The following is a 115,343-nucleotide window of genomic DNA, read 5'->3' on the forward strand; positions in this document are numbered from 1 at the left end:
CACAAGAGGGTCACTTTTTTCAAAGTGTCCTTCTTATGGGTCACAGTTCAGAAAGGCGGGAGCGGCTGTTTTTCTTTGTATTGGTGACCGTTATTCCTCGGACGGTCACAGATGAAACCGTTCAACCTGATCCCACTGCTTTTCTTTGCGCAAAATTTCGCGCTGTTTTGGCCCGATCAGGTCAAAATGGGGAAAAGGAGAGCGGTTGTGTATATATTTCGGTGAAAGTCCGTGGCTGACGCACCAGCCGGCGAGCCGGTCCAAATCCGAGCAGCCGACCTTGGTAACCGTCGTCATCCCGGGAAAACGCGGGTCCAGCCAGTAGTGCGTCAAATACGCGATTTCTCCCCGGCTGACCGCCTCCTTCCACCGGTTCAGTTCAATGCGGTTAATTCCAAAAGCCATCCTGTATTCATCCCCATCTATTTCGTCATTCGTCCTCGGATATGATTCATTCGTCTTCGCACATTTCCAGTTATTCCGCCTGGCATTCCTGCTTGCCGATTAAGCGTCTGCCGTACGCTGCATCAGACGCTTTAGCTTGGTTTCGGTCGGAGATCCGGCGCACGGCGTATAGATGCTGCAGCGCAAATCGCTGCCGCCCTGTACCTGCAGCGACGTTAAATCGAACAGCATCTTTCCGGCTTTGGCATGCCTGAACTCAATCAGCACCTCCGGCGCCGAGCTGACCTGGCTCTGTTTCCACAGCGTCAGGAATTCGGGATCGGTATTTTCCATTTCCCGCAGAAACTGCTCATACCATTCGTCATCGACGTACTGCCCGTAATACGCGCGAAAGATCGACAAAAACCCCATAATAAAATGCTCCCAGTTAACCGCCAGCCTCCGCAGCTCCTTGCGGGTAAACAGAAGGCGGATCAGGTTCCGCTCCTCGGGCGGAATCTGGGTAAAGTCGAGAAACACGTGGGCGGCCGCTTCATTCCAGCCGACAATCTGGAAACGCCGGTCGGATATGATCGTTGGACAGTAGTGGAGCTCGTCCACGATTTTTTGCAGGGCCGGACTGATCTGCTGGTACTCCTGCTGAATCGGGGCGGCAGCGGAGCCGCTCTCCAGGGCGAGCGAAAACAAATATTTCCGCTCGTCCGCTGTCAGCTGCAGCGCGGACGCGACGCAGTCGAGCACCGAAGCGGACACTTTGATGTCCCGTCCCTGTTCAAGCCAAGTATACCAGGTGCTGCTGACCCCGGCGAGCTGTGCCACTTCTTCCCGCCGGAGTCCGGGCGTCCGCCGGCGGGTGCCCTGCGGAAGTCCGACCGTTTCCGGCTGCAGCTTGGCCCGCTGGTTTTTCAGAAAAGCGGAAAGCGCATTAAGCCGTGTCTGCTGGTTCATCTGTTCTTGCACCTCTTTCAAAGTTAAGACCCATTTGTAGATCTAGATTCAGTTCTATTTGTAGATCTATTTGCACATCCAATGATAAGTTCCATCGTAGGTTCCGTTGCCATCCGGGTGTTTCTTATGATGGTGTTCATTATGATGGTGTTGCTTATACTAGGATAAACTATAACTTGTAATAGGATAAATGCTATGGAAAAATGATATCATAATTTGAGTTTGGGAGGAATACCAGATGGAGAAGGTTGTCGTTACAGGAATGGGGCTGGTTTCACCGCTGGGCAGCACGGTACCCGGCTTTTGGAATGCCATGATTCGAGGCGAGTCGGGAATATCCCGGATCGATGCGTTTGATACGTCCCGCATGAAGGCTTCCGTCGCCGGCATCGTGCGGGACTTTGATGCGGAGGCAAGGTTCGGCCGCAAGGAAGCCCGGCGGATGGACCGCTTCTGCCAGTTTGCGCTGGCGGCGGCTGAAGACGCGCTCAAGGATGCGGAACTGGACTTGGACCGCCTGGATAAGGAGCGGACGGGTGTGTACGTCGGCTCTGGTATCGGAGGTATTGGGACATTGATGGAGCAGGGGGACGTTCTTCGTTCCCGGGGACCGGAACGAGTCAGCCCGCTGCTCGTCCCGATGATAATCTCTAATATGGCCGCGGCGACGATCAGCATCCGGTTCGGCTTCACCGGACCTACGATGTCGCCGGTTACGGCATGCTCGATCGGCAATACAAGCATCGGAGAGGCGTTCCGGCTGATCCGCTCGGGCGGTGCGGACGTCGTGATCGTCGGCGGCGCGGAAGCGGCCATTTCCGAAATTTCGATGGCGAGTTTCGGCAATGCTACGGCCCTTTCGGCATGGAACGGGGATCCGAAGCTGGCAAGCCGCCCGTTCGATGCTGGCCGCGACGGGTTCGTCATGGGCGAAGGCGCGGGCATCCTGGTGCTGGAGTCGCTGTCCCACGCCCGCAGCCGGAACGCTCGCATATATGCGGAGGTAGCCGGGTATGGGGCGACTTCGGATGCCTATCATATTGTCGCTTCCCATCCGGAAGGCATCGGAGCCTACAACGCGATGAGGCTTGCCCTTCAGGAAGCGGCCATCCGTCCGGAGGACGTCGATGTGGTCAGCGCTCATGCCACGAGTACGGAAGTCGGGGACAGGTCCGAGACGCAGGCCATCAAGCGCTTGTTCGGCGATGCGGCTTACCGTGTTCCGGTGACGGCGAACAAATCGATGCTCGGGCATATGTTTGGAGCTTCCGGCGGCGCTCAGGCCATCGCTTTGGTACAGATGCTGCTGGAAGGCGTGATACCACCGACGATCAATCTGCGGGAAGCGGACCCGGATTGCGATCTGGATTATGTTCCGAATACCGCGCGTACTGCTGAAGTCAAGGTCGGCATATCCAATTCCTTCGGTTTTGGCGGTCATAACGCTGTCATCGTTTTGAAGCGATTCGAAGCGTAACCAAGGGTGCATCCCTTCCCCCGGCTTCTCTTTGGCGGCCAATCCCTCTTGTCCCGGTCCACTGGACCGATATGGTATGATGGGGATATCTATCCATAAGTCAGAAACCCATAACTGGAGGGGATGAGAATTGGCCGTCAAAATTTGTCCGAAGTGCGGGGAATCCAATCCGGAGCAGGCGTGGACCTGCGTACGATGCGGCAGTTCCCTGCAGAATGCCGAAGTGGCCGGAACTCCGGATGCCGACAAAGGGGCGGGCATATCGCTCGGACGCGATGAGAGCATCTGCCCTGCATGCGGTGAACAGCTCGAACCGGGGGCGAGAAAGTGCAAGTTTTGCGGGACGACGATTTATAAAAAGCCCGCTGCTCCGATTTATGAAGAACCGGAAGAAGATCCGTTTAGACCAAGCGCGGTGTCAATCATTTTGCTGATTCTGGCGACGGTGGTGTTTCCGCCGGCCGGTCTCATCGTAGGCGGGGTGGCCGTCGTTCTCGGCGATCCGGATAAACGGATCGCCGGGCAGCTTTTGATGGTTCTCGGTCTGATCGTGATTGCGGTGAAGTACTTTTTTTAATGCGTGTCGCCATCATTTTCTAGAAGAAATTCGGCTTTCAGCCTGGTCGGGGGCTCCTTCCTTGGGTATATCTTAAGTAGAAGCTTGTTAACTAAGGAGGCTGGCCGATGACCAAAGAACATTTTGAAGCAGCGAGGGCTTCGGAAGCGGAGTACCATCAGCGCTTTTACGAAGATAACGATCTGTTTGAACAGGGTACCTGGATGGCTCAACCGGGACCGGTCGTCATGGAAATGCTGGAGCGGCTGCTCCAGCATCGCGAGGATGCGCAGGTGCTGGATCTCGGCTGCGGCGTTGGCCGCAACACGATTCCGGTCGCCGAGCGGTTGCGCGGAACCCGGAGCCGGGTGGTCGGGGTGGATCTATTGAAGGATGCCGCTGCCAAGCTTAAGGAAAATGCAGTGGAATTCGGTGTACAGGAGCTGGTTGAATCTGAGGCCGCCGATGTGGAGCATTACGCGATCGAGGCGAATGCCTACGATTACATCATTGCGTGCTCGGCACTGGAGCATACGTCTTCGCGTGACGCCCTGGAACGGGTGCTGGACCGGATGAAGCGCGGGACGCGGACCGGCGGGATCCACTGTATCACCATGAGCACGGACGTAGAGGAAGTCGACCGGGTAACCGGAGAAGTTCGGAAGGGATTAATCGAGACCAATTTGGCGCAGCAGGACGCTATGGCGCGGCTTCAGCAGCATTACCGGGATTGGAACATCCTGATCGAACGGGTGGTACCGCAGAGTATCGAGGAAGTGAAGGATGGACGCAGCATCGATTTTCGCTGTTCCCTGATCACGTTTGCCGCACAGAAGATCCGATAAAACCGATGTGCGTGCAGCTGCATCCCTCATAAGCCGCTTAACGATTTGATCGAAGTACGAGGTCTATCAACCTTTGCCCCATGACAGCCAGCGGCTGCCGGGGCTTTTTTTCGCTCAAATAAGCTAGGGTTGGAAACGCGATGACATGGAGACGTCAGGAGGGGTTCTGCTTGATCCTGGCCCACCCTGCAGTTTCGGTCCGGTTGAAATTTACGCGCAGACAAGGTACAGTAACGAAACAGAATTCTTTTTGCCATGATAGGGCAGAGCAGTGAATGTGAATTTACAGGAGGCAGAACCTATGCTGTTAAATATCAAAAATTACATACGCAAGCCGGAGACGATGGAGCTCATCTCCTATGCGGTTTTTCCCGATGACCGGTCGATTGAGCAGGCGATCCAGCAGTACGAGGCCAACGACGCCTGGCAGCTGTACGGTTTTGAAGACGGGGAACTTCTAGTCGGGGTGATCGGCTTTGAAAAGATGGATGATACTTTGCTGATCCGCCATATTTCGGTCATCCCGGAAAACCGCGGGCTCGGGTACGGAAGGGGCATGATCCTTGAAGTGCTGGCGCAGGAAAAGCCCGCCAGGGTCGTAGCGGAGACGGATGAGGAGGCGGTCGACTTTTACCGCAGCATCGGATTTGAGGTGCACAGCCTGGGCGAGCTGTTCCCGGGAGTGGAGCGTTTCCGCTGCGTTTACGAAGCCGAAGAGGAAGAGGAATAAAACTGCATATCGGATGAAAATAACGAGAGCCGGTTCCGGAAAGGGACCGGTTTTTAAAATCAAAAATCCCGCGCATGGTCCCGTTTCGCTCCCAGGCCCGGATACATATACTGCAGTAAGCAGCTTATGAGTCAGAAGGGGGGCGAAGGCTTTGGTGTATTCATACACTGCGATAGGGGATTCATTGACCGTCGGTTTTGGAGCCTTGCCGGGAAACGGTTTTGTTCCAGTGTATCGGGGGATGGCGGAACAGCATGTAAGAGCTTTTGTATCTTATGAAAATTTTGGCGTAAACGGGTTGACGACGTCAGGCTTGTATGAGCACATCTCCAGAAATGGGGCAATGCGGCAGGCGATCAAGCAGGCGGAGATCATTACGATTTCTATTGGCGGCAACGATCTGATCCGGGCAGCCAAAAGCGCACCGTTCGGCTCGAAGGCTTCCCAGCATTTCAACCAAGCGCTGAGCCAGTGCAAAACGAATGTGTCGGGAATTCTTCGCACGATCAACCAATTAAAAGGTGGGGGCCAGCGCCCTTACATTATTCGCGCCGTAGGCTTGTACAACCCGTACCCGCAGGTTGAAGAGGCGGGTTACTGGGTACAGCAGTATAACCGTTTTTTAAACGGATACGCCGGCGGCAACCTGGGGGTCGCCAACATTTACGGTTCCTTTCAGGGAAGGGAACGGGAGCTGCTGTCGCTTGACCATCTGCATCCAAACGGCAGGGGGTACCGGGTGATTGCGGAACAGCTTAACGCGTTGGGGTACCGGCCTTTGGCCTAAGCAGCCCGGCACAAAAAAACAGACCCGGCAATCGGGTCTGTTTTTTGCTGCTCTGGCCCCGCACTCACTTGCGAAGCATGCTGAGGACGGCCCACTTTCGTTCCTGGCGCTTTTTGTACTTGGGCAGCGCCCGGTACAGATCGATCGATTCCTGGAACGCCGCTTTGGCATCCTGGGTCCGGCCAAGGGATTTGTACATCATTCCGAGCAGGTAGTAGCCCTCACAGGAGGAGGACTGGATCTGCTGGAATTCCTGCACGTAGCTCACGGCCTTGGCCTGGTCGGTGCTCTTATAAATATCCGCCAGCCTTAGATAAGGGCGGCCGTATTTGACGCGGGGGTTCAGCTCAAGCGCGCGCAGGATGTGCTGCTCACCCTCCTGAATGCGCCCCAGCTTGAGCTTGACGGTACCGAGGTCATCCCAATATTCGGCGGAATCCTCGGACTGGGTTTCAATGGATTCCAGCAGGCGGAGCGCCTCAGGATACTTTTTCCGTTCGATCAGCAGGCGGGCGAGCTCGTGCTTGGAGGAGACATCGCTGGGGCTCATCGTCACGTGGGCTCTCAGCTTGGATATTCGGTTCATCCGTTTAAATGGCTTGGTCACGCTCGGAAAAATGCCCACAAATTTTCTGTCCAGCAAGTAGACGATGATCAGCAGGACAAGGATGGCCAGGAAGGGGTTTCCGAGCAGCCGGGCCAGTATGAAAAACAGGGCGATTTTAATAAACATAAAGCCTCCTTATGAAAAACGCCGGGCCAGGCTGCAGCGAGCGGCCTATTGGCTCGACAGTGCGCTTCGTACGCTTAAAATGTATTTTGATTGATCCAGCGGATTGACGCCCCGTCTCTGGCGGGCGGCATTGGTTTCCGGCGGGGCTTCCTGATATCCGGCAAAAGAGGAAGCCATCACGCCGCGGCCGCCGGTCATGGACCGCAGCTTCACCGGAAATTCGAGCGAAGTCGCTGCCGGAATGATGCCTTCGACCATAAAGCGTCCGTGCAGGATGGAAGGCGGCTCAAATTCCGCGCGCATCTGCACCAGGTCACTGAGGATTTTGCCTCCGTATTCCTCGGGGGTGGTGATGCGGAACCGAAGCATCGGCTCCAGCAGGGTCGTGCCCGTCGCGGCCAAGCCGTTCATGATGCCCATCGGCGTGGCGACGACAAAATCGAGCGGGTGCGTATGCCATACATGATGCTCTCCTTCAACGAGGGTTACCCTGAGGTCGGTGACCTCCCAACCCAGCAGCCCCTGCTGCAGGGCCTCCGGCAAGCGCCGCTCCACCTCGTTCTGGTAGCTCGTCAGCAGATCTTCGCTCCGTACCTGGGAGCTGTATACGAGGCCGCTCCCACGGGGGAGCGGTTCGATCGTGAACCGGAGCACGGCCCAGCACGGCTTGGGCATCGTATAGGCGATAAAGCCTTCGCCGGATTGGCTCGGCGTTTCCTTATAAATTACGGAAGGCTGGCCGAACCGGACCTTCAGGCCAAAACGGCTCTCCAGCTGGCTGGACAAAATTTCGAGCTGGATGGAGCCCATCACTTTAAGATGGAGCTCACGCTCGTTCGGAAGCCACTGCAGATCGAGCAGCGGATCCTCGTCGGTGAGCTCCTGAAGCGCTTCTACCAAGTCCTGATAGCGCGCCTCTTCCTCGGCCTGCACCTGAACGGTTAGCAGCGGTACAGCGATGGAAGGGGAAGGGGGGATGCGCTCGCTGCTGCCCAGAATATCGCCGATTTTGGATTGGGACAGGCCGTATACCGCGGCGATATCTCCGGCATGCAGCTCCCCCAAATCTGCGAATTTGCGCCCGTCCATTTTCCGGATTTGGGTTACCTTTTCCTGAACGTCCTGCGTCAGATTTCGGACAGCGTCCCTGTTTTTCAGAGTGCCGTTATAGAGCCGGACGTAGGCGGCGCGTCCCATCGTTTTGTCCCGTTCGATTTTGAATACGACGCCCGACAGCTCGCCTTCATTATCGCCGGTTGGCCCGGGCAGATACGCTGCGGCATGGTCCAGCAGCTCCCGGATACCAATGCCTCTCTGCGATGAGCCGAAGAGTACGGGGAACAACCGGCCCTGACGGGTCAGCCGGGCGAGCATGCTCCGCAGCTCCTCCGGCGCAACCGGCTCACCTTCGATAACCCGCAAAAGCAGTTCTTCATCCACATCTGCGCAGGCCTCCACCAACTGTACGTACTCCGGACGTTCAAGCTCCCCATCCTTGGCGGGGTCCAGAATGGAATGCATGCCGGCAAAGTCCTCTGCTTCACCTATCGGAATTTGAAGCGGGACGGCGTGAGGAGAGAGGAGCCGTTTGATTTCATCCAGGACGGAAGCGGCGGACACGCCGGTCCGGTCCATTTTGTTCACGTAAATTAATGTCGGGATGTTTAAGGATCGGAGCGCATGCCACACCGTTTCCGTCTGGGATTGAACGCCCTCGGCCGCGGATACGATGAGGATGGCCCCATCCATAACGCGCATCGACCGCTCCACCTCGGATAGAAAATCGACGTGCCCCGGCGTGTCGATGACGTTGATATGTATGCCTTTCCAATGGAGCGTGGTCGCGGCGGCACGCACGGAGATGCCCCGCTCCCGCTCGACTTCGAGCGAATCGGTCAGCGCCGTTCCTTGATCCACGCTGCCCAATGTGCGGATCGTGCCGCTCTCAAAGAGCATATGCTCGGTCGTGGTCGTTTTACCTGCGTCGATATGGGCAAAAATGCCGATGTTTCTCGTTTCTTTGGTCGTCATAGCGCTGATGCCACCCCGTATGCTTCGGATTATAGTGACTCTATTATAGCATGGGGGAACGGTCCGCAGCCTTTTTCGCACGAATTCAAGGACTCCGAAAGATTGCAAGCCGTTTTATTTTTTCGAAATTTGAAAGGTAAATTTCCATACGGCCTGGTTTCCCGAATATCGGCCCCGGTTCTCCGTGACCGTCACTTTCATCTCCACCAGCTGGGTTTTCTTTGTCAGCGTGCTGACTTTAATCGATTTCTGGGCTTTGCCTTCGTCCGGAATCTTGTCCTGTTCTTCGGCGTAGGTGTACAGGTTGATCGAACTTACGTTTTTGAGGGTGACGGAACTGCCCTCCTCCACTTCCTTACCGTTCACAGAAGCGGTGTAATACCACTCATTGCCAACATGCTCGTTCTTAACTAACTGAACGCTCACCAGTTTGACATTCCAGCCGGTAGCGGATGCAGCCAAGGCAGGTGTGGCGCCGGCAACCACGATCAACAGAACGGCAGTGATCCATAAGCCTAATTTTTTTATGAATGAATCCATTGTGTACCGCCTTTCGCTATAGTCCATATAGAAACTTCTTTTAATAAGGTAGACCCCTATCGTACTATAACCCCTTTTGTTAAATTGTTCCATATGCAATTTGGGAATTTAGCGAATAACGGTTTACACGCTGTTTCGTTATAGGCCGCCCTGGTTGGGGTAAGCATAAAAGGATGGAATTCTGCTGCCGCGAGTATGGCATTGGCGGTGTATATGCAAAATGGGAGGAATGACGAATATGGAACGCACGTGGTGGAAAGAAGCCGTCGTGTATCAGATCTATCCCCGCAGCTTTAAAGACAGTGACGGCGACGGGGTCGGCGATATTCAAGGGATCGTGTCGAAGCTGGATTATTTGCAGGAGCTGGGGGTAGACGTCATCTGGCTCTCTCCGGTCTACAAGTCGCCGAATGACGATAACGGTTACGATATCAGCGATTACTTCGAGATCATGGACGAGTTCGGCACGATGCAGGATTGGACGCAGCTGCTGGACGGCCTGCACGAACGCGGAATGAAGCTGCTTATGGATCTGGTCGTAAACCATACATCGGATGAGCATGCCTGGTTTGCGGAGTCCCGCTCATCCCGGGACAACCCTTACCGCGACTATTATATCTGGCGCCCCGGTAAAGGCGGGAATACGCCGCCGAACAACTGGAGGTCCTTTTTCAGCGGGTCGGCCTGGAAGTATGATGACACGACCGGAGAATACTATTTGCACCTGTTTTCAAAGAAACAGCCCGACCTGAACTGGGACAATTCGAAGCTCAGGCAGTCAGTGTACGAGATGATGACCTTTTGGCTGGATAAAGGCGTGGATGGCTTCCGCATGGACGTTATCAACCTGATTTCCAAAGTTCCGGGACTTCCAGACGACGGGGAGGACGGACTTGGAGATGGCAGCCCTTATTTTATGAACGGCCCGCATGTGCATGACTATTTGCGGGAGATGAACGAGCAGGTGCTGTCGAAATACGATGTGATGACGGTTGGGGAGACGCCGGGCGTATCTGTGGAAGAAGCTCTGAAGTATACCGGAGCGGACAGGAAGGAGCTGCAAATGGTGTTTCAATTTGAGCATATGGACGTCGATGCGGGCGACGGCGACAAATGGACCGTGGTCCCATGGACGCTGCAGAAGCTGCGCGGCGTGCTGCATAAATGGCAGACCGGGCTGGCGGAGGACGGGTGGAACAGCCTGTATCTCAACAATCATGACCAGCCGCGGATGGTGTCGAGATTCGGCAATGATGGTGAATACCGGGTTCCTTCGGCTAAAATGCTCGCTACGTTGCTGCACACGCTTAAAGGCACGCCTTACATCTATCAGGGCGAGGAGCTCGGCATGACGAACATCCAATTTAACAGCATTGAGGACTACCGGGATATTGAAATTTTGAACATGTACGAGGAACGGGTCACGCAGGGAAATGCGGATCCGGGAACGATCATGGAGGCGATCCATACCAAGGGAAGGGACAATGCGAGAACGCCGATGCAGTGGAACGCCGGGCCCAATGCCGGGTTTACGACAGGTACGCCTTGGATCCGGATCAATCCCAATTACAAGGAAATCAACGCGGAAGCGTCGATGAGCGATCCGGATTCGGTCTTCCGCTATTATCAGCGGCTGATCGCTTTGCGCAAGCAGAATCCCGTGATGGTATACGGGGATTACCAGCTCATGCTGCAGGATCACGAGCAGATTTATGCGTATACCCGTACTTTGGGCGAGGTGATATGGCTTATCGCTTTGAATTTTTCGGAATCGGCTGTGATCCTTGAACTTGACGGCAGGTACAGCGGCATGAAACGGGAGCTGATCATCGGCAACTATCCCGAAGACGGAATGGAACCCGAGCAACTGCGCCCTTATGAGGCAAGAGTCTACCGGATGTTCACGTAATGTCCGGCTGCTCAAAGAACAGACTTCTCAGAACGTACTCTCGCGATGAAGGAAAGCGTCCCGGCCATGGCCGGGTCTTTTTTTGTTAAAAGAAGAAAAGAATTGCAGGGAATGCCCGAAGCGTGTCCGTTTTGTCATGGGCTGTTGGATATGATATGTTCGTCCTAACGTATAGGAGGTTGTTAGCCATGAATGAACGTTTGAACCGGCAGATCGAATTTATCAGGGAAATCGACAAGCTGAAGACGATCTACCGTCAGTCGTACCTGATGGACAAATCCCGGCACGAAAATGATGCGGAGCACACCTGGCATATTACGCTCATGGCCTGGCTGCTCGAGGAGCATTTGGATCAGCGGAAGGTAAACCTGCTTCGGGTTATGAAAATGCTCCTGGTGCACGATTTGGTTGAAATCGATGCAGGTGACACTTTCGCTTATGATGAGCAGGGCCAGGAAGGGAAGTTCGAGCGGGAAATGGTCGCGGCCAAGCGTATTTTCGGGCTTCTGCCCGTCGATCAGCGTGATGAAATGCTGGCCCTGTGGCTCGAATTCGAGCAGCGGGAAACCCTGGAATCGCGCTATGCGGCGGCCATGGACCGGATTCAGCCGCTGCTTCACAATTATTTTACCGGGGGAAAAGCGTGGCAGGAACACGGAGTTGCGGCAGACCGCGTCCGGGCGCGGATCGTTTTTTTGCAGGAGGACCTGCCGGACCTGTATTCGCTGGTTCAGCACTTGATCGACGACGCGGTCAAACAGGGGTATCTCCGCCCCTGATCCCGAACAGAATAAGGGACTTTTCGGTATAGACGGTCCCCGCCAATGTGATAGAATGATAGTAACTGCTAAGCGAACTGCGATCCACATATTACTTGCCTGAACGCAAAAAGGAGAGGGACTAGAGCGATGAAGCTGAGCCAAAATGATACATTACTCTTTATTGGGGATTCCATTACGGATTGCGGCCGCGTCCGGCCGGTCGGGGAAGGCGGCTTCGGCCAGCTGGGCAGCGGTTACGTCGCACAAGTCGACGCGCTGCTGAGCGCGGTATACCCGCAGCTTAACATCCGGGTGCTGAATACGGGAATCGGCGGAAATACCGTCCGTCATTTGAAGGAGCGCTGGGAGAGCGACGTGCTCGACCTGAAGCCGGACTGGCTTTCGATCATGATCGGAACCAACGATGTGTGGCGCCAATTCGACCATCCGCTGAATCCGGATCAGCATGTGTATTTGGACGAATATGAAGCGACGCTGCGGGAACTTGTACAAACGACACGGCCTAGGCTGAAGGGGCTCGTCTTGATGACTCCATATTACCTCGATCCGAACGTGAACGACCCGATGCGGGCAACGATGGACGTCTATGGGGCCGTCGTCAAAAAGGTCGCCGCGGAATTTGACGCCATCTTCGTCGATACGCAGGCTGCTTTCGACGCGTTGTCGGAGCATGTCTATCTGTCTTCGTTGGCTACGAACTGGGACCGTGTCCACCCTGGATCCCGCGGACATATGACGCTTGCGAGGGAATTTCTGAAAGCGGTCGGCTTCAGCTGGTAAGTTAATATTGAAAAAGTTGCCCTGCCTTCCGATATATAGGTTGAGGTGATACGGATGGCCAAGAAGGGGCAAGTTTTTAGCTCATACAGCCTGGATACCAAACGGAAGGCCGTACATATGCGTCTTCAGGGGATGACCAAAAAAGAAGTGGCTGCCGCATTAGGCATCGCCGACATCGGCCGGTTAAAGGTATGGATGAGGAAATACCGTGAGCACGGGGAATCCGGGCTCATGGATCAACGAGGCCGCTCAAGGGAAACACTGACGATCGATCGGCCCTTGGCGGAACCGGTTCAGCATTAAATTTCGGGGAAGAAGCTCTGATTTGACAGGGCTTCTTTTTTTACGCGGGAAGGGCCGGGCCGGAGCACATTTTGCAAATGGGTCTGGATTGTCCATACGTTTGTGCATTTATGACATATGGATAAAATAACCTTACAATCAGCCATATATGCCGCAAAGGTAATCCGAATGGAGGTGTTGTCAGTGCAAAGCCGGAGTGCAACCCACGCCAAAGGCATAGATGTGTCGCATTGGCAGGGCATCATCGATTGGAAGAAGGTCCGCGGTGCGGGATATTCGTTTGCCTTTCTTAAAGCGACGGAGGGATCCCGGATCGTCGACGACCGCTTCCGGGCCAACGCGCAGGACGCCAAAAACGCGGGGCTTCTCGTCGGGGCATACCATTTTACCCGTGCGGCCTCACCGGATGATGTCAAGAACGAAGTGGATCATTTCCTTCAGGTGATCGAAAGTGCCGGAGGGCTGTCCGCGTTCAAGTTGCCGTTTGTGCTGGATATCGAAACGAAGGAAGGCCAGACCAAGGCGCGGATCAGCCAGATCGTGAATACGTGGGGAACCCAATTCAAGCAGCGGACTGGCCGAACCCTGATGATCTATACGTTTCCAAGCTTTATCGATTCTTACCTGGATTCGTCGCTTGGCTCTTACCCGCTGTGGTATGCCTATTACGCCAGCGGTACGCCAGCCAACAAGGCGGGCTGGAAAGCTTGGGAATTTATCCAGTATACCAACAAGGGCAAAGTGCCGGGGATCAGCGGCGACGTAGACCTGAACGAGTATAAAGGAAGCGAGGCGGAATTAATGGCAGCATACATCAATCCAACGCCGAACACCAGCGAAACTGCTCCGCAGTGGAAGGAGTCGGGAAGACAATGGCTGATCGACCAGGTGGGAATCAGTCCCGACTGGAAGGCTGAAGATCCGGTTGATATCGGGACGCTGGGCAGCATTTTGCTCAAGTATACCCAGAATGTCCTGGGCAAGAAGCAATCCTGATTGGCTTAACGTACCTTTCGCGTAAAATAGGCTGTGCTCCGCCATGAAAATTGGGTCTTTGACCAGACCATGGGGAGCGGGCTTTCATACCATAAGGGTATGTAACCGGAGGGAGGGAATGAAATGAGCGGAGTCGTTGGAGGTTATGGCTGCGGCGTAAATCCTTTCGCATCGACAGGTGCAATTTTGGTCCTCTTTATTTTGTTGGTCATCATTACCCGTTCTTTCTGGATATAACGACTACAGAAATATAGTTTGCTCACCTGTTTTCGGCGTCCTGCCGGGGACAGGTGGCTTTCTTTGGATGCTATAGCCTGTACATACTTTCGGGCGTGATTCATTTTTGGGCAGCCGGGTATTTGTACTCCAAGAGGTGATGAAACATGGACAAGGAGTACAAGGACCGGCAGGAGCCCGTGAATCGTGATGAAAACGAAAAACATGCACACATGGATCATCCGGAACAGTATGCCACCGAGCGCGAAAGCCTGTTCGACCGCTTCGAAAGCGAACGCAACGTGGATCCGATCCCCGTGGAGGATTTAACCGAAAATATGAAGGACGAGCAGAATAAAGAGCACACCAAAGATTCCTCCTCCAGCGAAAAGAAATATCGACCGTAACAGCCCGGCTTTCCTTACGGACAGGATCAGGAAAAGAAAAAGCGCAGGTTCCTCCCTTATAATTGGGACAAGCCTGCGCTTTGCTATGCTCTCGGCTGCAGTCATTTGCTCATGGTGCCTGGTGTTGGCTGATCTGGCTTTTATTTTTTAGTAAGAAGAAACAAGAACTTAAGTTGATTGCAACAAGGGCTGTTCTAAGGTACGCGGATCCGCGGCTTTTCTGCTTTGGGCTTAATCTTTGGCGCCCATCGTGATCAAATTGAGAAGCACCGTTACGGCACCAAGAATAATACTGGTCCATAATGCGCTTGTATCTACGGAATAAACGAAAGGGAATACGATGAACCAAACTCCGGCAAGAAGCGAAATCCAATTTTGCCAGGAGCCCCATCCCGAACTGGAGAACGCCCACAATGAGGCGATCAGCTGAACGGCACCGATAATGACGCTGGTCCACAATGCGCCGTTATCGTCAGAGAACCCGAAAATCCAGGGAGCGATAATAAACCAAATGCCAATCAGAGCGACAATCGTGTTGTCTACGCTTCTGAGCTTCATACACACACCTCCGGTTATATATTGCCAACATCAGGATACGTAAAAATCATATGCAAATAATTCCAGTTCATGACCTGCTGTACAAATTAACATCTGGAGTCAGTTGGCTCCTAGAAAAGGGTATCCTTGCCCCGGACTCCTCCATTGGCTGAAAGACGGGATGAAGTAATCGCCGTCATCCTGCACACTGCCGAATGGTTCGCGATTGCCGCCAGGGCCCCCGCCGTGTCCTCCGCCTGGGCTACCATAGCCTCCGCCACCGTGATAACCTCCATGACAGGGGATCAAGTAGTAAAAGACATTCTAACGCCTCCCATTCTCAATTATGGAAACATCGTATGCTGGAAGGCGAAAATCGTGATAAGTGCCCTGTAAAAATGGGCGCATGTCCCGTAACCAAACAGACATCAAAAATTAATACTGGCATAATGCTGTTTTAATGTTTCATTCACAATTGGTTTGTATATTTATATATATAACCCCCTTTGATATATATAGTACGGAATGGACCCTGACGGCCTTGGCGCTGTGACAGGGTCATTTTTTTGCGTAAAAACGGGAAATACAAAATATCCCATGGGATGAAATAGATACGGGCTACGGACTGCATAGGTGATATCTCATTTGGGAAACTTACGATTGAAGTCTTATACCTGGAGGTGAAAATGATGAAGAAGCGTATCGCTGCAGCCCTGCTCACAGCCTGCATTTCCATGAGTGTTGCCGTACCTGCATTTGCGTATGGCAATGGTACTGGCACTGGCACTACGGGAACTACAGGAACATACAGCACCAACAACACAAACGGAACCTATGGCACCAACGGTATGAACAATACTTACGGCACCTACGGTACCAACAACGGATATAACAATACGATCCGTACCAACGCAGCTAATGACAACAACGACATGGACTGGGGATGGCTTGGACTTCTTGGCCTGCTTGGATTGATTGGACTCCGCGGAAGAAACCGCGAGCACTCCTAAGCGACTCGGCATCCCATAATCAAGCAAAAGCACCCTTGCAGATTCTGTGATCTGACGGGGTGCTTTTTTATGATTAGGAACAAACCGCACAAGTGCAGCGCGTCCAGATACAAATACAATCGGATGTTAACCAAATAAAATTGGGCGCCCCTTGCGGGACGCCCTCATGGGAGAGGAGAAACCGGACGAAGAGCTTATGGGGAAACGTAAGCTTACTCCGCGGTTGTCTACGACATTCGTTTGATGTCGATAATTTAAGCATTCCCAGGCAGAGATGTTTTATACATTGCTTTTCCAAAAAAGATGAAAAATCCCTCAAGGGCCATTTTTCAAACTTGCGGGGATTGTGGTACGATATCGTCATAATTGCGTATTCCGCAAAATTCGATATCCCTCGCGAAATTCGGGCATGATATGACGCCATAGGATGAAGAATAACGGAATGCGGACAAGATCAAGTGAAACTGCGGTTTCATCGATAGAATGGGTGAAAAGCAAGTGAGAGTTGTTTCGGGAAGCGCAAAGGGCAGACCGCTGAAGGCGGTGCCGGGCATGGGTACCCGCCCAACGACCGATAAGGTCAAGGAAGCGATTTTCAGCATGATCGGGCCTTATTTTGACGGAGGGACCGTTCTCGACTTATTTGCGGGAACCGGGGGACTGGCGATCGAGGCGCTCAGCCGGGGCATGGAACGGGCAGTGCTCGTCGACATGGACCCGAAGAGCATTGAGACGATTCGGGCGAACCTCAAGGCGACCAAGATGGAGGGACAAGCGGAAGTGTACCGGAACGATGCGGTCCGGGCGCTGAAGGCGTTGGAAAAGCGGGGGCTGGTCCTGGACGCTGTTTTTCTGGATCCGCCGTACCGGATGAAGAACGGGGACGAGCTCATGCTCCTTATGCAGGACAAGCATATGCTGCGGCAAGGTGCGGTCATTGTTCTGGAGCATGAGTCAGGCTACGAATACCCCGCCGAGTTCGGCTCGTTTACCTGCATCCGGCATGCGGTGTACGGTGAAACGGCCGTATCGATCTATAGATACGAAGAACATACAGCGGATTCGCCAGACGACGGTCCGCGGGCAGGAGGGCAAGATGAGCGAAACGAATAGCAAGCAGCGCATTGCCGTATATCCGGGCAGCTTCGATCCGGTGACCATGGGGCATCTCGACATCATCCAGCGGGCCGCGAAGCAGTTTGACGTGCTGATCGTTGCTGTACTCAACAACCGGAGCAAAAACCCGCTGTTTACAGTAGAAGAGCGGATGGATTTGATTCGGCAGGTAACCGGGCATATCCCGAATATCGAAGTGGACAGCTTCCGCGATCTGACGGCCAACTATGTGCGGCAGAAGAATGCCCAGGCTATCATGCGCGGCATTCGCTCCGTCACCGATTTTGAATACGAAATGCAGATGGCGTCGACCAATCATAAACTGAACCCGGAGGCGGAGACCGTCTTTATGATGACGAATCCGAAGTACTCCTATCTCAGCTCAAGCATCGTCAAGGAGATCGCCGCCTATCATGGAGACGTGACGGACCTGGTTCCGCCGGAAGTGGAGAAGGCGCTGCGCAGTAAATTTTAACGCCGGACCGTTTTGTCGCGACGGGGAACCACAATCAGAAGGACGATTAAGGCGCCGAGGATGAAGGCGAGCAGGAGTCCCTGCCACTTCAGCACCTGGGGCATCAGCACCCACAGATCCTCGATCGGGCCGCGGCTGCCGCTGAACGGGCCGCTCTCGGAATAAACGGGATGAATACGGCCCAACAATGCGGCGAGCGGAGCCCAGGTCAACCATGTCAGGGCAAAGGCATATGCCCCATGAAGAATCCGGGTCCAGACCATGGGCATAAGCGGAGCCCCGGTTTTGCGGATCAGGGACATGGACTGCAGCAGGGCGCTGATGCCGCTGAATCCGAGGAGAGCAGACAGAACGGACCACTGCAGCCCACCGGAAGCAAACGCGGCGGCACTGATGTCCCGGGCGCCCAAATGAACCTCGAAGAGGCTTGATAATGCGTAATCCGGAATCGGAAGCCGGGCGGTCGTCACCCGGCCGGCAATTTGGATAACAACGGAGAAAATAATGATGTAGCCGCCGATCATCATCAGCACCTGGACGGCATGAGTGACGGAGTCGCCCAGCAGCCGGCCGAAGCTGCGTCCGTCTTTGGCGCGCGCTTCCTCCGCCGCTTGAAGAACGCGGGCAGGCAGCGGGGCAGGCTTGCCCTCCAGCCGCTGCTGCCGGGGCTTGTCTGACGCAGGGGCGGCTCCTTTCGTTCTGAAGCGCCGGTGGACGGTCAGATAGGCCAGGATGCCGGCGATCCAATGAACGGCGATCAAGCCGTAGCCAAGGGCCGGATCGTGCATCAGACCGGTGGCTACGACGACGAGAATCATCACCGGGTTGCAGAAGTGGGATAAGGCCGCGAGCTTGCCCGCTTCTTCGGCCTGAAGACTGCCCTGGGCGTGAAGCTGCTGAACCGCCTGGGCACCGCCCGGAAAACCGGTCGTCAGCCCCATGGCCATGACCCATCCGCCGGTGCCGGGCAGACGGAACAGCTTCTTCATCAGCGGCTCCAGAAAAGCGCCCAGGGCGCTCACCCAGCCGTACGCGATCAGAATTTCCGACAGGACGAGAAAAGGCAAAAGCCCGGGAAACACGATTTTCCACCATAGGTTCAGACCTTGAAGGGAAGCCTGAAAAGCGGGGGCAGGGGAACTGACGATACCGGCCACGAGAGCTGCTGCGCACGCTCCCAGCATAAGCGTCATGGCTTTGGGAGAAGGACGATGCGTCGTTTTTTTCATGATTTTCACCTCTTAAGAGTAAACATAGCTAGTACCCAATCTATGCGGGGAAGACAACCATAAGACCAGGGAGCAGGGATGGGAATGAAAGATGGCAACAATATGAGACGGCCGCGCAGAAGAGAGGGCTTGCGCCTTCTGCTGTACATTTTCGTGGTGGCGGTCATGGTGTATGTGTGCGTATATATGCCGACACCATACATTATTTATCAGCCGGGCAGCGCCAACGAGGTGAAGCCGATGCTGTCGATTGCCAAAGGGGATACGGAGGAGCGCGGAACCTTCATGATGACGACAGTGGCGGCAAGTTACGCCAATATCGCCATGCTCGTCATGTCGGTGTTCAACCCGAACGATGAGGTAGCCAAGAAGCAGGCGAGACTCGGGGATATGAGTGAGGATGAGTATGCGGCGGAGCAGGTCTACATGATGAGCGACTCCCAGTCCTCCGCAATGGAGGCGGCTTACCGGGAAGCCAAGGTGCCGTTCAGCATCGTTCCTGAGTATTTGTTTGTGTTCTCGACGCCGGACGATTCGGTGAACAACCAATACTTCAAGCCCGGAGACCGCATTGAGGAAGTCAACGGCAAGCAGGTCCCAGACAATACGGCGCTCGCCGACATTCTGAAACCGATGAACGTGGGCGATGAGGTCACCGTCAAGCTGCTTCGGAGCGGCAAAACGCTGGAGCAGAAGCTGAAGCTGATTCCGATCAAGGATCAGAAAACGGGAAGCACCCGGGCCGGCCTCGGGGTGACCATAGCGACGATGCAGGCGGTCAAGACGAAGGATCCGGGCCATCAGGTCCAGTTCAAGGATACGCGGATCGGAGGGCCATCCGCCGGCCTTATGTTCTCGATGGAAATCGTCAACCAGCTGACGCCCGGGGATCTGACCAAGGGCTACCGGGTCGCAGGCACAGGCACGATCGACAAGAACGGTACCGTCGGGGCGATCGGAGGCGTCCAGCATAAGATTGTGGCGGCGGACCGGGAGAATGCTGATATTTTCTTCGTTCCAAAGGATAACTTTAACGAGGCGAAAGCCAAAGCGGATCAGATTAAAACGAAAATGAAGCTGGTTCAGGTCAGCACCCTCGAGCAGGCGATGGACTATATGAACCAGCTGCAGGCTAAATCATGACCGGCGGCTGCATATAGTCGCGGTACCAATCGTCCGGCGACGGCGCGGCGTACGCGTTCGCATATGCCGCCGCCGCCCGGAGGTCCAGGTCCAGCTGGTCATGGGAGAAGGCAGTCGGCTTCATTACCACGGGTAGAGAGGCCGTCTTTTTCATTTGCTTGAGCAGAGCCTGTCCCGTCTTGTTGAATCCCAGGATCCTTAAATAGCCGGGGCCTTCCGCAAGACGCGCAGGAGCGAGCTGCTCCTTCGAGTGCCGAAGCAAAATATGCACCAGCATCCGCTGCAGCTTCGTATGGGTATAGCGCTTTGTCTTTAAGGCGGCGAGCAGGCTGGCCACATCGGCCCCCGTCAGGGCCGGCAGCAGCTTGCCCAGGCGATGCTCGAGCCCTTCCGTCACTTCGTGCAGGGCCGCGAGCTGCTCGGGAGGGGTGGTGAGCAGCAGGTGCAGAAGCGGCTGCCGGAACGATTCCCAGGTGATCGGCCCGCGTCCTGCGGCAAATTCCCGCTTCAAAATGGCGAGCGTCGTTGCCGGCACATACGGAGCTGCCTCGTCAGGGGCCGGGCCGAGCAGCATGCGGCGCACCGCGGTGGCGCTGGCTATATTCGTATGCCCCGGCGCTTCATCGTGATATCCCGCATGGATGCGCGGGATGGTGTAGGGGCGCATACGGCTGCCAAGGCGCTCGAGCGCGATCAAATAATGCAGGCCGAGCGTATGGTTCGGCTTGTGGAGCAGCTGGAGAATATCCTCCTTCCAGCCGCCGCTTCCTGCCAGAGCCTCGGCGGCTGCCGCGTAGGCGGAAGGGTAGCTCATCCCCTGGCCCAAATAGTGCGCGATAAGGCCTTGAAGCTCTTCGCTTTCATGCGCCAGCATGCGGGCCAGCGGCTGCAGCACCTCCAGCGTCCCGCTTTCGGTTCCGAAGCAGACGCTGTCGACGACACCGGTGGCGTTCAGCAGCGCGACGGCCCCGTAGGCGAACCATTCGGCGGGCTGAACGGCATATGCGGCCGGCAGCTCGATTACCAGGTCGGCACCCATGGCCAGCGCCATTTCGGCGCGGGCGTATTTGCTGACGATCCCCGGCTCGCCCCGCTGCAGGAACGGCCCGCTCAGCACCGCGACGGCATGCTCGGCACCCGTCACTTCCTTGGCTCTGGTATAATGGTGGACGTGGCCGTTATGTAAAGGATTATATTCGACAATCAGGCCGACTGCGGACATGGTCTTCAGCTCCATCGTTTCATTTTGGGCACCCGTGGTTAACGGCTGTTATAAAATATATCATAAAACGAATGGCATCCAGTCACAATAAGGGGGAACGTAAGGTCAAGGTGAAACTATTGACAAAGTTCCCCGGAAATCGGTATAATAATTTTTGTTTGTTTGGAGTGATGTATATGCACTTTCAATTCAGGAAAATGGCAGCCAGCAGCGAGCCGCTGCAGCTCCGTCAGCAAGTGGATGTAAGTCCGCTGCTTAAAGGACTGGGTGACATCAAGGCCGACGGACCGCTCACAGCGGAACTTACATCCTCGTATGTCGGTCCCGATACAGTGGATGTTCAAGGCGAGTTATCCGTACAGCTGGACATGTCCTGTTCACGCTGTCTGACACCGGTGCATGAGCATTTGGATATTCCATTCCACGAGCAGTTCAAGCTTAAGAAGCAGCCTGAGGAAGCCGAGGACGAAGAAGATGAAACCATATATGTGGACAACGAGACTGTGGAGCTCGTCCCTTACGTGGAGGAATCCTTTATCCTGAATCTTCCGATGACCGTCGTGTGCAAGGAATCCTGCAAAGGCCTGTGCCCTACGTGCGGAAAAGACTTGAACGAAGGTGCCTGCGGCTGTAACAATGAAGTGGTAGACCCACGGCTTGCAGCGCTAAAAGACTTTTTCAAATGAGCATGAATGCATTCCTCCGGGCCCTTCGGGACCCCGGTTGATTGAAATAAGGAGGTGGGAACATGGCAGTACCTCAACGGAGAACGTCCAAGACACGTCGTGACAAGCGTCGTACTCACTTTAAACTGGCAGTGCCGGGCATGGTGAAATGTGAACAATGCGGAGAATTGAAGCTTGCTCACCACGTATGCAAAGTGTGCGGAACGTATAAATCAAGAGAAATCATTTCGCAGTAATGCCAAAAACAATCAAGTAGTACTTCATCTTTGGTGAGGTGCTATTTTTTTTGTCACTTTCTTTTTGACCCGTCATGCTTTATACTACATTAGTACCAGGTTCTAATGAAAACTGTCCGGATTGATTCTTTTTTCCTGTGAATTCTATTGACGAACTTCATAGACTGTTTGTGTTCCACATTCATGGACGGACAAGACATGACAGGGAGGTGCCTCACATCGAACGGTTGCCCAAGAAGCAGCGGCATCAGCAGCTTTTGAAGATTATCGAACAAAATCCGTTTGTGACCGACCGCGAACTGACGCGGGAGCTGAAGGTCAGCATTCAGACGATCCGGCTTGACCGGATGGAGCTAGGCATCCCGGAATTGCGGGAACGAATGAAGCAGATGGCAGAGCACTCCTATGATCAAGTTCGCTCCTTGCAGCTTGATGAGGTTGTCGGGGATGTGGTGGATCTGCAGCTGGATAAGAGCGGCATTTCCATTTTTGAAATACGGGAAGAGCATGTGTTCACCCGAAACCATATCGCCCGCGGACATTATGTGTTCGCCCAGGCCAACTCGCTGGCAGTTGCTCTCATTAACGACGAGATTGCCTTGACCGCATCGGCAGACATCCGGTTTCTGCGGCAGGTTCATCTGGGTGAGAAGTGCATCGCCAAAGCCTATGTCCGGTCTATGGCCGGCCAGAAGGGAAAAGCCAAGGTTGAGGTGTTCACGTATGTGGGCGAGGAAATGGTGTTCCAGGGGAACTTTCTGATATACAGATCGACGGGCGAGGATAACAGCGAAGGAGGAGTACAGTATGCGGATCGCCATTGATGCCATGGGCGGTGACCATGCGCCGGAGTGCAACGTGGAAGGAGCTTTGGCTGCCGCCGCCGAATGGAAAGATACGCAGATCGTTCTGGTCGGGGACGAGCAGCGGTTGCTGCCGCTCCTGAAGCAAGGCGGAGGGACGGTTCCCTCCAATCTGACGGTCCATCATGCCGGTGAAGTGATCGAAGCCGAAGATGAACCGGTCAAAGCCGTCCGGCGCAAGAAGGATGCTTCCATGGTCGTGGCGGGACGGATGCTGAAGGAGAAGCAGGCGGAAGCCATGATTTCGGCAGGCAACACGGGAGCGCTGATGACGACCGGATTGCTGGTTGTCGGACGGATGGAAGGGATTGAGCGTCCGGCTCTGGCCCCTATGATCCCGACGCTTGACGAAGCCGGCGTGCTGGCCCTGGATCTGGGCGCGAATATGGACGCAAAGCCCGAGCATTTGGCGCAGTATGCGCTGATGGGCAGCCTTTATCGCGAGAAGGTGATGGGCGTGAAGAATCCACGGGTCGGCCTGCTGAACGTGGGCACCGAGCCAGGGAAGGGAAACGAGCTCACCAAGCTGGCGTTCCCGCTGCTGCAGGAGCTTCCGATCAACTTCATCGGCAACGTGGAAGCCCGGGATATTATGCTCGGGAGCTGCGACGTCCTCGTGTGCGACGGATTTGCCGGCAATATCTTGCTGAAGGCTGTGGAAGGAACAGCCGGCGCGATGTTCAAGCTGCTGAAGGAGCAATTCACTCAGAATATGCGCAGCAAGCTTGGGGCCGCCCTGCTTATGCCTCAGCTGCGTAATTTGAAAGGCAAGCTGGACTACAAGGAGCACGGGGGCGCCCCTCTGCTTGGCCTGAGCGGACTTGTCGTCAAGAGTCACGGCTCGGCGGATGGCAACGCCATCAAGAACGCGGTCCGGCAGGCCCGCGTTGCACTGCAGAATCAACTGGTTGAGAGTATATCCAAGGAAATCAGCGGGAAGTGAGTGACAAGAGAATGGAAAAATTACGTTCAGTAGGCATCATCGGCACAGGCAAATATGTTCCTGAGAAAATATTAACCAACAGCGATCTGGAAAAGATGGTAGAGACGAACGACGAATGGATCGTCTCCCGCACCGGGATCCGCGAGCGGCATATCGCTTCTCCGGAACAAGCGACTTCGGACCTGTGTTATGAAGCGGCCCTGAAGGCGCTGGAGTCCGCCGGGATGTCGGCTGAAGAGCTGGACCTGATCGTTGTCGCAACCATCACCCCGGATACGTTCTTTCCGTCAACGGCCTGCATTCTGCAGGACAAGCTCGGCGCCAAGCAAGCCGCCGCGTTCGACCTGTCCGCTGCCTGCTCCGGCTTCGTCTACGGACTGGCGACGGCGAGCAATTTTATCAAGACCGGCATGTACAACAACGCTTTGGTCATCGGCGCCGACACGCTGTCGCGGATTACGGATTATACCGACCGCAACACCTGCGTGCTGTTCGGTGACGGCGCGGGAGCCGTCATCCTGGGCGAAGTTCCCGAAGGCCGAGGATTTCAGTCCTTTGACCTCGGAGCCGAAGGGGCAGGCGGTACGCTGCTGAAACTGGAAGCTGGCGGTTCCAGACTGCCGGCGTCCCAGGAAACGCTCGAAGGCAAGAAGCACTACATTTATATGAACGGGCGCGAAGTGTTCAAATTTGCGGTCCGCGTTATGAATACGGCCACGGAAGACGTCCTGCGCAAGGCCGGCAAAACGAAGGCCGATATCGACCTGTTCGTGCCGCACCAGGCGAACATCCGTATCATTCAGTCCGCCATGGAGCGCCTCGACCTTTCGCCGGATAAATGCGTCATCAACGTAGATAAGTACGCCAATACGTCGGCGGCTTCCATTCCGCTCGCACTGGTGGAAGCGGCGGAGGAAGGCCGGATGAAGGAAGGCGACTGCGTGCTGATGGTCGGCTTCGGCGGAGGATTGACCTGGGGCGCATCCGTGCTGATCTGGTAATCATATGATTATGTGAATGATCAATCGATAGCTTACAAAGTGAATTGGCTTATTCAAGCAATACTATAGAAGCTTTGCATCAAGAAGTATACGAGAGGAGCCTGAGCAATGGGGAAAGTTGCGTTTGTGTTTCCCGGACAAGGGGCCCAATCCGTCGGAATGGGTAAAGATTTCTATGATGCGGTTCCCGCTTCCCGCCGCATTTTCGAAAGCGCGGACGAGGTGCTGGGATTCCCGATGACGAATATGATTTTTGAAGGTCCGGACAGTGAGCTGAAGAAGACCTTCAATACGCAGCCTGCGCTCCTGACGGCCAGCGTTGCGGCGTTCGAGGCGGTTCGCGAACAAGGCGTTACTCCTGACTTTGTCGCCGGACACAGCCTGGGTGAATACAGCGCCCTGGTGGCTTCCGGCGTGCTGAGCTTTGAGGATGCGGTAGGAACGGTCCGGGCGCGCGGCGAATTTATGGAGCAGGCGGTTCCGGGCGGACAAGGGGCCATGGCCGCCGTGCTCGGTGCCGAACGCGAAGCGCTGGCCGAGCTGTGCCGCAGCATCACGGCTGAAGGACATCTCGTGGAGCTGGCCAACCTGAACTGCCCGGGGCAGATCGTCGTCTCCGGCTCGAAAGAGGGCGTCGCCCTTGTGGGCGAGCGCGTGAAAGAAGCCGGAGGAAAAAGAGCGATCCCGCTTGAGGTAAGCGGACCTTTCCATTCCTCGCTGATGAAATTGGCTGCCGAGAAGCTGGGCGGGAAGCTGCAGCCGCTTCACTTCGATGAACCGGCCATTCCCGTGATTGCGAACGTGACGGCCCGTCCGGCCGCGTCTGCCGAGGAAATCCGCGGATTGCTGGTGGAGCAGGTATACTCTCCCGTGCTGTGGGAGGATACGGTGACCTATCTCATCTCCCAAGGGGTGGATACGTTTGTCGAGATCGGTCCCGGAAACGTGCTGACCGGCTTGATCAAAAAGACGGATAAATCCGTCAAGCTGATTAACGTAAGCAGCCTGGACAGCCTGGAGACGCTCAAGGCCAGTCTTGAACAATGATTACGCAATAAACTTTGGGTATACTCTAGGAAAGGAGGAATGGGTATGTCTAAGCCTTTACAGGGACAGACAGCACTCGTTACCGGCGGCTCCCGCGGGATCGGCCGCAGCATCGCGCTTGCGCTGGCCGAAGCCGGGGCTAACGTAGCCGTCAACTATTCGGGCAGCGAAGCGGCCGCCAAGGAGGTTGCGGAGCAGATCCGTGCGCTTGGCGTGGAGGCGATCACCGTTCAAGGCAATGTCGGTAAAAGCGAACAGGCCGAGGATCTCGTTAAAGAGGTCATTGCAGCGTGGGGCAAAATCGATATTTTGGTCAACAATGCGGGGATTACCCGGGATAACTTGCTGATGCGCATGAAAGAGGAAGAATTCGATCAGGTGATCGAAACGAATCTGAAGGGCGTGTTCAACTGCCTGAAGGCGGTCAGCCGTCCGATGATGAAGCAGCGCTACGGCCGGATCATCAACATTTCATCGGTCGTCGGCGTTCTGGGCAACGCCGGGCAGGCCAATTACGTCGCCGCCAAAGCGGGGGTAATTGGCCTAACCAAATCGTCTGCGCGTGAGCTCGCCTCGCGTGGCATCACCGTTAACTGTGTCGCACCAGGTTTTATTGATACCGATATGACACGAGAGCTGCCTGAGGATCTCCGGGCGAAGATGCTGGAAGACATTCCGCTCGCCCGCCTCGGACAGCCTGAAGAAATTGCCAAAGTCGTGGTTTTCCTAGCGACGGAAGGGGCATCCTACATGACAGGGCAGACGCTTCATGTGGATGGCGGTATGTACATGTAATACCGGAAATCTAGGAAAAACAGCGAGATAACCGTTTTCATTGCCTCTATGGCATTTTGAAAACTTTTCTCGTATAATACCAAAGAGGAGGTGAACCGGATGTCCGATGTATTGGAGCGTGTAAAACGCATTGTCGTCGATCGCTTGGGTGCTGACGAAGCCGAGGTTACACTGGAAGCATCTTTTAAAGATGATCTTGGTGCTGATTCTCTCGACGTTGTTGAACTGGTGATGGAATTGGAAGATGAATTCGATCTGGAAATCTCTGATGAAGATGCAGAGAAAATTACGACCGTAGGTGAAGTTGTAAACTACATACAATCTCATACCTAAGTCATTTGATAAGTCCCGTACTGCTCTTACAGGCGGGACTTCTCCTCATTTTCCAAGTGAATCGGCTTTACAAATAGGATAATTGATTTTGCAGATGCTGTTTATATAGAGGTGAACTTATTGATGCACAGAGTGGTTGTTACCGGGATGGGTGTTGTTACGTCACTGGGCCACGATTTGGACACTTTCTGGAATAACCTGATGGAAGGCAAATCCGGTGTGTCTCAGATCGAATCCTTTGATGTCAGCGACTACCCTACACAGATTGCCGCTTCGGTGAAAGACTTTAATCCCGAGGCGTATATGGACCGGAAGGATGCGCGCAAGATGGACCGATTCGTCCAGTTTGCCGTTGTCGCCGGCAAAGCGGCCCTTGAGCACAGCGGGCTGGATATTCAGAAGGACTCCGATCCGAACCGGGTGGGCGTATCCATCGGTTCCGGCATTGGCGGCCTCGGAACCTGGGAAGACCAGCATAACGTTTTGCTGGAGAAGGGACCGAAGCGGGTCAGCCCGTTCTTCATCCCGATGATGATTGCGAACATGGCCTCCGGTCAATTGTCGATCATGCTGGGCGCCAAAGGCCCGAACACGACGCCTGTGACGGCATGTGCGACCGGATCGCACGCTATCGGCGACTCGTACAAGCTGATCCAGCGCGGCGATGCCGACGTGATGATCTGCGGCGGAGCTGAAGCGACCATCCGGCCGACGGGAATGGCCGGCTTTTGCGCTATGCGCGCCATGTCCACCCGCAATGACGAACCGGAGAAAGCGAGCCGTCCGTTTGACACCGGCCGTGACGGATTCGTCATGGGTGAAGGTGCAGGGATTCTCGTTCTGGAATCGCTGGAGCACGCGCAAAAACGCGGGGCCAACATTATCGCCGAAGTGATCGGCTATGGGCTGAGCGGCGACGCTCACCATATGACCGAGCCCGATCCGGACGGACCGGCGCGCTGCATGTCTATGGCGATGCGCGATGCGGGCATTCAGCCGGAGGACGTAGACTACATCAACGCGCATGGCACGTCGACGCCGGTTGGAGACCGTTCCGAGACGATCGCGATCAAGAAAGCGCTGGGAGACCATGCATACAAGGTTGCGGTCAGCTCGACGAAATCGATGACGGGCCACCTGCTGGGAGCTGCTGGCGGCGTTGAAGCGGTCATTTGCGGCCTGTCGCTGCAGAACCAGATGCTGGCGCCAACCATTAACTTGGACAACCCGGATCCGGAATGCGATCTGGATTATGTTCCGAACGTTGCACGAAAGGCTGATTTGGACGTTGTCATGTCTAACTCTTTTGGATTCGGCGGTCACAACGCCACTGTAGTCCTGAAGAAATTCGAGCAGTAAGGGGACGATTTGTTGAGTGGAGATCTGAAGCAGTTACAACAGAAACTTCAAATCCAATTTCACAATCGGCTGCTGTTGAAGCAGGCTTTTACCCACGCTTCCTACGTCAATGAGCACCGTTTCAGCCAGCAGCAGGATAACGAGCGCCTGGAATTTCTGGGCGACGCCGTGCTGGAGCTGACGGTTTCCGAGTATTTGTACAACCTGTTTCCGAACCGGCCCGAAGGAGAGCTGACCAAGCTGCGTGCGGCGATCGTCTGCGAACCGTCGCTGGTGAAATTTGCCGAGCAGCTGGAGTTCGGGCAGTACGTTCTGCTGGGAAAAGGTGAAGAGCTGACCGGCGGAAGAACCCGCCCGGCCCTGCTTGCGGATGTGTTTGAATCGTTTGTAGGAGCGCTGTACCTTGACCAAGGCCTGGAAGCGGCGCGGGCGTTTCTGGACCGCTACGTGTTCCCGCTGCTGGAAGAGGGCGGCAAAGTGCACATGAGCGATTTCAAGACAGAGCTGCAGGAGCTGACGCAGCACCATAACATGGGCGTTCTGGAGTACCGGATTGTGGAAGAACGCGGTCCGGCGCATGAACGCGAGTTTGTCTCCGAGGTGTATATGGGGAATGAGCGTGTGGGAAGAGGATCGGGCCGCTCGAAGAAAGAGGCGGAGCAGCAGGCTGCGGCCGAAGCGCTGAAGCAGCTGAAGCTGGCCGGTAACGGCTCCCTGTAAAGCATGGACAAACAAAGAGCAAAGAGCAGTCGCCTTTCGGATGGATGGCAGGAAGAGCCTTCAGACTGCTTTTTGCTCTTTATTCATTGGGAATATGCTTGTCCTCGCAAGCTGCAATGTTGTGGTATTATTAGGTTTAGAGGTGATTGAGGGAATATGTTTTTAAAACGGATCGAATTAGCCGGTTTCAAATCGTTTGCCGACAAAACGGAAATGGAATTTGTCCGCGGAATTACGGCTGTCGTCGGTCCCAACGGCAGCGGCAAGAGCAACATTTCCGACGGCATCCGCTGGGTGCTCGGGGAACAGAGTGCCAAGTCGCTGCGCGGGGGCAAGATGGAGGATATTATCTTTGCGGGAAGCGATGCGCGCAAAGCCGTCAATTTCGGCGAGGTGTCGCTGACCCTGGATAATGAGGATCATGCCCTGTCCCTCGATTTCAACGAGGTGACTGTGACGCGCCGTGTGCACCGCAGCGGAGACAGCGAATATTTTATCAACAAGCAGTCCTGCCGCCTGAAGGACATCACGGAGCTGTTCATGGACACAGGCATCGGCAAAGAGGCATATTCCATTATCGGTCAGGGCCGGATCGAGGAGATTTTGAGCACCCGGTCCGAAGACCGCAGAGGTATTTTTGAAGAGGCATCGGGTATCGTTAAATATAAATCCCGCAAAAAGGACGCCGTCCGCAAGCTGGATGAGACCGAGCAGAATCTGGTTCGGATCCACGACCTGGTCGTTGAGCTGGAGGATCAGATCGGCCCGCTGAAGGAGCAGTCCGAGAAGGCGATCCACTATAAACAGCTGCGGGAGCAGCTGAAGCATAAGGAAATTTCGCTCTACGTGTACCAGATCGAGCAGATTCATGCTGCCTGGAGCGAAGCGAATGCCAAGCTCGCCGTGCTGCAGGAAGAACAGCTTCAGCTGTCCACCGTCGTGTCGGCGCATGACGCCAAGCTCGAGAGCGACCGCGCCCAGCTCCGCAAGCTGGAGGAAGAAGTGGAGACGCTGCAGGGTGATCTGCTTCAGTACAGCGAAGCTTATGAGAAAAGCGAAGGCTATGCGGAGGTGCTCCGCGAACGCAAGCGGAACCTGGAAGCGAACCGGGAGCAGCTGGCCGGGTCGCTGACGGCAGGGGACGAGAGATTCGAAGACCGCAAAGCGGAAATCGACCTGCTGAAGTCCAAGCTGGAAGCTTCGCGGGACGAGCTGAAGGCGCTTCGGGATCAGCTGTCGGCCGAAGAATCGAAGCTGGCCGGCGTGACTGGAGGCATCAGCCAGCAGCAGGAAGAAACGTTAAAGGGTACGCTGCTGGAGCTGATGAACCAGATGGCGCAGACCCGCAACGAGATCCGCTATGCGGATCAGCAGCAGGAGGCGCTCTCCCGCCGGATGAACCGTGCCGCGGAGGAAACCGGCAAGTGGGAAACCCAGAAGGAGGAGCTGCTGAAGCGTAAGCAGCAGCTGGATTCGGCCATCGGGAAGCTGGGCGGGGAAATCCGCGAGCTGCGCGGCGGGTACATAAGCGAGAGCGAGCGGTATCAATCGCTGCAGCGGCTTCTGGACGAGAGCCAGGGCACGCTCCGCAAATGGGAGCAGAAGCGCGAAGCTCAGGTATCCCGCCGGGATACGATGAAAGAGATGGCCGATGATTTTGACGGCTTTATGCTGGGCGTCAAGGAAGTGCTGAAAGCGTCCCGGCGCTCCATCCTGTCCGGCGTGCACGGGGCTGTGGCCGAGCTGATCCGCGTGCCTGAGAAGCTGGAGCTCGCGATGGAAACCGCGCTTGGCGCATCCCTTCAGCATATCGTCATGGATAATGAAGCGGTCTCGCGCCAGGCGATCTCCTTCCTGAAGCAGCGGCAGCTCGGCCGCGCGACCTTCCTGCCGCTCGACGTCATCCGGCCCCGCAACATTTCGGGGGGTGACCGTTCGATGGTGGAAGGCGTTGAAGGCTTCGTCGGCATCGGGGCCGACCTGGTGCAGTTCGACGGTCGGTATGCGCCGGTCGTCGGCAGCCTGCTCGGCAACGTTATCATCGCGGAAAGCCTGGAAGTGGCGAACCGGATTGCCGCCAGATGCCAATACCGCTACCGGGTCGTCACGCTGGAAGGTGACGTCGTCAATGCCGGCGGTTCGATGACAGGCGGCAGCCAGCATAAGAAGAACAGCAGCCTGCTCGGGCGCAAGCGCCAGCTGGACCAGCTCGATCAGGAGATCAACGATACGGAGGTTCAGCTGCGCAAGCTCCGCCAGAGCATTCAGGAGGTCAAGGTTCAGCTGACCGAAACGCAGGCCAAGCTGGACGAGCTGCGCCAGTCCGGCGACGAGAAGCGGATCGAGGAGCAGCGCTTGTCCAGCGACCTGAAGCAGCTGGAGCATGAGCTGCGGCATGTGCTGGAGCAGGTGGAAGTGGCCGATCAGGAGAAGACCGGCTTTAACGAGGAGAACAAGGAGCTTGAGGAAGCCCGGGCGAATGCTGTCAAGAAGCTGGCCGAGCTGGAGGAAGAAGAAAAGGCGACGCATCAGGCCATCCAGGCTGCCGAATTTGCTCGCAAGGCGAGCGAATCGGCGAAGGAGGAGCTGCAGAGCCAGCTTACCCAGCTTAAAGTCAGGGAAGGCAAGCTGGATCAGGAATGCTTCTCCTTGGAAGAGCAGTTAAAACGAATGCAAAGCGAATTCAATTCGCATGATAAAGAGCTGCGCCAGACGAAGACGCTGCTCGCTTCGATCGAGGCGGATCTGGAGACGAACGCGAAGGAATCCATCCAGCAGATCGAAGATTTGAACCGGTACCGGCTCAAGAAGGAGCAGGCATCCGAGCAGCTGGACTTCAAGCGGGCGGCTCGGACGCAGCTGTCGAAGAAGCTGGAGCTGGAAGAGAGCGAAACGAAAGAGCAGCGGACGCGCCTCAAGGCCGTGGAGGATCAGCTGCGCCAGACCGAAATCGGCGTGAACCGGCTTGACGTGGAACTGGAGAACATTCTGAAGAAGCTCAGCGACGATTACGAGCTGAGCTACGAGCTGGCCAAGCAGCGCTATCCGATTCCGGAGGACGTGCCTGCGGTCCAGACCGAGGTGCGTGAGCTCAAGCGGGGCATCACCGCACTGGGCGACGTCAACCTCGGCGCGATCGAGGAATACCAGCGGGTCAACGAGCGGTACGAATTCCTGAATGAACAGAAGCAGGATCTGGTGGAAGCGAAGACGACGCTCTATGAGGTCATCCGCGAGATGGACGACGAAATGTCGAAGCGGTTCAAGCATACCTTTGACGCCATCCGCCGCGAGTTCGGTACCGTCTTCGTGAAGCTGTTTGGCGGCGGCCGGGCGGATCTGGTGCTGCTGGATCCGGAGCATCTGCTCGAGACCGGCATCGATATCGTGGCCCAGCCCCCGGGCAAAAAGCTGCAGAACCTGCAGCTGCTCTCCGGCGGGGAAAGGGCGCTGACGGCGATGGCGCTGCTGTTTGCGATTTTGCAGGTCAAGCCGGTGCCGTTCTGCGTACTGGACGAGGTCGAAGCCGCGCTCGACGAAGCGAACGTGACGCGGTTCGCGCAGTATCTCCGTGAGTTTTCCGAGCAGACCCAGTTTATCGTCGTGACCCACCGCAAGGGAACGATGGAAGAAGCCGACGTCCTGTACGGGGTTACGATGGAAGAGGGCGGCGTATCGAAGCTGGTGTCCGTGCGGCTGGAAGACGACGAAGCGGAAATTGCTTAAGCATATTCAACCTTAGAGATGGAGGAGACCTATGAGCTTTTTCAGAAAGCTGAGAGAGAGCATTTCAAGCAAGACCGAATCCGTAACGAAGCAGTTCCGGGACGGATTGGAAAAAACGCGCAAAGGATTCGTGGAACGGGTCACCGACCTGATGACGCGCCGCAAAAAGATCGACGAGGAGTTCTATGAGGAGCTCGAGGAAATTCTGATCGGCGCGGACGTTGGCGTGAACACGGTCATGGAGCTGATCGACGATCTGCGTGCCGAAGTGAAGAAGCAGCGGATCGAAGACGCGGTGGAGCTGCAGCCGATCCTTTCGCAGAAATTGATGGAGCTGCTGCGCGGCGATGACGACAACGCGCTCCGCATGAACGAAGACGGCATTACCGTCATCCTGTTTGTCGGGGTCAACGGCGTCGGCAAGACGACGACGATCGGTAAGCTCGCCCACCGGTTTAAGCAGGAAGGCAAGAAGGTGCTTCTTGCCGCCGGCGATACCTTCCGTGCCGGGGCGATCGAGCAGCTCGAAGTGTGGGGCGAACGCGCAGGCGTAGAGGTCATCAAGCAGCATGCCGGCTCCGATCCGGCTGCGGTCATGTTTGACGCGGTTCAGGCTGCCAAACAGCGCGAGGCGGATGTGCTGATCTGCGACACGGCGGGACGCCTGCAGAACAAAACGAACCTGATGGAGGAGCTGAACAAAATTTTCCGCGTCATTCAGCGGGAAATTCCGGGTGCTCCGCATGAGGTGCTGATGGTGCTTGACGCAACAACGGGACAGAACGCCCTCAGCCAGGCCAAGCTGTTCGGGGAGAAGAGCGGGGTCACCGGCCTTGTCCTGACGAAGCTTGACGGTACGGCGAAGGGCGGCATCGTCGTGGCAATCCGCCAGGAGCTCAACCTTCCGGTGAAGCTCGTGGGCCTTGGCGAGAAAATGGAGGATTTGCAGCCGTTTGATTCCCAGCAGTTTGTACATGCCCTTTTCGCCGGACTGATCCAGGAGCAGGAGGCGGAAGGCGCAGCGCAGGATGAAACGCTGCACTGATCCGTGTACGGCAGGGATACTTGCATAAAAAACAAACAAAAAGAAGGATGGCATGCAGCCACCCTTCTTTTTTGCGTTGGGCCGAGCAAAGTGCCTCCAGCCTTACCGCATCTTTGGCTTCAAACAGAGCAATCAGACATTCTTGGAGTCTGACTGTGAACACCGCTTGAATCGACGAGTCTGCGGGTCGCCGTTCAAAAGCCGCGTCCCGTCAAACCCGTCAAACCTGTTACCCGTTAATCCGTCAGCACTCTGACAAACTCGACCGACCGGAGCGGCACAATGGCCACATCCCCCGGTGGGCCGTACATAACCGGCGGAACCTTCAGCATCAATGAAGCGTCGTTAACCGAGATGAGCGTGCCGGTGATCATGTCGCCTGGCGTCATGACTTCGACTTCCGAGTTTGTGAAGCCGCGAACCAATTCTTTGAAATCCATGGTCGTTCTCCTTTCGAATGGAATTGATTGTCATTAGTTACTGAACCGAAGTAATCCGGCTGAACGGAATGATCAGCAGGTCGCCGCCGCTCTCGCGGAGTTCGACCGCGTCTTCAGCTACCGTCAGCACGACGCCCTGTAGGGTAGCGCTGGCTGTATCCACCCGGACCTCGCTGCCGATCTTGCCTGCGAAGTAGGCGTGCAGCTCGGGATTGTCCGTGATGCCCGTCATGACTTCTTCTTCCAGTCTCGCAACGCGGTCCGCCAGCGACTCTAACTCCTCGATCCGTCGGGCCAGCCGTCTGATTTCCTCCTTAAGCTCCTTCCATTCCCACAAGTGCTCATTCAGCTTTGCTTCAATCTGACGCACGTCATCCTTCACATGATGCAGCTCATGGCTTAGATGCAGGATCTGATCATGCAGCTGTCGGATCCGGATTTTCCAATGCCTATGATTCCAGAAAAACGTCATGGCTCCCATTCTCCTCCTTTAATTCATTGGCAGTTGCTTTCCCGAAAGGGACTATGATCGGTAAGACTCGATTTCTTCCTTCAGCCGACGCAGCTGATGCAGGCTTTCACGCTCCGCGCGGCGGATCGCCTTTTCCTGCAGCTTTATTTCTTTGGGACTTTCCTCCAGAAACGCGTCGACCCTGTTTTGCAGATCTTCGTAAGGCAGCTTGTAATCGCAGTAGTATTTTTTCATCCCGAACGCATCCAGCAGGCTCTCAACCTTGCGCATTTGGCTCAGGGCGAATACCGGTTTCCCGGCGCGCAGGGCGACCAGGGCGGGGTGGAGCTTGTAGGTGATCAAATAATCGACCGACTGGATATAGCTGTACGTCAGGTCTAATTCCATCAGCAAAGGCAGCGTTTCGGCGGATGCCCCCGGGAGGGCCTCCTTGATCCGGGAGAGCATTTGCTGGCAGACCGTAAGGTCCGAGTAAATATTAGTGGGGTGGTTGATCACGGGGATAAACACAAGGTGGTAACCCTGCCGGATCAGGTGGAGCGACAGCTGCAGCATATTTTCAAACGGGAACGAAGGGTAAGCAAACAGGCACAGGCCGATGGTCGGCCGGCTGGAGAATCGTTTGACTGGATAGTCAGGCTGCCTGTACGCAAATACGATATCGTGGGCCTGCTGAACATGCTGATGGAATCCGGCTCTTTGAGCGATATCGGCCGAACGGCTGTCCCGGAATACGGCCATTTGCGCCGTGCGGATATAATTCCTGTATTTCGCAACCTGGTCCGCAGGCCAGCTGGATTCCGGGTAGTTGTCCACGATGCCGACGCCGTACAGCCATTTAGGGTGGTTCTTGAGCGCATCCGGAAAATAATAAGGGTTATACGAATACGGCGTGATCAAGTCCCCGCCCCCGATAATGACGTGGTCGGTTTGCGCCGGATCGAGACGGCTGGTCCACGGGTACACCACATGGCTATCGAATACCTGCTGCAGCGTTCTCAGAAAAAGATCGTCACCGAAGTTGCCCATGCCGTAATAACCGCATACTCCAATGTTCAACGATAAACGCCTCCTTTCATTAAGACATTGGCCCGCTCTTGCGCCGCAGCGTGTCCATAATGACCTGGTGCGCGGCTTCGCCCCGGTCTTCCCAGCGGTTGCTCCGCGCATATTCGATCCGAGCCAGCCGCTGTTCACGGGAGTCGGGCTCTTCCAGCATCCGGCCCAGCTTGGCGATAAAATCGTCGTGTGTGGTCGCCGTCGTAACATGGGGTTCCATGCGGATGCATTCCGGAAGCGCCGTCGACAGTACAGGCACACCTGATGCCATATATTCATAAGCTTTTACAGGATTGGTTGCCAGGGTAATGGGGTGATACTGAAAAGGGATTAACGCGACGTTGATATGCTGAAGATATTTTTTGAGCTCGGTGTGAGGCTTCTCGCCAAGCACATGAACATTCGGAAGCCTCGCATAGTCGGGGATATCGCCGTAGGCGGCACCGATGGACACGAAATGCACGTCCGGATAGTGCGACGCCATCTTCGCGAACAGATCGTGATCGAGCCAGTAGGCCCAGGCGCCGATATAGGCGGCGACTTTCCCCTGCGGCAGGTCATGAGGGCGCTGGGACGGGGCGGGATCGAAGAAGGAAGCATCAGCTCCGTTCGGGATCAGCGTTACCGGTTTATCAGGATAGGCCAGCTCCAGGCGCATCCGGATGGATTCGGCTGTGCAGACCAAATGGTCGGAAGCATCCACCATCTTGACTTCATACTTGGCCCAGTGCGGAAACTCATCACAGCAATCATAAATGATGGCATCCGGACGGTAGAGGGAAGTCAGACGTGTGCGCTGTTTGGCCCAGGTGGTCCAGCCCACGACCGCATGGTCTTCGCGAAGCTTCTTCAGCTTCTTCATATATGCGTGATGGTCGGTGAACAAAAACACGTTCGGCTCCACTTCTATGAATTCACGGTTCAGCGGCGCCAGGTTTTCAAAGAATACGAGGTGGCCTCTGGTCCCAAGCTGAGTCATGAGCTGCTGCGGTCGCTGTTTCATGTACTTCCAGTTCATCGTTTTCGGATAAATAATGATTGCCATAGTTTACATACCTCCTTTCAACCAGCCGCTTACAATATATGCTTTGATAGCTTTATAGAATTGGATGAAAGGACCAATTACAGGCGAAATGGGGAAAGAGCCCGGCCGACACGAATCGCATGTCAGTCCATCATGAGCCCCGCCATGGGATAAGCCCAGGGAAAGTGGAAATGCGGGCGGCTTGGAGGTTATAATGGTGAAAATAAAAGGATTGATGAAAGGGTTGTTTATGGCTAATACACACACTTATACCCGGAAGGAAGAAGTGGCGAACGCCATTACCCACGGCATCGGGGCACTGCTCAGCGTTGCCGCATTGGTGCTGCTGATCGTATTTTCCACCATGAAGGGGACGGCATGGCATATCGCCAGCTTTTCGATCTACGGGACGACGATGCTGATTTTGTACATCAACTCCACTTTGGTACACAGCTTTAAGGAGGGCAGGGTCAAGGATCTGTTCGAAATTTTTGACCATTCCTCGATTTACTTGTTCATTGCGGGCTCGTATACGCCGTTTATGCTGGTTGCGATCCGGGGACCGCTGGGGTGGTCGCTGTTCGCTACCGTATGGGGGATTGCACTGCTCGGCTGCGTTTTCAAGGCATTTTTTACGAAGCGATTTCTGTTTATGTCCACGATTTTCTATATTATTATGGGGTGGATGGTCGTGCTTGCCTGGGGGCCTCTGACGGCTGCCGTGGCTTCGGGAGGCATCTGGCTGCTGGCTGCCGGCGGGATCCTGTACACGCTTGGTACCATTTTTTACGTGTGGAGGGGCTTTCCGTATCACCATGCGATCTGGCATTTGTTTGTGCTGGGCGGGAGCGTGATGCATTTCTTTGCGGTGCTGATCTATCTGCTTCCTTGGTCGTAAAGATAGAAACAAGAAACTTTTCAAGATGACAAGGATATTTGCTTGACATCTTTCTTTGTTTTCTGTATGATAAGGAACGTTAAAGAACTGTAAAGTGTTTTTCCTTGACGAAGGGAGTGTCCCTCAGTGAGTCAGGAGAATCGGCTCGAGAAGACGAATCGAATCAACCTTTTGTTTGATTTCTATGAACAGCTGCTGACAGAGAAGCAGCAGACGTTCCTTAAATATTACTTTCATGACGATTTCTCCCTCGGGGAGATTGCAGCCGAGTTCGACATCAGCCGTCAGGCCGTCTATGAGCATATCAAGCGGGCAGAGCAGGTGCTGGACATGTATGAAGAGAAGCTGGGACTGCTGCAGAAGCATGAGCAGCGCAGCCAAGAACTTGAGCGGCTGCAGAGCATTACGGAGTCCAGCAGCATGTCTGAATCCGATAAAACGAGAATATATCAAATCATAAATCAATTGCAGCAATTGGAATAAAGCGTTAGAAGGAGGTGGCGGTTCATGGCATTTGAAGGATTGACGAGCCGACTGCAGAACGTATTCAGCAAGCTGCGCGGCAAAGGCAAGGTGTCCGAGGATGACGTTAACGAAGCGATGCGCGAGGTGCGTCTTGCGCTCCTGGAAGCTGACGTTAACTTTAAGGTCGTCAAGGATTTCGTCGCCAAGGTGAAAGAGAAGGCCATCGGTACCGAAGTGATGGAGAGCTTCACGCCGGGCATGGTCATCATCGACATCGTTAATAAAGAACTGACCGAGCTGATGGGCGGAAGCCAGGCGAAGCTGGCGAAGGCGAACAAGCCACCGACCGTCATTATGATGGTAGGTTTGCAAGGGGCCGGTAAGACGACGACATCAGGCAAGCTGGCGAAGCTGTTGCAGAAGCAGAACCACCGTCCGCTGATGGCGGCGGGCGATATTTACCGCCCTGCGGCGATCAAGCAGCTTCAGGTGCTGGGTGACCAGATCGGCGTACCGGTATTTACACTCGGCGACAAGACAAGCCCGGTGGAAATCGCAAAGCAGGCTTATCAGCATGCCAAGGATAACGGGAACGATTATCTGATCATCGATACGGCGGGCCGCCTGCATATCGATGAAGAGCTGATGGAAGAGCTGCGCCAAATCCACAGCGAGGTGAAGCCGGACGAGGTGCTGCTGGTTGTGGACGCGATGACAGGCCAGGATGCCGTCAACGTCGCGGATCACTTCAACAAGCAGCTGGATCTGACGGGCGTCGTGCTGACCAAGCTCGACGGCGATACCCGCGGCGGTGCCGCGCTGTCCGTTAAGGCTGTAACCGGCTGCCCGATCAAGTTTGCGGCGCTTGGCGAGAAGATCGACGCGCTGGAGCCGTTCCATCCGGAGCGGATGGCTTCCCGGATCCTCGGCATGGGCGACATGCTCTCGCTGATCGAGAAAGCCCAGTCGAATATCGACACGGAGAAAGCCAAGGAAATGGAACGTAAAATGCGCAACGCCGAATTTACGTTCGACGATTTCCTGGAGCAGATGGAGCAGGTGAAGAAGCTTGGCCCGATCGACCAGATCATGGACATGATCCCGGGGATGGGCAAGCTGAAGCAGACCAAGGATTTGAAGGTCGACGAGAAGCAGATGGGCCGCATTGAGGCGATTGTCTTCTCGATGACGAAGGCCGAGAAACAGAATCCGGATATCATCAACCACAACCGCCGCAAGCGGATTGCGACCGGCAGCGGCACATCGCTCGCCGAGGTCAACCGGCTTATCAAGCAGTTTGACGAGATGCGCCGGATGATGAAGCAGTTCTCGGATATGATGGGACCGAAGGGTCCGAAGGGCAAGGCTTTAAAGCAGCTGAAAGGATTGGCCGGCAAAGGCGGCATGAAGTTTCCTTTCCGTTAATCACTGCATTTGTATATAGACAGCCGCCTCTCCGCTAGGGGGAAGGGTTGTCACCCAGAGATTATTTTGTTGAAGGAGGTGAATTTCGTGGCAGTACGTATTCGTCTGAAACGCATGGGTGCTCATAAAGCTCCTTTCTACCGTATCGTGGTATCGGATTCCCGTTCCCCACGTGACGGCCGTTTTATCGAAGAAATCGGTTACTACAATCCGGTCAACCAACCGGCTGACGTAAGAATCGATGAAGATAAAGCACTGGCGTGGCTGCAAAACGGTGCGCAAGCATCCGACACAGTCCGCAACCTGCTGAGCAAAGCAGGAGTGATGAAGAAGTTCCATGAGCTCAAGCAGCAGAAATAATGACTGATCGTGAGGGTTATCTATGGAAGAATTAGTTGGTGTTATTGCTAAGGCTTTGGTGGATCATCCTGAAGAGGTGGCTGTGAAGACGGTGGAGAAGGATCACCTGATTGTCTATGAACTGACCGTGCATCCCGAGGATGTGGGGAAGGTTATCGGCAAGCAGGGCCGGATCGCCAAGGCGCTTCGAACAGTCGTGACTTCTGCAGCAGTCAAAATGGATAAACGCGTGACCGTGGATATCATATCTTAAAGATATACGAAAGGGGGTTAGGATGCATGTCCTAGCCCTTTTTCGTACATGCTGAAGATTATATAATAGATCCGTGCAATACAAGCGCGCCGAAGCGCTGGCGCCACGAAGCTAGGAGGAGAACATGCCGGAAACACTTTATAAGGTTGGCAAAATCGTCAACACCCATGGCATCAAGGGAGAAATCAAAGTGTTGTCGTACACGGATTTTCCCGAGGTCCGTTTCGCCAAGGGGAGCGAGCTCATGATCGTTCCGGAGAACGGGGGCAAGCCGGTCGACGTGACCGTCGATTCGTCCCGCCTTCATAAAAATATGTACATCATCAAATTGGACGGCTACGACAATATTAATGATGTGGAGAAATTTAAGGGCAGCATGCTGAAAGTTGGCAAGGAACATCTCGTGGAGCTGCCGGAAGACGAATATTACTTCCACGAAATTATCGGCTGCAGCGTCGTGACCGACGAAGACAAGGAGCTTGGGGTTGTGACGGAAATTTTGACGCCAGGCGCGAACGACGTATGGGTGGTCCAGCCAAAGGGCGGCAAGAGTGTCCTCATCCCTGTCATCGATGATGTCGTCCTTGACGTAGACATTCCGAACCAAAAAATACTCGTTCATATTATGGAAGGACTGCTGGACTAATGAGAGTGGATGTGCTGACCCTGTTCCCGGAAATGCTGGATGGGGTTTTCCGGACAAGCATTCTCGGCAAGGCCCAGGAGAAAGGAATCATCTCGCTTCATACCGTCAATTTCCGGGATTACTCTGGGAATAAGCACGGTACGGTTGACGATACGCCTTATGGCGGAGGCGGGGGTATGGTTTTGAAGCCGGAGCCGATCTTTGCGGCTGTCGAGGATCTGCTTGAGAAAGCGGGACAACAGGCCAAGCCAAGAGTCATCCTGATGTGCCCGCAGGGGGAAACCTTTTCCCAGAAAAAAGCGGAGGAATTCGCGAAGGAAGAGCATTTAATCTTCATTTGCGGTCATTATGAGGGATACGACGAGCGGATTCGCGAGCACCTCATCACTGATGAGCTGTCGATCGGCGACTACGTCTTGACCGGAGGCGAGCTTCCGGCGGCGGTCGTGATCGATGCGGTCTCCCGGCTGCTGCCCGGCGTGCTGGGCAACGAAACGTCGGCCGTGACCGACTCCTTTAGCACCGGGCTGCTGGAATACCCGCACTATACCCGCCCGGTGGAGTTCCGGGGCTGGAAGGTGCCGGACATGCTGCTGAGCGGTCACCACGCGAACATCGAGGCTTGGCGCCGGGAGCAGGCGCTGAAGCGAACGCTGGAGCGGCGGCCAGACCTGTTGGATGAGGTGGAGCTGACCGACCGGGACCGCAAGACACTGGAAAAGCTCCGCAGGCTGAAAGATACCGATGGCGGACTTGAATAACCGAGCTGTAAAACCACGGCCCCTGGGTTCTGCAAGGGAGTGGTTTTTTAGCGTCAGATGCGTTAGTCTGGATATAAGGTTGTCTGAAATATGAGGATCAAGACGTGAGCATTTCAGTAAATATGAACATGACAGGAGGATATTATGGATTATAAAGCATATTTTCAAACCCATCGCGATCAGCATCTGAACGAACTGAAGGAATGGTTGTCCATTCCGAGCATTTCCGCATTGTCCGAGCATAAGCCGGACGTTAAGCGGGCGGCAGAATGGTTGGCGGAGACACTCAAAAAGGCCGGCCTTGAAAACGTGAAAATCCACGAAACAAACGGCCACCCGATCGTCTACGCGGACCATCTGCATGCACCGGGACAGCCGACGGTTCTCGTCTATGGGCACTATGACGTGCAGCCGGTAGACCCGCTGAACTTGTGGGATACCCCACCATTCGAGCCGGCCGAACGCGACGGCAAGCTGTACGCCAGAGGGGCAACGGACGATAAGGGGCAGATCTTTTTACATATTAAGGCGGTGGAAGCGATTCTTCAGCAGGAGAAGCAGCTTCCGGTCAACATCAAGTTTTGCGTAGAGGGGGAGGAGGAAGTCGGAAGCCCGAACCTTCCGAAGTTCCTGGAGGCTCAGCAGGAGCTGCTGAAGGCCGATGCGGTTCTGATCTCAGATACGTCCCTGCTGGAAAAAGGAAAACCGGCGATCTGCACCGGGCTTCGCGGTCTGTGCTCACTGGAAGTTCATGTCCATACGGCCAATACAGATCTTCACTCCGGCAGCTACGGCGGGGGCGTCCCGAATGCGCTGCATGCGATGGTCAGCCTGCTCGATTCCCTGCATGATGCCGAGGGCCGCGTGACGGTGGAAGGCTTCTATGAAGGCGTTCCGGAGCTTACGGAGGCGGATCATGCCGAGTTTGCGAAGCAGTCCGGAGACGAGAACAAGCTGAAGCGCGACCTTGGGCTTGACGAGCTGTACGGGGAAGAGGGATACACGTTCGCCGAAAGAACGGGCGCCCGCCCGACCCTTGAGTTGAACGGCGTCTATGGCGGATTCCAGGGCGAAGGCAGCAAAACGGTCATCCCGAAGGAAGCCCATGCGAAGATTACATGCCGTCTGGTGGGACATCAGGATCCACAGGACATCTTGAACAAAATCGAAAAGCATATCTACAGCCACGTACCGACGGGCGCCAAAGCAACCGTCATCCAATTCGAGAAGGGCAATGCATTTACGATCGATCCGTCCACACCGATTCTGCAAAAGGCTGCGGAAGCCTACGAGGAAGTATACGGCACGCGTCCCGTATTTACGAGAGACGGGGGCTCCATCCCGATCGTGGAGACGTTCTCTCGTGTACTGGCCGCTCCGGTCGTATGCATGGGCTTTGGCCTTCCCGACGAAAACCTGCATGCGCCTAACGAGCACTTTAACCTGGAAAACTTCGATCTTGGCCTGCTGACCATCGTCGATTTTCTGAAAAGAGTGTAACGACTTCCTGAATAAGGAGTCCTGAAAAGGATTATAATGAATGAAATCGCCGGATCGAGAGCTGTCAGCTCGGATCCGGCGATTTTTATATTAGCCTTCAAGAAGAAATAGTCTGGATCGAACCGTATGCTGATGACTTCCATGGTAATCCCACATCACTACGGACAGTGGAACCTAAATATTCCGCATTGAAATTTTATAACACAATCAATATAATTGTTATGTAATAATATTTTATAACGAGACGTATGAGTCTTTTTGCTACAATCCTTATCCCGGTTGAAGAGCAGCAGCTAAAGACGGGTCGAATGACATGAAATATCCCCATGGACAAGATGTTTTGCAGAACTCGTTTGCACGTACGATCCACAGTAGAAGGAGGAGTTATATTGAAGATCATTCCGATGGATGCCGAATGGCTTGATGCGATGTGTGACCTTTGGAACGGGGAACTGGGCGGCCATTTTCCGATGCGCAGGGAACTGATGAAGCAAAATACTTTTGAAGATGTGAACGTGTATGGCTCCGCTTCCGGGCTGGCCGTTGACGGGGAGGGCCGTCTGCTTGGGTTCGTGATCGCCAAGAAGTGGCAGGAGCCGGCGCGCGAAATGCAGCTGGGTGACGGCGGCGGATGGATACAAGCCATCGTCGTCCGCCGCGATGCTCAGGGTCAGGGCATAGGGTCAGGGCTGCTCAGTCATGCCGAGAACGCCTTGCGCGAAGCCGGAGCGGTATCGGCCAGCATCGGGCGGGACCCGTGGCACTATTTTCCCGGGGTGCCGCTCGCACTGCCGGAGGTTAAGTCATGGTTTGCGCGCCGCGGGTACGAATACCTGTACGAGGTGTTCGACCTGGTGAACGAAACCTCGGACGATGGCCTAGAGCGGCCCGAGTATCGGGATGGAGCCTTCGCCCGCCTGCTTGTCGCGGGAGACCGTGAAGAGATGCTCCGATTCTTCAAGCGGTGCTTTCCGGGACGCTGGTATTACGAGGCGCAGTGCTATTGGGAACGGGGAGGGCAGGGACGGGAATTCGTCGGCCTGTTCCTTGGGGACGAAATGATCGGCTTTTGCCGCGTGAACGACGGCGAGTCCCCGCTGATTGCCCAGAATACTTATTGGGCGCCGCTGTTCAGTGAACCGCTTGGCGGCATCGGGCCGCTTGGCGGCATCGGGCCGCTCGGCGTGGACGACCGGTTCCGCGGGAAAGGCTACGGGCTGGCGATCGTTCAGGACGGAGTCGCGGAGCTGACGGCCAGAGGCGTGAAGCACCTGGTGATCGATTGGACGGAATATGTGGATTTTTATGCCAAACTTGGTTTTCGGACGTGGAAAGGATATAATATCGGCAAAAAAGCACTGATGTAGCTCCCAGAAGGAGGATGATGCATGAATCCGGCAAAAGCAATTTGGAGGTTCTTTTTTCCCAAGGAGCGGATCCTGATCTTCACATCTTTCGACGCAGACAGCTATGCGAGGGCCAAGTCCAGACTGCTGAGCGGAGGGATCCGCCACCGCTCGCGCATCGTGAGCCAGCCGACCGGCCGGGACACCTTTACCGGCCGGGGAATGACGCAGTACGACTTGTACGTGGCCCAGGAGGATGAGCATGCCGCAAGGCAGCTCCTGTAGTCACAAAGCGGATGGTCAGAGCTGCGAAGAAGCGGTAACTGCCATTTTCGCAGCTCGGAGACAACCAGCCCCCGGCAAATGGCCGGGGGCTGGTTGTGGCTGTGGTGTATGGGCGGCTATTCGTCCAGCTTGGCAATCGTGGTAAATACGTCGTACAGCTTCTGATCCGGGTGCTGGCGCTCGGTGTGCTTTTCCACAAACTCCGTCAATTGCTCAAAAAATGCTTTGGCTTCCTCTTCCGTCAAATAGACCTCGGAGTGGGACAGGTTACCGGCAGGCTCCTCCTGGTTCTGGGCCTTCAGAAACTTACGCTTGCTCTCCTCATACAAATCCTCCAGCAGCTTTTGCGTTTCGGAACGGAAAATTTTCTGGGCCGCCTCATCAATGTCCTTGCTGCGCTTAATCCGTACGGATCCTTTGAAGGCTTGATAATATTTGGCCGTGATTCCGTTGATTTGCTTGGTGTGCACAAGGACAATTAACCCGATGCTCTCCAGCTTTTTGGCGTGATAGTAGACTTTGGCCGGAACCTCGCCGAGTTTGTCAGCGATATCTTTGATCGTCATTGGCTGGTCGGCCTTCTGAAAGCAGCTTAATATTTTCAAACGGTATGGATCGGAATAAATCCGGATCTCCTCGATCGTGCTTAGTTCTTTGGTCTCCAATGTTGTGCACCTCTACATTTCCCGTATCTTGTTTTCCGGATCGTTTATCCCCATTATAAGCCGAGATGGCTTCCGAGCACAAAATGTTTCCAACGCTCTAGATTTTCATAAACCCTTTCTGGCTCCACAGATAGACCCCCGGTATCAGCATCAGCAGCCCAAAAACGAGGTACAGCACGTGGACCCCGACGAATGCTCCGGCCCAACCGGCCAGCAGGCTTCCGACGGGAATGGCGCAGGTGCAGATCGTGCTCGACAGCGCCCCGACCCGGCCAAGCATCGCTTTGGGGGTGACTTCCATCATATAGGTGGATACCGGCGTGTTTACAAACGAAATGGCGAATCCCATGCCAAAGCAAAAGGCGGCCGCGGCATAGAGAGGATATTCCCTTATAAGGGCGGGGACGTAGAGAAGGCTGTACGCAACCCCGAGCAGCAAAAATCCGAACACGATCAGACTGCTTTTGCGGTAAGCGGAGCCCTTCTGGCTGATCCACAGGCCGCTGATAATCATGCCGGTAATCAGGGCGATGCCGATCAAACTGAGTCCGTATGGGCCCGAGTGGAGTATTTGTTTGACATAAACGGGCTCAAGCACGTTTTTAGGCGTGAGGCACAGATTCACGAATGCGGCCGAAAGCATGGTCATCATCATCAGCTTGTGGCCTTTAACGAACTTCAGGCCGGTTTTAAACTGGCTCCAGTAGGACGGGCTTTCCTCTGTCTGCATAAGACCTGCGTCGTTATCGTCTTCCTGCCCGTGATCCCGGTCGATGCGGATCCAGACGTACAACAGGGCGGCCAGCAGAAAAGACAAGGCGTCGATCAGCATCGCTCCGGAAATGCCGAACATGGCGATCAAGCCGCCGGCTGCGGCCAGACCGGCAAGCTCTGCGGTGCGGGAGGCAGACGACGTCAGTGAGTTGCCGCTGAGCAGCAGCTCCTTGGGCAAAATGCGGGGAACGAGGGACATCTCCGCCGGCGTGGAGAAGCATTCGAGCGTAGAGTTGATGAACGTAAAAATAAACAGATGCCACGGCTGCAAGTCTCCTATGAAATAGAGCAGCGCCGTCACGGTTACGGTGATGCCCCGGCCGGCATTCGTCACGATCACGACCTTTTTCTTGGACCAGCGGTCGACCAGGACGCCGGTAAACATACTGAAAGCAATGCATGGAACGAAGTTGATGGCGTACAGTGTTCCCATTAGCAGCTCGGAGCCGGTAAGCAGGTAGACCATCCAGCTGTAGGCGATGGAATCCACGGAATCCCCGAATCGTGAAATGATTTTGGCGGTGATCATCATTAGATACAACTTGTGTTTCACTAGCCTGCGCACACCTTGATTCTGCTGAAGCAATACGGTTTCGCTCATGAAAGGACATCTCCATTCAATTTTTATTAACGTTAAAATTATTTTAATGATAAATTTATTTTAACGTCAACTCCGATTTTGGCAAGAAGTTTTTTAAGATTATTGAATTAATAAATTTCAGCGAAGCTGAACCATTCTATAATCGCAAGAAAAACTTCCTTTAAACGCGGTCTGTCTTCTTTGAAGGTACGTCGATAGACGTTTTTCTTACAATTGGGTCAGCCTATTTTTCGGTGTGAAGTATCTGTTTTTGGGAGAGAGAGACTTTGCTATTTTTTCAACCGAGGGGCAGCGCAACAACTGAAAGATTTATAGTTGCAAAGGATGAAACAAATATGCTACAATAAATGCTGTTGTGTGGAATACGGTGGTCCGCTGCGGATGATGAAGGAAAACAGAGGGTTTTCCGGAAGAGGCAAGAACACCTGTACGGAAGGAGGAGTCCTAAATGAACATCCTACAAGAGATTACCAAAGAACAGCTTCGCACCGACATCCCTAGCTTTCGTCCTGGCGACACTTTGAAAGTGCACGTTAAGGTTATCGAGGGATCCCGCGAGCGTATCCAGTTGTTCGAAGGTGTTGTGATTAAGCGTCGCGGAGGCGGCATCGCTGAGACTTTTACTGTGCGTAAAATCTCTTACGGTGTTGGGGTAGAAAGAACTTTCCCAATCAACTCGCCAAAAATCGAGAAGATCGAAGTGGCTCGTTACGGTAAAGTACGTCGCGCCAAACTGTACTATCTTCGTGAACTGCGCGGTAAAGCAGCAAGAATTAAAGAGATTCGCCGTTAATCAGCGAACAACGCTAAAGGGCTTGATTTCAAGCCCTTTTCGTTTTAGGATAAAAAAGGCGTAAATAGATGAACGAACCAAGTGACAGACCGCGAGAAGCGGAGTTTTTTCTGGTGATCACGAATGCCTTTTCGCTTCGCTGGTCCAAAGAAAGCATACACGGCTCCGTAATGGGAGCTTTTCTTTTCGGCAAAACTAGGAGAGGGCGGTGGATATATGCAGCAGGACATTCAGAGCGATGCGGTGGAACTGAAGGAAGAAGATCATAAACCACCTAAAAAAGGGAAAAATGAAGTCGTAGAATGGCTGAAAGCGATCATCATTGCCCTGATTTTGGTGGCACTGATCCGCTGGCTTCTCTTCAAACCGTTTATTGTGGACGGACCCTCCATGCAGCCAAACTTTCATACAGGCGAGCGGTTGATCGTCAATGAAATATTGTACGATATCCGGGCTCCGCATCGTGGAGAAGTTATCGTGTTCCATGTTCCGTCCGAAGGCAAGGATTTTATCAAACGCGTGATTGCCGTCGCAGGCGATACCGTCAAGGTGGAAGGCGACACGGTAACCGTGAACGGCAAAAAAGTCAATGAAGCCTACATACAGGGTGCCATCGATGCAAGCCATAAAGCAGGCCAGATGTATAATGACAAAGATTTTCCAAACAGCGCGTTTCCGGATGGCAAGGTTCCCGAAGGTCATGTGTTCGTGATGGGGGATAATCGGTCCGACAGTACGGACAGCCGGATGATCGGTTATGTGCCGCTCGGGGATATCGTCGGACGGGCTGACCTCATCTTCTGGCCGGTGAAGGACATCCATTTGATCAACCATTAATGAACGCGGAATGAGGCTGTTTGCGGACAAGAGAATGAGGTGATGACGGTGACGATTCAATGGTTTCCTGGTCATATGACCAAAGCGCGCCGCCAAATACAGGATAAGTTAAAGCTGATTGACGTCGTGATCGAGCTGATCGATTCGCGTCTTCCGCTGTCCAGCCGCAATCCGATGATTGACGAGATTTTGCAGGGGAAGCCCCGGCTGATCATTATGAACAAGGCGGATTTGGCAGACCCTTCGGTAACGAAGCAGTGGCAGGATTATTTTAAAGAGGAAGGCCATACGGCATTTCCGGTCGATGCGGCTACAGGCACGGGCGTGAAAGAGATTCCTGGACAGCTGAAGCTGCTCCTGAAGGAGAAGATCGATCGCCAAATCGCCAAGGGGATGAACCCGCGGGCGATCCGTGCGCTGATCGTCGGCATCCCGAACGTAGGCAAGTCGACGCTGATCAACCGGCTCGCCGGGCGCAGCATTGCTGCAACGGGGGACCGGCCGGGCGTGACGAAAGGCCAGCAGTGGATTAAGGTAGGCGGAGAAATCGAGCTTCTGGATACTCCGGGGATTTTGTGGCCCAAATTTGAGGACGAGAACGTTGGCTACCGCCTCGCGGTAACCGGCGCGATCAAGGAAGAGATCCTGAACGCAGAGGATGTCGCCTTTTTTGCGGTCAAATACCTGGTCCAATATTACTGGGATGCCTTCCGGGAGCGCTTTGAGATCGATGCGGACATGCCGCACAACCCGGACGAGAGCGACGAAATCGTCTCCATCATGGAAGCGGTGGGGCGTAAGCGCGGCTGCTTGATGAGCGGCGGACGGGTGGATCTGGAGAAAGCGTCGAAGACGCTGCTGCGGGAGCTGCGCGCCGGCAAAATGGGCCGGTTCTCGATGGAAGCCCCTTACTAATCGGAAAAGAACGCCGGATACGATCCAAGTGTCCAGCGTGTATCAAAGCGAGATGTACAGTATCATAGTGAACGAACAAGCCCAGTTCCGTTATAGGTACTGGGTTTTTTTTGCGTGTTGATTTATGGGAGAGGAAGGCCGTCATATGAAAAAAAGAATGATGGAAATCATGACGATCATCGCGGGGGCGTTTATTTTTGCGCTCGATATCAATCTGTTTGTCATTCCCCACGACCTTGGCGAAGGCGGTGTGACCGGGATTACGATCATCCTGTACTACCTGTTTGCATGGTCGCCGGGATTGGTCAACCTGATTTTGAACGCCATTCTGCTGATCGTTGGTTATAAGTTTTTGGACAAAATGACGACGGTGTACACCATCGTTGCTGTCGTGTTTAACTCTTTGTTCCTCCATTTGACCGAAAATTGGACACTTACATCGAACGAACCGATCGTCAATGCGATTTTTGGCGGTGTATTGGCCGGTGTAGGCATCGGGCTGATCGTGAGGGCCGGAGGCACCACCGCCGGTACGGTCATTTTGGCGCGGATTGCCCATAAATACTGGGACTGGAACATTAGTTACGCCCTGCTGTTCTTTGATCTGATCGTCGCGTTCTCCTCCTACTTTATCATTGGCGCGGAAAGCCTGATGCTGACGATCATTATGCTGTTCGTCGGCACGAAGGTGATGGAATTCATCATCGAGGGCCTGAACCCGAAAAAGGCGGTGATGATCGTATCGGAGCAGCATGCGGAGATCGCCGAGAAGGTTAACCGGGTTATGGACCGGGGAGTCACCGTGTTTAAAGGGTACGGCTATTACAGCAAGTCTGCCAAGGAAGTGCTGTACATCGTCATCAGCAAGCAGGAGGTGCCTGTCCTGAAAAAGATCGTCAAGGTAGCGGACAAGCAGGCGTTTATTACGATCCATGACGTTCGGGACGTGTTTGGGGAAGGATTTATCGACATATCGAAATAGGGTTGCAGCAGAAGATAGACTTAGAATAGAGAATAGGAAAGCTCATGACCTGGGGTCATGGGCTTTTTTTTGTCGGGATCAAGCGTAAGTACGGGCGGCCGCGCATGAAAATACAGCATCGTGGCAAAATAGGTGAAAACGGTTAGAGGAGGAAAAATGTGAGAAGCTGGCGGATTTATTGGGCAATCGTGATGACGTTGATGCTGGCCGTGACGACGGCGTGCGGCGGAAATACAGGAACGAAGCCGCAGGAAGGGCAACCCGGGGGCGCCCAGACAGGTAAAAACCTGCTTGAGACGATCAAGCAAAGCGGCAAGCTGCGCATCGGCACGGAAGGAACGTATGCACCTTTTACCTATCATGATGATAAAGGAACGCTGACCGGTTTTGACGTTGACCTGGGCAGGGAGATTGCCAAAAGGCTCGGCGTGAAGCCGGAGTTTATCGAAACGAAATGGGACGGCATGATCGCCGGCTTGGACGCCAAGCGTTTCGACGTGGTGATGAACGAAGTATCCATTAATGCGGAGCGGAAGGCTAAATACGACTTTTCGGACCCCTACATCGCCTCCAAGGCGGTATTGATTGTGAAGGATAATAATCAGGACATTAAAAAGCTGGCCGACCTCAAAGGCAAAAAAGCAGGTCAGTCGCTGACGAGCAATCTGAATCAAATTGCTAAAGACAACGGTGCCACGATCGTGCAGGTCGACGGATTCAACCAAGCGATCGACTTGCTGCTGTCCGGGCGCATCGATGCTACGGTGAACGACAAACTGTCCTATCTCGACTTCAAAACAAGACGTCCCGACGCGCCGATCAAGGTGGTGGACGAAACCGATACGGGCAGCACCAGCGCCGTACTGATGAACAAAAACAACAACGAGCTGCGGGACGCCATTAACCAGGCGCTGGCCGACATGAAGAAGGATGGAACGTACCTTGCCATCTCCAAAAAATACTTTGGTACGGACGTATCGAAATAAGCGGCAAAAGGGGGTTAACCGATGAATGACAGAACCGCCCACCTCACCGATATTTTTATCGACTCCTTTGTGCCGCTGCTTATGGCCGGGATCAAGTTCACGATTCCCCTGACGATCATTTCCTTCATTCTCGGTTTCGTGCTGGCGTTCCTTACCGCGTTGGCCCGCCTGTCGCGCTGGAGCATTCTCCAGCGGGTCGCCTGGTTTTATGTGTGGATCATCCGGGGGACTCCGCTGCTTGTCCAGCTGTTTATTATTTTCTACGGGCTTCCGAGCATCGGCGTTGTCATCGACGCATTCACCGCCGCGGTGATCGGGTTCTCGATCAGTGTCGGAGCCTATGGATCCGAAATTATACGCGCCGCGATCCAGTCCATCGCCAAGGGGCAGTGGGAGGCGGCGTACTCGGTCGGGATGACCCGTTCCCAGGCGCTGCGCCGGATTGTTCTGCCGCAGGCGGCAAGGGTATCGCTGCCTCCGCTGGCCAACTCTTTTATCAGCCTGTTGAAGGATACGTCGCTGGCAGCGACGGTGACACTAACAGAGCTGTTCCAAAAGGGGCAGCAAATTACGGCGGTCGTGTATGAGCCTTTGCTGCTGTACTGCGAGGTAGCCTTGATCTACCTGATCTTCAGCACCGTCCTGTCGGCGCTCCAGCATCAGCTCGAACATCGGTTTGACCGTTATGCCGCAAGATAGCGAAACGAGGGATGCATCATGATTGAAATCAACGACCTGAGATTAAGCTTTGGCAGTAATGAAGTGCTCAAGGGAATCGACCTGTCGATCGAAAAAGGGCAAGTGACGGTCATCATCGGGCCCTCCGGTTCCGGAAAAACAACGCTGCTCCGGTGCATCAACCTGCTGGAAATCCCGACGGAAGGAGCGCTGCGGATCGGAGACTCCGCCTTGTCGTTCAGGGAAGGGGCCAAGCCGGGCAGGGGAGACATCCTGGCTTTCCGGAGGAAAACCGGTATGGTTTTTCAATCGTATAATCTGTTTCCCCATATGACGGCTCTGCAGAACGTGATGGAGGCACAGGTCATCGTGCAGAAAAAGAGCCGAGCGGAGGCCAAGGCCAGATCGCTGGAGCTTCTCGGCAAGGTAGGACTCGCCAGCAAAGCGGACTCCTATCCGCACCAGCTGTCCGGCGGACAGCAGCAGCGGGTCGGTATTGCCCGGGCAATGGGCATCGGTCCGGAGCTGCTTTTATTTGATGAACCGACGTCCGCTTTGGACCCGGAGCTGGTCGGTGAAGTGCTGAAGGTCATCAAAGAGCTGGCTGTAGAAGGCATGACGATGGCCATCGTGACCCATGAGATGAAATTCGCGAGCCAGGTGGCAGACCGGATCGTGTTTATGGACGAAGGAATCATCATGGAGCAGGGCAGCCCGAATGAGGTGCTAAACCATCCGGCGCAGGAGCGGACAAGGCAATTTTTGTCGCTGCTCAGCGAACCGGTGTAAAATACTTGTAGGTGCTTGCGGGCACGGCGACGATAGCTGCATTGATGCAGCTATTTTTTTGTGTGGGGATCGTGGTGCACGGGTGTTTAAAGTTGTAGTGCCTTCTCAAGCAGCTGAGTAACCGTATTTGGAAATTTAAGGAAATGCGGTTGATTGCGGTGGTGTCAAAAAGCTTGTGTAAGGTAGAAGTTGGTTGGGTAACATTCTTCAAAGAGTTTGGCCAGTTCACGGCGGACTCCGGGATTGCCAAAACCACGATGACCCATATTCAAATCGTTCGATATAGCTGCGTCCATGATCACTCCTCGAAGTACATCCATCTCATTACAGCACATTCACCTCTTTACCAAACACTCTTCTTTTTCAGTACATTCATCTTTTTGCAGTTACATTCTTCTCATTACAGCACATTCTCCTCCTAACTTCGTGAGGCCAGGTTTTTCACCGGTGAATGCTTTCGGACATATCGGCTCGGCGCATCTTCTGCACTCCAGCAGTCCGCACCCCGATTTTTGGAAGCCTGCCAGATGTCGTTTTTCGTTGGAATCCGTCGCCCGAACATAGTACAATAAAAAGGATAGATTGCGAGTTTGATAGACTTGCCAGGGGAATGAGCGGGAATACCCCTTGGCTCTTGCAGCACGGAGGAGGAAAGACAGCATGGATACGGAAGAGATCGAGCAGTCCCCGAAGGACCTGCTAAAATATGAGCGCGAATACATAGAAAAAGATTACCGGTACATAGCGGGCGTTGACGAGGTTGGAAGAGGCTGTTTATTTGGCGACGTGGTGGCGGCGGCCGTGATCCTGCCGGAAGGACTCGTTCTGGAGGGTGTCGACGATTCGAAAAAATTGAGCGCCAAAAAACGGGACCTTCTGTACGACGTAATTATGGAGCAGGCGCTTGCCGTCAGCGTAGGGTACGTGGATGCCCGAACGATCGATGAAATCAATATTAAGCAGGCGGCCCGCCTGGCGATGAAAAAGGCGGTGCTTGGCCTGACGATCGCCGCGGATTTTTTGCTGGTGGATGCGGAGCATGTGGACGTGCCCGTTCCACAGCTGGCGATCATCAAGGGGGACGCCAACAGCCAATCGATCGCCGCGGCTTCGATCGTAGCCAAGGTTAGCCGGGACCGGCTGTGTGAAGGAGAATGGGAGGCGAAGTATCCCGAGTACGGCATCGCGATCCATAAGGGCTATGCAACTAAACTGCACCGTGAGCAGCTGGCAGCTCTGGGACCGACACCGATGCATCGCCGCAGTTTCTTGAAAAATATGGAAGTTGTGCAGCAGACCCTGTTCTAGGGCTGCTGTTTTTTTGCCAGGTGGAATGGAAATTCGGGTGTTGCGATGTAAATTTTTATAAGGAAAAAGTTTGGCTGATCAGACTTTTGGAAGGTGGGTTTTCCTGGATAAGCATCTCTAAGCTTTGATTCAGAAAACAGACCAACCTTAGGTGCAGGCTCGCCGTCGAGTCGTCTCTGTTCCTCGCGGACCAATCAGGACGTAACGATGACCCCAGCATCCGATAAAACTTTTTCAGCCAGATTCGTAATTTGTTGGACGGTATTTTAAAGTTCATGTTTGAAGAGCCTGAGCATTTGCAGCAATTATGAAGATAAGGGACGATCTTTGGATGAAAAGAAACAACGGGGATCGTGAATGTAGATAGACGGACTACAGCCCGCGGCTGGTTCGGCCGATAAATAAATAAACGAAGGAATACGGAAGGGGGAGAGGGACATTGAATATCGGTTCACTGCTGCGCGGCATGATGGGAGACACCAAAGCGGGCGAGACCAAACAGCTGGATTTGAAGGAAGGGCAAGTCGTGCGCGGCGTTGTGCTGAGCGTCTCTGAGGACGGACAGGAGGCCGTCCTGCAGATCCAAGGCGTCAAAGTACGGGCGGCGCTGGAAACGCCGCTTCAGCCCGGCCAGGCAGCGGTCCTGCAGGTACAGCCGGACAATGGCGGCGGCCTTCCGGTATTGAAAGCGATGGAGGGTTCCCCCTATGGGTCCGGGACTCCGATGTCGCTTGCGGATGTGCTGCAATCGCTCGATCTGCCGGATACGCCGGAGAATCGGGTCATGCTGGAGGCGCTGCGGTCTTCGGGCGTATATGTGACAAAAGAAAATGCAGCCGTCTTCAAAGACGCGCTGGCGTTAAAACCTGCCGGGGTCAGCACAGAGCAGTGGCTTGGCGCCGCATCGATTGCCAATCAGCGCGGACTGCCGCTGACGGCCGAAAGCGTCCGCGGGCTGCAGCAGGCGGTATTCGGCCCGCCGGTGCACCAGCTGCTTCACGTGCTGGAGGAACAGCTGAATGCGTTCACAGCGCAGGCCGGAGCGGGTTCGGAGGAAGCGGGGGCTGCAGTCAAAAGCGGACAGGGCGTCATTACGCCGCAGGCTCCGGGGCAGCAGCAGTCGGCTTCGTTACCCGGAGCGGCTACGCAGCCGGGGGCTGGCAGCATAACGGCTCCCGAATCGGAGCCAACGGCCGGTGCCCGCACCCTAAAGAGCACCGTGGCAGAGGGGGATGCCGGGAAGGCGGCGGGGCGCGCGGCTGACGGCACATCCGCGGCCGGCACGGCTGCCGCGGCGTCCCATCCGGCGGCGGCGCTTCAGCCGCTGGCCGCCAGGCTGCAGGCGCTGCTGCAGCAGCTGCGCGCGGCACCGCTCACGGGTGCCGCCGCACCGACGCCCGCCCCGGCTGAGCCGGCGGGCGGGCCTGAGGCCGGCGGCTTCGCCGCGCCGGCCGCGGAACCTGCGCCGCAGCACGCGGCGCAGGGAGGCGAAGGCCCCGCAGGCACGGGGCCTTCGCCCAAGACGCCCCTGTCCCACGGCGCGGAGCCGTGGGTGGGGCGTCTCTTGAAGCTGCTCGGTGCGGAGCACGAGCAGCAGGGCGTGCGCGCGGCGCTGCTGCAGCCCGCGCAGGAGGCCCCGCAGGGGCCGGGTGCCGCGGCGGGGAACGCGCGGCAGCCCTTGGCTGCACCGGCCGCAGGCCAGGGTGCAGCGGCAGAGGCAGGCCCGGCACAGCCGGGGCCTGCGCCGGGAGCGGCGAGCGCGGCAGGGGCCGCCGCCGCGCAGCCCGCTCCCCAAGCCGCGGACGGTCCGGAGCTGACCGTCCGGCCGCATGCGGTTCAGCAGCAGCCTCCCGGCCCGGCGCATCACGCCGTCCGGCCGGAGCAGCTGGCTGAGCCCGCTGCGCGGATGGACCAGGCGCTGCAGGAAACCGGGCAGCGCGACACGCTGAAGGGGCTCCTCCTTCAGCTCGTCCAGGACGCCGCTGCGCCGCCGGCCTTGAAGGAAGCGGCGCAGCAGGTCATCTCGCAGCTGACCGGCCAGCAGCTGCTCCTGAACACGGACCGGACGGCGCCGTTCGCCCAGGTCACGTTGTTCCTGCCCTTGAACGGGCCGGACGGCCAGGAGACGGCGTCGGTGCATGTCCAGTCCAGGCGTGGCCCCAAGGGTGAACTGGATGCATCCAACTGCCGCCTGTGGTTCGACCTTCAGATGAAGCATCTCGGGCAGACGCTGATCGACGTCCAGATCGTCGACCGGATCGTCAGTCTGAAGGTCCACAATGATCAGGAATGGGCTCAGTCCCTGGTGGAAGACAGACGGCCTGAAATCGCTGACGCTCTATCCTCCATCGGCTATCAGCTTCTGACGCTTAAAGCCGCTCCCCTACCGTCTCCGGCCGCTGAACAACAGCCAGCTGGCTTGAGTGCGGCCATGGGCGGTCACCGCGTGGCGGACTTCGTACCGCAGAGCTACAAGGGGGTGGATATGAGGGTATGAGCAGCAAGCCGCAGGAGCCGTCCCCAAGTATGAAAAAGGCCGTCGCCCTCAAATACGCGCCCGGTGACAACGATGCCCCGGTCGTCGTGGCGAAGGGCCGGGGGAAAGTGGCGGATACGATTCTCGAGACGGCGAAGGAACACGGGGTTCCCGTTCAGGAGGACGCCGCGCTGGTGGAGGTCCTCTCCAAGCTGGACCTGGATCAGCAGATTCCGCCGGAGCTGTATCACCTTGTCGCGGAGGTTCTCAGCTATATTTACCGGGCGGACCGGCTCGCTCAGGAAAGGCCGTTCGAATGAGCGGAGGGCAAGGAAAAATGAAGGATAACCGCCGCCAAAAAGGAGCCGCCGCGGAGCAGGCCGCCGCCGATCTGCTGCTCTCCACCGGTTACCGCATCCGCGACCGGAACTGGCGCTGCCGCAGCGGCGAACTGGACGTGGTCGCCGAGGACGGCGGCGTCATTGTTTTTGTGGAGGTGCGCAGCCGGACCGCCGGCACCTCCTTCGGCACAGCCGCAGAATCTGTTAATTTCCGCAAAATCCGCAAGGTCCGCAGCACGGCCGAAATGTATCTTCACGCACAGCGGCTGGAGGGCCGCGAGGTACGCTTTGACGTCGTCGCGGTGGAGCTGGGGCGCGATCTAAGCATTGCCGCGATTCATCATATACAGGGGGCGTTCTAGGACGAGCCCCTCATCAAAAACTTCCAATACCATGCGATTGGACGAGCCCCTCATCAAAAACTTCCAATACCATGCGATTGGAAGTTTTTTTTATTACTCCATTTTCACTGAGCTAGCTCGATCCTCTCGATAGACAACTAACAGCAGCACGGCTTATCTGTGGAAAAGTGGATGTATTATTTGTAATTATTTACCTTATGGTGAAGGTAATTTGAACTCATCATAGAATAATCTAAGTAGAAGTGATGTGTGAACTTGCCTAAAATAGAATTTTTCCTAAGTATCAACATCAGAGGATAACAGTATCATTTTTTTGAGCTTACCTCAACCCGTTCTTCATCGATAAGGGAAACGACGACTTCGTGGGAGGTATCATGAGGAATATTCTGAATTTTCTTGTTACCTTTTTGGTGTTCTGGATAGGCAATGAGTACTTTAATCCATATCTTTCGATAACAGATACTAAAACTTTGCTGATCGCATCCCTTATGATGTTCATCATTAGTCTTTTATTCAGTTTAGCCATGGTAATGTCGGTTATGCTGATCACTGTAGGGATTGGGTGTTTGACCACTCCGGCTTTAATGTTGGCTTCCATCGTGCTGACACCCATTAAACTTTGGCTTCTGGATAAATACCTGTATGGATTTGAAATACATGGATTGTGGACATATGTCATTCTTACTTTAGTTCTTAGCCTATTCACTGTGAAAGTAAAAGAGAGACGTGATTAATGATATGGCAAAAAGCCTGGGAGACCATTTACGAATTGAGGAGGAACCTGTGTTGGCGTTTGGCTGCCCGATGATTTACCTGCCAAGTTTTAAATTAGATCCAGAAGAGATGTCTGGGTTTTGAAAAGAAAATGGATTGACGGAAATAACCTGCCTCAATTGGCAGGTTATTCTTTGTTTTTGAACCCCAGTGTCCAGTTTCTTCTGATGATTTACAATAAGGCGCCTTATATCCCTGTAACGTCTGACGCCGCGCATCTATCTGCTGATAGAGCTCAACGTTTGTTTTCTGGAGTTTAGATATCGTTGCCTTTATCTCTTCGGCTAAGAGCATAGATCATGAAGCAGGATTGTCGAAGGGGTCGAAGGGCAATCTGCCACACTTTATTTTCGAAATAGTACACAAAATATTGACTTAAACCGTGGATCAGATTATTAGGGCTTATAACGCAAATTTGCTTCCTATTACCCCACCCCCGTAATCTGCGGCCGGTCCAAATTCCGGTATTGGATCGCTTCCGCCACATGGTTGAAGGCGATATTCTCCTGGCCGTCCAGGTCGGCGATCGTCCGGGCCAATTTCAGGATGCGGTCATATGCCCGCATGCTGAGGCCCAGCGTTTCGATCGTCTGATGGAGCATATCGGCTGAAGCGGAGTCGAGCCTGGCGAAGCGCCGGAGCGCACTGCCGGTCAGCTCGCTGTTCCAGCCGCCGTAACCGCTGCCGTATCGTTGTTGCTGACGGGCATGGGCTTCGAGCACCTGACTGCGCATTTCAGCCGAAGACAGGCTCGGTGCATCCGTGGACCATTCCTTAGGGCGGGGGACCTCGACTTGAAGATCGATCCGGTCGAGCAGCGGGCCGGAGATTTTGGCGCGGTATTGGGCGATCCGGCTGAAGCTGCATGTGCATTGATGTTCCGGGTGATCGCTTCCGAGGTATCCGCACGGACACGGATTCATCGAAGCCGCCAACATGAAGTGCGCCGGGAAGGTGTGCACGGCACGCGCCCTGCTGATCGTCACCGTTTTGTCCTCCAGCGGCTGCCTCAGCACTTCGAGCACCTGGCGATTGAATTCCGGCAGCTCGTCCAGAAACAGGATGCCCCGGTGGGCAAGGCTGACTTCGCCGGGCTTGGGTATCGTTCCTCCACCGATCAGTCCTCCGGAAGAGATGGTGTGGTGCGGGGAACGAAAAGGACGTTTGCGGATGAGGCCGGAGCCGGGTTCCTTCAATTTCCCGGCCGCGCTGAAGATTTTGGTCGTTTCGAGCGCTTCCTGCTCGGTCATGAAGGGCAGGATGGTCGGCAGGCGTTTGATGAGCATCGTTTTGCCGGTTCCGGGCGGTCCGATCAGCATAATGTTGTGCATGCCTGCGGCAGCAATCGTGAGCGCCCTTTTGACATGGAGCTGGCCGAGCACGTCGGCATAATCTTCCGCAGGAAGGTGTTCGGGTACGGAAGCTGCGGCAACAGCCGGTGCTTTCAGCAGCGGGGACAAGGTTTGAATCCGGAGGGGCTGGTCTTTGCCGGGCACGTCAGCAGCCGAGAGTTCTGCGGCTAACTGACGCAGCTCGTTCAAATGCCGGATGGCATAAATATTCATATGATCGATTAAGGCGGCCTCACCGGCATTTTCTTCCGGCAGCAGAACGGCGGTGAATCCCTCTCGCTTCGCCCTGTCCACCATGGACAGGACGCCGTTAACGGGCCTCAGGCTGCCGTCGAGCGCCATTTCTCCGATGAGAAGCAGCTTCTCATCCTGCGGCAGCAGAAGCTGTCCGCTCGTTACGAGAATGCCAAGGGCAATGGCGAGATCAAACGCGGAGCCTTCCTTTTTCAGATCGGCCGGTGCGAGATTGATCGTGATGCGCTGAAGGGGGAAGGTGAAGCCGCAATTTTTGATGCCCGCCCGAACACGTTCCACCGCTTCCCGGATGGCGGAGTCCGGAAGTCCGATAATGCTCGTCTGCGGCAGTCCGTTGGAAATGTCGACCTCCACCTGGATGATCACCCCGTCAATTCCGTATAAACATGTACTGTGCATTTTTCCATACATACAATAAAGCACCCCTATTCCCCGGCGGTTTCCCTGGACAAACGAGAACGGGATCGCCGTAGTTACGGAAAAAAGGTGCTTCCTTATTTTCGCTTAAGTTTACAAAAATTGTAGGACCGCAGCTGGCAAAAGTCAAGATGGAAGGCATCGGGGATGGGAAATAGAGGTATGCTTGTAAGGGTGTGATTCAAGACCGATTTGTTGTTTAAAATTTAAAAGTATACAATAAAATTGGACAGCATCAGTTGCCCCTGCAGAAGATATCGCGCAATTACTATGATAATGTGACAAAATTATGATAATATTATGACAAGAAGGCAGGTGAAGACGAAAGTGATGAAACCAAGTGAAATGAATCCGCAGCTGCAGCTAGAAAATCAGCTGTGCTTTACCATCTATGCCTGTTCGCGAGAAATCACCAAGCTGTATCAGCCCCATCTGGAGAAGCTCGGTGTGACATATTCCCAGTATTTGGTCCTGCTTGTGCTCTGGGAGCGGGGGCAGTGTACCGTGAAGGAGCTTGGGGAGGCTCTTTTCCTGGACTCCGGCACCTTGACGCCCCTGCTGAAGAGACTTCAGGCCGCTGGTCTGATTCACCGTGAGCGCTCTGCCCAGGACGAACGGAAGGTCATCATCACGTTGACGGACGAAGGAAACAAGCTGAAGGAGAAGGCACTGAATGTTCCGGCTGCCATGCAGCAGGAGCTGTGCCTGAACGAGAGCGAATTCGGGCATTTGCTGGGCCAGTTCAAGAGTCTGCTGAACCGCGTCCATCACAACAACGAACAGCAAGAAGGCAAGATGTGAAGTGAAGAGCGATTTTTGCAGACAACATCTGCAAATCTGTCGCTCTTTTTCCCTGTTATCCATGAAACCATGTTGGAACGATGCAAGGCTCCAATGGAATTATATCGGACCTAAGACGTTACTTCGAGGGTGGATTTTACCATCAAATCCCAAATATTCTCTCAAACGGATTAAACCGATATCAAAAAGCTGTCGATGGAAACGCAGTTTCTTAAGGTAAGCGTTTTAAAAACATGTTACAATAGCTTGGGTTTATATTATTTTCCAAGAGATATCAGAACCCGCCTTGTAGCAGTCATGTTGATAGGAGGATACCGTAAATGAATATCCATGAATATCAAGGAAAACAAGTGTTAAAGCAGTACGGCGTTACCGTTCCGAACGGAAAGGTGGCCTACACCGTGGAAGAGGCGGTTGAAGCCGCTAAATCCCTGGGCAGCCAAGTCACGGTTGTCAAAGCGCAAATCCATGCAGGCGGCCGCGGTAAAGCCGGCGGCGTCAAAGTGGCCAAGAACCTCGACGAGGTTCGTGCTTACGCGGAGGAAATCCTCGGCAAAGTTCTCGTTACGCATCAGACAGGCCCGGAAGGTAAAGAAGTCAAGCGACTTCTGATCGAAGAGGGCTGCGATATCCGCAAGGAATATTACGTCGGCGTCGTTGTTGACCGCGCTACCGGACGTGTCGTGATGATGGCATCGGAAGAAGGCGGAACGGAAATCGAAGAGGTTGCCGCTGCAACGCCTGAGAAAATTTTCAAAGAAGTGGTGGATCCGGCCGTAGGCCTGCAGGTTTTCCAAGCACGCAGACTGGCTTATGCGATCAACATCCCTAACGAACTGGTCAACAAGGCGGTTCAGTTTATGATCGCGCTGTACACCGCTTTTGTTGACAAGGACTGCTCCATTGCAGAAATCAACCCTCTGGTTGTAACGGGTGACGGCAATGTCATGGCACTCGATGCCAAGCTGAACTTTGACTCCAACGCACTGTTCCGGCACAAAGACATTCAAGAGCTTCGCGACCTGGACGAAGAGAATGAAAAAGAAATCGAAGCTTCCAAATACGACCTGAGCTACATAGCTCTCGACGGCAACATCGGCTGTATGGTCAACGGCGCAGGCCTTGCCATGGCCACGATGGACATTATCAAGTACTACGGCGGAGATCCGGCCAACTTCCTCGACGTAGGGGGCGGTGCCACGAAAGAGAAGGTTACCGAGGCGTTCAAGATCATCCTGTCGGATGAGCAGGTCAAAGGCATTTTCGTCAACATCTTTGGCGGAATTATGCGCTGCGACGTCATCGCCGAAGGCGTGGTTGAGGCTGCCAAGCAGCTCGGTTTGACCCGTCCGCTGGTTGTGCGTCTTGAAGGAACCAACGTGGATCTGGGTAAGAAAATTTTGGCCGAATCCGGCCTGAACATCGTGCCTGCCGACTCCATGGCTGACGGCGCCCAAAAAATTGTCTCACTCGTAAAATAGAATCTTTAAAATACGATAGGGGATGTGAACAAACGTGAGTATTTTGGTCGATAAAAATACAAAAGTCATCACACAGGGCATCACCGGCAAAACCGCCCTTTTCCATGCGAAAGGCGCCCTCGACTACGGCACGCAAATGGTCGGAGGAACTTCACCGGGTAAAGGCGGCACCAAGGTTGACATTACGCTGGAGAACGGCCAAACGGTCAGCCTGCCCGTATATAACACGGTTGTAGAAGCCAAGGAAGCGACTGGCGCGACTGCAAGCGTTATCTACGTACCGCCGGCATTTGCGGCCGACTCCATCATGGAAGCCGTCGATGCGGAAATGGAACTGGTCATCTGTATTACGGAAGGCATTCCGGTGCTGGACATGGTCAAAGTGTCCCGTTACATGGAAGGCAAGAAAACCGTCCTGATCGGACCAAACTGCCCAGGGGTCATTACACCTGGAGAATGTAAAATCGGCATCATGCCTGGGTACATCCATACACCGGGCCATGTGGGCGTCGTATCCCGCAGCGGAACGCTGACCTACGAAGCGGTTCATCAATTGACGACCCGCGGCATCGGCCAGTCCTCTGCGGTAGGCATTGGCGGCGACCCGGTAAAAGGCTCGGAATTCATCGATATTTTGAGCCGCTTTAACGATGATCCGAACACCTATGCTGTGATCATGATCGGCGAAATCGGCGGAACGGCGGAAGAAGAGGCAGCGGAATGGATCCGCGCCAACATGACCAAGCCGGTCGTCGGCTTCATCGGCGGGGTTACTGCGCCTCCAGGCAAACGTATGGGACATGCGGGCGCTATTATTTCCGGCGGTAAAGGCACGGCGAAAGAAAAGATCGCCAAGCTCGAGGAATGCGGCATCAAAGTCGCTCCGACGCCTTCGGAAATGGGCTCCACGCTGGTAAGCGTTCTGGAAGAGCGCGGCCTGCTGGAAAAATGCACGACTCACTAATATAAACCGGCGTTATTTACGGTTCAAAGGTAAGCAACCTTTTATTTCTCCATCCGGGGGATAAAGGGTTGCTTTTTTGTGTTTTCAACACCAAAAAACTGGAAAATATAAGGAAGGGCGGGATTGGCGTGAATGACGAACGGTGGCTGTTGATCGCACTGCACGAGACCGAGGGGATCGGGAGGAAGAGTATTGCCAGGCTGCGCGGACAGCGTATGTTCTCCGGGGACATGCTCCATTATAATAGTAGAGATTGGGAGGAAGCAGGTTTTCCTGAGGAAAAGGCGAAGCTTTTATCTGAACGGATCACACACGATTTGATCGAAGAGCTGAAATCCCGTAAGCTTGAGGGAGGTGCCGGCATCCTGACTTTCTTGGATGAGGATTACCCTGCGTATTTAAAGGAGATTGCGGAGCCTCCATGGGTATTATACTGCACTGGAAAACGGGGATTGCTGCAAACGCCCGGCGTCGCCATGGTCGGGACAAGGGTACCGACGGCCTATGGCCGTAAGGTCGGCCAGGAGCTGGCGGAGGGCATCAGTGCGGCTGGATTCACGATTGTCAGCGGCATGGCCAGAGGCATCGACAGCGTGTGCCATGAAGCCGCTCTTGCCTGCGGAGGAAATACGATTGCAGTGATGGGGACCGGTCATGGCGTGATCTATCCGCCGGAGAACAGAGGATTGTATGAACGGATCGCCGTGGATGGACTCATTCTGACGGAGTATCCTTCCGGGACCAAATCGCATCCCGGTTTGTTTCCGCAGCGCAACCGCATCATCGCCGGCTTGACGCTTGGGACGCTGGTCGTCGAAGCGGACTCACGCAGCGGTTCTTTGATTACGGCGGATCTGGCGCTCGAAGCCGGCAGGGATGTGTTCGCCGTGCCTGGGCCGGTCACCTCGCCCAAGAGCCGCGGGGCGCTGAACTTGATTAAACAAGGCGCTAAAATGGTGCTGAATGCCGAAGACGTCATCGAAGAATATGATTCATGGTTGCCAAAAGGGTTTGAAGATACATACAATAGGGAGCGTCAGATGTTGGAGGACACGCGGCTGCCTGCAGATCATTTGACAATGGATGAGCTTGGGATATACCATATATTGGAACAAGGGCCGTCTACATTGGATGAGCTGCTGCAGCAGACCGGATGGGATTTTGGACATTTGCATTCAGTTCTGTTATCTTTAATCATAAAAAAGCAGATTACCCAATTATCTGGTGCTATATACAAGCTTATATAACAAGAGTCTATTGACTAACATTCACAGAATTGTTCGGAAAGGGGGATGAACCTATGGCTGACTCACTTGTCATCGTAGAATCGCCGGCCAAGGCGAAAACGATCGGCAAATATTTAGGCAGCAAGTATATCGTAAAAGCTTCGATGGGTCACGTGCGTGATCTCCCGAAGAGCCAAATCGGGGTTGAGGTCGAGAATGACTTTAATCCGAAATATATTACGATCCGCGGAAAGGGCTCCGTATTAAAGGAACTCAAGGACGCCAGCAAAAAAGTGAAAAAGGTTTATCTCGCAGCTGACCCCGATCGCGAGGGTGAAGCGATTGCCTGGCATCTTGCCCATGCCCTGGAGCTTGACGATACGGATAGCTGCCGCGTCGTGTTTAACGAAATTACGAAGCAAGCGGTCAAGGATGCATTTAAAACGCCGCGCAAAATCAATATGGACCTGGTTAACGCACAGCAGGCCAGACGTATTCTGGACCGGCTCGTCGGTTACAAGATCAGTCCGCTTTTGTGGAAAAAGGTGAAAAAAGGTTTGTCCGCGGGCCGCGTTCAATCGGTGGCGGTCAAGATCATCATCGACCGGGAGAACGAAATCAATGCGTTCATTCCGGAAGAATACTGGTCTATTACGGCCCAACTCGCCAAGGGAGATTCCGTTTTTGAGGCGAAATTCACGCAGCTGAACGGCCAGAAGAAAGAATTGTCGCGTGAGGATGAAGTGAACGAAGTGCTCGCTGCCATTAAGGGGGCCACCTTTAAAGTCAGCGAAGTGAAGGAAAAGGAACGCCAGCGGCATCCTTCGCCTCCGTTTACGACAAGCTCCCTGCAGCAGGAAGCTGCCCGGAAGCTTAATTTTCGTGCCGCCAAAACGATGTCCGTCGCCCAGCAGCTGTACGAAGGCGTAGAGCTCGGGAAAGAAGGGACCGTCGGCCTCATCACTTATATGCGTACGGATTCCACCCGGATTGCCGGATCGGCCCAGGAAGAAGCCAAGGAATTTATCAGCGGGAAGTACGGGGATCCGTTTGTTCCTGAAACTCCGCGGGAGTATTCGAAAAAATCGGCGAACGCCCAGGACGCCCACGAAGCGATCCGCCCGACCTCGGTCATGCGTGATCCCGACTCCGTGAAGTCGTTCATGAGCCGTGACCAATACCGTCTTTACAAGCTGATTTGGGAACGTTTCGTTGCCAGCCAGATGTCTTCCGCCATACTGGATACGCTTTCCGTTGATATTGCGGCCGGGCCTGCCATATTCCGTGCATCCGGTTCCAAAGTCCGCTTCCAGGGCTTTATGAAGGTATACGTGGAAAGCAACGACGACGGCACAACGGAAGAAGAGAAGTTTTTGCCTGCCTTGGCCGTGGGTGATAAGCTGAAGAAGGAAGATATCGAGCCGAAGCAGCACTTTACGCAGCCGCCTCCGCGCTACACCGAAGCCCGGTTGGTCCGGGCGATGGAGGAGCTCGGCATCGGACGGCCAAGTACGTATGCGCCGACGCTGGAGACGATCCAAAAGCGCGGTTACGTGGCGATCGAAGAGAAAAAGTTCATTCCGACAGAACTGGGTGAATTGATCATCGAGCAAATGGAGCAATTTTTCCCGGAAATCCTTGATGTGGAATTTACGGCCCACATGGAAGACGATCTCGACCATGTCGAGGAAGGCTCGGAGGATTGGGTCAAGGTGCTGGCCGAGTTCTATTCTTCCTTTGAAAAGCGCCTGGAAGTAGCCGAGGAAGAAATGAAGGAAATCGAAATCGAGGACGAGGTATCGGACGAAATTTGCGACAAATGCGGCCGACCGATGGTATACAAATTGGGGCGGTTTGGCAAATTCCTCGCCTGCTCCGGATTTCCGGACTGCCGGAACACGAAGCCGATCGTCAAAGATATCGGCGTCACTTGTCCGAAATGCAAGGAAGGGCATGTGGTCGAGCGCCGCAGCAAGAAGGGGCGGATTTTCTATGGCTGCGACCGTTATCCGGAATGCGATTTCGTATCCTGGGATAAACCGTCGCCGAAGCCTTGTCCGAAATGCGGCTCTCTGATGGTTGAGAAGCGCAACAAGCAGGGAGCACGTCTCCAATGCACGGCATGCGACCATACCGAGCCCCTGGAAGAGAACGAAGACAACGAAGAAATGATGTAATTGTAAACAGCAGGGGGTAATGAAGTTGACAGAAGTACAGCAGGTAACCGTCATCGGCGCGGGTCTGGCAGGCAGCGAGGCTGCCTGGCAGATCGCAAGCCGGGGGGTTCCCGTGAAATTATACGAAATGCGCCCGGTCGTGAAGACGCCCGCGCACCATACGGACAAGTTCGCCGAGCTCGTCTGCACCAATTCGCTGCGTGCCAACGGGCTTACGAACGCAGTCGGCGTCATCAAAGAAGAAATGCGGATGCTGGATTCACTGATCCTGAAATCCGCCGATAAAAATGCGGTTCCTGCCGGAGGCGCTCTGGCGGTGGACCGCGACGGTTTTTCCGGGGATATTACGAGCACTCTCCATAACCATCCGCTGATTGAAGTCGTAAACGAAGAAATTCAGCATATACCAGAAGAAGGGATTGTCGTCATCGCCACAGGCCCGCTGACCTCGCCTGCGCTCTCCGCCGAGATCAAAGCACTCATGGGCGAAGAGTATTTCTACTTCTATGACGCTGCGGCTCCGATCGTCGAGAAAGACTCCATCGACATGAGCAAAGTATACCTGGCTTCCCGTTATGATAAAGGCGAAGCGGCTTACTTGAACTGTCCGATGACCGAAGAGGAATTCAACGCGTTTTATGACGCGCTGGTCAATGCGGAAGTCGCGCAGTTGAAAGAGTTTGAGAAGGAAGTATACTTCGAGGGCTGCATGCCGATCGAGGTTATGATGAAGCGCGGCAAGCAGACGGCGCTGTTCGGGCCGATGAAGCCGGTAGGGCTGGTCAACCCGCACACGGGTGAGCTGCCTTATGCGGTCGTACAGCTGCGCCAAGATAATGCCGCCGGTACACTGTACAATCTGGTCGGCTTCCAAACTCACCTCAAATGGGGAGAGCAAAAGCGCGTATTCTCCATGATTCCGGGGCTGGAAAATGCGGAATATGTGCGCTACGGCGTCATGCACCGCAATACGTTCATCAACTCTCCGAAGCTGCTCCAACCGACCTATCAGCTGAAAACGAATGAGAACCTGTTTTTTGCCGGTCAAATGACGGGGGTAGAGGGATATGTGGAATCTGCCGCATCCGGGCTTATAGCGGGCATTAATGCAGCGAGAAAGGCGCTTGGACAGGACCTTGTCGTGTTCCCTGACACAAGCACCCTCGGCAGTATGGCTCATTATATTACGACCGCGGATTCGGAGCACTTCCAGCCGATGAACGCCAACTTCGGCCTGCTGCCGAAATTGGAGAAGAAGATCCGCAACAAAAAGGAAAAGAACGAGGCGCTGGCCAATCGGGCTTTGGAGACGATTGCCGCGTTTATCCAGGAAGCCGGACTGGCAACCGAACATCAGGAAGTATAGATTAGGAGGTCTGTAGGTATGGATTTATCTTTTCATGCGACAACCATTTGCGCTGTACGCCATAACGGAAAAGCGGCGATCGCCGGTGACGGCCAGGTGACCTTCGGTGAAAATGTCATTATGAAGCAGACCGCCAAAAAGGTGCGCCGCCTGTACAGAGGCCAGGTCGTTGCCGGCTTTGCAGGCTCTGTGGCGGACGCCATTACCCTTTTTGAAAAATTCGAAAGCAAACTGGAGGAGCATCACGGCAATTTGCAGCGTGCCGCCGTGGAGCTCGCCAAGGACTGGCGCCAGGATCGCGTTCTCCGTAAGCTTGAGGCACTCATGATTGTTATGGATAAAACCGGCATGCTGCTCATTTCCGGAGGCGGTGAAATCATCGAACCGGACGACGACGTGCTGGCGATTGGCTCTGGGGGCAATTTTGCGCTCTCCGCCGGACGGGCGCTGAAGCGTCACGCCCAGGACTTGGAAGCGAAGGATATCGCGCGGGAAGCTTTGAAAATTGCTTCGGAAATTTGCGTATACACCAATGGAAATATCATTGTGGAAGAGCTGTAAGGGTGGAGGAATGCATATGGATAACCAAAGTTTGACGCCAAGACAAATCGTGGCCGAACTGGATAAATATATTGTAGGCCAGAAGCAGGCGAAGAAATCCGTCGCCGTCGCACTGCGCAACCGTTACCGCCGCAACCGTCTTCCCGAGGATGTTCGGGATGAGATTGTACCGAAGAACATCCTGATGATCGGTCCGACGGGTGTGGGCAAGACCGAAATCGCCAGACGTTTGGCGAAGCTGGTCAATGCGCCATTTGTGAAGATCGAAGCCACCAAATTTACGGAAGTGGGATACGTCGGTCGCGACGTGGAATCCATGGTCCGCGATTTGATCGAAACGTCCATCCGCATGGTCAAAGCGGAGCGTACGGAAAAAGTAAAAGACCGCGCCGAGGAGCTCGCCAACGAACGAATCGTGCAAATTCTCGTTCCGCCGGCTGGCAAAAACAAGGCGCAGCGCAACCCGTTTGAAATGCTGTTCGGCAATGGCAACCAGAACGCACAGGATACGGAAGAGGATAAGGAGCAGGACAGCACCGTGACCGAACGCCGGCGCCAGGTGAAGTTTAAGCTTCAGTCCGGCAGCCTGGAAGACGACATGATCGAAATCGACGTTGAGGACAACTCGCCGACGATGATGGATATGCTGGCCGGGCAGGGGAATGACCAGATGGGCATGAACATGCAGGAAATGTTCGGCAGCCTGCTGCCGCGGCGGACGAAGAAGCGGAAGCTGCCGATCCGGGAAGCGCGCAAGGTGCTGACGCAGGAGGAAGCGACCAAGCTGATCGACATGGACGACGTCATCGCCGAGTCGATTCTTCGTGCCGAGCAGTCGGGCATCATCTTTATCGACGAAATCGATAAAGTTGCCAGCCAGGGCAAAGGCTCTGGGCCTGACGTGTCCCGTGAAGGCGTCCAGAGGGATATTCTGCCGATCGTGGAAGGGTCGACGGTCATGACCAAATACGGCCCTGTGAAGACGGACTTTATTTTGTTTATTGCAGCAGGTGCATTCCATATCGCCAAACCGTCGGATCTCATTCCCGAGCTTCAAGGCCGGTTCCCGATCCGCGTGGAGCTGAGCAGCTTGTCTCTCGACGACTTTGTGTCGATTCTGACCGAGCCGAAGAACGCCTTGACCAAGCAGTATACGGAGCTGCTCAAAACCGAGGACATCGAGGTCGAATTCTCATCTGAAGCGATCCGGGAAATTGCCAAAATTGCCGCGACCGTCAACCAGAATACCGAGAACATCGGTGCGCGCAGGCTGCATACGATTCTGGAGAAGCTGCTCGAGGATTTGTCGTTTGAGGCGCCTGAATTGACCTTGGAGAATATGACCATCACGCCGGAATACGTGCGCGAAAAGCTGGGCGACATCGCCCAGGACCGCGATTTGAGCCAATATATATTGTAAACCGACAACCGTCACTGCGGGGACATGTCTGAAGGATGAAGATCCTTCGGGCATGTCTTTTTTTGTTGTGCTAAGGAAGGGACTGCAGGAAGGACAGTGCCGACATCGTAAAAACCTCTCTGGGAGGTATAACTACTATCCTGCGCTCGTATGCAAGGGAGAGGTTATTTTACGACACTTTCGCAAATCTGAAATTCTAGGACTATTCAGGCTGAGTTTTTATCGAAATGTGACAACAGGCCTGTCCTATGTAAGCCCACAAACCCTTATCCTGCAAAGATTTAGCAAAAATTTCAGAGAAATTAAGAACAAAGACCTTCTTTCTGGTAAAAGATAGGGCTTTTTTCTTATTGTAATATGTCCCAATCTTTAAGAAACTTAGGATATACGACAATATAGTAATTTTTTCTACTTTAGACCTAGAATAAGCAATATTTCTAAGGACTTTTGTCGAAAAAAAGTGAAATTGGGAAGAAAGTTCCCCACGGACAAATAGTAAAGTTATGGAAAATAAGGGGGATACGGAATGGATTTGCTGAACAGCGTCAGCTTTCAACGTTTGGAAGGCGGACTTCAGGCGGCAAACGCGCGCCAGAGAGTCATTGCGAACAACATTGCCAATGTCGACACACCTTATTTCAAACGGTCCGAAGTGTCATTTGAAAGCCTGCTCCAGCAGGAAATTAATGGATCTGCACCTCAGCTTCGCGGCAGGGTCACCGATCCCCGGCACTTCGTCATTGGTCCTACGAATTCGGTCCCGGATCCAGTTGTAACGGAGGACCAATCGACAGCGATGAACAACAATATGAACAATGTGGATATTGACCGGGAGATGTCCGCACTGGCTGACAACCAGCTTCAGTACAACGCCTACATCCAGCAGATGAACGACCAGATCAAAATGATGCGGACAGCCATTGAAGGGAGATAATCGCGGGTGAACATGAACAGCAGCTTTGGGATTAGCGCTTCGGCGCTGACGGCACAGCGTTTGCGGATGGACGTCATTTCGTCCAACATTGCGAATGCGGAAACGACGAGAGCGTCGGTGGTTGACGGCAAAGCGGTGCCGTACCGCCGCAAAATGGTTGTGCTTTCGCCGAATGAATCGGATTTCTCCAGCATGCTGGAAGCACAAATGAACGGACAAAGTGCGGGGAAAGGTGTGAAAGTGGCTGCAATCCAGGAGGATCAGACGCCGCTGAAGCCGGTATACAATCCGACTCATCCGGATGCAGATGCGCAAGGGTATGTCTACATGCCTAACGTGGATATCGCCAAAGAAATGATCGATATGATTTCGGCCACGAGATCTTACGAAGCGAACGTCACAGCGCTGAATTCCTCAAAAGCGATGATCACGAAGGCCTTGGAAATAGGTCGATAAGCCTAGTTTGAATAAATAAATGCAGGTAAGGAGGGACATTGATGATTCAAAACTCGATGTTTTCGACACAAAGCATCCAACCGCTCGACATGAAGCAAAGCGCATCAAGCGCAAGCAAGACGCCAGCCCAATCCCTTAGCGATTTCGGATCTTATCTGGAAAATGCGCTGAACCAGGTGGCCGGGCAAGAGAAAGCCGCCGAAGAAATGAACAATCAGTTCATGCTCGGACAAGTTGATGTGGACCAGGTGATGGTTTCTTCGCAAAAAGCGCTTCTCAGCCTGGAGCTGACGACGCAGATTCGGAACAAAGCGATCGAAGCGTACCAGGAGATCATGCGGACGCAAATTTAAAGGTTGCAGACAAAAGAGTGAACGAAGGATTTGGCGGATCGCCTGAACCTATTCATTCATAGATTTATGCTAAGTTTTCGGGTGGGGTGGGTGACGTTGTGAACGAAAGAATCGTCCAGTATAAGGACAAGGTCGTTCAATACTGGAATCAATTCAGCAAAAAGCAGAAAATTTTATTCATTTCTACGATCGCTTTTATTATCATCGCCATTGTCGTGCTGACCATGCAGTTTTCCAAAACGGAGTATGAAGTGGCCTTCAAGGACTTGAATGCCAGTGACTCCGCAGGCATTATGAACTACCTTGATACGAACAACATCCCGTATAAATTGAGTCCTAACGGAACATCCATTTCAGTACCGAGTACGGAGGCGGCCCGCATCAAGGTCGATGTCGGCTCACAGGGACTCATTCAGAACGGATCCATCGGTTTCAAAACGTTCGATCAATCATCATCGATCGGCACAACCGACAGCGAGTTTAACGTCAAGTACAACAACGCATTGAACGGAGAAGTTGAGCAGCTGCTCACGAGCATGAATGGCATAAGTAAGGCTAAAGTCCTAGTAAACCTGCCGAAAGAAAGCGTGTTTGCAAGCGAAGAAGACCAGGAGAAAGCAAGCGCCTCAGTCGTGCTTACCTTTAAGCCGGGTTATCATCCAAGCCAGCAAACGATCGACGGGTACTTTAACTTGGTCAAGACCGCCGTACCGAATCTGCCGGTAGAGAATATTACCATCACCGAATCAGAGGGCAATACGGAGCTGCTGTCGTCGGCCCAAGGCGGTTCGGGAACGCTGTCCTCGTCCGTCGAAGAAAATTTTGCGCTTCAGAAAAAGTTCGAAAGCGAAGTTCGCCAGAACGTCAAAGAGTTTCTGAGCCAGTTCATGGGACCGAATAAAGTCGATGTCCTCGTCGTCTCCAAGCTGAATTTCGATAAAGTTCAGAGCAAGGAAAACATGGTGACACCGGTAGATACGGAGAACATGAAAGGCATTGAAATCAGCGTTCAGGAAATTTCGAAGAATTATACGGGTAAGAGCAATCCGGATAGCGGAGTGGCGGGCACGGGCCAAACCCAGGTGCCGGGGTATCCAAGTAACTCGTCCACAGGTGACGTAACTTCCGAGGATTTGTCCAAGACGATCAATTACGAGGTTAACCATATTACCAAAGACATCGTTGCCAGTCCGTATACCGTAAAAGATTTAACCATAAACGTAGCAGTTGAACCACCAACGGGACAAACCAGTGTAGATCAACAAACCAGAGATGCCATTCAGAATATCTTGGTAAATATCGTAAGGGCATCGCTTGCCGATTCCGGTATTACATATACAGACGCTGATTTGGCTAAAAAAGTTTCGGTCTATTCGCAACCTTTCAGTGGTAATGTTACCCAGCCGAGTGGAATCAAGCTTTCCCAAGGCATGCTGTGGGGAATTGGCCTTGCCGCGCTTGCGCTTCTTGCGGGTGGAGGTTACCTGATTTACCGCCGCCGCAAGAACAAAGAGGAAATCGAAGAAGATCTTCCGCTGCCACCTGCGGCAGAGTTTCCTTCCATTAATCTGGAGAGCGTGACGAACGAAAGTCAGGTGCGCAAACAGCTGGAGACGCTGGCGAAGAGAAAGCCGGATGAATTCGTCAACCTGCTGCGCACATGGCTCGCGGATGAATAGGGGGTGGATTTATGGCAAAAGCAAACAGCCAGGCACTGAGCGGGCGCCAAAAAGCGGCCATCCTGCTCATTACGCTGGGACCGGAAGTGTCCGCACAAATTTTTAAGCACTTGCGTGACGACGAGATTGAGCAGCTGACGCTGGAAATCGCCAATGTGCGCAAAGTGGACAGTGTGGAAAAGGACCTGATCATGTCCGAGTTTCATCAAATCTGTCTGGCTCAGGAATATATTTCGCAGGGCGGCATCAACTACGCCAAGGAAATTCTTGAAAAGGCGCTCGGCTCGCAAAAAGCGTTGGAGGTCATCAACCGTCTGACGGCGACGCTGCAGGTGCGCCCGTTCGATTTTGCCCGCAAAGCGGATCCGAACCAGATTTTGAACTTTATACAGAACGAAAATGCCCAGACGATTGCCCTGGTGCTCTCCTACCTGCAATTTGAGCAGGCGGCCGCAATTCTGTCCTCCCTGCCGCAGGAAAAGCAGGCGGATGTGGCAAGAAGAATCGCGGTTATGGACAGTACGTCACCTGAAGTTATCGCCCAGGTAGAGCGCGTGCTGGAGCAGAAACTGTCGGCGACCGTGACGCAGGATTACACGAATGCCGGAGGCATCGAATCGATCGTACAGATTTTGAATGGGGTGGACCGAGGAACCGAACGAACGATCCTCGATTCGCTCGAAATTCAGGATCCGGAGCTGGCCGAAGAAATCAAGAAGAGAATGTTCGTGTTCGAGGATATCGTCAACGTCGACAACCGTTCCATTCAGCGGATCATCCGCGACATCGAGAACGCCGACCTTCAGCTTGCCCTCAAGGTGGCGAGCGAAGAGGTGCGGGACGTCATTTTCCGCAACATGTCCAAGCGGATGGCCGAAACCTTCAAGGAAGAGATGGAATATATGGGGCCAGTGCGGCTGCGTGACGTCGAAGAAGCTCAGACCCGCATCGTAGGCACCATCCGCAGACTGGAAGAAGCCGGGGAGATTATCATCGCCCGCGGCGGAGGAGATGACATCATTGTCTAATTTGATTAAGTCTTCGCAGTACGTACCGGTGGAAGCCCTCAAGCGGCTGGATCTGGCAAGGCACTATGCGCTTCCGGAGCAGGATGAGGTAAACAACGAGGTAAAGATTGAAGAGATCCGGGCCGAGGCGGATGAAGAGAGTAAACGGCTCAGCCAGGAAATGCTGCAGGATGCCAAGGAGTTCGCGGAGCGTCACATCCGTGAGGCGTCTGAAGAGGCGCAGCGGATACTGGCCGAAAACGAGGAGAAGATCAATGCCTGGTGGCAGGAACGCAGGGAGCAGGACGAGCATCTGATCGAGGCCGTGAAGTCGGAAGGCTACGCGGAAGGATACCGGGAAGGCGCTGAGAAAGCGGAAGCGGATCTTGCGGCCAAGCTTCAGGAAATGATGGCCGAAGCCCAGTCGGTTTTGCGGCATGCTTATATGATCAAGGAGCAGATCATTCAGGAAGCCGAGCCCTTTCTCGTAGATCTGAGCTGTGCCATCGCCGAGAAGGTGATCGACAAGCAGCTGACCGTGGACCGGGATTATGCGATCGATCTCATTCGGAAGAACTTGTCCCGCAAACGGGAGCAGGGTGTGATTACGCTTTGCGTGGCGCCGGAGCATTTCGCTTTTGTCCAGGCGGCCCGGGAAGAGCTCAGCGTGGCGATCGATTCGCAAGCGGAGCTGCAAATCCTGCCGGATGCTACGGTCCATGATCACGGCTGCGTCATCCGCTCCTCATTCGGCAGCGTCGACGCACGCGTGGAAACACAGCTGACCGAAATCAAAAAAGAGCTGATACGCATCGCTCTGGACGAAGGGGAACGGAGAGACCAAGATGAAGGTGCTTGACAGCGGACGGTATATGGAGCATTTGCGGAACATCGATCCGGTCCGGATCAACGGAAAAGTCACCCAGGTCATCGGACTGATGGTCGAGTCGGAAGGCCCGGACGCCAGCGTCGGAGACGTCTGCTACATTTATCCGAGCAAAGGAGCCAAGCCGCTGCAGGCGGAGGTTGTCGGTTTCCGCGACAACAAGGTTCTGCTCATGCCGCTCGGTGAGCTGCAGTCGATCGGACCGGGGTGCGATGTGGTCGGCACGGGCAAGCCGCTAAGCGTTCAGGTTGGCTCCGAGCTGCTTGGCAAGGTGCTGGACGGTTTGGGGCAGCCGCTCGACGGCTCACTGATTCCGACCCGAATGCCGCACAGCTCGACGTATAACACGCCGCCGAACCCGCTGAACCGGCCCCGGGTGCTGGAGCCGATCAGCATTGGCGTACGGGCGATCGACGGTCTGCTGACCATCGGCAAAGGGCAGCGGGTCGGGATCTTCGCCGGATCCGGCGTCGGGAAAAGTACGCTGATGGGCATGATCGCGCGCAACACCGCAGCGGATGTCAACGTGATTGCGCTCATCGGCGAGCGGGGGCGGGAAGTGCTCGATTTTATCGAGCGCGACCTGGGTCCCGAGGGGCTGCAGCGCTCGGTGGTCATCGTGGCCACCTCCGACCAGCCTGCGCTGATCCGGATCAAGGGAGCGCTGATCGCGACGACCATCGCCGAGTATTTCCGGGACCGGGGCATGAACGTCATGCTGATGATGGATTCCGTGACGCGGTATGCGATGGCGCAGCGGGAAGTGGGGCTGGCGATCGGCGAACCGCCGGCGATGCGCGGCTATACGCCGTCGGTGTTCGCGAGCCTGCCGAAGCTGCTCGAACGGGCGGGGACAGGGCCGCAAGGTTCCATTACCGCCTTTTACACCGTGCTCGTCGACGGCGACGACATGAATGAGCCGATCGCGGATGCGGTGCGGGGAATCCTGGACGGGCACATCGTGCTGAACAGGGGCATCGCGAACAAGGGCCATTTTCCCGCGATCGACGTGCTTGCCAGCATCAGCCGGGTGATGAAGGATATTGCGCCGCGCGAGCAGACGGACGCTGCGGATAATTTGAAGCGGCTGATGGCTGTCTATAAAGAGTCCGAGGATCTGATCAACATCGGCGCTTACCAAAAAGGCTCGAACGAGCAAATCGATGAAGCCATCGATTCCATCCAGGCCATCTGGGATTTTACCAAGCAGCGCGTAGACGAAAAAGTGACGCTGGAGCAGGTTCAAGAACGTTTGATTTCCGAATTTTCAAGGAGATGACCTTAAGGGATGAGATTTCAGTACGCGTTCCAAAAAATTGTCGACCTCAAAAGCAACGAACGTACCCAGGCGGAATGGATGCTGTCCAGCGCCATCGGCAAGCTTCAGGCGGAAGAAAAGTCGTTGGGAGAGCTGCTGGATATCCGGGAGAGCATGGTCAAGCAGCTTCAGGAAGCCGCCGGCCAATGCGTTCCTGTCTCCATGATTCAGGAAATTCAGGCGTATGTCGAATATTTGGACCAATGCATACGGATGAAGCATGTGGATGTGAACAGAGCCAATATGAAGGTTCAGATGCAGCAGAAGCATTTGTCCACAAAGATGCTGGATGAAAACGTCTGGTTAAAAGCGCGGGACAAAGCAAAGACGGCATTTCAGCAGCAGGCGCTCCTGCATGAGCAGAACGAGCTTGACGAGATGGCGACCGTACGGTTTGCCATGGGCGCTAGGGCGAGATGACTGAACGTGATATAGAGCTGCTGGCTTGGGGGTGGAACAACTGTGGCAAGAACAGGTTTTGAAGAATTAGAGAAAGAATCAACAGGGGGATTTGAACGGTTTTTGTTTTTGGTTATACCAATCATCTTTACGGTGGTGCTTCTGGGCGTGCTTCTGATGCTGCTGAACACCAACGTGCGGAACGAAGTGCTCGGCGTTGCCAACAAAATTCCGGTTGTGAAAAACTGGGTCCCTGACCCGGTCAAGGATCCGGAAGCGGCCAAGCTGGACAAAACGAAAGCACAGGTGGAGAGCGCGACCGCTACGATCAAGGAGCTGAAAAGCCAGCTGGAAGCCAAGGAAGCGGACCTTCAGAAGGCTAAGGAAGACCGGCAGCAGCAGGACAGTAAAATCAAATCGCTGCAGACGCAGATTGATCAGCTTCAGGAGAGCAGCGCGCAGGCTGCGGATGCACAGGCGGGAAATACCGCCGACGATTACGAGAAGCAGGTCAAAAATTTGGCGAAAATGTACGCCGGCATGAGCCCGAGCAAAGCGGCACCGATTCTGCAGAATATGACCACGGAAGAGGTCGTTCAGCTGCTTAGCGCCATGGATGCCGATAGCCGAATGAACATCCTCGCCAAGATGGATCCGAAGATGGCGGCGGATATCACGCTGAAAATGAAGGATTCCGTATCGTCCAGCGATTTGGCGATCGCGGCGCTTCAGTCCAGAGTAAACAAGGACAGCGCCGTGCAGACGACACCGTCGTCAACCGGGCTCGACAAGGCTCAAATCAGCCAGACGTTCGGGTCGATGAACGCGGACAGCGCGGCTAATCTGCTGCTGGCCATGTACAAGATCAGTCCGGACAAAGTACTGACAATTCTGGGCGCCGTGGCAGATTCGACACGCTCGAGCATTTTGGATTCGATGAGCAAAACAGACCAGAAGACGAGCGCTGTCATTCTCAACAAATTGCTAAGCAGCAAGTAGCGATTCTTTTCAACCAGAGCTTCTTTTCAACAGAGTACTTGAATGTAGTACTGCACGCGAAAGGAGGTGAAAACAAAGATGAGCCTGATATTTCAAAACATTTCCGCAGGTGCGCCAGCCGGAGCGAAGACAGCAGGAACAAGCGGCGGTGCGGCAAACGCCTCGGCGGGAACGGCACTGGTACCGGCATTTGGAGTATCGTTGACTCAGCTGATGACAAGTACAGCAGGCGGTTCGCAGGAAGCTTCGGCCATGAACGGCGTGGCGTCACTTTTGGAAGGGCTGCTGAAAAATGCTCAAGCGACCGCGGTTCAAGGGAACGGGGACAGTGATGAGCAGAACACCGCAGCCCTGCTGCAAAGCCTTCTTCTGGATGCCGATCAGCTGGATGAAGCGATTGCCGAAGACCCTGAAGTGCTGAGCGCCCTGCAAAGCTGGATTCAACAGGTAACCACCTTGCTGCTGAACGTTCAAGGAAACGGCGAAGCACAGTCTGAAGACATCCCGGCTAATGAGGGAGATCAAGCCTTGACGGCACTGGCCAGCCACCCGGCGACGGCACGGTTTGCCGCGCAGGATGCGTTGGCCCAGCTGATCACGGTGCTGCAGCAGCCAAATACGGGGGCGGACACCACGGCGCAGGCGGCAGAACTGCTGGAAACGTTCCATAACCTGGTTCAGAACGCCACAGCTCCTGGGAAAAACAAACCTGCGGCTCTGGTCAAGGACTTGGAATCGGCAGCACCACAGGATACGGCACCAATGTTCCAGCCCAAAGCGGAAGGACAAGCCAGCCGCATCTCCGCGTTGCTGGAAGCGATCCGGCAGCAGCCGGCAGGCGATACTGCATCCGCTGCAAGCGGCAAGGCCGTGCTGAGTACGATCTTGACGAGACAGCTGCCGAATGCCGATGCGCAAACAGCAGCTTCCGCTGCAAGCCCTTCTTCCGGAGAAGAGATGGAAGCGGCGGCGAAGCCGGAGGATCCGCTTGCCAGCCAGACTACGGTAACGGCAGGGCATCTCGTGATGAAAGAAGGCATTCAGTCGCCTCATAAAGCAGCGGCGCCAGCGGTGCCCGTTACGCAGTTTGCCAAAGAAATGAGCACATTTGTCGTAAACAAACTGGAAATCGTGAAGCAAGAAGGCATCTCGGAAGCGAAAATATCGCTGTACCCGGAACATTTGGGCCAGGTCGACATTAAGCTGACGATGCAAAACGGACAGCTCGTTGCCCAATTTACGACCGAGCACGCCGGAGCCAAGGATTTGCTGGAACAGCAGATGAGTCAGCTTCGCAGTACGCTGCAATCGCAGGGTGTGCAGGTTGAGAAACTTGTGGTAACGCAAAACCCTTCGCTGCAGTCCCAAATGTATCACGACGGCCGTCAATCCCAATCGGGTCAGCAGCAGCCGAACCGCCGGCAAAAGGACAAGGACACTTCCTCCGAAGATGCCTTGACCGTGGCTGAGCTGGGAGACGAGCTGAATGAATGGCTTGCCCGGCAGCAGGCGGATCAAGGAAATACGTTTACAGCCAAAGCGTAAAAACGGAGGTGAACAACCATGCCAGATATCGTATCGACAAGCAACATTTGGCCTAACTACTCGGCTTCCAATGTGCAGAAGGCCAGCACGAAGACGCAGACGCTCGGCAAGGACCAGTTTCTGAGCATTCTGGTGACCCAGCTTAAAAACCAGGACCCGATGCAGCCGATGGAGGACAAGGAATTTATTGCCCAGATGGCCCAATTCACCTCGGTCGAGCAGCTGATGAACATATCCAGCCAGCTGAACGCCATGAGTCAGTCCCTTGGCAACGTATCGGGACTGATTGGCAAACAAATTAGCTGGGTCGATAGCGGAAGCAGCTCCGATCAGTCAGGCGAAAGTACGTCTGAGATCAAAACGGGCATCGTGGATTCGATTATCGTCAAGGACGGCGTTCAGTACGCTTCCGTCGGGTCGGTAGCGATTCCGATTACGAAGATCGTCGAAATCATGAACGCCAAGCAGGAAGAGGGCACTCCGCCGGCGGATACCGATACGCCATCAACTGACGGTGCGTCGAATGCGAGCGGCGCGGCAGAAGGTTCTGCGGGCAGCGGCTCTGAAACCGGAGAGACAGGAGCCGAGGCAACAAGCGCAGCGGCAGGAGAGGGCACGACAGGCGGGAACGGGGAATCGGCATGAACGAACGGATGACGATCGGACAGCTCTACCCCGGAAGGATATATCCAGCCGCGCCCGTCAAGACTTCGAAACCGGCAGCAACGCCGGACGCCTCGTCCCAGACGTCATTTGATGAACTGCTGCAGGGAAGCCTGCTCAAGTTCAGTAATCATGCGGCCAAGCGGCTGGAGCAAAGAGGAATCGAGATCAAAGGGGAACAGCTGGACAAGCTGAACCAAGCCGTTGAAAAGGCTGCCGCCAAAGGCAGCAAGGAATCGCTGATCCTGATGAAGGATATGGCGCTCATCGTCAACGTTCCTAACCGGACGGTCGTCACGGCGATGGACGGCAAATCCATGAAAGACAACGTGTTTACCCAAATCGACAGCGCGGTCGTGCTGTCGTAAGCTGGCTGGCCCGAACCGGAAAGCCAGGGAACTGCTGACCGACTGACGCAGTTCATTTCACAAACCTAGGAGGAAACAGACCAATGTTGAGATCGATGTATTCAGGCGTTTCAGGGATGCGCGGATTCCAAACCAAGCTCGACGTAATCGGCAACAATATCGCCAACGTCAACACGACCGGCTTCAAGGCAGGCCGGGTAATGTTTAAGGATGTCATGAGCCAGACCGTATCTGGCGTGACAGCGCCGGTTGACGGAGAATCGGGCGGAGCCAACGCCAAACAAATCGGGCTTGGCGTATCGATCGGATCGATTGATACGTTGCACACGGGGGGAAGTGCTCAGACGACAAACAATCCGACCGACTTGCGGATTGATGGTGACGGTTTTTTCCTTGTGAAACTGGATCCGGCCCAGGATCCTCCGTTCCTTACCAGAGCTGGCGATTTTCATGTGGATGCGCTGAAGAATCTGGTCACATCGGACGGGATGTTCGTCTGCGATTCAGGTGGGACTCCGATTAATTTGGGAGGAGCCGTTTCCTTTTCCATCTCCCAGGACGGCACCATTATTCAAAAATTGGACGATGGATCAACCGATACTGCCCTTAAGGTTGGCGTAGGAAAGGTAACAAATCCGGAAGGGCTGGAGAAAGTCGGTGGGAACCTGTATCGCTTGACGCCAAATGCTATTGAGGATGGAACTTTTCAACCCGGTGAAGCAAATGATGCAACCACAGGTACCGGTGCAATCGTTGCAGGTCAGCTGGAAATGTCCAACGTCGACCTGACCGGCGAATTTACCGAAATGATCGTCGCCCAGCGCGGCTTCCAGGCGAACTCGCGGATCATTACGACCTCCGACGAGGTGCTGCAGGAAGTCGTCAATCTGAAGCGTTAGTAGAGTGAAGTGACGGGGGAGGCCTGTCCTCCTCCGATTTCCATAGGAGGCCTGCTATGATTTTAGTTACCCGGTTAAACGGCTCACCATTATGGCTGAATGCCCTGCTTATCGAAACAGTGGAAGAAACGCCGGACACGTATATTACCCTGGTTACGGGCAAACGAATGATTGTTTTGGAAAAAGCGGCGGAAGTCATTTCCCTGGTGAAGCAATACAATCAGGAAATCGGCGTTCACAACGCAACTATTAAAGTGCAACAAACGGAGGAATCCCCATGAAAAAGATGCTGCCCTGGCTAATAACGATACTGCTGGCGATTACACTGATCGTGCTTGCCGCATTTTTGCTGATGGATAAATATTTCGGGAGCAGTTCAAACGAAACGAAATCGGCCGCCCAAACGATCGAGGCTCCAAAATTATCGGCAGACGAGCTTGTGGAAATCACTTCGGAGATTACGGATATCAAGACCAATCTCGCGGATCAGGATTATATCGTATTGATGAATTTTGCGTTCCAATTGAACGACAAAAAATCGAAGGAAGAATTCGATAAGATCAAAGAATTCGAAATCAAGCCCATCATTATTAAGACGCTCGCCGATACGAGGCCCGAGGAACTGAAGGGCTCCAAAGGAAAAGACCAATTAAGCGCAAAATTGATCAATCTGATCAATAAAACCCTGACACGAGGGAAACTGACGCAAATCTCCATCACGAACTTTGTTTTGACGCCGCTGTAACATAACGACCGGAAACCGTAAGGGGGTGAGATGATTGGTTGATGTATTATCGCAAAATGAGATTGACGCCCTGCTCGCCGCACTGTCGTCCGGTGAAATGGATGCGGAGGAACTTAAAAAAGAAGAGACCCAGAAAAAAATCCGTTCCTATGATTTCAAGCGGGCCGTCCGCTTTTCCAAGGATCATATCCGAAGTCTGACACGGATTCATGAAAATTTCGCGCGTTATCTGACGACCTATTTTTCCGCACAACTGCGGACATTTGTTCAAATTAACGTCGTTCAGGTCGAGCAGCTTCCTTATGACGAATTTATCCGCTCGATTCCGAAGATGACGATTCTCAATATTTTTGAGGCGGAACCTTTGAAAGGAAGAATGGTGCTGGAGGTACACCCCAACGTGGCCTATGCCATGCTGGACCGGCTGCTGGGCGGAGTCGGAAACGCTCCTTCCAAAATCAACTCGCTCACCGAAATCGAAACGACGATCATGGAGCGGATTTTCAGCCGGGCGTTTGAGAGCTTGGCGGAAGCGTGGAAAACGGTGCTGGATATCTCTCCACGGATGGAAGCGATGGAGACGAATCCGCAGTTTATGCAGATCGTCTCACCGAACGAAACCATCGCCCTGATTTCGCTCAGCACCAAAATCGGCGATACGACGGGCATGATCAACCTCTGTATTCCGCATGTAGTGCTGGAGCCGATCATGTCGAAGCTCTCGGCCCATCAGTGGTTTGTATCGGAGAAGAAGTCCAGCGTCCCGGAGGAAGCCGAGTCGCTCAAAAACCGGATCAGCCAAGCCAAGCTGAGCATGATCGCCGAGCTTGGGGAGTCTTATATCTCCGTATCCGAGTTTTTGGGATTGAATGTAGGGGACGTCATCAGCCTGGCCAAGCCGGTACATTCGGGACTGAAAATCAAGGTTGGTGACCGGTTGAAGTTTATAGGAAGCCCGGGTACCGTCAAAGACCGCGTGGCCGTGCAAATCGACGAAATTGTCAGCGAAGGAGCTGAGGAACTTGACGAGTAAAGATTATTTATCCCAGGAAGAGATCGACGCCCTGCTGAAACAGACCGAAGCGGCCGACTTCTCCCGAAATGCGGGTTCGACGGTAGACGATTATTTAACGCCTCTGGAGCAGGATGCACTGGGAGAGATCGGCAACATTACGTTTGGCAGTGCAGCCACCGCACTTTCGACGCTGCTTGGCAAGAAGGTGGACATTACGACGCCGAAGGTGTCTATCATTACCCGCAGCCAGTTTGAGGAAGAGTTCCCCAAGCCCCATGTGGCTGTTCATGTCACGTATGTGGACGGTTTTGAAGGGATCAACTCTTTGGTCATTAAAACGCGTGACGCGCAGGTCATCGCCGACCTGATGCTGGGCGGAGAAGGTGATCCGCAGGATGCGGAGCTGAACGAAATTCATATCAGCGCGGTTCAGGAAGCGATGAACCAAATGATGGGCTCTTCGGCCACTTCGATGTCGACGATATTTAACCGGTTCGTCAATATTTCGCCGCCAGGCATCGACATTCTGGATATGGCCAACGGCGACGGGGTCAACAGCCTGCCTTCCGAGCAGACGCTGATCAAGATCTCTTTCCGGCTCAAAATCGGAGAATTGATCGATTCCACGATCATGCAGCTGCTTCCGGTCCAGTTCGCCAAGGATATGGTCAGCATGCTGATCCATGGTTCGGACGAGGCGGAGCAGTCGATGCAGCAGGCGGCTCCAGCGGTTGAAGCGCCTGAGCGGCCGGCATCTCAGCCTGAGGCCTCTTACCCGCCTCCGGCAGCCAGTCAGCCGGCTCCGCAGCAGCAGGATTACGGAATGCCGTCCGGCGCGCCGGGCTACGGTGCTCCAGCTGCCGGAATGCCCGCTTCCATGCCGGGGCAAGCATACGATCCGAACATGCAGAATCCTTATGCGGCCATGCCGCAGCATTACGGGTCTATGCCTAACCGCAACGTCAATGTGCAGCCCGTGCAATTTGCGAATTTACAAGGTGGCTCGTACGGCCAGGTCGATCAAAATAATTTAAACTTATTGATGGACATTCCTCTTAAAGTCACCGTAGAATTAGGAAGGACCCAGAAGCAAATTAAGGATATCCTGGAAATGTCTCAAGGTTCAATCATCGAGCTGGACAAGCTGGCGGGCGAGCCGGTTGACATCCTGATCAACAACAAGCTGATCGCCAAAGGCGAGGTTGTCGTTATCGATGAAAACTTCGGGGTGCGTGTCACGGATATTCTCAGCCAGTGGGACCGAATACAAAAATTACAATAGCAAAATTTAGGGAGGATTTTTAATCAATGGCAAATCGAATTCTTATCGTGGATGACGCTGCATTTATGAGAATGATGATCCGTGATATTTTGACTAAAAACGGTTTTGAGGTAGTCGGAGAGGCCCAGGATGGATCCCAGGCGATCGAGAAGTTTAAAGAGCTTCGTCCGGACCTGATTACGATGGATATTACGATGCCGGAAATGGACGGGATCGCCGCGCTGAAAGAAATCAAAAAGATCGACCCGGCCGCGAAGGTCATTATGTGCTCCGCCATGGGGCAGCAGGCGATGGTCATCGACGCCATCCAAGCAGGCGCGAAGGATTTTATCGTCAAACCGTTCCAGACCGACCGCGTTATTGAAGCCATCAATAAGACGCTGGGAGTTTAGGACTTTAGATGAGTAATCCAGATACGCCGCTTCCTGGCTCCGGTAATTACGCCCTCAGCCTGGTTTATGTCATCATCGTCCTGGCGGTGATTATTGCACTCATTATTCTTCTGATCCGTTTTCTCGGCCGGAAAAATAAAACTTGGTTCAGCAGCCGTTCGATCCGGACGCTGGGGGCTGTCGGGCTGGGACCGAACAAATCGCTCCAGGTCATTGAAATCGGCAGCAGCGTATATTTGGTCGGCGTAGGCGAAGATATTCGCCTCGTCGATAAAATTACCGACCCTGACGAGGTCGCCGTCATCCTGGCATCGTTTGAACAGGATCCGGCATACTCGCAGAACGGGTTAACGCCTTTGGTGGCCAAGCTTGCTGCAAAGCTGCGCAAAACGGGACCGGTATCCGAGGAGATCAGTCTGGAGGAAACGCCGGAATTTCATGAAGTATTTGACGAGAAGCTGCGCCGGATGTCGAACCGTAAAGAGAAGATGGAAGAGCTCCTGCGGGAAGACAATACTACAGATCGGTTGAGGGAGCCATGAAAAAGAAGGTTTTGTTCGTTTGTATCATCGTTACATTGATCAGCCTGCTCTCGGTGACGGCCGCCTTTGCGGATCCGATACCGAATATCGATATCCAGGTAGGGGACTCCGGAGGGAAGCCAAGCACCAGCTCGCTCTCGATTCTGCTTCTCATCACGGTCATCAGCATCGCGCCGGCGCTGCTTGTGCTGATGACCAGTTTTACGCGGATCGTGATCGTGCTCGGTTTTGTCAGAACGTCGCTTGGAACTCAGCAGATGCCCCCTAACCAGGTCATCGTAGGGCTGGCTCTTTTTTTGACGCTGTTTGTCATGACGCCAACCTTTTCCTCCATCAATGATGTGGCCCTGCAGCCGTATTTAAAAGGGGAACTGACACAGACGCAGGCTTTGGACAAAGCGGCGGAACCGATGAAAAAGTTCATGTTCTCCAACACAAGGGAGAAGGACCTGCTGCTGTTTATGAAATATACCAAGATCGAAAAGCCGAATACCTACAAGGACATTCCGCTCACGGTCATGGTGCCGGCGTTCGCGATCAGCGAGCTCAAAACGGCCTTTCAGATGGGATTCATGATCTTTATTCCTTTTCTCATTATAGATATCGTCGTATCCAGTACCTTGATGGCGATGGGCATGATGATGCTTCCGCCGGTCATGATCTCGCTGCCGTTTAAAATTTTGCTGTTTGTGCTGGTGGACGGTTGGTATTTGGTCGTCAAGTCGCTGCTGATGAGCTTTAATACCTGAATGAGTATGAAGAAGGGGCGGGATGCTCAGCCATGAATTCGGAATTTATTATCGGTCTCGCCGGCCAGGCGGTATATACCGTGCTGAAGGTCAGTGCGCCCATGCTGCTGCTGGGACTCATCGTCGGTCTGGTGATCAGCATTTTCCAGGCGACAACCCAAATTCAGGAGCAGACGCTGGCATTTGTGCCAAAGATCGTGGCCGTACTGCTGGCGATTCTTTTCTTTGGGCCATGGATCCTGACGACGCTGGTGGACTTCACCTTTAACATTTTGGACAACTTGTACAAATATATCGGATAGGCGGACTTATTCAATGAACATGCTGCTGGAAAGTCTGCCGGTTTTTATGCTTATTTTTTGTCGAATTACAGCCTTTTTTGTTGTCGTTCCGGTGCTTTCTTCCAAAGGAGTCCCGAATATTTTCAAAATAGGCATCGCTTTTTTCGTATCTGCGCTTGTGTACCTAACTTATGGCGTGCATCAGAGCGTTCCGGCAGATGTGACTTACGTCCTCTTGATCATCAGGGAAGTGCTGATCGGGCTGCTGCTCGGATTCGTCGCCTATGTGCTGTTTATGGTGATCCAGACGGCCGGCTCCTTCATCGACATCCAGATCGGCTTCGGGATCGCGAACGTGCTGGATCCAATGACGGGCACCTCAGCGCCAATGCTGGGCAACTTCAAGTACATGTTTGCCCTGCTGCTGTTTTTGACGATGAACGGGCACCACTATTTGCTAGACGGCATCATCCGGAGCTATGACTGGGTTCCGCTTTCCAACGAGTTGTTTATGAGAATGGCGGATGGCAGCTTGTCGGAATTTTTGATCAAGACGTTCGGCCAGTCATTTGTCCTTGCCTTTCAAATGTCGGCTCCGCTCGTCACGGCGCTGTTCCTGACAGACATCGGGCTGGGGTTTCTGGCACGCACCGCACCGCAGTTTAACGTATTTGCCGTCGGGATGCCGCTGAAAATTATTGTCGGACTGATGATTCTGTTTTTGCTGGTACCGAGCTTTTCCTATATTTTCGGCGACTTGTTCGGGATCATGTTTGAGTCGATGCAGACGCTTCTGGGGATTATCGGTCACAAGCCTGCGTAATGTGAGGATGGAGGGAAGGAACGTGTCCTACAGGTATCCCCTGGATCTGCAGCTGTTTGGCGGAGAAAAAACCGAAAAAGCGACCCCGAAAAAGCGGCAGGATACCCGGAAAAAGGGCCAGGTCGCCAAAAGCCAGGATTTAACCGGCGCGGTCGTTCTGCTGGCTTCCTTTTTCAGCCTTCTCATCTTCGGCTCATCGTTCAAGGAGCGGCTTGTCGGACTGTTCAAGGACATTTTTCTGAACCGACTGACCATGGATTTGTCGATTAACAACGTCATGAGCCTCGCCGTGGAATACGGCATCGACATTTTGCTGCTGCTGGCGCCGGTGTTTCTTACCGTCGTCGTCATGGCGCTCGCCGCTAATTTGATGCAGGTCGGTTTCATGCTGACGGGGGAATCGCTGAAGCCCAAATTCAGCAAGCTGGACCCGATCAAAGGGTTTAAAAATATATTCTCGGTCCGTTCTCTGGTCGAGTTCGCGAAATCGATCTTAAAGCTGGTGATCATCGGCTTTCTCGTTTATCAAACGCTAAGGGGTGCCATCGCGGATATCGGCAAGCTGTCCGAGGTTAATATTGAGAAGACGTTTCATTTTGTGGCCAGTTTGACGATGACGCTCGGCCTAAAAATAGGGGCCGCCCTGTTTGTGATGGCCGCACTGGATTTTTTGTATCAAAAGTATGAATTCGAGAAAAGCATTCGGATGTCGAAACAGGACATTAAAGACGAGTATAAAAAAATGGAGGGGGATCCGCTGATCAAGGGGAAGATCAGGGAGCGGCAGCGCCGGATGGCGATGCAGCGGATGATGCAGGAAGTGCCGAAGGCCGACGTCGTCATCACGAACCCGACCCACTTCGCGGTGGCCCTGAAGTACGAGGGCTCGAACATGGAAGCCCCGCAAATCGTAGCCAAAGGCCAGGATTTTGTGGCTCTGCGGATCAAGGAGATCGCCAAGGAAAACGGCGTGATTACGATGGAAAACAAGCCGCTGGCCCGTGCGCTGTTTCAAAGGGCGGAGATCGGGGACTCGATTCCCGCCGATTTGTTTCAAGCCGTGGCTGAAGTACTGGCTTATGTATATAAATTAAAAGGCAAAGTGAGATAAGGGATCGGAGGTAAGGAAGCTTTGAAATTAAAAGAGATAACGATACTGACCGGCGTCATCGGCATTGTAATGATGATGATTCTTCCGATCCCGTCCTGGCTGCTCGACGTGCTGCTGGTCATCAATATTTCGCTCGCGCTCATTATTTTGCTCGTCGCGATGAATACGCAGGAAGCGCTGCAGTTTTCCATTTTCCCTTCGCTTCTGCTCATTACGACGCTGTTCCGGCTGGCGCTGAACATTTCGACGACCAAGCTTATCCTGTCCGAGGGCTTTGCCGGCGACGTCGTCAAAACGTTCGGCAGCTGGATCGCCAGAGGGGAAATCGCCGTCGGCTTTATCGTCTTTCTGATTCTGGTTGTCGTGCAGTTCATCGTCATCACGAAGGGATCGGAACGCGTGGCGGAAGTCGCCGCCCGGTTCACACTCGATGCGATGCCCGGCAAGCAGATGAGCATTGACGCCGACCTGAACGCCGGCATGATCAATGAGCAGCAGGCCAGGGAGCGGCGCCGCAAAGTAGAACGCGAAGCGGACTTTTACGGCGCGATGGACGGTGCGAGCAAGTTCGTCAAAGGGGACGCGATTGCGAGCATCATCATCCTGCTGATCAACCTGGTCGGCGGTTTTATTATCGGGATCGCCATGCGGGGCCTGTCCTTCCAGGATGCGATGTCCACCTACTCGGTATTAACTATCGGGGATGGTCTGGTCAGTCAAATTCCCGCACTCTTAATTTCAACGGCTTCCGGTTTGATCGTGACGCGTTCTTCTTCGGAAGGCAATTTGGCGAACGATCTGACCAAACAGCTGCTGTCGTACCCGAAGCTGCTGTACATTGTGGCAGCGACGATTGCCCTCCTCGGGCTGTTTACTCCGATTCATCTCATCACGACGCTTCCGCTGGCGGGCCTGCTAGCTTTTGCCGCTTACCGGATGCAGCGGAACATGGACAAAAAGCAGATCGAGGTGGAACAGCTGGAAGAGGAACAGCAGATCGAAGAGGTGCGCAGTCCGGAAAGTGTCATCAACCTGCTGCAGGTGGACCCGATCGAATTCGAATTCGGTTACGGATTGATTCCTTTGGCGGATACACAGCAGGGCGGAGATTTGCTTGACCGGATCATTATGATCCGCAGGCAGTGCGCCTTGGAGCTGGGACTTGTGGTCCCGGTGATCCGGATCCGCGACAATATTCAACTAAAACCGAACGAATATGTCATTAAAATTAAAGGGAATACCGTCGGAAGCGGTGAATTACTATTAAATCACTACCTGGCCATGAGTCCCGGTTACGATGACGAATCGATCACGGGAATTGAAACTTTGGAACCAGCTTTCGGACTCCCGGCCTTGTGGATTGACGAAGCGACGAAGGATCGCGCGGAGCTTTCGGGCTATACGGTAGTGGATCCGCCGTCCGTCGTGGCGACCCATTTGACCGAGCTGATCAAAAAGCATGCCCACGAGCTGCTTGGACGGCAGGAGACGAAAACGCTGGTCGACAATTTGCGCGAAAATTATCCGGTTCTCGTCGACGAGCTCATTCCGTCGGTGCTGTCGATCGGAGATGTTCAGAAAGTACTGGCCAAGCTGCTTCGTGAGAAAATTTCGATTCGGGATTTGGTGTCGATCTTTGAAACGCTGGCCGATTACGGCCAATATACGAAAGACCCCGATGTGCTGACCGAGTATGTGCGGCAGGCATTATCCCGCCAAATTACGCAGCAGTTCTCAAGGGAAGGCGAGACGCTCAAGGTCATTACAGTAGGGCCAACGCTGGAGAAAAAGATTGCCGACAGCGTCCAGCAGACGGATCAGGGGAGCTACCTGGCGATGGACCCGGTATCTACCCAGACGGTGTACCAGAAGCTCAGCGAGCAGATCAACCGCCTGCTTCAATCGGGACAACAGCCCATTTTGCTTGCCTCGCCGACCATCCGGATGTATTTGCGCCAGGTGATCGAGCGGACCATGCAGGATATTCCGGTTCTTTCTTACAGCGAGCTTGAACCCAATGTAGAAATTCAAAGTGTCGGAGTGGTGAACTTATGAGAGTAAAGCGATATGTGGTCGATACGATGCCTGAAGCTATGCTCCAAATCCGCAATGACCTGGGCAGCGATGCCGTCATTCTGAGCACGAAGGAGACCAAGCTGGGCGGCTTCCTGGGCATGTTTAAGAAGAAAAAAATCGAGGTCATCGCCGCGGTGGAAGCAGACGAACAGGCGAATACAGCAACGAAACAGCGGCAGGCACAGGCCCCGGCTCCTCAAAAGGCGGCCGTCCCACAGAAGGCCGTGCCGCAGGCATACAAGAAGACCGCCGAGCTGACCCTTGCCGCAACCGGCGCCAAGGTTACTGCTGATCAAGCCCAGCCGGAGGCCGCTCCTGTTCGTCCGGAGCCTCGGGGGGCGGAGATGACATCCGTTCAAGCCGGCCAGGGCGTGACCCAGACGGCAGGCTATGGGGAATCAGCAGCTGCGAACGAGACGCCGCCTTCCAACGTAACGTTCCCTCTTTCGGAACGGGGGCAGACCACCGGAGCACTCAGCCGCTCTGAACAGCCTCAGCCGGCAGAGGATAGAGAGCCGGAGGCCAGAAACAGTGTGGAGGCCAGGCTGCTGGAAGAGCTGCAGGAAATGAAGGCGTGGATGGCCAAAATCTCCCGCCAGTCGATGATGAAGCAGCAGCTGCCGGCTGTGCTGGAGAAGCTGCAGGAGCGGTTGATCCAGCAGGAGGTTGACTTTGACCTCATCGAGGAGTGGATTACCTCCTCCTTCGATCATTGGGAAGAGAGCGGCCGGACGCTCGGAGATGCGGAACTGTTTGCACATGTACGCAGCCAGGTGCTGGCGTTCCTGTCGGAGCGGTTTGGCGGAGGCATTGCCAACCGCACTCGGATCGTCTATGTCGCAGGTCCTACGGGGGTCGGCAAAACGACGACCATCGCCAAGCTGGCTGCGGAACAGCTGCTGCGTTTTCACCGGAAAGTTGGCCTGATCACATCCGATACTTACCGGATATCGGCGGTTGACCAGCTTCGGACGTACGCCTCCATTCTGAATGTTCCGCTGGAGGTGGTGCAGTCGCCCGGTGATATGCAGCGGGCGTTTCAGCGCCTTCAGGACTGCGACATCATCCTGATGGACACGGCCGGCCGCAACTATCGTAACGAACTGCTCGTCTCGGAGCTGCAAAGCCTGTTTTCCGCCATAACGGACCACAGCGAAACCTATCTGGTGCTCAGCCTGACATCCAAGAGCCAGGATATGAAGAAGATCACAGAACACTTCAGCAAGTATGGGCTGGACAAGGTGATCTTCACCAAACTGGATGAGACCGGAAGCTGCGGCTCCGTCTTTAACTTGATCCGGGAATACCCGCTGTACCTGTCCTACATGACCAACGGCCAGAACGTGCCTGAAGACCTTCTGCTTCCGGACAGCAAGAAGCTGTGCGGTATGCTGCTTGGAGAAGAGGCGCCATGATGGACCAGGCACAAGCATTAAGGGATTTGATCCGGCAGCAGGGATCCGGCGGGAGAGAAGCCGAAGCCAGAATGGAACCCAGGCTGACCGGGAAGGGGAAAACCGCCAAGCTGATCACCGTCACGAGCGGAAAGGGAGGCGTAGGCAAATCGAACTTTACGCTTAACTTTGCCCTTGCCCTGCAGGCGATGGGACGAAAAGTGCTGGTGTTTGACGCCGATATCGGTATGGCCAATATCGATGTGCTGATGGGCATCTCGCCAAAATTCAACCTGTACCACTTACTCCAGCGTGAGAAGTCTGCGAGCGAAATCATCGAGAAGGGACCACATTCGTTGTCTTTTATCGCCGGCGGCTCCGGGTTATCCGAGCTGCTGTCACTCTCCGAGCAGGATCTGGCTTATTTTACGGAGCAGATTGAAGGTCTGGCAGACGAGATGGACTATATCATCTTCGATACCGGCGCGGGGCTGTCCAAGGAGAACCTGAACTTTATCCGTTCGGCGGATGAATGCCTGGTTGTGACCACCCCGGAGCCGACCTCGATCACCGACGCCTACGCGTTAATCAAGGTGGTCAGTGGCGCGGAACCGGGCGTTACCTTCAAGCTGATCATTAATCGGGCGGGCGATGAGAAGGAAGCGGCTCAAACCGCCGACAAAATCGCCATGGCAGCCCGGCGTTTTCTGGGCGTGGAAACGACCATGCTGGGTTACATCGCAGATGACAGTCATGTTGTACAAGCTGTGAAGAAGCAGGTTCCCTTTTCCCTTGCATACCCGAACTGCAATGCAGCGAAGGATCTGCAGCGGATCGCATACCGTTACTTGCTCGTACCGGCTCCCCCGGAACCAAGTGCCTTGACAGGAATCAAAGGGTTTATGCATAAATGGCTTCGTCGTACAAAATGATTTTCTGTACTAAGGAACAGAGGTGAACAAGCGGCATGACGCCATACAAAGTCATAGTAGTGGACGACTCGGCTTTCATGCGGAAGATCGTATCCGATCTCATTGAAAAGGATCCCGCATTTCGGGTCGTTGATACGGCCGTTAACGGAAAGGAAGCCGTAGACAAAATTTTAAGCCAGCAGCCGGACATCGTCACGATGGACGTGGAGATGCCGGTGATGAACGGACTCGAAGCGCTTACGGTCATTATGCAGGCGCATCCGCTGCCGGTAATCATGCTGTCCGGCATCAATGAGGCCGGCATGAGGGAGACGATCAAGGCGCTTGAAGCCGGAGCGTTTGATTTTATCCGCAAGCCGTCCGTAGCGCATGCGCAGCAGATCGATGACGTTCGGGATGCCCTGCTTGAGCAGATGAAGGCAGCTATGGCGGCCAAGGAACGGAGAGCGCTTTGGAAAGCGGAGGAAGAGAAGCGGAAGAACAAGCCCACCGCGGCTGCACCGGTTTCAACGGCAGTCCTGCCAAAGCTTGGGCGGAAGCGTCCGCTCCCGGACCTGGCGAAAGAAACCGGTGCTCGTAACGGGGCAGCCGCGCAGGAGAGCGCTCCCGATAAGGAGGTTGTCCTGCAGCAGCCTGACAAGCCCAAGGCGACGAAGCTTTCCAAGCCTGGAGCAGGAAAGAAACATCAGGAATCCCCGAATAGCAGGACAACGCGCGAACTGACGAACCAGGTGCTGGAATCCGCTCCTTCGGCGCAAGAAGCGAAAACAACCAAGCCTGCGGGAACGGATGCCGCCAAGCCCAGCCGGACAGCGGAGGGCAGGGCAGCAACCGCGTATACACAGCTTGTTGCGGTCGGCTGCTCCACCGGCGGACCGCGGGCGCTGAAGACGCTCCTTGAGGGCATTCCGGCCGATTTTCCGGCACCCGTTGTCATCGTGCAGCATATGCCGCCCAATTTTACGAAATCCCTCGCCCAACGGCTGAATACGTTCAGCCCGCTGACCGTGGTTGAAGCCGAGCAGGGAATGGCATTGGAGCCAGGGTTCGCTTATATTGCCCCGGGCGGCTATCATACGAAAATCGTGCCGGATCAGAGCCGGGGCTTAATGATCTCGCTGACGGAGGAGAGTCCGGTGGGCGGCCACCGTCCGTCGGTGGATGTCATGTTCGAATCCCTGCTTGAGCTTCCATCCCTGAAACGCCACGTGGTGCTGATGACCGGGATGGGAAGCGACGGGGCAAAGATGATGAAGCGGCTGTACGATGCCGGGGTTACCAGCACGTTCGCAGAGAGCGAGGAGACCTGCATCGTATACGGCATGCCGCGTTCCGCAGTGGAACTTGGCTGCGTGAGTCATGTATTACCGCTTCACAATATTGCCGCAGGGCTCGTCCAGGCTGTAGGCAACGGAAAGCAAACTTATTAGGAGGTGTCTCATAATGGACATGAATCAGTATTTATCCATGTTTATCGATGAGTCCAATGATCATCTGCAATCCTTGAATGAAAACATGCTGCTGCTCGAACAGACACCGAATGATCTCTCCATCGTCCAGATTATTTTTCGCTCGGCTCATACGCTGAAAGGGATGGCGGCTACGATGGGCTTCGAGGACCTGGCGTCGCTGACCCACCAAATGGAGAACGTGCTCGACCTGGTACGGAACGAAAAGCTGGTGATGCAGGACTTTATCTTCGACACGCTGTTTAAAGGGCTCGATGCACTTGAGGCTATGGTGGAGGATATTACCCAGGGCGGCGAAGGGAAAGCCGACGTCTCGGCAATCGTTGCCGACCTTCAGGCGATCGTTCGTGGAGAAGCCCCTTCCACCGGCAGCGCGAAGTCCGCAGGCTCCGCTCCAGCCAAGCAAGAAACCAATACCGCCATCCAGCTTGATGAATTTCAATACTCCGTTTTACAGCAGTCCATAGGGGAAGGGCACCGCGTGCTGTATATTGACGTCGCCATTCGGGACGATTGCCAGCTGAAGGCGGTCCGCGCCTATATGGTGTTTGATTTGCTGGAGAAGTCCGGCGAAGTCATTAAGTCCCATCCAACCGTGCAGGATATTGAGCAGGAAAAATTCGAAAAAAGCTTCTCACTCTACTACATAACACAAAAAGATCCTGCCGAACTCAAACAGCAAATTTTGAACGTTTCGGAGATTGACCAAGCCTCAGTAGTAGAACTCGATCACGAATCCCTGCAGCAAATGGCCGAGATGGGGGCGGCATCCGCTCAATCCGCGGCGGCTGTGGCCGAAGAAACGAAACCTGACACTGCCGCTCCGGCAGCCGCTGCGCCAGCGGCAGAGAGCAAGGATAACAAACCTGCGGCAGCCGCCAAGCCGGCCGCCAAAACCGGCGGTGCCCCGGCCCGCACGATCCGGGTTGATATCGAACGGCTCGATGTGCTCATGAACCTGTTCAGCGAGCTTCTGATCGACCGGGTACGCCTGGAACAGCTGGCTTCGGAGGTGCAGAACCATGCTTTGACCGAGACCGTAGAACACATGAGCCGCGTCAGCTCCGATTTGCAAAATATCGTCCTGAAGCTGCGAATGGTCCCGGTCGATACGGTGTTCAGCCGGTTTCCGCGGATGGTCCGCGACCTGGCCAAATCGCTGGATAAAAAGCTGGAGCTGGTCATTACCGGCGCAGAAACAGAGCTTGACCGGACCGTTATCGATGAGATCGGGGATCCGCTCGTTCACCTTTTGCGCAATGCGGTCGACCACGGCATTGAGTCGCCCCAGGACCGGGTTGCCGCCGGCAAACCGGAGACGGGTACCGTACACCTTCGGGCTTTCCACAGCGGGAATCACGTCTTTATCGAAATTGAAGAAGACGGGCGCGGCATCTATCGTGACAACGTCCTGAAATCCGCGCTGAAGAAAGGCATCGTCACCGATGAGGAAGCGAAGGGCATGTCGGACGAGCAGGTGCACCAGCTGCTGTTCGCGCCGGGCTTCAGCACCGCCGAAAAAATCTCCGACGTATCGGGCCGGGGAGTCGGACTGGATGTCGTGAAGGCAAAGATCACTTCGCTCGGCGGGCAGGTGACCATTTATTCGACGCCGGGGAAAGGAACCAATTTCTCGGTGCAGCTGCCGCTAACCCTGTCGATCATCGCCGCGATGCTCGTGAAGATGGGATCCGAGAAATATGCCATCCCGCTCAGCTCGATCGTGGAAACAGGCATCGTCAAGAAGGAGCAAATCCGCCAGGTGCATGGTAACAAAATGGTGGATTTCCGTGGATCGATGATCCCGCTCATTTCGCTGAGCCGCATTTTTGAAGTTCCTGACTTTAATGAAGAGGACGAAAGCGAAACCGAGATCATCGTCATCCATAAGGGAGACCGTTTGGCGGCTTTGGCCGTCGACGAATTTATCGGACAAAACGAAATCGTCCTGAAAAACCTTGGAAAGTATCTGCCGCAAATCAAAGGAATTTCGGGGGCAACCATTCTGGGCGACGGCCAGGTGGCCTTGATTCTGGACCCGAACGTCTTCATTAAATAGGAAGGTTTGCGATAAAGGAAGGCTTGCGGCGACAGTAAAGAATTGCAAATACGCCGCATTTAAATAAGGAGGTTTAGGGCATGGGAGAAGATATCAAAGTCATTGTATTTAAGCTGGGCAGTGAAGAGTACGGAATCGAAGTCGACAAAGTCCAAACGATTGAGCGCATGCTTCCCATTACACGCGTTCCGAAGACATACACGTTCGTTAGGGGCGTCATCAACCTGCGGGGCGTCGTTATTCCGGTGATCGACCTGCGGGGACGCTTCGGCCTTCCGGAAACCGAACATACGGACCAAACGCGGATCATTATCGTGGTGGTAGGCGAAATGGAAGTCGGCTTTATCGTCGATTCGGCCAATGATGTCATCGATCTGAACAGAGACCGGATCGAGACTCCGCCGGAAGTCGTCGGAGGCATTAAGGCCAGATACCTGGACGGCGTGGCAAAAATCGGCGATGACCGTCTGCTCATCATGCTGAACTTGTCCGAGGTGCTGAAGAAGAGCGAAATCATTCAGCTGGAAAGCCTAGAGGAGTAGTTCGTGGAGGTCTTTAAGCATTTTAAGGAATTCAAAATGGATGTCCTGAAGGAAGTCGGCAATATCGGGGCGGGCAATGCGGCAACGGCGCTGTCCCGCCTGCTCGATAAGCCGGTCGATATGGCGGTTCCCAAAGTGCAGCTGCTTCCCTTTGAAGAGATTGCCGACAGGGTCGGCGGGGCCGAGCGAATCGTCATTGCTATTTTTCTGAGGGTGGAAGGCGACGCTCCAGGCAATTTGTTCTTTATTCTAAGCCCGGAAGCAGCCAAAAGCCTGTTGAAGAGACTGGCCGGCATACAGGTCGACCAGGACGGGATGTTCGATGAGATGGAGCAATCGGCACTCTGCGAGATCGGCAATATTTTGGCCGGTTCGTACCTGTCCTCGCTCGCCGACTTTACGAAGCTGGATTTGTCCCCGACGGTCCCTGGCCTGGCGATGGACATGGCCGGCGCCGTTCTGAGCTACGGGCTGCTCCAGTTTGGCCAAATGGGTGACGATGCGCTGCTGATCGATACGACTTTTCTCGAGGGCGATCATGAGGTGGAAGGGAAGTTCTTTCTGATCCCCGATCCGGACTCGTTCGCGAAAATTTTTCAAGCCCTGGGAGTGCCTCTAGAGAATGATTGAAGAGCAAAGCATCGTTAAAGTAGGCATGGCCGACATGAACGTCGTGCGCGATCCCGGGGTCATCCGCACGCTGGGCCTCGGATCATGCGTCGGAATTACCCTTCACGACCCTCTGCTCAAAATTGCGGGTATGGCTCATATTATGCTGCCGTCCTCAGACATTGCCCGTGAAGGGCAGCTGAATATCGCCAAATATGCGGATACCGCAGTGCCTGCCTTGCTGGAGCGGCTTGTGGCCATAGGTGCCTCGCCTTCCAGAATTGTCGCCAAGATGGCCGGAGGATCGCAAATGTTCCTGATGGCCGGTACCGGGGATACGATGAGAATCGGCCCCAGGAATGTGGAATCATGCAAAATGATGCTGTCAAATCTTCATATCCCGTTAATCGCCGAAGACACGGGCGGAAGTCACGGACGAACCATTGAACTGGATTCAGGCAGCGGAATCCTGTCCGTGCGCAGTGTACAAATGGGTATAAAGGAATTGTAGCCATGAAAGGAAATTTGTTGTTTAACCTTGTGTTTGGTGCTGTCGGATTCGTGCTGACGCTGCTGATCTCGATGGGAAACAACCTGTTTATGACCAGCTTGATCAGAGGGCTGATATCCTTTGTCATCTGGTTTCTGCTTGCCTTTTTGCTCCGCTGGGTATGGGGTGTGGTCAGCGTTCCCGAAGCGGAGCAGGAGGCAGCAGCCGAACAGGAGCGGGGTGCCCGGTTCGATGTGACGACCCCGGATGAGAGCGATGAGTTAAATGATCTGTTGACGCCGAAGCCCGCCTCCGTTCAAGAGGATGGGGGAGGCTTTACACCACTCAATCCGCCGAAGCTGGTTTCGGCGAAAGATCCGGAAGAACTGGCGAAAGCCGTTCGACACCTGTCAGAAAAATAGGGGGTGGGGGAAATGAGCGAGCGCAAAGCTTCTCACCTGAATCATGCCGAGCTCTGGGAGCAATGGAAAGAACACGGAAATATTGAAGCAAAAAAGTCCCTGATCGAGAAACACCTCCACATTGTGGATTATGTTTCCAGCCGCCTTGCAATCGGTCTTCCAAGGAATGTTTCCAAGGATGATCTGGCCAGCAACGGCGTCATGGGCCTGATCGATGCTATTGACAAATTTGACTATAAACGCGGACTGCAGTTTGAGACCTACGCTTCTTTCCGGGTAAGGGGAGCTATTCTCGATTCTCTGCGGCAGGGGGACTGGGTGCCCCGTTCCGTCCGGGAGAAGGCCAAGCGGATCGAGGACGCCTATCAGCAGCTCGAACAGAGGTACCTGAGGTCTGCGACGGACTTGGAGATGAGTGAATATTTGAACGTGTCCGAGAAAGATTTTCACCAGATGCTTCAGGAAGTCGCGGTCATGTCACTCTGCTCGCTGGAGGACCCGATCCGCGAGGAGGAATCCGAGACGCGTCTGTCCGTGATGGTCGACGACAAGGCCAAAAATCCGGATTACAAAGTGAACGAGTTTTATTTGCGGGAGTCTCTCATTAAAGGAATTGAGAAGCTTACCGAGAAAGAAAGAACCGTCGTATCCCTGCTGTATTATGAGGACTTATCTTTAAGCGAAATAGCAGAAGTCATGTCACTTTCACCTTCAAGAATATCCCAGCTTCATTCCAAGGCCATTTTACGGCTGCGCGCAACGCTGGAGAAGAACCGGGATTTACTGATGCAAAACGATTAACCGTTGCACGAGTAGAAAGGAGGAAAACGATTGACAGCTCCAATCGCGCTTGAAACCTATTTGGATATTACCTTTTCGGAGGATAAAAGCGTCGCCTATCTGCAGTTCTCCAAGCGTTCCGAGGATTTTGAGGTGACGGAGGAAGAGCTTCAGCTCTTTTTGAGGAGCCATCAAGTCCAGTTTGGCATGGACCAGGCGGTCCTGAGCCGGATCTGCAGCCATCCTCAGGAATACATGTTTGGACGGACCGCGATTGCCTTCGGTGAGCAGCCGGTCAGCGGTAAGGACGGCCGGATCGAGTATGCCTTCAACCTCAGAGATGACAAGGAGCACAGGCCGCTCGAGACCGAAGACGGCAGAGTGGACTATAAAGAACTGATCAGTCTCAACAATGTCATGAAGGGCCAGCTGATCGCCAAACGGATCCCGCCCGAGCCTGGCAAACCGGGACTCAGCGTTACCGGGGAAATGATCCCGTTCAAGCCCGGCAAAGAAGCCTATTTTAAGGTAGGAAAAAATGTGGTGGTCGACCCGGAAAACACAGCCATGTATGCCGCCATCGACGGCCTGATCGCCACGACGGATAAAGGAAAAATCAACGTTTTTCCCGTCTATGAGGTGAATGGGGACGTGGATTACAGTGTAGGCAACATCGACTTTGTCGGTACCGTGGTCATCCGTGGGAACGTTCTGACCGGATTCCGTGTGAAAGCGGCAGGGGATATCCGCGTGGTCGGCGGCGTAGAGGGCGCGGAGCTGGAAGCGGAAGGGTCCATTGAAATTACGAGCGGGATCATCGGTTACAACAAAGGTTATGTGAAAGCGGGCCAACATGTAAAAAGCTCTTTCATCCAGGACGGCAACGTCATCGCCGGGGAAGATGTCATCGTCTCGCAGAGCATCATGCACTCCAACATCCGGGCAGGAAGAAACGTACTGTGCAACGCTACCAAAGGGCTGATCGTCGGCGGTGTCATTCAGGCGGGAGAGCGGGTCATTGCCAGAACTATCGGCAACAGCATGTCCACAATGACGACGATTGAGGTGGGGGTTCTGCCGGAGCTAAGAAACGAGCTATCCGAACTGCGGGGCAAGATCAGGCAGCTGGCGGAGGCGCAGGACAAGACGGACAAGGCATTGTATTTGTTGAATCAGCTGGCTGCTTCAGGACAGCTACCGCCCGACAAGATGGCGCTTAGGCTCAAACTGAACGCCACCAAGAAATCGAATGACCGGGAGCAGATGGAAGCGAAAGAACGTATACTGGAAATCGAGAAAACATTGGAAGATTCAGTGCGGGCCCGCGTTGACGTCGTGAAAGTGGTCTACGGAGGCTCTAAAATAGTTATCGGCAGATACACCAGATTTATTAAGGACCCGGCGGAACGGGTTTCATTTTATTATCATGAGGGCGATATTACGATGGCTCCGTACATTTAATATAAAGTGCGAGTTCAAAAAGGTCGTTTTCTGGCCTCGATTGGTTTTCTTATAATATCAGAAAGTATAAACATCCAGAGCCATTGCTTCATGATATTGCAAGAAAAATTACCTTTAAACGCGGTCTGTCTTCCTTGAAGGTACGTCGATAGACGGTTTCTTATCAAAAGCGGTCTTTTTGAACAATCTCTAAAAAGAAGCAAAGTACTCTGGATACGATTCCTATCGATAAGAGGAGGAAGACGAATGAGTATGAAGGCGGTTGAAATGCAAATTGCGATCCCACGGACCAGCGAGGCCGGGAAGGTGCAAAACGAGCTCCAGCACCGGCCTGCACAGGATCAGCAGTTTTTGGCCGAACAGCAGCTTAAGGAAACAGCGGAAATGAGCAAGCGCAGCGAATCGGTGGACGAAGCGGCGGACGCCGCCGTTCGGGATGAGGGCGGACGGAACAAGCATCGGCGTAATCAAACCGATAGTCCATCGGCAGGGGAGCATGAGGACCTGCAAAATGCGCAGCACCCCTTCAAGGGACATCATCTGGATGTTTCCCTATGATCCGTTGCCCCGTCATGAATTTTACAGTCAAAGGAGAACCGCTACTTGGAACCTTGGTTAATCGTTGTTATATTGGGCGCTGCCGCGTTGGTGTATGCCATGATGCTTCCTAAGCGGAAGGAGGAGCAGAGCCAGCAGGGCAGCGTGGTCAAGCAGGTCGAGGCTACACTGGAGCAGTACATGGCCGAAATTGAAAATGAAAACGTCGAGCTCGTCGAGCTGGTTTCCCAAATGAAGCAGGATATGGCGGCCAAGCAGCTGTCCCAGCAGGAACAGCTGTCGGAAATGCGTCAGCGGCTCGTTTCGCTTGAACAGCAGGTTGCGCAGCAGGATGCCAGGCTTTTGCAAATGGAGAGCCTGCCTGCCGGACAGGCCACGGTTAGCCGTGAAACGGCCGCGGCCGTGGAGCCGGGAGCTTTCCTGGAGCCAGCAGCTGGTGCAGATTCAGAGGGTCAGAATGGAACGGAATCAACGCTGCCTGAGCAGCAGCCATCGATCAGGGAAAGGTACCCGGAGCTGTTCGAGTTGTACGACACAGGCAAATCCATTGATGCGATCGGAAAAATGACCGGCATGCACCGCGGCGAAATCCAGTTGATTCTTCAGCTTGCGAAACAGGAGGAGACGCTGTGATCAGAAATCGGACATTCATGATGGGACTCGGCCTGGGTCTCCTGCTTGGAGCCCTCCTGCTGCAGCTGATGATCCTTGGGCAGGGTACCGGCCGCCCAGCTGGAGAGGCTCAGTCAGCTGCCAGCCTGACAAAGGAAGGGCTTGAGCAGCAGGCGGAGACGATGGACCTGAAGGTCGTCGGCAAGGAGGACAAGCTGATGACTGAGGAGGAATGGAAGCAGCAGATGGTTGAGCAGAGCTCGGTTCCCAAAGGAGACGCAGCGAAGGTGCCGAAGGCTACGGACGCGGGCAAACAGCCAGCCCAGCCGGATAAGCCGCAGCAGCCTGCCGCTTCTAAGCAGCCGCAGTCGGTCACTCCGGAATCCGGTGAGGCTTCAGCAGCCAAGCAGCCGCAAACGCCTTCTGTGCCGGCGGCCAAAGCGGTTGAAGTGAAAATCGCCAGCGGAAACAACTTGGAAGACGTCGCCGGCAAGCTGGAGAAGGCGGGGGTCATCGCCGACGCCGACCAATTCGTGCAAAAAGGCCGATCGCTCAAGATCAGCACGAAAATCCAGACCGGCCAATACACGTTTTCACCCGGCGAGGAATTCAGTTCCATCATCGCTAAAATTACGACAAAACCGTCACGCTAACGACAATCGGCTGGACGGTTTTTTGCATGTAAAAAAAGCCGTCCCTTAGGCGTTGCATCGAGCTTTTAGATATGGTATATTAAATGACGGTGTTAAAACACACGCTGTCGGATTTCGTAAAGGGTGCTTTCCATATGGAGAGTCTTGACGGGAAATGAAAGCAGCGGAGGACACAATAAAAAACCAAACTTAGGAGGTGTGTGAAGATGGCAGTTATCTCCATGAAGCAGCTTCTCGAAGCTGGCGTTCACTTCGGTCACCAGACACGTCGCTGGAACCCGAAAATGGATAAATATATCTTCACTGAAAGAAACGGAATTTACATTATTGACCTGCAAAAGACAGTTAAAAAGGTCGAAGAAGCTTTTAACTTCGTGAAAAGCGTGGCAGAAGAGAACGGAACAATTCTTTTCGTCGGCACGAAGAAACAAGCCCAAGACTCCGTCAAAGAAGAAGCAGAACGTTGCGGTATGTACTACATCAACCAACGTTGGCTCGGCGGAACGCTGACTAACTTTGAAACTATCCAAAAACGGATCAACCGTTTGAAAGAACTCGAAAAATGGGAAGAAGACGGCACATTCGCTGTTCTTCCTAAGAAAGAAGTCATCCTTCTCCGCAAAGAGAAAGATCGTCTTGAGAAATTCCTGGGCGGCATCAAGAACATGAGAGGCCTGCCAAGCGCCCTGTTCATCATCGATCCGCGCAAAGAGCGCATCGCGGTTGCCGAAGCGCGCAAATTGGGTATCCCAATCGTAGGTATCGTTGACACGAACTGCGATCCGGACGAAATCGACTACGTTATTCCTGGTAATGACGATGCGATCCGTGCCGTTAAGCTGTTGACTGGCAAAATGGCTGACGCTGTGGTGGAAGCTCACCAAGGCGAAGAAACTTCTGCCTAAGTTTCGACAGTTACGTAATATAGACATGAATTAAATGAAAAGGGTGGTTGGTAGGTGGATAACCTCTCACTGCCCTTTTTTTAAGATGAAAACAAAGATCAGGTGTGACGCCTGGCTGAAAAATTAGCATCCTATTTGGAGGGAATATTCGATGGCAGTAAGTGCTAGTGCGGTAAAAGAACTTCGTGAAAAAACAGGCGCAGGTATGCTCGATTGCAAAAAAGCGCTGGAAGAAGCAAACGGTGATATCACCAAAGCAACAGAACTCCTTCGTGAAAAAGGTCTGGCTGCAGCAGCAAACAAAGCTGGACGCGCAGCTACGGAAGGCGTTGTAGAAGCTTACATCCACGCCGGCGGAAGAATCGGCGTTCTGGTTGAAATCAACTGCGAAACCGACTTCGTTGGTAAAACAGACCAGTTCAAAGAGTTCGCTCGCGACATCGCGATGCATATCGCAGCTTCGAGCCCGCGTTACGTTTCCCGCGAAGAAGTGCCTCAAGCAGAAGTAGAGAAAGAAAAAGAAATCTTGAAAGCCCAAGCTTTGAACGAAGGCAAGCCTGAAAAAATCGTTGAAAAAATGGTCGAAGGCCGCATCGGTAAATACTACGAAGAGTTCTGCCTTCTGGAGCAATCCTTCATTAAGGATCCGGACAAAACGATTTCTCAGCTGCTGAACGAAAAAATCAGCACCATCGGCGAAAACATCTCCATCCGCCGCTTTGTTCGTTACGAACTGGGCGAAGGTCTTGAGAAAAAAGTCGACAACTTCGTTGAAGAAGTTATGGCGCAAGTTAAACAATAAGAGCCCTTTTTTTGCGGCATCTATAACTAGAACAAGAGAAGAGCGGAACACGCAGTGTTCCCTCTTTTTTAAAAGAGCAGACGTTTTTTTCTGAAGAGAATGACATCGGTTTGGTGTGGTGTTTACCGGATAGGGCCCGCCGAACGTTAGTTGCAGCAACTGGCGCCATATGGTGATGTCTTTAAAGTGGAGGGTAAACATTTGGAACAGCCTGTATTTAAACGAGTTGTCTTGAAGGTCAGCGGGGAATCCCTCGCAGGTCAGAACGGTTATGGTATCGATGCGGAAACGATCGGATCCATTGCAGAGCAAGTCAAAGAAGTGGTGGATCTTGGCGTTCAGGTTGCAATCGTCTGCGGCGGCGGCAACATCTGGCGCGGCATCGCCGGCAGTTCCAGCGGGATTGATCGCGCGACAGCCGACTACATGGGGATGCTCGCGACGGTCATGAATTCGCTGGCGCTTCAGGATGCCCTGGAGCAAATCGACGTGCCGACGCGCGTACAGACATCGATTGCCATGCAGCAAATTGCAGAGCCTTATATCCGCCGCAGAGCGATCCGCCACCTGGAGAAAGGCCGCGTGGTCATTTTTGCCGCAGGAACGGGTAACCCGTTCTTCTCGACCGATACAACCGCTGCCCTGCGTGCGGCTGAAATCGAGGCCGAAGTGATTCTGATGGCCAAAAACAAAGTGGATGGCGTGTACTCCGCCGATCCGTTCAAAGACAGTACGGCCGAGAAATATGAACAGCTTACTTACATGGACGTGCTGAACAAGAATCTGGGTGTGATGGATTCCACGGCATCATCCCTCTGCATGGACAACAACATTCCGCTGATCGTATTTGCTGTTACCGAGCAAGGGAACATCAAACGGGTCGTTTTGGGTGAAAAAATCGGAACGATTGTTAAAGGGAGCGTAGACTAATGCCAGAAACGGTAAAAAAACACGCAGAAGAACGCATGGAAAAAGCCATCGGCGCTTTGAAGAGAGACCTCGCCACACTGCGCGCCGGCCGCGCCGCCCCGGCACTGCTTGACCGGATCCAAGTGGAGTATTATGGAGCGATGACACCGGTGAACCAGCTGGCCAACATCAGCACGCCGGATCCGCGCACGCTGCTCATCCAGCCTTGGGACAAATCTTCGCTGGCCGATATCGAAAGAGCGATTATGAAGTCCGACCTCGGACTTACGCCGGCCAATGACGGCAACATCATTCGTCTTTCGATTCCGCCGCTGACCGAAGAACGCCGCACGGAACTTGTGAAATTGACGAAGAAGTTCGGCGAAGAGGCGAAAGTGGCGATCCGCAACATTCGCAGAGATGCCAACGACGACATCAAAAAGATGGAGAAAACCGATATTTCTGAGGATGAATCGCACCGTCATCAGGAAGACATCCAGAAGACGACGGATAAATTTATTGCGGAAGTCGACAAGGTGCTCGTAGCTAAAGAAAAAGAGATCATGGAAGTATAAGAGACTTGCGGCCCCTCCTTTTATGGTGGGGTTTGTGTCTTTTTTGCAGAAACCCGCTTGGAGGAACTAGAATGATCAAACGAGTTCGATCGTGGTGGAAACAGAAGGACTCGCAGCTTTTGCCAGAGCGATCCATGGACAACGTTCCTGAGCATGTGGCCATCATTATGGACGGCAACGGGCGTTGGGCCAAAAGTCGCGGGCTGCCGCGAATCGTCGGGCACCAGACCGGGATGAAGGCAGTGAAGCGGGCAACCATAGCTGCCGACGAGCTGGGAATTAAATATTTAACGCTGTATGCTTTCTCTACGGAAAACTGGAAGCGTCCCAAAGACGAAGTCGACTTTCTGATGCGTCTGCCGCAGGAATTTCTGGCGATCGAGTTGGACGAATTGATCCAAAAAAATGTGCAGGTCCGCATGATGGGTGACCGCGACGGTCTGCCGCAGCACACGCTGAATGCCATGGAGGAAGCGATGCGCCGGACGGCCGGCAATGACGGGCTTGTCCTCAATTTTGCCCTCAACTACGGCAGCCGCAAGGAAATGACGGATTGCATGAAGGAGCTGGGCAAACAGATTCAGGAAGGCAGGCTGTCGCCTGACGAGATTTCCCCGGAGCTAATTGACCGCCATTTGCTGTCGGGAGGCATGCCGGATCCGGACCTCATTATCCGGACGAGCGGCGAGATGCGGCTCAGCAATTTCATGCTGTGGCAGCTCGCGTACAGCGAAATGTGGTTCACCGATATTTACTGGCCTGAATTTAACCGAAATCATTTATACGAAGCGGTTGCTGAATACCAGCGCAGAACGCGTCGATACGGCGGACTGACTTAGCCTGATGGGGGATGAATACCGTTGAAACAACGACTGATCACAGGAATTGTTGCGGGTGTCGTTTTTCTGGGATTTTGCCTGCTTGGCGGCCTGCCGTACCACATTCTAGTCCTGGCGATGGCAATGATCGGATATTATGAATTTGTAAAAATGACCCGGGTATCCCCGTTTAGCGGTACGGCCATGCTGGGATACCTGGGCGTGCTTGTATTTATGTTCCCGTGGAAGCTGCTGGATATCAGCTTTCCGCTTCCACTCGGGCACGTCATCTGGCTGCTTCTGTTCCTGTTCCTGCTGGTGACCGTCGTTACCAAAAACAAGATGGACATTCAGATGACCTCCCTGCTCTTTCTGGGATCCGTTTATGTGGGCGTCGGCTTTTCGTACATTGCTGAATCCCGCAGCGCCCCGGACGGGCACGGGGTGTTTTGGACGTTTTTGCTGCTGGTGTCGATCTGGGCGAGCGATGCGGGAGCGTACTTCGTGGGCAAATGGATCGGCAGCCACAAGCTGTGGCCGGCGATCAGCCCGAATAAAACGATCGAAGGCGCCCTTGGCGGCGTCATGATCGCCATGTTGACATCGGCGGTCTTTGCGCTTCTGTCGGGCGGTCTGCTCACGATCGGACGAGCGCTGGCGATCGGCCTGGCATGCGCGGTGGCCGGTCAGCTTGGGGATCTGGTCCAATCGGCGTACAAGCGTGTATACGGCATCAAAGATTCGGGAAATCTGCTGCCGGGTCATGGGGGGATCCTGGACCGCTGCGACAGCTGGATTATCGTATTTCCGTTCGTACATATCATGATGCTGATGCCTTATTAATACGAGAGAAGGTTCAATATGAAGAAATTAAGCGTTCTCGGCTCTACCGGCTCGATCGGCACGCAGACGCTGGATGTCGTATCGAAGCATCCGGAGCATTTTCAAATCGAAGGGCTTGCGGCCGGGTCGAACGTGGAGCTGCTGCTCCGGCAGGTTCATCAGTTCAGACCGAAGAAGGTTTCGGTCGCGACCAAAGAACTGGCTGAACAGGTGAAAACGCAGGTTTCGCCAGGTACGGAAATTTTCTATGGAAATGAAGGGCTGGTGGAGGTAGCGGCCGGCACGGACGCCGATACGGTAGTAACGGCAGTGGTAGGCAGCATGGGGCTGCATTCCACGCTGGCGGCGATCGAAGCCGGGAAGCACATTGGACTGGCTAACAAGGAGACGCTTGTAACCGCAGGACATCTTGTCACTGAGGCCATTAAGCGAAAAGGCGTGAAGATGCTGCCGATCGACAGTGAGCACTCGGCTATATTTCAATGCCTGAACGGTGAACGCCGCGATGACCTGACCGGCATCACGCTGACCGCTTCCGGCGGTTCGTTCCGGGATTTGACCCGGGAGCAGCTCCAATCGGTGACGGTGGAGGATGCCTTGAAGCATCCCAACTGGTCGATGGGTGCGAAAATCACCATCGATTCGGCGACGATGGTCAACAAGGGGCTGGAAGTGATTGAAGCCCATTGGCTGTTCGGCCTTCCGTATGAGCAGATCCACGTGCTGCTTCACCCCGAGAGCATCATTCATTCTTTCGTGGAATTCCGCGATACGAGTATCATCGCCCAGCTGGGCAATCCGGACATGCGCGTACCGATCCAGTACGCACTGACCTACCCGGAACGCTGGGATTCGCCTGCCAAACGGCTGTCGCTGGCCGAAGTGGGCAAGCTGCATTTTAGAGAAATGGACATGGAGCGGTTCCCTTGTTTAAGACTTGCCTTTGAATGTGGTAAAATGGGTGGTACAGCAACCACCGCTTTTAACGCAGCCAACGAAGTGGCGGTAGGCCGGTTTCTAAACAGGGAGATTTCGTTTTTACAAATAGAGGATATTATTGAGGAAGTGCTTGACCGGCACGCCAACATTCCGAATCCGCAGCTGGCGGACATTGAGGAGTGCGACCGGAATACGCGGCTGCTTGCTGCCAAGCTGTAAGCGGGCACGCAAGCGGCATGACATTACATCACTCTACTCCCCTGATTTTAAAAAATGACGAGAATGTGATTCTCTTGTGCGGGACCGGAGAATAATGATAATCTATATAGACTGAATTAAAGACGAGCTTCTTTTCGCGCTGTGGGCTTTAATCCATCTGATGATATAGATGCGACAGAAACTTCGGTCTCAGACAAATTAAGGGGGATGCGACGCTTGGAAATGGTGCAGGTAGTATTTTTGACGGTACTCATGTTTTTCGTCATCGTGACGGTGCATGAATGGGGCCATTTTTACTTTGCCAGACGCGCCGGCATACTGGTACGGGAATTTGCGATCGGTTTCGGTCCGAAACTGTTTTCTTATAAACGGAATGAAACGCAGTTTACGCTGCGGCTGCTGCCTTTTGGTGGTTATGCCCGGATGGCGGGGGAAGATCCTGAAATCGTGGAAATTCACCCCGGCCAGACCATCGCGGTACGCGTCAGTGGCGGCGAAGTCAAGAAGATATATCTGGATCAGCTGGACAACCGAAAGAATGTCATCCGCGGGGAAGTGGAATTCATCGATATGGTCGATGATTTGAAGGTCCGCCTGAACGTGGACGGCGAGAGCCAGCAGTATCCGATTTATCCGAAGGCGATGCTGGTCGCCAAATCCCATGAGACGCAAATAGCCCCGAGAGACCGCCAGTTTGCCAGCAAGACGGTGGGGCAGCGCGCGCTTTCGATTTTTGCGGGGCCGCTGATGAATTTTATTCTGGCCTTCGTACTCTTCGGGGTCCATCTGCAGATGGCGGGGATTCCGCTGGAAAATCCGACGTACGTGCAGATCGGCGACATCTCCAAAGGAATGCCTGCCTATGAAGCGAACCTGAAGAAGGGCGACATCATCGATTCGATCGATGGCGTGAAGATCGGCGCGGATTATCAGAAAATGATCGATCTGACCTCCAAATCCAAGGACAAGCCGATGGAATGGACGATCCGCCGGGGAGACGAGGTATTTAATGTGACGCTGACTCCGCGTGCAATGGAAGGCCAGGAAGGCGGTAAGGTAGGCATTACGCCGCAGCTGCCAAGCCGCAAAGCGTCGATCGGCGAAACGTTCAGCGGAGCGGGAGTCGCGATGGTCGATACGACCAAAATTATTTTCCAGGGCTTCGGCCAGCTGATCAAGCAGTTTAACATGGACGATCTGGGCGGACCTGTCCGGACGTTCGAGGTGACGGGCCAGATCGCGAAGCAGGGCATCGTGCAGCTGACGTATTGGGCGGCGATTCTCAGCCTCTACCTGGGGATCTTCAACCTGCTGCCGATCCCGGCGATGGACGGAAGCCGGCTGGTGTTCCTCGGTGTCGAAGCGCTGCGGGGCAAGCCGATCGATCCGAGCCGGGAAGGCATGGTCCATTTTGTGGGCTTCGCCATGCTGTTCCTATTAATGATTGCCGTAACCTACAATGATATATTACGATTGATTAACGGATAACTAATGATGTCCCCGGCTAGAACGGGGTGAACTTGGGAGGAAGTCCATTTTTATGTCAAACGATAAACAATTTGTGACGGAGATTACGCCGCAGGGAGAAGATTTCTCCCGCTGGTATATTGATGTAATCAAGAAAGCCGATCTGATGGATTATTCGCCGGTCCGCGGCTGCATCGTCTTCCGTCCGGACGGCTACGAAATCTGGGAGCACATCCAGCGTGATCTGGACCGCCGTTTCAAGGAAACGGGTCATCGCAACGCCTATTTTCCGCTCTTTATTCCGGAGAGCTTTTTCCAGAAAGAAAAAGAGCATGTCGAAGGCTTTAATCCCGAGCTTCCTTGGGTAACTGAGGCAGGCGGAGACAAGCTGGAGGAGCGTCTGGCGATCCGTCCGACGTCGGAGACGATGTTTGGGCACATGTACGCCAAATGGATCCAGTCCTACCGCGACCTGCCGGTGCTCATTAACCAGTGGGCCAACGTCGTCCGCTGGGAGAAGCGCACGCTGCCGTTCCTCCGCACGAGCGAGTTTTTGTGGCAGGAAGGCCATACCGCTCATGAGACGGAAGAAGAAGCGCGCGAAGAAACGATGAAGATGCTGGAAGTGTACCGTCAATTCGTGGAAGAGTTTTTGGCGATTCCGGTCATTACCGGCCAGAAGACGCCTTCCGAGAAATTCGCCGGCGCGGTGGAGACGTTCTCCATCGAGGCGATGATGAAGGACGGCCGCGCGGTTCAGGCGGGAACCTCCCACTACCTGGGCACGAACTTTGCGGTGGCGTTTGACATTCAATACTTAAGCAGAGACAACAAGCAGGAATACGTGCATACGACATCCTGGGGCACAAGCACGCGCCTGATCGGCTCGATGATTATGGTGCACGGCGATGACCGCGGACTGGCGCTGCCGCCGAAGGTCGCTCCGACGCAGGTGATCATGATTCCGATCGGCCCGCCGAAAACATGGGATGCCGTCGTTGGCCGCACGGACGAGCTGTTCGCCGAGCTGAAGCAGGCAGGCATCCGCGTGCGTGTGGACGACCGCAGCGACCTTCGTCCGGGATGGAAATTCAACGAATACGAAATGCGCGGCGTTCCGGTCCGTTTGGAAATCGGTCCACGTGACATGGAGAACGGCGTCTGCGTGCTCGTCTCCCGGATTACCGGCGAGAAGAAGGTTGTCCAGCAGGCCAATCTGGTCGAAGAAGTTCAGACGATGCTGGATCAGGTCCAGAAGGAAATGTTTGATCGTGCGAAGCAGTTTATGAACGACCATTTCTACTCGGTGGATACGCTGGAGGAAATGAAGAGCAGCATGGAACAGCAGCGCGGATTTACACTGGCAGGATGGTGCGGTTCGGAAGTCTGCGAGAGCAAGGTGAAGGAAGAGACCGGGGCTACCAGCCGGAACATTCCTTTCGAGCCTGCGGAAGAGAAGCATACTTGTCTGGTATGCGGGCAGCCTGCCAAGCACACCGTCGTTTTTGCAAGAGCGTATTAATACTGCGGCAGCCAAGCTGCGAGTTTGATTCGTTTCCCGCATAAGCAGGGAAGAACCCGGCGGATCGGTAGAGAGGCCGGATGAAATAATGATGAGGAGCTTCTGCCAGAAATGAGTCGGTGCACGAGATCGAGACATTTTTGTGAACAGAGGCTCTTCATGTTTATGGATTAGCGCTTTAAAGGGGGAGGAGAGCATGGAAAACGTGGGGGAAAAGAGAAAACGGTTCGAGCTGCTGATGAAGCAGGGGGAAATACCGCCCGCGATCGTGGATCCCTATTTTCTGGATGGTCATATCGAACAGGTGGAGATCAGCCGGAGCAATCAGGAATGGAGAATCACCATCTGGAAGGAAACCTTGGTCCCCGGTGAGGTGTACCGGACGTTCTGTCTGAGGCTTCAGGAGAAAATGCAGCATATTGCAAAGCTGTCGTTTGTGTTCAGATATGCGGAAGAAGTAGACCGCAAAGATATCGTCGGCGCATACTGGAACCTTTTCCTGGAGTGGGTTCACCGAGAAATTCCTTCCGTCAACGGCTGGATGGCCCGGGCTAAGCATGAGCTGGACGGGGAAACCCTCATGGTCACGATGTCCGACAATACGTCGCTGGAGCTGGCGAGAAAAAAGCAGATCGACCAGGCGCTCACTCGTTTCTTCGCGCATTACTTCGAGGTTCCTCTCCGCGTCAAAATTCAAGTCGGCGAAATCCAGCGGGAAATGTACGAGGAGTTCGAGCAGAAGAAGCTCGAGGAAGAGCGTGAGGTTATCCAGAAGATGATCTCCAGCATGGAGGCGGAGACGCGCGCAGCTGAGGGTGACGATGAGGAAGTCTTTCTTCAGGTCGGTTACGATATTAAGGAGCAACCGGTTCCGATTCAGGAAATCCAGGACGAAGAGAAGAAAATTACGGTTCAGGGCACGATTTTTGGCCTGGACCGCAAAGAGCTGCGCAACGGCAGCACGCTGTTCATGTTTAACCTGACGGACTTTACGGATTCCCTGCAGATGAAAATGTTCGCCAAGACGAAGGAAGATGTCAAAGTTCTGAGCCTGCTGGCCAACGGCAAATGGGTGAAAGCCCGCGGACGCGTCGAGATGGACCGCTTTATGACGATTCCCGAGCTGGTCATGATCCCTTCGGATTTGATCGAAGTCCAGGCGCCACCTACCCGCAAGGATAATGCTCCGGAGAAGCGGGTGGAATTCCACCTGCATACGACGATGAGCACGATGGACGCCGTGACGCCAATCGACCAGTACATCAAGACAGCCGCCAAGTGGGGCCACAAAGCGATTGCCGTGTCCGATCACGGTGGCGTGCAGTGTTATCCCGAAGCGGCGAAAGCCGCGAAGAAAAACGGGATCAAGATGATTTACGGCGTCGAGGCCAACGTGGTGAACGATTCCGTTCCGGTCGTCATGCAGCCGAAGCCGATGGACTTGAAGTCTGCGACTTACATCGTATTCGATATCGAGACCACCGGCCTGTCGATCACGAACAACAAAATCATCGAGCTTGCGGCCGTCAAAATACATGAAGGCAAGGAAGTCGACCGCTACGCTACGTTTGTTAACCCACATGAAAAAATACCTTATCACATCCAGCAGCTGACCAACATTAACGACGAGATGGTCAAGGATGCGCCGGAGCTTGAACCCGTCATCCAAGACTTCGTCAAGTTTGTCGGTGACGGCGTACTTGTGGCTCACAACGCACGGTTCGACGTGGGCTTCATCCAGGCTGCCCTGAAGGGGCTCGGCATGCCGGAACTGGACAACCCGGCGCTGGATACGCTGGAGCTGGCCAGATTGCTTCACCCGACGATGAAAAACCACCGCCTCAACACGTTGGCGGATAAGTATAAAGTGGCGCTGGAAAGCCACCACCGGGCGATTGACGATACGATTGCCCTCGCCGGCATTCTGGACGGACTGCTGGCCGATGCCGAGAAGATCAAAGGGCTGACCCGCCTGGAACGCCTGAACGATTACGTCGGCAAGGATCTGTCCAATTCTCGTCCGTTCCACTGCGGAATCTACGCGCTGAACGCGATCGGCAAGAAAAACTTGTACAAGCTGGTGTCGATGTCGCACACCGAATATTTCAAACGGGTGCCTTGCATCCCGAAATCGAAGCTGGAGGAGATGCGCGAAGGGCTGCTGGTCATCTCCGGCTGCGAGAAGGGCGAGTTCTTCGAGACCGTGCTGAACAAGACGGTGGAGGAGGCGACCGAGGTGGCGGAGTTCTATGATATTTTGGAAATTCAGCCGCTGACGATGTACATGCACCTTGTAGATAAAGGGCTCGTCGGAAGCACCGTTGAGCTGAAGAACGCCATCAAGACGGTGTGCGAGATCGGGGAAAAGCTGAACAAGCCCGTGATTGCCACCGGCAATGTGCACTACCTGGAGCCGCGGGACAAGCTGTTCCGGGACATTACGATTCACGGCATCACGGGCTTCAGCCCGCTGAAGGATATCCGCAAGCCGGATGCCCATTTCCGGACGACGGAAGAGATGCTGGAGGAATTCGAGTTCCTTGGTCCGGAGAAGGCGATGGAAGTGGTTGTGAAGAATACCAACGATCTTGCCGACCGCTTTGAGGAGTACGAGTTGTTCCCGGACAAGCTGTTTACGCCGATTATCGAGGGGGCGGATGAGGAAATCCGCAACACTTGCTATGCCACGGCGCGGTCGATTTATGGCGAAGACCTGCCGGAAGTTGTCGTCGCGCGGCTGGAGAAGGAGCTGGAGCCGATTATCAAATACGGCTTCTCCGCCAACTATCTCATTTCCGAGCGGCTGGTGAAAAAGTCGAACCAGGACGGCTACCTTGTCGGTTCGCGGGGATCCGTCGGATCGTCTGTCGTCGCGACGTTCCTCGGCATTTCCGAGGTTAACCCGCTGCCCGCGCATTATATTTGCAAAAATCCGGAATGCAAGCACAGCGAATGGTTCCTGGACGGCAGCGTGCCGAGCGGATTTGACCTTCCGGACAAGCAATGCCCGAACTGCGGCCAAATGCTGAAGGGCGAAGGCCAGGATATCCCGTTCGAAACGTTCCTTGGCTTTAAGGGCGACAAGGTTCCCGATATCGACTTGAACTTTTCCGGGGAATATCAGCCTCATGCCCACAATTACACCAAAGTGCTGTTTGGCGAGAAAAGTGTATTCCGCGCAGGGACCATCGGTACCGTGGCGGAGAAAACGGCATTTGGTTATACAAAAAAATATGAGGAAGACCATCACCAGAAGTGGCGCGGAGCGGAGCTGAACCGGCTCGCCGCCGGATGCACCGGCGTCAAGCGGAGCACGGGCCAGCACCCGGGCGGCATCGTCGTCGTCCCTGACTACATGGAAGTGGAAGACATCACGCCGGTTCAATTCCCGGCTGACGATACGAACGCGGAATGGAAGACGACCCACTTCGATTATCACGCCTTCGACGCGAACCTGCTCAAGCTTGATATTCTGGGGCACGATGATCCGACCATGATGCGGATGCTGCAGGACTTGACAGGGGTCGATCCGACGACGATTCCGATGAACGATCCGAAGGTCATGAGCATGTTCAACTCAACGGAGGCGCTCGGGGTAAGGCCCGAACAAATCCGGACACCGGTGGCCACCTACGGCGTGCCGGAGATGGGGACGAAGTTCGTCCGCCAGATGCT

The 115,343-nt window shown here is 54.3% G+C and carries 119 protein-coding genes and 1 pseudogene (1 of these 120 running past the window's edge); 104 read left to right on the plus strand and 16 right to left on the minus strand.

What is annotated here, in order from left to right; genetic code table 11:
- Positions 1-105: 105 nt before the first annotated feature.
- Complete coding sequence (locus IAE55_RS15680) at positions 106-405, minus strand: hypothetical protein (RefSeq protein ID WP_105443693.1); 300 nt, start codon at positions 403-405, stop codon at positions 106-108.
- A gap of 99 nt (positions 406-504) precedes the next feature.
- Entirely contained in the window at positions 505-1,353 is an 849-nt protein-coding gene (locus tag IAE55_RS15685) for a helix-turn-helix transcriptional regulator (protein ID WP_105443692.1), read from the minus strand.
- A 238-nt stretch (positions 1,354-1,591) separates the two neighbouring features.
- Between IAE55_RS15685 and fabF (IAE55_RS15690) the strand changes: the two genes are divergently transcribed.
- The 5 genes from fabF (IAE55_RS15690) to IAE55_RS15710 all read left to right on the plus strand — a co-directional run bounded on the left by fabF (IAE55_RS15690) (position 1,592) and on the right by IAE55_RS15710 (position 5,748).
- Entirely contained in the window at positions 1,592-2,830 is a 1,239-nt protein-coding gene (gene fabF, locus IAE55_RS15690; RefSeq protein WP_145156714.1) for a beta-ketoacyl-ACP synthase II, read from the plus strand.
- A 130-nt stretch (positions 2,831-2,960) separates the two neighbouring features.
- A complete protein-coding gene (locus IAE55_RS15695) occupies positions 2,961-3,407 on the plus strand; it encodes a zinc ribbon domain-containing protein (protein WP_145156715.1) in 447 nt (148 codons plus the stop codon).
- A 107-nt stretch (positions 3,408-3,514) separates the two neighbouring features.
- Positions 3,515-4,231, plus strand: coding sequence for a class I SAM-dependent methyltransferase (locus IAE55_RS15700; protein ID WP_145156716.1), 717 nt, complete (start codon positions 3,515-3,517; stop codon positions 4,229-4,231).
- 301 nt (positions 4,232-4,532) lie between these two features.
- On the plus strand, positions 4,533-4,961 hold the full coding sequence (locus IAE55_RS15705) for a GNAT family N-acetyltransferase (RefSeq protein ID WP_145156717.1): 429 nt from the start codon (positions 4,533-4,535) through the stop codon (positions 4,959-4,961).
- A 151-nt stretch (positions 4,962-5,112) separates the two neighbouring features.
- Positions 5,113-5,748 carry a GDSL-type esterase/lipase family protein gene (locus IAE55_RS15710; RefSeq protein ID WP_145156718.1) on the plus strand — a complete coding sequence of 212 codons (636 nt, stop codon included), beginning with the start codon at positions 5,113-5,115 and terminating at the stop codon, positions 5,746-5,748.
- Between the two features lie 64 nt (positions 5,749-5,812).
- On the opposite strand, the gene IAE55_RS15715 is transcribed toward IAE55_RS15710, so the two are convergent.
- The 3 genes from IAE55_RS15715 to IAE55_RS15725 all read right to left on the minus strand — a co-directional run bounded on the left by IAE55_RS15715 (position 5,813) and on the right by IAE55_RS15725 (position 9,052).
- Complete coding sequence (locus IAE55_RS15715) at positions 5,813-6,481, minus strand: tetratricopeptide repeat protein (protein WP_105443688.1); 669 nt, start codon at positions 6,479-6,481, stop codon at positions 5,813-5,815.
- A gap of 45 nt (positions 6,482-6,526) precedes the next feature.
- Positions 6,527-8,512, minus strand: coding sequence for a GTP-binding protein (locus IAE55_RS15720; protein WP_200633234.1), 1,986 nt, complete (start codon positions 8,510-8,512; stop codon positions 6,527-6,529).
- 114 nt (positions 8,513-8,626) lie between these two features.
- Positions 8,627-9,052: a hypothetical protein gene (locus tag IAE55_RS15725; RefSeq protein WP_200633235.1), complete on the minus strand. Its 426-nt coding sequence runs from the start codon at positions 9,050-9,052 to the stop codon at positions 8,627-8,629.
- A 238-nt stretch (positions 9,053-9,290) separates the two neighbouring features.
- Here IAE55_RS15725 and IAE55_RS15730 point away from each other — a divergent pair, with 238 nt between their 5' ends.
- From IAE55_RS15730 to IAE55_RS15760, 7 genes are all read left to right on the plus strand, one after another.
- The gene (locus IAE55_RS15730) at positions 9,291-10,961 is read left to right on the plus strand and encodes a glycoside hydrolase family 13 protein (protein WP_200633236.1); all 1,671 of its coding nucleotides are present in this window, start codon (positions 9,291-9,293) and stop codon (positions 10,959-10,961) included.
- Positions 10,962-11,149: 188 nt separating this feature from the next.
- The gene (locus IAE55_RS15735; RefSeq protein ID WP_089546510.1) at positions 11,150-11,740 is read left to right on the plus strand and encodes an HD domain-containing protein; all 591 of its coding nucleotides are present in this window, start codon (positions 11,150-11,152) and stop codon (positions 11,738-11,740) included.
- Positions 11,741-11,869: 129 nt separating this feature from the next.
- A complete protein-coding gene (locus tag IAE55_RS15740; RefSeq protein WP_145948910.1) occupies positions 11,870-12,523 on the plus strand; it encodes an SGNH/GDSL hydrolase family protein in 654 nt (217 codons plus the stop codon).
- A 54-nt stretch (positions 12,524-12,577) separates the two neighbouring features.
- On the plus strand, positions 12,578-12,826 hold the full coding sequence (locus IAE55_RS15745) for a helix-turn-helix domain-containing protein (RefSeq protein WP_076168349.1): 249 nt from the start codon (positions 12,578-12,580) through the stop codon (positions 12,824-12,826).
- 183 nt (positions 12,827-13,009) lie between these two features.
- On the plus strand, positions 13,010-13,822 hold the full coding sequence (locus tag IAE55_RS15750; protein ID WP_200633237.1) for a glycoside hydrolase family 25 protein: 813 nt from the start codon (positions 13,010-13,012) through the stop codon (positions 13,820-13,822).
- A gap of 123 nt (positions 13,823-13,945) precedes the next feature.
- Positions 13,946-14,059, plus strand: coding sequence for a sporulation protein YjcZ (locus IAE55_RS15755; protein WP_192714767.1), 114 nt, complete (start codon positions 13,946-13,948; stop codon positions 14,057-14,059).
- A gap of 146 nt (positions 14,060-14,205) precedes the next feature.
- Positions 14,206-14,445 (plus strand): hypothetical protein, encoded by a 240-nt coding sequence (locus IAE55_RS15760; protein WP_105443686.1) that lies wholly within the window; start codon positions 14,206-14,208, stop codon positions 14,443-14,445.
- Between the two features lie 231 nt (positions 14,446-14,676).
- Here the strand turns inward: IAE55_RS15760 and IAE55_RS15765 are convergent, their stop codons facing one another.
- Together IAE55_RS15765 and IAE55_RS15770 are read right to left on the minus strand one after the other, a co-directional pair.
- Entirely contained in the window at positions 14,677-15,003 is a 327-nt protein-coding gene (locus IAE55_RS15765) for an SPW repeat protein (RefSeq protein WP_105443685.1), read from the minus strand.
- A gap of 110 nt (positions 15,004-15,113) precedes the next feature.
- Complete coding sequence (locus IAE55_RS15770) at positions 15,114-15,263, minus strand: hypothetical protein (protein WP_200633238.1); 150 nt, start codon at positions 15,261-15,263, stop codon at positions 15,114-15,116.
- Positions 15,264-15,668: 405 nt separating this feature from the next.
- Here IAE55_RS15770 and IAE55_RS15775 point away from each other — a divergent pair, with 405 nt between their 5' ends.
- From IAE55_RS15775 to coaD, 3 genes are all read left to right on the plus strand, one after another.
- Positions 15,669-15,992, plus strand: a complete 324-nt coding sequence (locus IAE55_RS15775) for a WGxxGxxG family protein (protein ID WP_234489603.1) — start codon at positions 15,669-15,671, stop codon at positions 15,990-15,992.
- A gap of 498 nt (positions 15,993-16,490) precedes the next feature.
- Positions 16,491-17,105, plus strand: coding sequence for a 16S rRNA (guanine(966)-N(2))-methyltransferase RsmD (gene rsmD / locus IAE55_RS15780; protein WP_200633239.1), 615 nt, complete (start codon positions 16,491-16,493; stop codon positions 17,103-17,105).
- Positions 17,089-17,583 (plus strand): pantetheine-phosphate adenylyltransferase, encoded by a 495-nt coding sequence (coaD, locus tag IAE55_RS15785; protein WP_076168267.1) that lies wholly within the window; start codon positions 17,089-17,091, stop codon positions 17,581-17,583. Before rsmD ends, coaD begins: the two co-directional genes overlap by 17 nt.
- Here the strand turns inward: coaD and IAE55_RS15790 are convergent.
- Complete coding sequence (locus IAE55_RS15790) at positions 17,580-18,812, minus strand: nucleoside recognition domain-containing protein (protein WP_145156725.1); 1,233 nt, start codon at positions 18,810-18,812, stop codon at positions 17,580-17,582. The two genes, coaD and IAE55_RS15790, sit on opposite strands and share 4 nt — an antisense overlap.
- Before the next feature lie 102 nt (positions 18,813-18,914).
- On the opposite strand from IAE55_RS15790, the gene IAE55_RS15795 reads away from it, so the two are divergent.
- Positions 18,915-19,955: a SepM family pheromone-processing serine protease gene (locus tag IAE55_RS15795; RefSeq protein ID WP_200633379.1), complete on the plus strand. Its 1,041-nt coding sequence runs from the start codon at positions 18,915-18,917 to the stop codon at positions 19,953-19,955.
- On the opposite strand, the gene IAE55_RS15800 is transcribed toward IAE55_RS15795, so the two are convergent.
- Complete coding sequence (locus IAE55_RS15800; RefSeq protein WP_200633240.1) at positions 19,945-21,177, minus strand: nucleotidyltransferase; 1,233 nt, start codon at positions 21,175-21,177, stop codon at positions 19,945-19,947. The two genes, IAE55_RS15795 and IAE55_RS15800, sit on opposite strands and share 11 nt — an antisense overlap.
- Before the next feature lie 176 nt (positions 21,178-21,353).
- On the opposite strand from IAE55_RS15800, the gene IAE55_RS15805 reads away from it, so the two are divergent.
- From IAE55_RS15805 to ftsY, 12 genes are all read left to right on the plus strand, one after another.
- Complete coding sequence (locus tag IAE55_RS15805; protein ID WP_200633241.1) at positions 21,354-21,863, plus strand: YceD family protein; 510 nt, start codon at positions 21,354-21,356, stop codon at positions 21,861-21,863.
- A 62-nt stretch (positions 21,864-21,925) separates the two neighbouring features.
- Positions 21,926-22,099 (plus strand): 50S ribosomal protein L32, encoded by a 174-nt coding sequence (rpmF, locus tag IAE55_RS15810; protein ID WP_036645943.1) that lies wholly within the window; start codon positions 21,926-21,928, stop codon positions 22,097-22,099.
- Positions 22,100-22,326: 227 nt separating this feature from the next.
- Positions 22,327-22,923, plus strand: coding sequence for a transcription factor FapR (gene fapR / locus IAE55_RS15815; RefSeq protein ID WP_076168257.1), 597 nt, complete (start codon positions 22,327-22,329; stop codon positions 22,921-22,923).
- Positions 22,907-23,905: a phosphate acyltransferase PlsX gene (plsX, locus tag IAE55_RS15820; RefSeq protein ID WP_105443654.1), complete on the plus strand. Its 999-nt coding sequence runs from the start codon at positions 22,907-22,909 to the stop codon at positions 23,903-23,905. The genes fapR and plsX overlap by 17 nt, the downstream gene beginning before the upstream one ends.
- 11 nt (positions 23,906-23,916) lie before the next feature.
- Entirely contained in the window at positions 23,917-24,906 is a 990-nt protein-coding gene (locus IAE55_RS15825; protein WP_144025357.1) for a beta-ketoacyl-ACP synthase III, read from the plus strand.
- Positions 24,907-25,014: 108 nt separating this feature from the next.
- A complete protein-coding gene (gene fabD, locus IAE55_RS15830) occupies positions 25,015-25,953 on the plus strand; it encodes an ACP S-malonyltransferase (protein ID WP_200633242.1) in 939 nt (312 codons plus the stop codon).
- A gap of 45 nt (positions 25,954-25,998) precedes the next feature.
- Positions 25,999-26,748: a 3-oxoacyl-[acyl-carrier-protein] reductase gene (gene fabG / locus IAE55_RS15835; protein ID WP_105443653.1), complete on the plus strand. Its 750-nt coding sequence runs from the start codon at positions 25,999-26,001 to the stop codon at positions 26,746-26,748.
- Between the two features lie 99 nt (positions 26,749-26,847).
- A complete protein-coding gene (gene acpP / locus IAE55_RS15840) occupies positions 26,848-27,081 on the plus strand; it encodes an acyl carrier protein (RefSeq protein ID WP_019638123.1) in 234 nt (77 codons plus the stop codon).
- 120 nt (positions 27,082-27,201) lie between these two features.
- Positions 27,202-28,440 carry a beta-ketoacyl-ACP synthase II gene (gene fabF, locus IAE55_RS15845; protein ID WP_200633243.1) on the plus strand — a complete coding sequence of 413 codons (1,239 nt, stop codon included), beginning with the start codon at positions 27,202-27,204 and terminating at the stop codon, positions 28,438-28,440.
- A gap of 12 nt (positions 28,441-28,452) precedes the next feature.
- Positions 28,453-29,160 carry a ribonuclease III gene (rnc, locus tag IAE55_RS15850; RefSeq protein ID WP_076168242.1) on the plus strand — a complete coding sequence of 236 codons (708 nt, stop codon included), beginning with the start codon at positions 28,453-28,455 and terminating at the stop codon, positions 29,158-29,160.
- 156 nt (positions 29,161-29,316) lie between these two features.
- Entirely contained in the window at positions 29,317-32,886 is a 3,570-nt protein-coding gene (gene smc, locus IAE55_RS15855) for a chromosome segregation protein SMC (protein ID WP_105443651.1), read from the plus strand.
- Between the two features lie 31 nt (positions 32,887-32,917).
- Positions 32,918-33,931: a signal recognition particle-docking protein FtsY gene (gene ftsY / locus IAE55_RS15860; protein WP_105443650.1), complete on the plus strand. Its 1,014-nt coding sequence runs from the start codon at positions 32,918-32,920 to the stop codon at positions 33,929-33,931.
- 236 nt (positions 33,932-34,167) lie between these two features.
- Here ftsY and IAE55_RS15865 read toward each other — a convergent pair whose 3' ends face one another.
- The 4 genes from IAE55_RS15865 to IAE55_RS15880 are packed head-to-tail and all read right to left on the minus strand — an operon-like array spanning position 34,168 to position 36,947.
- Complete coding sequence (locus IAE55_RS15865; protein ID WP_105443649.1) at positions 34,168-34,371, minus strand: hypothetical protein; 204 nt, start codon at positions 34,369-34,371, stop codon at positions 34,168-34,170.
- A gap of 37 nt (positions 34,372-34,408) precedes the next feature.
- Entirely contained in the window at positions 34,409-34,843 is a 435-nt protein-coding gene (locus tag IAE55_RS15870; RefSeq protein WP_234489606.1) for a hypothetical protein, read from the minus strand.
- Between the two features lie 51 nt (positions 34,844-34,894).
- The gene (locus IAE55_RS15875) at positions 34,895-35,902 is read right to left on the minus strand and encodes a polysaccharide pyruvyl transferase family protein (protein WP_200633244.1); all 1,008 of its coding nucleotides are present in this window, start codon (positions 35,900-35,902) and stop codon (positions 34,895-34,897) included.
- A gap of 19 nt (positions 35,903-35,921) precedes the next feature.
- Complete coding sequence (locus IAE55_RS15880; RefSeq protein ID WP_200633245.1) at positions 35,922-36,947, minus strand: glycosyltransferase; 1,026 nt, start codon at positions 36,945-36,947, stop codon at positions 35,922-35,924.
- 229 nt (positions 36,948-37,176) lie between these two features.
- On the opposite strand from IAE55_RS15880, the gene trhA reads away from it, so the two are divergent.
- From trhA to IAE55_RS15930, 10 genes are all read left to right on the plus strand, one after another.
- A complete protein-coding gene (gene trhA / locus IAE55_RS15885) occupies positions 37,177-37,824 on the plus strand; it encodes a PAQR family membrane homeostasis protein TrhA (protein WP_145156731.1) in 648 nt (215 codons plus the stop codon).
- Positions 37,825-37,950: 126 nt separating this feature from the next.
- Positions 37,951-38,307, plus strand: coding sequence for a putative DNA-binding protein (locus tag IAE55_RS15890; protein WP_089546527.1), 357 nt, complete (start codon positions 37,951-37,953; stop codon positions 38,305-38,307).
- Positions 38,308-38,331: 24 nt separating this feature from the next.
- Complete coding sequence (gene ffh / locus IAE55_RS15895; RefSeq protein ID WP_200633246.1) at positions 38,332-39,714, plus strand: signal recognition particle protein; 1,383 nt, start codon at positions 38,332-38,334, stop codon at positions 39,712-39,714.
- An 87-nt stretch (positions 39,715-39,801) separates the two neighbouring features.
- Positions 39,802-40,074 carry a 30S ribosomal protein S16 gene (gene rpsP, locus IAE55_RS15900; RefSeq protein WP_105443645.1) on the plus strand — a complete coding sequence of 91 codons (273 nt, stop codon included), beginning with the start codon at positions 39,802-39,804 and terminating at the stop codon, positions 40,072-40,074.
- A 22-nt stretch (positions 40,075-40,096) separates the two neighbouring features.
- Positions 40,097-40,327, plus strand: coding sequence for a KH domain-containing protein (locus tag IAE55_RS15905; protein ID WP_076168224.1), 231 nt, complete (start codon positions 40,097-40,099; stop codon positions 40,325-40,327).
- A 124-nt stretch (positions 40,328-40,451) separates the two neighbouring features.
- Complete coding sequence (gene rimM, locus IAE55_RS15910; RefSeq protein WP_200633247.1) at positions 40,452-40,973, plus strand: ribosome maturation factor RimM; 522 nt, start codon at positions 40,452-40,454, stop codon at positions 40,971-40,973.
- Positions 40,973-41,734: a tRNA (guanosine(37)-N1)-methyltransferase TrmD gene (trmD, locus tag IAE55_RS15915; protein ID WP_105443643.1), complete on the plus strand. Its 762-nt coding sequence runs from the start codon at positions 40,973-40,975 to the stop codon at positions 41,732-41,734. Before rimM ends, trmD begins: the two co-directional genes overlap by 1 nt.
- A gap of 144 nt (positions 41,735-41,878) precedes the next feature.
- Complete coding sequence (locus IAE55_RS15920; RefSeq protein WP_200633248.1) at positions 41,879-43,234, plus strand: dipeptidase; 1,356 nt, start codon at positions 41,879-41,881, stop codon at positions 43,232-43,234.
- Between the two features lie 389 nt (positions 43,235-43,623).
- Complete coding sequence (locus tag IAE55_RS15925) at positions 43,624-44,601, plus strand: GNAT family N-acetyltransferase (protein ID WP_200633249.1); 978 nt, start codon at positions 43,624-43,626, stop codon at positions 44,599-44,601.
- Between the two features lie 21 nt (positions 44,602-44,622).
- Entirely contained in the window at positions 44,623-44,865 is a 243-nt protein-coding gene (locus IAE55_RS15930; RefSeq protein WP_076168215.1) for a hypothetical protein, read from the plus strand.
- A 116-nt stretch (positions 44,866-44,981) separates the two neighbouring features.
- Here the strand turns inward: IAE55_RS15930 and IAE55_RS15935 are convergent, their stop codons facing one another.
- Both IAE55_RS15935 and IAE55_RS15940 read right to left on the minus strand, forming a co-directional pair.
- On the minus strand, positions 44,982-45,530 hold the full coding sequence (locus IAE55_RS15935; protein ID WP_145021968.1) for a helix-turn-helix domain-containing protein: 549 nt from the start codon (positions 45,528-45,530) through the stop codon (positions 44,982-44,984).
- Positions 45,531-45,627: 97 nt separating this feature from the next.
- Complete coding sequence (locus IAE55_RS15940; RefSeq protein ID WP_200633250.1) at positions 45,628-46,905, minus strand: MFS transporter; 1,278 nt, start codon at positions 46,903-46,905, stop codon at positions 45,628-45,630.
- Positions 46,906-47,353: 448 nt separating this feature from the next.
- Between IAE55_RS15940 and rplS the strand changes: the two genes are divergently transcribed.
- The 11 genes and pseudogenes from rplS to IAE55_RS15995 all read left to right on the plus strand — a co-directional run bounded on the left by rplS (position 47,354) and on the right by IAE55_RS15995 (position 57,372).
- Entirely contained in the window at positions 47,354-47,698 is a 345-nt protein-coding gene (rplS, locus tag IAE55_RS15945; protein ID WP_076168209.1) for a 50S ribosomal protein L19, read from the plus strand.
- Positions 47,699-47,914: 216 nt separating this feature from the next.
- A complete protein-coding gene (gene lepB, locus IAE55_RS15950) occupies positions 47,915-48,535 on the plus strand; it encodes a signal peptidase I (RefSeq protein WP_105443639.1) in 621 nt (206 codons plus the stop codon).
- 48 nt (positions 48,536-48,583) lie between these two features.
- Positions 48,584-49,450, plus strand: a complete 867-nt coding sequence (gene ylqF, locus IAE55_RS15955; protein ID WP_145157514.1) for a ribosome biogenesis GTPase YlqF — start codon at positions 48,584-48,586, stop codon at positions 49,448-49,450.
- A gap of 145 nt (positions 49,451-49,595) precedes the next feature.
- A complete protein-coding gene (locus tag IAE55_RS15960) occupies positions 49,596-50,432 on the plus strand; it encodes a YitT family protein (protein ID WP_076168205.1) in 837 nt (278 codons plus the stop codon).
- Positions 50,433-50,623: 191 nt separating this feature from the next.
- On the plus strand, positions 50,624-51,418 hold the full coding sequence (locus IAE55_RS15965) for an amino acid ABC transporter substrate-binding protein (RefSeq protein WP_145157516.1): 795 nt from the start codon (positions 50,624-50,626) through the stop codon (positions 51,416-51,418).
- Positions 51,419-51,439: 21 nt separating this feature from the next.
- Entirely contained in the window at positions 51,440-52,117 is a 678-nt protein-coding gene (locus IAE55_RS15970; protein ID WP_105443638.1) for an amino acid ABC transporter permease, read from the plus strand.
- Between the two features lie 18 nt (positions 52,118-52,135).
- A complete protein-coding gene (locus tag IAE55_RS15975; protein ID WP_145156737.1) occupies positions 52,136-52,885 on the plus strand; it encodes an amino acid ABC transporter ATP-binding protein in 750 nt (249 codons plus the stop codon).
- A gap of 624 nt (positions 52,886-53,509) precedes the next feature.
- Positions 53,510-54,193: pseudogene (locus IAE55_RS15980) on the plus strand (ribonuclease HII); the annotation flags it as partial.
- A gap of 439 nt (positions 54,194-54,632) precedes the next feature.
- A complete protein-coding gene (locus IAE55_RS15985; protein ID WP_200633251.1) occupies positions 54,633-56,690 on the plus strand; it encodes a hypothetical protein in 2,058 nt (685 codons plus the stop codon).
- Positions 56,687-56,989, plus strand: a complete 303-nt coding sequence (locus IAE55_RS15990) for an EscU/YscU/HrcU family type III secretion system export apparatus switch protein (protein WP_105443636.1) — start codon at positions 56,687-56,689, stop codon at positions 56,987-56,989. The genes IAE55_RS15985 and IAE55_RS15990 overlap by 4 nt, the downstream gene beginning before the upstream one ends.
- Before the next feature lie 17 nt (positions 56,990-57,006).
- On the plus strand, positions 57,007-57,372 hold the full coding sequence (locus IAE55_RS15995; protein ID WP_234489608.1) for a YraN family protein: 366 nt from the start codon (positions 57,007-57,009) through the stop codon (positions 57,370-57,372).
- 1,199 nt (positions 57,373-58,571) lie between these two features.
- On the opposite strand, the gene IAE55_RS16005 is transcribed toward IAE55_RS15995, so the two are convergent.
- Positions 58,572-60,164, minus strand: coding sequence for a YifB family Mg chelatase-like AAA ATPase (locus IAE55_RS16005; RefSeq protein ID WP_200633254.1), 1,593 nt, complete (start codon positions 60,162-60,164; stop codon positions 58,572-58,574).
- A 336-nt stretch (positions 60,165-60,500) separates the two neighbouring features.
- On the opposite strand from IAE55_RS16005, the gene IAE55_RS16010 reads away from it, so the two are divergent.
- From IAE55_RS16010 to IAE55_RS16280, 55 genes are all read left to right on the plus strand, one after another.
- Complete coding sequence (locus IAE55_RS16010; protein WP_089546539.1) at positions 60,501-60,971, plus strand: MarR family winged helix-turn-helix transcriptional regulator; 471 nt, start codon at positions 60,501-60,503, stop codon at positions 60,969-60,971.
- Between the two features lie 320 nt (positions 60,972-61,291).
- Positions 61,292-62,452: an ADP-forming succinate--CoA ligase subunit beta gene (gene sucC / locus IAE55_RS16015; RefSeq protein ID WP_076168179.1), complete on the plus strand. Its 1,161-nt coding sequence runs from the start codon at positions 61,292-61,294 to the stop codon at positions 62,450-62,452.
- Positions 62,453-62,486: 34 nt separating this feature from the next.
- A complete protein-coding gene (gene sucD, locus IAE55_RS16020; protein WP_076168177.1) occupies positions 62,487-63,416 on the plus strand; it encodes a succinate--CoA ligase subunit alpha in 930 nt (309 codons plus the stop codon).
- A 128-nt stretch (positions 63,417-63,544) separates the two neighbouring features.
- A complete protein-coding gene (gene dprA, locus IAE55_RS16025) occupies positions 63,545-64,663 on the plus strand; it encodes a DNA-processing protein DprA (protein ID WP_325168649.1) in 1,119 nt (372 codons plus the stop codon).
- A gap of 53 nt (positions 64,664-64,716) precedes the next feature.
- A complete protein-coding gene (gene topA, locus IAE55_RS16030) occupies positions 64,717-66,819 on the plus strand; it encodes a type I DNA topoisomerase (protein WP_145021941.1) in 2,103 nt (700 codons plus the stop codon).
- A 25-nt stretch (positions 66,820-66,844) separates the two neighbouring features.
- Positions 66,845-68,185 carry an FADH(2)-oxidizing methylenetetrahydrofolate--tRNA-(uracil(54)-C(5))-methyltransferase TrmFO gene (gene trmFO / locus IAE55_RS16035; protein WP_076168173.1) on the plus strand — a complete coding sequence of 447 codons (1,341 nt, stop codon included), beginning with the start codon at positions 66,845-66,847 and terminating at the stop codon, positions 68,183-68,185.
- Between the two features lie 18 nt (positions 68,186-68,203).
- Entirely contained in the window at positions 68,204-68,746 is a 543-nt protein-coding gene (gene hslV / locus IAE55_RS16040; RefSeq protein ID WP_076168171.1) for an ATP-dependent protease subunit HslV, read from the plus strand.
- A 16-nt stretch (positions 68,747-68,762) separates the two neighbouring features.
- Complete coding sequence (hslU, locus tag IAE55_RS16045) at positions 68,763-70,166, plus strand: ATP-dependent protease ATPase subunit HslU (RefSeq protein ID WP_076168169.1); 1,404 nt, start codon at positions 68,763-68,765, stop codon at positions 70,164-70,166.
- Between the two features lie 526 nt (positions 70,167-70,692).
- Positions 70,693-71,100, plus strand: a complete 408-nt coding sequence (flgB, locus tag IAE55_RS16050) for a flagellar basal body rod protein FlgB (RefSeq protein ID WP_105443631.1) — start codon at positions 70,693-70,695, stop codon at positions 71,098-71,100.
- A 12-nt stretch (positions 71,101-71,112) separates the two neighbouring features.
- A complete protein-coding gene (gene flgC, locus IAE55_RS16055) occupies positions 71,113-71,556 on the plus strand; it encodes a flagellar basal body rod protein FlgC (RefSeq protein ID WP_234489631.1) in 444 nt (147 codons plus the stop codon).
- A gap of 41 nt (positions 71,557-71,597) precedes the next feature.
- A complete protein-coding gene (gene fliE / locus IAE55_RS16060) occupies positions 71,598-71,909 on the plus strand; it encodes a flagellar hook-basal body complex protein FliE (protein WP_105443630.1) in 312 nt (103 codons plus the stop codon).
- A 98-nt stretch (positions 71,910-72,007) separates the two neighbouring features.
- Entirely contained in the window at positions 72,008-73,588 is a 1,581-nt protein-coding gene (gene fliF, locus IAE55_RS16065) for a flagellar basal-body MS-ring/collar protein FliF (protein WP_076168162.1), read from the plus strand.
- 11 nt (positions 73,589-73,599) lie between these two features.
- Entirely contained in the window at positions 73,600-74,616 is a 1,017-nt protein-coding gene (fliG, locus tag IAE55_RS16070) for a flagellar motor switch protein FliG (protein WP_076168160.1), read from the plus strand.
- Complete coding sequence (locus IAE55_RS16075) at positions 74,609-75,454, plus strand: FliH/SctL family protein (protein WP_145156744.1); 846 nt, start codon at positions 74,609-74,611, stop codon at positions 75,452-75,454. The genes fliG and IAE55_RS16075 overlap by 8 nt, the downstream gene beginning before the upstream one ends.
- Positions 75,441-76,760 carry a flagellar protein export ATPase FliI gene (fliI, locus tag IAE55_RS16080; protein ID WP_076168156.1) on the plus strand — a complete coding sequence of 440 codons (1,320 nt, stop codon included), beginning with the start codon at positions 75,441-75,443 and terminating at the stop codon, positions 76,758-76,760. Before IAE55_RS16075 ends, fliI begins: the two co-directional genes overlap by 14 nt.
- Before the next feature lie 9 nt (positions 76,761-76,769).
- Positions 76,770-77,219, plus strand: a complete 450-nt coding sequence (gene fliJ, locus IAE55_RS16085; protein WP_105443629.1) for a flagellar export protein FliJ — start codon at positions 76,770-76,772, stop codon at positions 77,217-77,219.
- Positions 77,220-77,261: 42 nt separating this feature from the next.
- Positions 77,262-78,197 (plus strand): MotE family protein, encoded by a 936-nt coding sequence (locus tag IAE55_RS16090; RefSeq protein ID WP_200633255.1) that lies wholly within the window; start codon positions 77,262-77,264, stop codon positions 78,195-78,197.
- 78 nt (positions 78,198-78,275) lie between these two features.
- The gene (locus IAE55_RS16095; protein ID WP_145156746.1) at positions 78,276-79,742 is read left to right on the plus strand and encodes a flagellar hook-length control protein FliK; all 1,467 of its coding nucleotides are present in this window, start codon (positions 78,276-78,278) and stop codon (positions 79,740-79,742) included.
- A gap of 18 nt (positions 79,743-79,760) precedes the next feature.
- A complete protein-coding gene (locus IAE55_RS16100) occupies positions 79,761-80,387 on the plus strand; it encodes a flagellar hook capping FlgD N-terminal domain-containing protein (RefSeq protein ID WP_145156747.1) in 627 nt (208 codons plus the stop codon).
- Positions 80,384-80,773, plus strand: a complete 390-nt coding sequence (locus IAE55_RS16105) for a TIGR02530 family flagellar biosynthesis protein (RefSeq protein ID WP_116231250.1) — start codon at positions 80,384-80,386, stop codon at positions 80,771-80,773. The genes IAE55_RS16100 and IAE55_RS16105 overlap by 4 nt, the downstream gene beginning before the upstream one ends.
- Before the next feature lie 83 nt (positions 80,774-80,856).
- Positions 80,857-81,672: a flagellar basal body rod protein FlgG gene (flgG, locus tag IAE55_RS16110; protein ID WP_145156748.1), complete on the plus strand. Its 816-nt coding sequence runs from the start codon at positions 80,857-80,859 to the stop codon at positions 81,670-81,672.
- A gap of 56 nt (positions 81,673-81,728) precedes the next feature.
- Positions 81,729-81,953 (plus strand): flagellar FlbD family protein, encoded by a 225-nt coding sequence (locus IAE55_RS16115; RefSeq protein ID WP_076168142.1) that lies wholly within the window; start codon positions 81,729-81,731, stop codon positions 81,951-81,953.
- Positions 81,950-82,417: a flagellar basal body-associated FliL family protein gene (locus tag IAE55_RS16120; protein ID WP_076168140.1), complete on the plus strand. Its 468-nt coding sequence runs from the start codon at positions 81,950-81,952 to the stop codon at positions 82,415-82,417. The genes IAE55_RS16115 and IAE55_RS16120 overlap by 4 nt, the downstream gene beginning before the upstream one ends.
- A 34-nt stretch (positions 82,418-82,451) precedes the next feature.
- A complete protein-coding gene (gene fliM, locus IAE55_RS16125; protein WP_076168138.1) occupies positions 82,452-83,450 on the plus strand; it encodes a flagellar motor switch protein FliM in 999 nt (332 codons plus the stop codon).
- Positions 83,440-84,714, plus strand: coding sequence for a flagellar motor switch phosphatase FliY (fliY, locus tag IAE55_RS16130; protein ID WP_105443624.1), 1,275 nt, complete (start codon positions 83,440-83,442; stop codon positions 84,712-84,714). The genes fliM and fliY overlap by 11 nt, the downstream gene beginning before the upstream one ends.
- A 26-nt stretch (positions 84,715-84,740) precedes the next feature.
- Positions 84,741-85,106, plus strand: a complete 366-nt coding sequence (locus IAE55_RS16135) for a response regulator (RefSeq protein WP_076168133.1) — start codon at positions 84,741-84,743, stop codon at positions 85,104-85,106.
- An 8-nt stretch (positions 85,107-85,114) separates the two neighbouring features.
- A complete protein-coding gene (locus IAE55_RS16140; RefSeq protein WP_105443623.1) occupies positions 85,115-85,648 on the plus strand; it encodes a flagellar biosynthetic protein FliO in 534 nt (177 codons plus the stop codon).
- On the plus strand, positions 85,645-86,397 hold the full coding sequence (gene fliP / locus IAE55_RS16145; RefSeq protein WP_089546549.1) for a flagellar type III secretion system pore protein FliP: 753 nt from the start codon (positions 85,645-85,647) through the stop codon (positions 86,395-86,397). The genes IAE55_RS16140 and fliP overlap by 4 nt, the downstream gene beginning before the upstream one ends.
- 32 nt (positions 86,398-86,429) lie before the next feature.
- Positions 86,430-86,699: a flagellar biosynthesis protein FliQ gene (fliQ, locus tag IAE55_RS16150; protein WP_076168126.1), complete on the plus strand. Its 270-nt coding sequence runs from the start codon at positions 86,430-86,432 to the stop codon at positions 86,697-86,699.
- A gap of 13 nt (positions 86,700-86,712) precedes the next feature.
- Positions 86,713-87,501, plus strand: coding sequence for a flagellar biosynthetic protein FliR (gene fliR / locus IAE55_RS16155; protein ID WP_089546550.1), 789 nt, complete (start codon positions 86,713-86,715; stop codon positions 87,499-87,501).
- Positions 87,502-87,523: 22 nt separating this feature from the next.
- Entirely contained in the window at positions 87,524-88,612 is a 1,089-nt protein-coding gene (gene flhB, locus IAE55_RS16160) for a flagellar biosynthesis protein FlhB (protein WP_325168650.1), read from the plus strand.
- Between the two features lie 21 nt (positions 88,613-88,633).
- Positions 88,634-90,667 (plus strand): flagellar biosynthesis protein FlhA, encoded by a 2,034-nt coding sequence (flhA, locus tag IAE55_RS16165; RefSeq protein ID WP_076168118.1) that lies wholly within the window; start codon positions 88,634-88,636, stop codon positions 90,665-90,667.
- The gene (gene flhF, locus IAE55_RS16170; RefSeq protein ID WP_145021917.1) at positions 90,664-92,103 is read left to right on the plus strand and encodes a flagellar biosynthesis protein FlhF; all 1,440 of its coding nucleotides are present in this window, start codon (positions 90,664-90,666) and stop codon (positions 92,101-92,103) included. Before flhA ends, flhF begins: the two co-directional genes overlap by 4 nt.
- Positions 92,100-93,014 (plus strand): MinD/ParA family protein, encoded by a 915-nt coding sequence (locus tag IAE55_RS16175; RefSeq protein WP_145021914.1) that lies wholly within the window; start codon positions 92,100-92,102, stop codon positions 93,012-93,014. The genes flhF and IAE55_RS16175 overlap by 4 nt, the downstream gene beginning before the upstream one ends.
- 35 nt (positions 93,015-93,049) lie before the next feature.
- Positions 93,050-94,444, plus strand: a complete 1,395-nt coding sequence (locus IAE55_RS16180) for a protein-glutamate methylesterase/protein-glutamine glutaminase (RefSeq protein WP_200633256.1) — start codon at positions 93,050-93,052, stop codon at positions 94,442-94,444.
- Between the two features lie 13 nt (positions 94,445-94,457).
- Positions 94,458-96,542 carry a chemotaxis protein CheA gene (locus IAE55_RS16185; RefSeq protein WP_200633257.1) on the plus strand — a complete coding sequence of 695 codons (2,085 nt, stop codon included), beginning with the start codon at positions 94,458-94,460 and terminating at the stop codon, positions 96,540-96,542.
- Positions 96,543-96,622: 80 nt separating this feature from the next.
- Entirely contained in the window at positions 96,623-97,084 is a 462-nt protein-coding gene (locus tag IAE55_RS16190) for a chemotaxis protein CheW (protein WP_105443621.1), read from the plus strand.
- A gap of 36 nt (positions 97,085-97,120) precedes the next feature.
- Positions 97,121-97,714, plus strand: coding sequence for a chemotaxis protein CheC (locus IAE55_RS16195; RefSeq protein WP_234489633.1), 594 nt, complete (start codon positions 97,121-97,123; stop codon positions 97,712-97,714).
- Positions 97,707-98,204 (plus strand): chemotaxis protein CheD, encoded by a 498-nt coding sequence (locus tag IAE55_RS16200; protein WP_192714738.1) that lies wholly within the window; start codon positions 97,707-97,709, stop codon positions 98,202-98,204. Before IAE55_RS16195 ends, IAE55_RS16200 begins: the two co-directional genes overlap by 8 nt.
- Before the next feature lie 2 nt (positions 98,205-98,206).
- Complete coding sequence (locus IAE55_RS16205) at positions 98,207-98,605, plus strand: hypothetical protein (protein WP_076168097.1); 399 nt, start codon at positions 98,207-98,209, stop codon at positions 98,603-98,605.
- Between the two features lie 12 nt (positions 98,606-98,617).
- Positions 98,618-99,406 (plus strand): FliA/WhiG family RNA polymerase sigma factor, encoded by a 789-nt coding sequence (locus IAE55_RS16210; protein ID WP_145156753.1) that lies wholly within the window; start codon positions 98,618-98,620, stop codon positions 99,404-99,406.
- A gap of 30 nt (positions 99,407-99,436) precedes the next feature.
- Positions 99,437-100,846, plus strand: a complete 1,410-nt coding sequence (locus IAE55_RS16215) for a DUF342 domain-containing protein (protein ID WP_105443618.1) — start codon at positions 99,437-99,439, stop codon at positions 100,844-100,846.
- A 246-nt stretch (positions 100,847-101,092) separates the two neighbouring features.
- Entirely contained in the window at positions 101,093-101,404 is a 312-nt protein-coding gene (locus IAE55_RS16220; RefSeq protein ID WP_105443617.1) for a hypothetical protein, read from the plus strand.
- A gap of 45 nt (positions 101,405-101,449) precedes the next feature.
- On the plus strand, positions 101,450-102,037 hold the full coding sequence (locus IAE55_RS16225; protein WP_234489609.1) for a hypothetical protein: 588 nt from the start codon (positions 101,450-101,452) through the stop codon (positions 102,035-102,037).
- Positions 102,034-102,669, plus strand: coding sequence for an endolytic transglycosylase MltG (locus tag IAE55_RS16230; protein ID WP_200633259.1), 636 nt, complete (start codon positions 102,034-102,036; stop codon positions 102,667-102,669). Before IAE55_RS16225 ends, IAE55_RS16230 begins: the two co-directional genes overlap by 4 nt.
- Before the next feature lie 206 nt (positions 102,670-102,875).
- Positions 102,876-103,574: a 30S ribosomal protein S2 gene (gene rpsB, locus IAE55_RS16235; RefSeq protein WP_105443615.1), complete on the plus strand. Its 699-nt coding sequence runs from the start codon at positions 102,876-102,878 to the stop codon at positions 103,572-103,574.
- 151 nt (positions 103,575-103,725) lie between these two features.
- Positions 103,726-104,376, plus strand: coding sequence for a translation elongation factor Ts (gene tsf, locus IAE55_RS16240; RefSeq protein ID WP_076168081.1), 651 nt, complete (start codon positions 103,726-103,728; stop codon positions 104,374-104,376).
- A 201-nt stretch (positions 104,377-104,577) separates the two neighbouring features.
- Positions 104,578-105,306 (plus strand): UMP kinase, encoded by a 729-nt coding sequence (pyrH, locus tag IAE55_RS16245; RefSeq protein WP_076168079.1) that lies wholly within the window; start codon positions 104,578-104,580, stop codon positions 105,304-105,306.
- A complete protein-coding gene (gene frr / locus IAE55_RS16250; protein ID WP_076168076.1) occupies positions 105,306-105,860 on the plus strand; it encodes a ribosome recycling factor in 555 nt (184 codons plus the stop codon). The genes pyrH and frr overlap by 1 nt, the downstream gene beginning before the upstream one ends.
- Positions 105,861-105,931: 71 nt before the next feature.
- Positions 105,932-106,699: an isoprenyl transferase gene (locus IAE55_RS16255; protein ID WP_145156757.1), complete on the plus strand. Its 768-nt coding sequence runs from the start codon at positions 105,932-105,934 to the stop codon at positions 106,697-106,699.
- A gap of 21 nt (positions 106,700-106,720) precedes the next feature.
- Positions 106,721-107,521 carry a phosphatidate cytidylyltransferase gene (locus tag IAE55_RS16260; RefSeq protein ID WP_145156758.1) on the plus strand — a complete coding sequence of 267 codons (801 nt, stop codon included), beginning with the start codon at positions 106,721-106,723 and terminating at the stop codon, positions 107,519-107,521.
- An 18-nt stretch (positions 107,522-107,539) separates the two neighbouring features.
- Positions 107,540-108,679 carry a 1-deoxy-D-xylulose-5-phosphate reductoisomerase gene (locus tag IAE55_RS16265; protein WP_145156759.1) on the plus strand — a complete coding sequence of 380 codons (1,140 nt, stop codon included), beginning with the start codon at positions 107,540-107,542 and terminating at the stop codon, positions 108,677-108,679.
- A 216-nt stretch (positions 108,680-108,895) separates the two neighbouring features.
- Entirely contained in the window at positions 108,896-110,167 is a 1,272-nt protein-coding gene (gene rseP, locus IAE55_RS16270; RefSeq protein WP_200633260.1) for an RIP metalloprotease RseP, read from the plus strand.
- Positions 110,168-110,219: 52 nt separating this feature from the next.
- Entirely contained in the window at positions 110,220-111,668 is a 1,449-nt protein-coding gene (proS, locus tag IAE55_RS16275; RefSeq protein WP_145156760.1) for a proline--tRNA ligase, read from the plus strand.
- 196 nt (positions 111,669-111,864) lie between these two features.
- Positions 111,865-115,343, plus strand: partial view of a PolC-type DNA polymerase III gene (locus IAE55_RS16280; RefSeq protein ID WP_200633261.1) — the 5' portion only. The gene runs 838 nt beyond the window's last position; 3,479 of the gene's 4,317 nt are visible here — the first part of the coding sequence; the start codon lies at positions 111,865-111,867; its stop codon lies beyond the right edge, outside the window.

The sequence above is a fragment of the Paenibacillus sp. S28 genome, assembly GCF_016624415.1.
Taxonomy (GTDB): domain Bacteria; phylum Bacillota; class Bacilli; order Paenibacillales; family Paenibacillaceae; genus Paenibacillus_AQ; species Paenibacillus_AQ favisporus.

What these genes read in the sequence shown, in the direction of transcription:
- IAE55_RS15680 (WP_105443693.1), bottom strand. Translation starts at nt 405, where the DNA reads ATGGCTTTTGGAATTAACCGCATTGAACTGAACCGGTGGAAGGAGGCG.
- IAE55_RS15685 (WP_105443692.1), bottom strand. Translation starts at nt 1,353, where the DNA reads ATGAACCAGCAGACACGGCTTAATGCGCTTTCCGCTTTTCTGAAAAAC.
- fabF (WP_145156714.1), top strand. Translation starts at nt 1,592, where the DNA reads ATGGAGAAGGTTGTCGTTACAGGAATGGGGCTGGTTTCACCGCTGGGC.
- IAE55_RS15700 (WP_145156716.1), top strand. Translation starts at nt 3,515, where the DNA reads ATGACCAAAGAACATTTTGAAGCAGCGAGGGCTTCGGAAGCGGAGTAC.
- IAE55_RS15705 (WP_145156717.1), top strand. Translation starts at nt 4,533, where the DNA reads ATGCTGTTAAATATCAAAAATTACATACGCAAGCCGGAGACGATGGAG.
- IAE55_RS15715 (WP_105443688.1), bottom strand. Translation starts at nt 6,481, where the DNA reads ATGTTTATTAAAATCGCCCTGTTTTTCATACTGGCCCGGCTGCTCGGA.
- IAE55_RS15720 (WP_200633234.1), bottom strand. Translation starts at nt 8,512, where the DNA reads ATGACGACCAAAGAAACGAGAAACATCGGCATTTTTGCCCATATCGAC.
- IAE55_RS15725 (WP_200633235.1), bottom strand. Translation starts at nt 9,052, where the DNA reads ATGGATTCATTCATAAAAAAATTAGGCTTATGGATCACTGCCGTTCTG.
- IAE55_RS15730 (WP_200633236.1), top strand. Translation starts at nt 9,291, where the DNA reads ATGGAACGCACGTGGTGGAAAGAAGCCGTCGTGTATCAGATCTATCCC.
- IAE55_RS15735 (WP_089546510.1), top strand. Translation starts at nt 11,150, where the DNA reads ATGAATGAACGTTTGAACCGGCAGATCGAATTTATCAGGGAAATCGAC.
- IAE55_RS15740 (WP_145948910.1), top strand. Translation starts at nt 11,870, where the DNA reads ATGAAGCTGAGCCAAAATGATACATTACTCTTTATTGGGGATTCCATT.
- IAE55_RS15745 (WP_076168349.1), top strand. Translation starts at nt 12,578, where the DNA reads ATGGCCAAGAAGGGGCAAGTTTTTAGCTCATACAGCCTGGATACCAAA.
- IAE55_RS15755 (WP_192714767.1), top strand. Translation starts at nt 13,946, where the DNA reads ATGAGCGGAGTCGTTGGAGGTTATGGCTGCGGCGTAAATCCTTTCGCA.
- IAE55_RS15760 (WP_105443686.1), top strand. Translation starts at nt 14,206, where the DNA reads ATGGACAAGGAGTACAAGGACCGGCAGGAGCCCGTGAATCGTGATGAA.
- IAE55_RS15765 (WP_105443685.1), bottom strand. Translation starts at nt 15,003, where the DNA reads ATGAAGCTCAGAAGCGTAGACAACACGATTGTCGCTCTGATTGGCATT.
- IAE55_RS15775 (WP_234489603.1), top strand. Translation starts at nt 15,669, where the DNA reads ATGATGAAGAAGCGTATCGCTGCAGCCCTGCTCACAGCCTGCATTTCC.
- coaD (WP_076168267.1), top strand. Translation starts at nt 17,089, where the DNA reads ATGAGCGAAACGAATAGCAAGCAGCGCATTGCCGTATATCCGGGCAGC.
- IAE55_RS15790 (WP_145156725.1), bottom strand. Translation starts at nt 18,812, where the DNA reads ATGAAAAAAACGACGCATCGTCCTTCTCCCAAAGCCATGACGCTTATG.
- IAE55_RS15795 (WP_200633379.1), top strand. Translation starts at nt 18,915, where the DNA reads ATGAGACGGCCGCGCAGAAGAGAGGGCTTGCGCCTTCTGCTGTACATT.
- IAE55_RS15800 (WP_200633240.1), bottom strand. Translation starts at nt 21,177, where the DNA reads ATGTCCGCAGTCGGCCTGATTGTCGAATATAATCCTTTACATAACGGC.
- IAE55_RS15805 (WP_200633241.1), top strand. Translation starts at nt 21,354, where the DNA reads ATGCACTTTCAATTCAGGAAAATGGCAGCCAGCAGCGAGCCGCTGCAG.
- rpmF (WP_036645943.1), top strand. Translation starts at nt 21,926, where the DNA reads ATGGCAGTACCTCAACGGAGAACGTCCAAGACACGTCGTGACAAGCGT.
- plsX (WP_105443654.1), top strand. Translation starts at nt 22,907, where the DNA reads ATGCGGATCGCCATTGATGCCATGGGCGGTGACCATGCGCCGGAGTGC.
- IAE55_RS15825 (WP_144025357.1), top strand. Translation starts at nt 23,917, where the DNA reads ATGGAAAAATTACGTTCAGTAGGCATCATCGGCACAGGCAAATATGTT.
- fabD (WP_200633242.1), top strand. Translation starts at nt 25,015, where the DNA reads ATGGGGAAAGTTGCGTTTGTGTTTCCCGGACAAGGGGCCCAATCCGTC.
- fabG (WP_105443653.1), top strand. Translation starts at nt 25,999, where the DNA reads ATGTCTAAGCCTTTACAGGGACAGACAGCACTCGTTACCGGCGGCTCC.
- acpP (WP_019638123.1), top strand. Translation starts at nt 26,848, where the DNA reads ATGTCCGATGTATTGGAGCGTGTAAAACGCATTGTCGTCGATCGCTTG.
- smc (WP_105443651.1), top strand. Translation starts at nt 29,317, where the DNA reads ATGTTTTTAAAACGGATCGAATTAGCCGGTTTCAAATCGTTTGCCGAC.
- ftsY (WP_105443650.1), top strand. Translation starts at nt 32,918, where the DNA reads ATGAGCTTTTTCAGAAAGCTGAGAGAGAGCATTTCAAGCAAGACCGAA.
- IAE55_RS15865 (WP_105443649.1), bottom strand. Translation starts at nt 34,371, where the DNA reads ATGGATTTCAAAGAATTGGTTCGCGGCTTCACAAACTCGGAAGTCGAA.
- IAE55_RS15870 (WP_234489606.1), bottom strand. Translation starts at nt 34,843, where the DNA reads ATGACGTTTTTCTGGAATCATAGGCATTGGAAAATCCGGATCCGACAG.
- IAE55_RS15880 (WP_200633245.1), bottom strand. Translation starts at nt 36,947, where the DNA reads ATGGCAATCATTATTTATCCGAAAACGATGAACTGGAAGTACATGAAA.
- trhA (WP_145156731.1), top strand. Translation starts at nt 37,177, where the DNA reads ATGGCTAATACACACACTTATACCCGGAAGGAAGAAGTGGCGAACGCC.
- ffh (WP_200633246.1), top strand. Translation starts at nt 38,332, where the DNA reads ATGGCATTTGAAGGATTGACGAGCCGACTGCAGAACGTATTCAGCAAG.
- IAE55_RS15905 (WP_076168224.1), top strand. Translation starts at nt 40,097, where the DNA reads ATGGAAGAATTAGTTGGTGTTATTGCTAAGGCTTTGGTGGATCATCCT.
- rimM (WP_200633247.1), top strand. Translation starts at nt 40,452, where the DNA reads ATGCCGGAAACACTTTATAAGGTTGGCAAAATCGTCAACACCCATGGC.
- trmD (WP_105443643.1), top strand. Translation starts at nt 40,973, where the DNA reads ATGAGAGTGGATGTGCTGACCCTGTTCCCGGAAATGCTGGATGGGGTT.
- IAE55_RS15920 (WP_200633248.1), top strand. Translation starts at nt 41,879, where the DNA reads ATGGATTATAAAGCATATTTTCAAACCCATCGCGATCAGCATCTGAAC.
- IAE55_RS15930 (WP_076168215.1), top strand. Translation starts at nt 44,623, where the DNA reads ATGAATCCGGCAAAAGCAATTTGGAGGTTCTTTTTTCCCAAGGAGCGG.
- IAE55_RS15940 (WP_200633250.1), bottom strand. Translation starts at nt 46,905, where the DNA reads ATGAGCGAAACCGTATTGCTTCAGCAGAATCAAGGTGTGCGCAGGCTA.
- rplS (WP_076168209.1), top strand. Translation starts at nt 47,354, where the DNA reads ATGAACATCCTACAAGAGATTACCAAAGAACAGCTTCGCACCGACATC.
- lepB (WP_105443639.1), top strand. Translation starts at nt 47,915, where the DNA reads ATGCAGCAGGACATTCAGAGCGATGCGGTGGAACTGAAGGAAGAAGAT.
- IAE55_RS15960 (WP_076168205.1), top strand. Translation starts at nt 49,596, where the DNA reads ATGAAAAAAAGAATGATGGAAATCATGACGATCATCGCGGGGGCGTTT.
- IAE55_RS15965 (WP_145157516.1), top strand. Translation starts at nt 50,624, where the DNA reads ATGACGTTGATGCTGGCCGTGACGACGGCGTGCGGCGGAAATACAGGA.
- IAE55_RS15970 (WP_105443638.1), top strand. Translation starts at nt 51,440, where the DNA reads ATGAATGACAGAACCGCCCACCTCACCGATATTTTTATCGACTCCTTT.
- IAE55_RS15975 (WP_145156737.1), top strand. Translation starts at nt 52,136, where the DNA reads ATGATTGAAATCAACGACCTGAGATTAAGCTTTGGCAGTAATGAAGTG.
- IAE55_RS15990 (WP_105443636.1), top strand. Translation starts at nt 56,687, where the DNA reads ATGAGCAGCAAGCCGCAGGAGCCGTCCCCAAGTATGAAAAAGGCCGTC.
- IAE55_RS15995 (WP_234489608.1), top strand. Translation starts at nt 57,007, where the DNA reads ATGAAGGATAACCGCCGCCAAAAAGGAGCCGCCGCGGAGCAGGCCGCC.
- IAE55_RS16005 (WP_200633254.1), bottom strand. Translation starts at nt 60,164, where the DNA reads ATGTATGGAAAAATGCACAGTACATGTTTATACGGAATTGACGGGGTG.
- IAE55_RS16010 (WP_089546539.1), top strand. Translation starts at nt 60,501, where the DNA reads ATGAAACCAAGTGAAATGAATCCGCAGCTGCAGCTAGAAAATCAGCTG.
- sucC (WP_076168179.1), top strand. Translation starts at nt 61,292, where the DNA reads ATGAATATCCATGAATATCAAGGAAAACAAGTGTTAAAGCAGTACGGC.
- topA (WP_145021941.1), top strand. Translation starts at nt 64,717, where the DNA reads ATGGCTGACTCACTTGTCATCGTAGAATCGCCGGCCAAGGCGAAAACG.
- hslV (WP_076168171.1), top strand. Translation starts at nt 68,204, where the DNA reads ATGGATTTATCTTTTCATGCGACAACCATTTGCGCTGTACGCCATAAC.
- hslU (WP_076168169.1), top strand. Translation starts at nt 68,763, where the DNA reads ATGGATAACCAAAGTTTGACGCCAAGACAAATCGTGGCCGAACTGGAT.
- flgB (WP_105443631.1), top strand. Translation starts at nt 70,693, where the DNA reads ATGGATTTGCTGAACAGCGTCAGCTTTCAACGTTTGGAAGGCGGACTT.
- flgC (WP_234489631.1), top strand. Translation starts at nt 71,113, where the DNA reads ATGAACAGCAGCTTTGGGATTAGCGCTTCGGCGCTGACGGCACAGCGT.
- fliE (WP_105443630.1), top strand. Translation starts at nt 71,598, where the DNA reads ATGATTCAAAACTCGATGTTTTCGACACAAAGCATCCAACCGCTCGAC.
- fliG (WP_076168160.1), top strand. Translation starts at nt 73,600, where the DNA reads ATGGCAAAAGCAAACAGCCAGGCACTGAGCGGGCGCCAAAAAGCGGCC.
- fliI (WP_076168156.1), top strand. Translation starts at nt 75,441, where the DNA reads ATGAAGGTGCTTGACAGCGGACGGTATATGGAGCATTTGCGGAACATC.
- fliJ (WP_105443629.1), top strand. Translation starts at nt 76,770, where the DNA reads ATGAGATTTCAGTACGCGTTCCAAAAAATTGTCGACCTCAAAAGCAAC.
- IAE55_RS16095 (WP_145156746.1), top strand. Translation starts at nt 78,276, where the DNA reads ATGAGCCTGATATTTCAAAACATTTCCGCAGGTGCGCCAGCCGGAGCG.
- IAE55_RS16100 (WP_145156747.1), top strand. Translation starts at nt 79,761, where the DNA reads ATGCCAGATATCGTATCGACAAGCAACATTTGGCCTAACTACTCGGCT.
- IAE55_RS16105 (WP_116231250.1), top strand. Translation starts at nt 80,384, where the DNA reads ATGAACGAACGGATGACGATCGGACAGCTCTACCCCGGAAGGATATAT.
- flgG (WP_145156748.1), top strand. Translation starts at nt 80,857, where the DNA reads ATGTTGAGATCGATGTATTCAGGCGTTTCAGGGATGCGCGGATTCCAA.
- IAE55_RS16115 (WP_076168142.1), top strand. Translation starts at nt 81,729, where the DNA reads ATGATTTTAGTTACCCGGTTAAACGGCTCACCATTATGGCTGAATGCC.
- IAE55_RS16120 (WP_076168140.1), top strand. Translation starts at nt 81,950, where the DNA reads ATGAAAAAGATGCTGCCCTGGCTAATAACGATACTGCTGGCGATTACA.
- IAE55_RS16135 (WP_076168133.1), top strand. Translation starts at nt 84,741, where the DNA reads ATGGCAAATCGAATTCTTATCGTGGATGACGCTGCATTTATGAGAATG.
- IAE55_RS16140 (WP_105443623.1), top strand. Translation starts at nt 85,115, where the DNA reads ATGAGTAATCCAGATACGCCGCTTCCTGGCTCCGGTAATTACGCCCTC.
- fliP (WP_089546549.1), top strand. Translation starts at nt 85,645, where the DNA reads ATGAAAAAGAAGGTTTTGTTCGTTTGTATCATCGTTACATTGATCAGC.
- fliQ (WP_076168126.1), top strand. Translation starts at nt 86,430, where the DNA reads ATGAATTCGGAATTTATTATCGGTCTCGCCGGCCAGGCGGTATATACC.
- fliR (WP_089546550.1), top strand. Translation starts at nt 86,713, where the DNA reads ATGAACATGCTGCTGGAAAGTCTGCCGGTTTTTATGCTTATTTTTTGT.
- flhF (WP_145021917.1), top strand. Translation starts at nt 90,664, where the DNA reads ATGAGAGTAAAGCGATATGTGGTCGATACGATGCCTGAAGCTATGCTC.
- IAE55_RS16175 (WP_145021914.1), top strand. Translation starts at nt 92,100, where the DNA reads ATGATGGACCAGGCACAAGCATTAAGGGATTTGATCCGGCAGCAGGGA.
- IAE55_RS16180 (WP_200633256.1), top strand. Translation starts at nt 93,050, where the DNA reads ATGACGCCATACAAAGTCATAGTAGTGGACGACTCGGCTTTCATGCGG.
- IAE55_RS16185 (WP_200633257.1), top strand. Translation starts at nt 94,458, where the DNA reads ATGGACATGAATCAGTATTTATCCATGTTTATCGATGAGTCCAATGAT.
- IAE55_RS16190 (WP_105443621.1), top strand. Translation starts at nt 96,623, where the DNA reads ATGGGAGAAGATATCAAAGTCATTGTATTTAAGCTGGGCAGTGAAGAG.
- IAE55_RS16195 (WP_234489633.1), top strand. Translation starts at nt 97,121, where the DNA reads ATGGATGTCCTGAAGGAAGTCGGCAATATCGGGGCGGGCAATGCGGCA.
- IAE55_RS16200 (WP_192714738.1), top strand. Translation starts at nt 97,707, where the DNA reads ATGATTGAAGAGCAAAGCATCGTTAAAGTAGGCATGGCCGACATGAAC.
- IAE55_RS16205 (WP_076168097.1), top strand. Translation starts at nt 98,207, where the DNA reads ATGAAAGGAAATTTGTTGTTTAACCTTGTGTTTGGTGCTGTCGGATTC.
- IAE55_RS16210 (WP_145156753.1), top strand. Translation starts at nt 98,618, where the DNA reads ATGAGCGAGCGCAAAGCTTCTCACCTGAATCATGCCGAGCTCTGGGAG.
- IAE55_RS16220 (WP_105443617.1), top strand. Translation starts at nt 101,093, where the DNA reads ATGAGTATGAAGGCGGTTGAAATGCAAATTGCGATCCCACGGACCAGC.
- rpsB (WP_105443615.1), top strand. Translation starts at nt 102,876, where the DNA reads ATGGCAGTTATCTCCATGAAGCAGCTTCTCGAAGCTGGCGTTCACTTC.
- tsf (WP_076168081.1), top strand. Translation starts at nt 103,726, where the DNA reads ATGGCAGTAAGTGCTAGTGCGGTAAAAGAACTTCGTGAAAAAACAGGC.
- frr (WP_076168076.1), top strand. Translation starts at nt 105,306, where the DNA reads ATGCCAGAAACGGTAAAAAAACACGCAGAAGAACGCATGGAAAAAGCC.
- IAE55_RS16255 (WP_145156757.1), top strand. Translation starts at nt 105,932, where the DNA reads ATGATCAAACGAGTTCGATCGTGGTGGAAACAGAAGGACTCGCAGCTT.
- IAE55_RS16265 (WP_145156759.1), top strand. Translation starts at nt 107,540, where the DNA reads ATGAAGAAATTAAGCGTTCTCGGCTCTACCGGCTCGATCGGCACGCAG.
- proS (WP_145156760.1), top strand. Translation starts at nt 110,220, where the DNA reads ATGTCAAACGATAAACAATTTGTGACGGAGATTACGCCGCAGGGAGAA.